The sequence below is a fragment of the Brachybacterium zhongshanense genome (assembly GCF_055385755.1).
Genome location: NZ_AP043790.1, coordinates 735,932 through 847,089 on the forward strand (window position 1 = coordinate 735,932; position 111,158 = coordinate 847,089).

At 71.3% G+C, this 111,158-nt stretch carries 99 protein-coding genes (2 of these 99 running past the window's edge); 53 read left to right on the forward strand and 46 right to left on the reverse strand.

All coding sequences use genetic code 11. The annotated features are described in order from the left end of the window. Positions 1–691, reverse strand: the 5' portion of a protein-coding gene (locus tag ACZ5AJ_RS03320) for an L-idonate 5-dehydrogenase (protein WP_464137052.1). It extends 341 nt beyond the left edge of the window; only the first 691 of its 1,032 coding nucleotides appear in the window; the start codon lies at positions 689–691; its stop codon lies off the left edge, out of view. A gap of 76 nt (positions 692–767) precedes the next feature. On the opposite strand from ACZ5AJ_RS03320, the gene deoC reads away from it, so the two are divergent. Then, positions 768–1,430, forward strand: a complete 663-nt coding sequence (deoC, locus tag ACZ5AJ_RS03325; protein WP_464137054.1) for a deoxyribose-phosphate aldolase — start codon at positions 768–770, stop codon at positions 1,428–1,430. Here deoC and ACZ5AJ_RS03330 read toward each other — a convergent pair. Beyond that, the gene (locus ACZ5AJ_RS03330; protein WP_464137056.1) at positions 1,421–3,157 is read right to left on the reverse strand and encodes a phospho-sugar mutase; all 1,737 of its coding nucleotides are present in this window, start codon (positions 3,155–3,157) and stop codon (positions 1,421–1,423) included. The genes deoC and ACZ5AJ_RS03330 overlap by 10 nt on opposite strands. Further along, positions 3,154–3,999, reverse strand: a complete 846-nt coding sequence (locus ACZ5AJ_RS03335) for a purine-nucleoside phosphorylase (RefSeq protein WP_464137057.1) — start codon at positions 3,997–3,999, stop codon at positions 3,154–3,156. Before ACZ5AJ_RS03335 ends, ACZ5AJ_RS03330 begins: the two co-directional genes overlap by 4 nt. A 162-nt stretch (positions 4,000–4,161) precedes the next feature. On the opposite strand from ACZ5AJ_RS03335, the gene ACZ5AJ_RS03340 reads away from it, so the two are divergent. Further along, complete coding sequence (locus ACZ5AJ_RS03340) at positions 4,162–5,625, forward strand: NAD(P)H-quinone dehydrogenase (RefSeq protein ID WP_464137059.1); 1,464 nt, start codon at positions 4,162–4,164, stop codon at positions 5,623–5,625. A gap of 4 nt (positions 5,626–5,629) precedes the next feature. Here ACZ5AJ_RS03340 and ACZ5AJ_RS03345 read toward each other — a convergent pair whose 3' ends face one another. The 5 genes from ACZ5AJ_RS03345 to ACZ5AJ_RS03365 are packed head-to-tail and all read right to left on the reverse strand — an operon-like array spanning position 5,630 to position 11,798. Further along, positions 5,630–7,408 (reverse strand): acetyl/propionyl/methylcrotonyl-CoA carboxylase subunit alpha, encoded by a 1,779-nt coding sequence (locus ACZ5AJ_RS03345; RefSeq protein ID WP_464137060.1) that lies wholly within the window; start codon positions 7,406–7,408, stop codon positions 5,630–5,632. Positions 7,409–7,464: 56 nt separating this feature from the next. After that, positions 7,465–8,160, reverse strand: coding sequence for a Maf family nucleotide pyrophosphatase (locus ACZ5AJ_RS03350; RefSeq protein ID WP_464137061.1), 696 nt, complete (start codon positions 8,158–8,160; stop codon positions 7,465–7,467). Next, a complete protein-coding gene (locus tag ACZ5AJ_RS03355; RefSeq protein WP_464137063.1) occupies positions 8,160–9,857 on the reverse strand; it encodes a DUF885 domain-containing protein in 1,698 nt (565 codons plus the stop codon). Before ACZ5AJ_RS03355 ends, ACZ5AJ_RS03350 begins: the two co-directional genes overlap by 1 nt. 40 nt (positions 9,858–9,897) lie before the next feature. Continuing rightward, positions 9,898–10,212, reverse strand: a complete 315-nt coding sequence (locus ACZ5AJ_RS03360; RefSeq protein ID WP_464137065.1) for an acyl-CoA carboxylase epsilon subunit — start codon at positions 10,210–10,212, stop codon at positions 9,898–9,900. Further along, a complete protein-coding gene (locus ACZ5AJ_RS03365) occupies positions 10,209–11,798 on the reverse strand; it encodes an acyl-CoA carboxylase subunit beta (protein WP_464137066.1) in 1,590 nt (529 codons plus the stop codon). Before ACZ5AJ_RS03365 ends, ACZ5AJ_RS03360 begins: the two co-directional genes overlap by 4 nt. Before the next feature lie 156 nt (positions 11,799–11,954). On the opposite strand from ACZ5AJ_RS03365, the gene ACZ5AJ_RS03370 reads away from it, so the two are divergent. The 10 genes from ACZ5AJ_RS03370 to ACZ5AJ_RS03415 all read left to right on the forward strand — a co-directional run bounded on the left by ACZ5AJ_RS03370 (position 11,955) and on the right by ACZ5AJ_RS03415 (position 22,240). Continuing rightward, positions 11,955–12,950 carry a biotin--[acetyl-CoA-carboxylase] ligase gene (locus ACZ5AJ_RS03370; RefSeq protein ID WP_464137068.1) on the forward strand — a complete coding sequence of 332 codons (996 nt, stop codon included), beginning with the start codon at positions 11,955–11,957 and terminating at the stop codon, positions 12,948–12,950. Next, complete coding sequence (locus tag ACZ5AJ_RS03375; RefSeq protein WP_464137070.1) at positions 12,947–14,197, forward strand: adenylate/guanylate cyclase domain-containing protein; 1,251 nt, start codon at positions 12,947–12,949, stop codon at positions 14,195–14,197. The genes ACZ5AJ_RS03370 and ACZ5AJ_RS03375 overlap by 4 nt, the downstream gene beginning before the upstream one ends. A 72-nt stretch (positions 14,198–14,269) precedes the next feature. Beyond that, positions 14,270–14,974: a response regulator transcription factor gene (locus tag ACZ5AJ_RS03380; RefSeq protein WP_464137072.1), complete on the forward strand. Its 705-nt coding sequence runs from the start codon at positions 14,270–14,272 to the stop codon at positions 14,972–14,974. Positions 14,975–14,977: 3 nt separating this feature from the next. Continuing rightward, positions 14,978–16,378 carry an ATP-binding protein gene (locus ACZ5AJ_RS03385; RefSeq protein ID WP_464137073.1) on the forward strand — a complete coding sequence of 467 codons (1,401 nt, stop codon included), beginning with the start codon at positions 14,978–14,980 and terminating at the stop codon, positions 16,376–16,378. Between the two features lie 230 nt (positions 16,379–16,608). Beyond that, the gene (locus tag ACZ5AJ_RS03390; protein ID WP_464138683.1) at positions 16,609–17,721 is read left to right on the forward strand and encodes a 5-(carboxyamino)imidazole ribonucleotide synthase; all 1,113 of its coding nucleotides are present in this window, start codon (positions 16,609–16,611) and stop codon (positions 17,719–17,721) included. After that, positions 17,718–18,260: a 5-(carboxyamino)imidazole ribonucleotide mutase gene (gene purE, locus ACZ5AJ_RS03395; protein WP_464137075.1), complete on the forward strand. Its 543-nt coding sequence runs from the start codon at positions 17,718–17,720 to the stop codon at positions 18,258–18,260. Before ACZ5AJ_RS03390 ends, purE begins: the two co-directional genes overlap by 4 nt. After that, the gene (locus ACZ5AJ_RS03400; protein WP_464137076.1) at positions 18,257–19,345 is read left to right on the forward strand and encodes an acyltransferase family protein; all 1,089 of its coding nucleotides are present in this window, start codon (positions 18,257–18,259) and stop codon (positions 19,343–19,345) included. Before purE ends, ACZ5AJ_RS03400 begins: the two co-directional genes overlap by 4 nt. A gap of 74 nt (positions 19,346–19,419) precedes the next feature. Further along, complete coding sequence (locus tag ACZ5AJ_RS03405; protein ID WP_464137078.1) at positions 19,420–20,115, forward strand: acyltransferase; 696 nt, start codon at positions 19,420–19,422, stop codon at positions 20,113–20,115. Beyond that, the gene (locus ACZ5AJ_RS03410; protein ID WP_464137080.1) at positions 20,112–21,233 is read left to right on the forward strand and encodes a DegT/DnrJ/EryC1/StrS family aminotransferase; all 1,122 of its coding nucleotides are present in this window, start codon (positions 20,112–20,114) and stop codon (positions 21,231–21,233) included. Before ACZ5AJ_RS03405 ends, ACZ5AJ_RS03410 begins: the two co-directional genes overlap by 4 nt. Before the next feature lie 2 nt (positions 21,234–21,235). Further along, complete coding sequence (locus ACZ5AJ_RS03415; RefSeq protein ID WP_464138685.1) at positions 21,236–22,240, forward strand: Gfo/Idh/MocA family protein; 1,005 nt, start codon at positions 21,236–21,238, stop codon at positions 22,238–22,240. A 117-nt stretch (positions 22,241–22,357) separates the two neighbouring features. Here the strand turns inward: ACZ5AJ_RS03415 and ACZ5AJ_RS03420 are convergent, their stop codons facing one another. After that, entirely contained in the window at positions 22,358–23,500 is a 1,143-nt protein-coding gene (locus ACZ5AJ_RS03420; RefSeq protein WP_464137081.1) for a glycosyltransferase family 4 protein, read from the reverse strand. Positions 23,501–23,667: 167 nt separating this feature from the next. Beyond that, positions 23,668–25,248, reverse strand: a complete 1,581-nt coding sequence (locus tag ACZ5AJ_RS03425) for an asparagine synthase-related protein (RefSeq protein ID WP_464137082.1) — start codon at positions 25,246–25,248, stop codon at positions 23,668–23,670. A gap of 85 nt (positions 25,249–25,333) precedes the next feature. On the opposite strand from ACZ5AJ_RS03425, the gene ACZ5AJ_RS03430 reads away from it, so the two are divergent. The 3 genes from ACZ5AJ_RS03430 (at position 25,334) to ACZ5AJ_RS03440 (ending at position 31,338) form a co-directional block, all read left to right on the forward strand. Beyond that, the gene (locus ACZ5AJ_RS03430) at positions 25,334–26,671 is read left to right on the forward strand and encodes a lipopolysaccharide biosynthesis protein (protein ID WP_464137084.1); all 1,338 of its coding nucleotides are present in this window, start codon (positions 25,334–25,336) and stop codon (positions 26,669–26,671) included. A 61-nt stretch (positions 26,672–26,732) separates the two neighbouring features. Further along, positions 26,733–28,979, forward strand: coding sequence for a glycosyltransferase (locus ACZ5AJ_RS03435; RefSeq protein ID WP_464137086.1), 2,247 nt, complete (start codon positions 26,733–26,735; stop codon positions 28,977–28,979). A 205-nt stretch (positions 28,980–29,184) separates the two neighbouring features. Continuing rightward, a complete protein-coding gene (locus tag ACZ5AJ_RS03440) occupies positions 29,185–31,338 on the forward strand; it encodes a DUF6541 family protein (RefSeq protein WP_464137088.1) in 2,154 nt (717 codons plus the stop codon). Positions 31,339–31,353: 15 nt separating this feature from the next. Here ACZ5AJ_RS03440 and ACZ5AJ_RS03445 read toward each other — a convergent pair whose 3' ends face one another. Then, on the reverse strand, positions 31,354–32,496 hold the full coding sequence (locus ACZ5AJ_RS03445) for a glycosyltransferase family protein (protein WP_464137090.1): 1,143 nt from the start codon (positions 32,494–32,496) through the stop codon (positions 31,354–31,356). A 120-nt stretch (positions 32,497–32,616) separates the two neighbouring features. Here ACZ5AJ_RS03445 and wecB point away from each other — a divergent pair, with 120 nt between their 5' ends. Both wecB and ACZ5AJ_RS03455 read left to right on the forward strand, forming a co-directional pair. Beyond that, positions 32,617–33,681, forward strand: coding sequence for a non-hydrolyzing UDP-N-acetylglucosamine 2-epimerase (gene wecB, locus ACZ5AJ_RS03450; RefSeq protein ID WP_464137091.1), 1,065 nt, complete (start codon positions 32,617–32,619; stop codon positions 33,679–33,681). Between the two features lie 134 nt (positions 33,682–33,815). Continuing rightward, on the forward strand, positions 33,816–34,949 hold the full coding sequence (locus ACZ5AJ_RS03455) for a glycosyltransferase family 4 protein (RefSeq protein WP_464137093.1): 1,134 nt from the start codon (positions 33,816–33,818) through the stop codon (positions 34,947–34,949). A gap of 37 nt (positions 34,950–34,986) precedes the next feature. On the opposite strand, the gene ACZ5AJ_RS03460 is transcribed toward ACZ5AJ_RS03455, so the two are convergent. The 4 genes from ACZ5AJ_RS03460 to ACZ5AJ_RS03475 all read right to left on the reverse strand — a co-directional run bounded on the left by ACZ5AJ_RS03460 (position 34,987) and on the right by ACZ5AJ_RS03475 (position 39,882). Beyond that, positions 34,987–36,900, reverse strand: a complete 1,914-nt coding sequence (locus tag ACZ5AJ_RS03460) for a DUF6541 family protein (RefSeq protein WP_464137096.1) — start codon at positions 36,898–36,900, stop codon at positions 34,987–34,989. A gap of 153 nt (positions 36,901–37,053) precedes the next feature. Next, the gene (locus ACZ5AJ_RS03465) at positions 37,054–38,127 is read right to left on the reverse strand and encodes an acyltransferase (RefSeq protein ID WP_464137098.1); all 1,074 of its coding nucleotides are present in this window, start codon (positions 38,125–38,127) and stop codon (positions 37,054–37,056) included. Continuing rightward, positions 38,124–38,552 carry a DUF2304 family protein gene (locus tag ACZ5AJ_RS03470; protein WP_464137100.1) on the reverse strand — a complete coding sequence of 143 codons (429 nt, stop codon included), beginning with the start codon at positions 38,550–38,552 and terminating at the stop codon, positions 38,124–38,126. The genes ACZ5AJ_RS03465 and ACZ5AJ_RS03470 overlap by 4 nt, the downstream gene beginning before the upstream one ends. A 4-nt stretch (positions 38,553–38,556) precedes the next feature. Further along, the gene (locus ACZ5AJ_RS03475) at positions 38,557–39,882 is read right to left on the reverse strand and encodes a nucleotide sugar dehydrogenase (protein ID WP_464137103.1); all 1,326 of its coding nucleotides are present in this window, start codon (positions 39,880–39,882) and stop codon (positions 38,557–38,559) included. A gap of 244 nt (positions 39,883–40,126) precedes the next feature. Between ACZ5AJ_RS03475 and ACZ5AJ_RS03480 the strand changes: the two genes are divergently transcribed. Continuing rightward, positions 40,127–40,897 (forward strand): glycosyltransferase family 2 protein, encoded by a 771-nt coding sequence (locus tag ACZ5AJ_RS03480; protein WP_464137105.1) that lies wholly within the window; start codon positions 40,127–40,129, stop codon positions 40,895–40,897. 21 nt (positions 40,898–40,918) lie between these two features. Here the strand turns inward: ACZ5AJ_RS03480 and ACZ5AJ_RS03485 are convergent, their stop codons facing one another. Further along, on the reverse strand, positions 40,919–42,223 hold the full coding sequence (locus tag ACZ5AJ_RS03485; protein WP_464137107.1) for an LCP family protein: 1,305 nt from the start codon (positions 42,221–42,223) through the stop codon (positions 40,919–40,921). A gap of 396 nt (positions 42,224–42,619) precedes the next feature. Between ACZ5AJ_RS03485 and ACZ5AJ_RS03490 the strand changes: the two genes are divergently transcribed. The 6 genes from ACZ5AJ_RS03490 (at position 42,620) to ACZ5AJ_RS03515 (ending at position 49,808) form a co-directional block, all read left to right on the forward strand. Beyond that, positions 42,620–43,711: a glycosyltransferase gene (locus tag ACZ5AJ_RS03490; RefSeq protein ID WP_464137108.1), complete on the forward strand. Its 1,092-nt coding sequence runs from the start codon at positions 42,620–42,622 to the stop codon at positions 43,709–43,711. A 77-nt stretch (positions 43,712–43,788) separates the two neighbouring features. Beyond that, positions 43,789–44,673, forward strand: coding sequence for a glycosyltransferase (locus ACZ5AJ_RS03495; RefSeq protein WP_464137110.1), 885 nt, complete (start codon positions 43,789–43,791; stop codon positions 44,671–44,673). Positions 44,674–44,812: 139 nt separating this feature from the next. Beyond that, entirely contained in the window at positions 44,813–45,973 is a 1,161-nt protein-coding gene (glf, locus tag ACZ5AJ_RS03500; protein WP_464137112.1) for a UDP-galactopyranose mutase, read from the forward strand. 55 nt (positions 45,974–46,028) lie between these two features. Beyond that, complete coding sequence (locus ACZ5AJ_RS03505) at positions 46,029–48,092, forward strand: glycosyltransferase (protein ID WP_464137113.1); 2,064 nt, start codon at positions 46,029–46,031, stop codon at positions 48,090–48,092. Between the two features lie 38 nt (positions 48,093–48,130). Beyond that, positions 48,131–49,024 carry an ABC transporter permease gene (locus tag ACZ5AJ_RS03510; RefSeq protein WP_464138686.1) on the forward strand — a complete coding sequence of 298 codons (894 nt, stop codon included), beginning with the start codon at positions 48,131–48,133 and terminating at the stop codon, positions 49,022–49,024. 13 nt (positions 49,025–49,037) lie between these two features. Then, the gene (locus tag ACZ5AJ_RS03515) at positions 49,038–49,808 is read left to right on the forward strand and encodes an ABC transporter ATP-binding protein (protein WP_464137115.1); all 771 of its coding nucleotides are present in this window, start codon (positions 49,038–49,040) and stop codon (positions 49,806–49,808) included. A gap of 5 nt (positions 49,809–49,813) precedes the next feature. Here ACZ5AJ_RS03515 and ACZ5AJ_RS03520 read toward each other — a convergent pair whose 3' ends face one another. Both ACZ5AJ_RS03520 and ACZ5AJ_RS03525 read right to left on the reverse strand, forming a co-directional pair. Next, positions 49,814–50,503, reverse strand: coding sequence for a TIGR03089 family protein (locus tag ACZ5AJ_RS03520; RefSeq protein WP_464137118.1), 690 nt, complete (start codon positions 50,501–50,503; stop codon positions 49,814–49,816). Next, positions 50,500–51,744: a coenzyme F420-0:L-glutamate ligase gene (locus tag ACZ5AJ_RS03525; RefSeq protein WP_464137120.1), complete on the reverse strand. Its 1,245-nt coding sequence runs from the start codon at positions 51,742–51,744 to the stop codon at positions 50,500–50,502. The genes ACZ5AJ_RS03520 and ACZ5AJ_RS03525 overlap by 4 nt, the downstream gene beginning before the upstream one ends. A gap of 144 nt (positions 51,745–51,888) precedes the next feature. Between ACZ5AJ_RS03525 and ACZ5AJ_RS03530 the strand changes: the two genes are divergently transcribed. From ACZ5AJ_RS03530 to ACZ5AJ_RS03540, 3 genes are read left to right on the forward strand one after another with little or no spacing between them, the layout of a single operon-like run. Continuing rightward, positions 51,889–52,185: a WhiB family transcriptional regulator gene (locus tag ACZ5AJ_RS03530; protein ID WP_464137122.1), complete on the forward strand. Its 297-nt coding sequence runs from the start codon at positions 51,889–51,891 to the stop codon at positions 52,183–52,185. A gap of 9 nt (positions 52,186–52,194) precedes the next feature. Then, the gene (locus ACZ5AJ_RS03535) at positions 52,195–55,560 is read left to right on the forward strand and encodes a glycosyltransferase family 2 protein (protein WP_464137124.1); all 3,366 of its coding nucleotides are present in this window, start codon (positions 52,195–52,197) and stop codon (positions 55,558–55,560) included. Next, positions 55,553–57,229, forward strand: a complete 1,677-nt coding sequence (locus ACZ5AJ_RS03540; RefSeq protein WP_464137125.1) for a DUF5719 family protein — start codon at positions 55,553–55,555, stop codon at positions 57,227–57,229. The genes ACZ5AJ_RS03535 and ACZ5AJ_RS03540 overlap by 8 nt, the downstream gene beginning before the upstream one ends. 12 nt (positions 57,230–57,241) lie before the next feature. On the opposite strand, the gene ACZ5AJ_RS03545 is transcribed toward ACZ5AJ_RS03540, so the two are convergent. Then, entirely contained in the window at positions 57,242–57,697 is a 456-nt protein-coding gene (locus ACZ5AJ_RS03545) for a metallopeptidase family protein (RefSeq protein WP_464137127.1), read from the reverse strand. Positions 57,698–57,808: 111 nt separating this feature from the next. Between ACZ5AJ_RS03545 and ACZ5AJ_RS03550 the strand changes: the two genes are divergently transcribed. Next, on the forward strand, positions 57,809–58,198 hold the full coding sequence (locus tag ACZ5AJ_RS03550) for a DUF3499 domain-containing protein (protein ID WP_464137128.1): 390 nt from the start codon (positions 57,809–57,811) through the stop codon (positions 58,196–58,198). Beyond that, positions 58,191–59,900 carry a phosphomannomutase/phosphoglucomutase gene (locus tag ACZ5AJ_RS03555; protein ID WP_464137130.1) on the forward strand — a complete coding sequence of 570 codons (1,710 nt, stop codon included), beginning with the start codon at positions 58,191–58,193 and terminating at the stop codon, positions 59,898–59,900. The genes ACZ5AJ_RS03550 and ACZ5AJ_RS03555 overlap by 8 nt, the downstream gene beginning before the upstream one ends. A gap of 37 nt (positions 59,901–59,937) precedes the next feature. On the opposite strand, the gene ACZ5AJ_RS03560 is transcribed toward ACZ5AJ_RS03555, so the two are convergent. Further along, positions 59,938–60,834: an RDD family protein gene (locus ACZ5AJ_RS03560; protein WP_464137133.1), complete on the reverse strand. Its 897-nt coding sequence runs from the start codon at positions 60,832–60,834 to the stop codon at positions 59,938–59,940. 118 nt (positions 60,835–60,952) lie between these two features. Between ACZ5AJ_RS03560 and ACZ5AJ_RS03565 the strand changes: the two genes are divergently transcribed. Continuing rightward, positions 60,953–61,948 (forward strand): stage II sporulation protein M, encoded by a 996-nt coding sequence (locus ACZ5AJ_RS03565; RefSeq protein ID WP_464137135.1) that lies wholly within the window; start codon positions 60,953–60,955, stop codon positions 61,946–61,948. A gap of 102 nt (positions 61,949–62,050) precedes the next feature. Further along, positions 62,051–62,926 (forward strand): phosphotransferase, encoded by an 876-nt coding sequence (locus tag ACZ5AJ_RS03570; protein WP_464137136.1) that lies wholly within the window; start codon positions 62,051–62,053, stop codon positions 62,924–62,926. On the opposite strand, the gene ACZ5AJ_RS03575 is transcribed toward ACZ5AJ_RS03570, so the two are convergent. From ACZ5AJ_RS03575 to ACZ5AJ_RS03595, 5 genes are read right to left on the reverse strand one after another with little or no spacing between them, the layout of a single operon-like run. After that, positions 62,904–64,202, reverse strand: coding sequence for a DUF58 domain-containing protein (locus ACZ5AJ_RS03575; protein WP_464137138.1), 1,299 nt, complete (start codon positions 64,200–64,202; stop codon positions 62,904–62,906). The two genes, ACZ5AJ_RS03570 and ACZ5AJ_RS03575, sit on opposite strands and share 23 nt — an antisense overlap. Positions 64,203–64,212: 10 nt before the next feature. Next, entirely contained in the window at positions 64,213–65,190 is a 978-nt protein-coding gene (locus ACZ5AJ_RS03580; RefSeq protein ID WP_464137140.1) for an AAA family ATPase, read from the reverse strand. Then, a complete protein-coding gene (locus ACZ5AJ_RS03585; protein WP_464137142.1) occupies positions 65,187–66,494 on the reverse strand; it encodes a DUF4350 domain-containing protein in 1,308 nt (435 codons plus the stop codon). The genes ACZ5AJ_RS03580 and ACZ5AJ_RS03585 overlap by 4 nt, the downstream gene beginning before the upstream one ends. After that, positions 66,491–67,147 carry a DUF4129 domain-containing protein gene (locus tag ACZ5AJ_RS03590; protein WP_464137144.1) on the reverse strand — a complete coding sequence of 219 codons (657 nt, stop codon included), beginning with the start codon at positions 67,145–67,147 and terminating at the stop codon, positions 66,491–66,493. Before ACZ5AJ_RS03590 ends, ACZ5AJ_RS03585 begins: the two co-directional genes overlap by 4 nt. After that, a complete protein-coding gene (locus ACZ5AJ_RS03595) occupies positions 67,144–68,445 on the reverse strand; it encodes a glycerophosphoryl diester phosphodiesterase membrane domain-containing protein (protein ID WP_464137146.1) in 1,302 nt (433 codons plus the stop codon). The genes ACZ5AJ_RS03590 and ACZ5AJ_RS03595 overlap by 4 nt, the downstream gene beginning before the upstream one ends. Positions 68,446–68,630: 185 nt before the next feature. Between ACZ5AJ_RS03595 and mtrA the strand changes: the two genes are divergently transcribed. From mtrA to secA, 7 genes are all read left to right on the forward strand, one after another. Then, a complete protein-coding gene (gene mtrA, locus ACZ5AJ_RS03600) occupies positions 68,631–69,326 on the forward strand; it encodes an MtrAB system response regulator MtrA (RefSeq protein WP_464137148.1) in 696 nt (231 codons plus the stop codon). A gap of 17 nt (positions 69,327–69,343) precedes the next feature. Beyond that, positions 69,344–71,053 carry an MtrAB system histidine kinase MtrB gene (gene mtrB / locus ACZ5AJ_RS03605; RefSeq protein ID WP_464137149.1) on the forward strand — a complete coding sequence of 570 codons (1,710 nt, stop codon included), beginning with the start codon at positions 69,344–69,346 and terminating at the stop codon, positions 71,051–71,053. Continuing rightward, positions 71,050–72,786, forward strand: coding sequence for an LpqB family beta-propeller domain-containing protein (locus tag ACZ5AJ_RS03610; RefSeq protein WP_464137151.1), 1,737 nt, complete (start codon positions 71,050–71,052; stop codon positions 72,784–72,786). The genes mtrB and ACZ5AJ_RS03610 overlap by 4 nt, the downstream gene beginning before the upstream one ends. A gap of 298 nt (positions 72,787–73,084) precedes the next feature. Then, positions 73,085–73,867: a ComF family protein gene (locus tag ACZ5AJ_RS03615; protein ID WP_464137153.1), complete on the forward strand. Its 783-nt coding sequence runs from the start codon at positions 73,085–73,087 to the stop codon at positions 73,865–73,867. A gap of 172 nt (positions 73,868–74,039) precedes the next feature. Then, positions 74,040–74,693 carry a ribosome hibernation-promoting factor, HPF/YfiA family gene (gene hpf, locus ACZ5AJ_RS03620; RefSeq protein ID WP_464137155.1) on the forward strand — a complete coding sequence of 218 codons (654 nt, stop codon included), beginning with the start codon at positions 74,040–74,042 and terminating at the stop codon, positions 74,691–74,693. A 304-nt stretch (positions 74,694–74,997) separates the two neighbouring features. Continuing rightward, the gene (locus ACZ5AJ_RS03625; protein ID WP_464137157.1) at positions 74,998–76,119 is read left to right on the forward strand and encodes a DNA glycosylase AlkZ-like family protein; all 1,122 of its coding nucleotides are present in this window, start codon (positions 74,998–75,000) and stop codon (positions 76,117–76,119) included. A gap of 169 nt (positions 76,120–76,288) precedes the next feature. Beyond that, positions 76,289–79,219 (forward strand): preprotein translocase subunit SecA, encoded by a 2,931-nt coding sequence (gene secA / locus ACZ5AJ_RS03630; RefSeq protein WP_464137159.1) that lies wholly within the window; start codon positions 76,289–76,291, stop codon positions 79,217–79,219. 130 nt (positions 79,220–79,349) lie between these two features. On the opposite strand, the gene ACZ5AJ_RS03635 is transcribed toward secA, so the two are convergent. Together ACZ5AJ_RS03635 and ACZ5AJ_RS03640 are read right to left on the reverse strand one after the other, a co-directional pair. Beyond that, entirely contained in the window at positions 79,350–79,754 is a 405-nt protein-coding gene (locus tag ACZ5AJ_RS03635; protein WP_464137160.1) for an Rv3235 family protein, read from the reverse strand. Continuing rightward, complete coding sequence (locus tag ACZ5AJ_RS03640) at positions 79,751–80,638, reverse strand: LysM peptidoglycan-binding domain-containing protein (protein ID WP_464137162.1); 888 nt, start codon at positions 80,636–80,638, stop codon at positions 79,751–79,753. Before ACZ5AJ_RS03640 ends, ACZ5AJ_RS03635 begins: the two co-directional genes overlap by 4 nt. Before the next feature lie 501 nt (positions 80,639–81,139). On the opposite strand from ACZ5AJ_RS03640, the gene ACZ5AJ_RS03645 reads away from it, so the two are divergent. Continuing rightward, positions 81,140–81,682, forward strand: coding sequence for a hypothetical protein (locus ACZ5AJ_RS03645; protein WP_464137163.1), 543 nt, complete (start codon positions 81,140–81,142; stop codon positions 81,680–81,682). A gap of 179 nt (positions 81,683–81,861) precedes the next feature. Here ACZ5AJ_RS03645 and ACZ5AJ_RS03650 read toward each other — a convergent pair whose 3' ends face one another. Continuing rightward, positions 81,862–82,086, reverse strand: coding sequence for a helix-turn-helix domain-containing protein (locus tag ACZ5AJ_RS03650; protein ID WP_464137165.1), 225 nt, complete (start codon positions 82,084–82,086; stop codon positions 81,862–81,864). Positions 82,087–82,334: 248 nt separating this feature from the next. Here ACZ5AJ_RS03650 and ACZ5AJ_RS03655 point away from each other — a divergent pair, with 248 nt between their 5' ends. From ACZ5AJ_RS03655 to ACZ5AJ_RS03665, 3 genes are read left to right on the forward strand one after another with little or no spacing between them, the layout of a single operon-like run. After that, on the forward strand, positions 82,335–82,970 hold the full coding sequence (locus ACZ5AJ_RS03655) for an SAF domain-containing protein (protein ID WP_464137166.1): 636 nt from the start codon (positions 82,335–82,337) through the stop codon (positions 82,968–82,970). Continuing rightward, a complete protein-coding gene (locus ACZ5AJ_RS03660; RefSeq protein WP_464137168.1) occupies positions 82,967–84,253 on the forward strand; it encodes an AAA family ATPase in 1,287 nt (428 codons plus the stop codon). The genes ACZ5AJ_RS03655 and ACZ5AJ_RS03660 overlap by 4 nt, the downstream gene beginning before the upstream one ends. 12 nt (positions 84,254–84,265) lie before the next feature. Beyond that, a complete protein-coding gene (locus ACZ5AJ_RS03665; protein WP_464137171.1) occupies positions 84,266–84,712 on the forward strand; it encodes a DUF6912 family protein in 447 nt (148 codons plus the stop codon). 81 nt (positions 84,713–84,793) lie between these two features. Here the strand turns inward: ACZ5AJ_RS03665 and ACZ5AJ_RS03670 are convergent, their stop codons facing one another. Next, positions 84,794–85,300 carry a DUF2505 domain-containing protein gene (locus ACZ5AJ_RS03670; protein ID WP_464137172.1) on the reverse strand — a complete coding sequence of 169 codons (507 nt, stop codon included), beginning with the start codon at positions 85,298–85,300 and terminating at the stop codon, positions 84,794–84,796. A 133-nt stretch (positions 85,301–85,433) separates the two neighbouring features. Between ACZ5AJ_RS03670 and ACZ5AJ_RS03675 the strand changes: the two genes are divergently transcribed. Next, positions 85,434–86,924, forward strand: a complete 1,491-nt coding sequence (locus tag ACZ5AJ_RS03675) for a sensor histidine kinase (protein WP_464137174.1) — start codon at positions 85,434–85,436, stop codon at positions 86,922–86,924. A gap of 90 nt (positions 86,925–87,014) precedes the next feature. On the opposite strand, the gene ACZ5AJ_RS03680 is transcribed toward ACZ5AJ_RS03675, so the two are convergent. After that, positions 87,015–87,263, reverse strand: coding sequence for a WhiB family transcriptional regulator (locus ACZ5AJ_RS03680; protein WP_329745188.1), 249 nt, complete (start codon positions 87,261–87,263; stop codon positions 87,015–87,017). Between the two features lie 437 nt (positions 87,264–87,700). Between ACZ5AJ_RS03680 and ACZ5AJ_RS03685 the strand changes: the two genes are divergently transcribed. Beyond that, the gene (locus ACZ5AJ_RS03685; protein ID WP_464137176.1) at positions 87,701–88,198 is read left to right on the forward strand and encodes a hypothetical protein; all 498 of its coding nucleotides are present in this window, start codon (positions 87,701–87,703) and stop codon (positions 88,196–88,198) included. A 28-nt stretch (positions 88,199–88,226) separates the two neighbouring features. Here the strand turns inward: ACZ5AJ_RS03685 and ACZ5AJ_RS03690 are convergent, their stop codons facing one another. From ACZ5AJ_RS03690 to ACZ5AJ_RS03715, 6 genes are all read right to left on the reverse strand, one after another. Then, positions 88,227–90,764: an ABC transporter permease gene (locus tag ACZ5AJ_RS03690; protein WP_464137178.1), complete on the reverse strand. Its 2,538-nt coding sequence runs from the start codon at positions 90,762–90,764 to the stop codon at positions 88,227–88,229. Further along, a complete protein-coding gene (locus ACZ5AJ_RS03695) occupies positions 90,764–91,582 on the reverse strand; it encodes an ABC transporter ATP-binding protein (protein ID WP_464137179.1) in 819 nt (272 codons plus the stop codon). The genes ACZ5AJ_RS03690 and ACZ5AJ_RS03695 overlap by 1 nt, the downstream gene beginning before the upstream one ends. A 141-nt stretch (positions 91,583–91,723) precedes the next feature. After that, a complete protein-coding gene (locus ACZ5AJ_RS03700; RefSeq protein WP_464137181.1) occupies positions 91,724–92,449 on the reverse strand; it encodes a response regulator in 726 nt (241 codons plus the stop codon). Beyond that, positions 92,449–93,849, reverse strand: coding sequence for a sensor histidine kinase (locus ACZ5AJ_RS03705; RefSeq protein WP_464137182.1), 1,401 nt, complete (start codon positions 93,847–93,849; stop codon positions 92,449–92,451). The genes ACZ5AJ_RS03700 and ACZ5AJ_RS03705 overlap by 1 nt, the downstream gene beginning before the upstream one ends. 133 nt (positions 93,850–93,982) lie before the next feature. Then, entirely contained in the window at positions 93,983–94,726 is a 744-nt protein-coding gene (locus tag ACZ5AJ_RS03710) for an SOS response-associated peptidase (protein ID WP_464137184.1), read from the reverse strand. Position 94,727: 1 nt separating this feature from the next. Further along, the gene (locus tag ACZ5AJ_RS03715) at positions 94,728–96,038 is read right to left on the reverse strand and encodes a YihY/virulence factor BrkB family protein (RefSeq protein ID WP_464137186.1); all 1,311 of its coding nucleotides are present in this window, start codon (positions 96,036–96,038) and stop codon (positions 94,728–94,730) included. Positions 96,039–96,318: 280 nt separating this feature from the next. Between ACZ5AJ_RS03715 and ACZ5AJ_RS03720 the strand changes: the two genes are divergently transcribed. From ACZ5AJ_RS03720 to ACZ5AJ_RS03730, 3 genes are read left to right on the forward strand one after another with little or no spacing between them, the layout of a single operon-like run. After that, positions 96,319–97,545: a CpaF family protein gene (locus ACZ5AJ_RS03720; RefSeq protein WP_464137188.1), complete on the forward strand. Its 1,227-nt coding sequence runs from the start codon at positions 96,319–96,321 to the stop codon at positions 97,543–97,545. After that, positions 97,542–98,414, forward strand: coding sequence for a type II secretion system F family protein (locus ACZ5AJ_RS03725; protein ID WP_464137190.1), 873 nt, complete (start codon positions 97,542–97,544; stop codon positions 98,412–98,414). The genes ACZ5AJ_RS03720 and ACZ5AJ_RS03725 overlap by 4 nt, the downstream gene beginning before the upstream one ends. Continuing rightward, positions 98,411–99,355: a type II secretion system F family protein gene (locus tag ACZ5AJ_RS03730; protein ID WP_464137191.1), complete on the forward strand. Its 945-nt coding sequence runs from the start codon at positions 98,411–98,413 to the stop codon at positions 99,353–99,355. The genes ACZ5AJ_RS03725 and ACZ5AJ_RS03730 overlap by 4 nt, the downstream gene beginning before the upstream one ends. Positions 99,356–99,719: 364 nt before the next feature. Here ACZ5AJ_RS03730 and ACZ5AJ_RS03735 read toward each other — a convergent pair whose 3' ends face one another. Next, positions 99,720–100,103 (reverse strand): hypothetical protein, encoded by a 384-nt coding sequence (locus ACZ5AJ_RS03735; RefSeq protein ID WP_464137194.1) that lies wholly within the window; start codon positions 100,101–100,103, stop codon positions 99,720–99,722. 109 nt (positions 100,104–100,212) lie between these two features. Between ACZ5AJ_RS03735 and ACZ5AJ_RS03740 the strand changes: the two genes are divergently transcribed. From ACZ5AJ_RS03740 to ACZ5AJ_RS03760, 5 genes are all read left to right on the forward strand, one after another. Next, positions 100,213–100,383 (forward strand): hypothetical protein, encoded by a 171-nt coding sequence (locus tag ACZ5AJ_RS03740; RefSeq protein WP_464137196.1) that lies wholly within the window; start codon positions 100,213–100,215, stop codon positions 100,381–100,383. 304 nt (positions 100,384–100,687) lie between these two features. After that, positions 100,688–101,029 carry a hypothetical protein gene (locus ACZ5AJ_RS03745; protein ID WP_464137200.1) on the forward strand — a complete coding sequence of 114 codons (342 nt, stop codon included), beginning with the start codon at positions 100,688–100,690 and terminating at the stop codon, positions 101,027–101,029. Positions 101,030–101,055: 26 nt separating this feature from the next. Further along, positions 101,056–101,415 (forward strand): hypothetical protein, encoded by a 360-nt coding sequence (locus tag ACZ5AJ_RS03750; protein WP_464137202.1) that lies wholly within the window; start codon positions 101,056–101,058, stop codon positions 101,413–101,415. Further along, complete coding sequence (locus tag ACZ5AJ_RS03755) at positions 101,412–102,824, forward strand: type I-E CRISPR-associated protein Cse1/CasA (protein WP_464137204.1); 1,413 nt, start codon at positions 101,412–101,414, stop codon at positions 102,822–102,824. The genes ACZ5AJ_RS03750 and ACZ5AJ_RS03755 overlap by 4 nt, the downstream gene beginning before the upstream one ends. Positions 102,825–103,180: 356 nt before the next feature. Further along, positions 103,181–103,804, forward strand: coding sequence for a PIN domain-containing protein (locus ACZ5AJ_RS03760; protein WP_464137208.1), 624 nt, complete (start codon positions 103,181–103,183; stop codon positions 103,802–103,804). A 63-nt stretch (positions 103,805–103,867) separates the two neighbouring features. On the opposite strand, the gene ACZ5AJ_RS03765 is transcribed toward ACZ5AJ_RS03760, so the two are convergent. The 7 genes from ACZ5AJ_RS03765 to ACZ5AJ_RS03795 all read right to left on the reverse strand — a co-directional run bounded on the left by ACZ5AJ_RS03765 (position 103,868) and on the right by ACZ5AJ_RS03795 (position 107,750). After that, positions 103,868–104,032: a hypothetical protein gene (locus tag ACZ5AJ_RS03765; protein ID WP_464137210.1), complete on the reverse strand. Its 165-nt coding sequence runs from the start codon at positions 104,030–104,032 to the stop codon at positions 103,868–103,870. Next, entirely contained in the window at positions 104,029–105,189 is a 1,161-nt protein-coding gene (locus tag ACZ5AJ_RS03770) for a hypothetical protein (protein WP_464137213.1), read from the reverse strand. The genes ACZ5AJ_RS03765 and ACZ5AJ_RS03770 overlap by 4 nt, the downstream gene beginning before the upstream one ends. Positions 105,190–105,303: 114 nt before the next feature. Next, the gene (locus ACZ5AJ_RS03775; protein ID WP_464137217.1) at positions 105,304–105,636 is read right to left on the reverse strand and encodes a hypothetical protein; all 333 of its coding nucleotides are present in this window, start codon (positions 105,634–105,636) and stop codon (positions 105,304–105,306) included. Then, entirely contained in the window at positions 105,633–106,022 is a 390-nt protein-coding gene (locus ACZ5AJ_RS03780) for a hypothetical protein (protein WP_464137219.1), read from the reverse strand. Before ACZ5AJ_RS03780 ends, ACZ5AJ_RS03775 begins: the two co-directional genes overlap by 4 nt. Further along, entirely contained in the window at positions 106,019–106,456 is a 438-nt protein-coding gene (locus ACZ5AJ_RS03785) for a hypothetical protein (protein ID WP_464137220.1), read from the reverse strand. Before ACZ5AJ_RS03785 ends, ACZ5AJ_RS03780 begins: the two co-directional genes overlap by 4 nt. Continuing rightward, positions 106,456–107,586: a peptidoglycan-binding domain-containing protein gene (locus tag ACZ5AJ_RS03790; protein WP_464137222.1), complete on the reverse strand. Its 1,131-nt coding sequence runs from the start codon at positions 107,584–107,586 to the stop codon at positions 106,456–106,458. Before ACZ5AJ_RS03790 ends, ACZ5AJ_RS03785 begins: the two co-directional genes overlap by 1 nt. Before the next feature lie 2 nt (positions 107,587–107,588). Then, the gene (locus ACZ5AJ_RS03795) at positions 107,589–107,750 is read right to left on the reverse strand and encodes a hypothetical protein (RefSeq protein WP_464137224.1); all 162 of its coding nucleotides are present in this window, start codon (positions 107,748–107,750) and stop codon (positions 107,589–107,591) included. Positions 107,751–107,947: 197 nt separating this feature from the next. On the opposite strand from ACZ5AJ_RS03795, the gene ACZ5AJ_RS03800 reads away from it, so the two are divergent. Next, positions 107,948–108,082, forward strand: a complete 135-nt coding sequence (locus ACZ5AJ_RS03800; RefSeq protein ID WP_464137226.1) for a hypothetical protein — start codon at positions 107,948–107,950, stop codon at positions 108,080–108,082. Here ACZ5AJ_RS03800 and ACZ5AJ_RS03805 read toward each other — a convergent pair. Further along, complete coding sequence (locus ACZ5AJ_RS03805; protein WP_464137230.1) at positions 108,079–109,869, reverse strand: pyocin knob domain-containing protein; 1,791 nt, start codon at positions 109,867–109,869, stop codon at positions 108,079–108,081. The genes ACZ5AJ_RS03800 and ACZ5AJ_RS03805 overlap by 4 nt on opposite strands. 75 nt (positions 109,870–109,944) lie before the next feature. Further along, on the reverse strand, positions 109,945–111,158 hold the 3' portion of the coding sequence (locus ACZ5AJ_RS03810; protein WP_464137232.1) for a GDSL-type esterase/lipase family protein. It continues 325 nt past the right edge of the window; only the last 1,214 of its 1,539 coding nucleotides appear in the window; the start codon falls outside the window, past its right edge — the gene reads right to left on this strand; the stop codon is at positions 109,945–109,947.

Consider the following 111,158-nt stretch of genomic DNA (forward strand, 5'->3'; position numbering starts at 1 on the left):
CGCCCGTGCCAGCACCCGTGTCCGCGTGCTCGCCGAGGGCGGCGTCGGCGCCGACGGCGAGCGCCCGCTCACGTGCCGCCGCAGCAGGGTCGACGGCGGTGATGCGGGAGGCACCGGCCTCCTTCGCCGCGAGGATCACGAGCAGACCGACGGGTCCGCAGCCGCTGACCAGGACGTGCTTGCCGCGGACCTCGCCTGCGCGATGCACGGCGTGCAGCGCGACGCCGAGGGGCTCGGCGAGGACCGCGCGGCGCGTGCCCAGCCCTTCGGGCAGCGGGACGGTCTGCGCGGTGCTGACGACGATCTCCTCGGCGAAGCCGCCGTCGGTGTGAGGGGTGCGGGCGGCGGAGCCGAGGTAGGCGAGGTCGGGGTGGAGGTTGTCGCGTCCGCGGAGACGCTCGGGCAGAGGGCCGCGCGTCGACGCCGGATGGACGGCGACGGCCTGCCCGACCCGCAGGGCGGCTCCTGCGCCCTCGCCGAGTGCGCTGATCGTCCCGGAGACTTCGTGACCGAGCACGAAGGGGTGCGTCATGACGGCGGTCCCGGAGACGCCGCTGCGCCAGTAGGCGAGGTCGGATCCGCAGATCCCTCCGTACTCGACGTGGACGCGCACCTCCCCGGGCCCGGGCTCGCGGGTCTCCCTGGTGATGATGCGGAGGTCGTGGACGGCATGGATCTCGAGGGCGCGCATGCTCCCGAGTATCCCGCTGCCGCCGCTCGCTCCGGGCCGGTGGTCGTCGTCAGCGGGGCGTGGGAGAATCGCGGGCATGACGACCCTCGACAGCGCCCAGCTCGCTCAGCTGATCGACCACACCCTGCTCAAGCCGGAGGCCACCCGTGACGATGTCGACGCCCTGGCCCGCGAGGCGGAGGACCTCGGCGTGTACTCCATCTGCGTCTCGCCCTCGATGCTCCCGGTGGAGACCACGGTGAAGGTCGCGACCGTCTGCGGCTTCCCCTCCGGCCAGCACGCGAGCTCCATCAAGGCCGCCGAGGCCGCGGACTCCGCCGCGAAGGGCGCTGACGAGATCGACATGGTCATCAACGTCGGCCTGGCTCGCGAGGGCCGCTTCGACGCCGTCGAGTCCGACATCCGCGCTGTCCGCGAGGCGGCTCCCGCTCCGGTGCTGCTCAAGGTGATCATCGAGTCCGCCGCGCTGGACGACGAGCAGATCGTCGCCGTCTGCCGGGCGGCGGAGCGCGCCGGTGCCGACTTCGTGAAGACCTCCACCGGTTTCCATCCCGCCGGCGGGGCGAGCGAGCACGCCGTCGCACTCATGCGGGAGACGGTCGGCGATCGGCTCGGGGTGAAGGCCTCCGGCGGCATCCGCACCCGTGAGGCGGCAGAGGCCATGGTCGCCGCCGGTGCGTCCCGTCTGGGGCTGTCGAGCTCCCGCGCTGTGCTCGAGGGCGACGCGGATCAGGCCTGACCGACGGCCGTGAGAAGGTCCTCCTGCAGATCGTCCTTCAGCTGCTGGAGGCGACCGGCGGCGTCGGCGCGCAGGCGCCCGAGCTCTGCATCGTCCGCATCCGGCGCGACCGGGAGGATGACCTCGAGGTAGCACTTGAGCTTCGGCTCCGTCCCCGAGGGGCGCGCGACGACGCGGGTGCCGTCGGCGGCGAGGAGCAGGAGGCCGTCCGTCGGCGGAAGACCGGTGGTCGCGACCGAGCCCTCGGCGAGGTCCTGGACCTCGACGACCGGGGAGCCCGCGAGCGATGCCGGGGGAGCGGCCCGCAGGTGATCCATCATCGCCCCGATCAGCGAGAGGTCCTGGACCCGCAGCGACAGCTGCGAGGCGCAGTGGAGTCCGTGGCGACGGGCGAGGTCGTCCAGACGGCCGACGAGCGTCGTGCCCTCGGACTTCGCGTCGGCGGCCATCTCGGCGACCATCAGCGCTGCGGACAGCCCGTCCTTGTCCCGCACGACGTCGGGGAGGACGCAGTAGCCGATCGCCTCCTCGTAGCCGAAGACGATGCCGGGCGCACGGGTGATCCACTTGAAGCCCGTCAGCGTGGTCGCCGCCTCGCCGCCGCCTGCACGGACGACCTGGTCCAGCCAGCGGCTGGAGACGACCGAGCGGGCGAACACGCCCTCGTAGCCGTGGCGCCTCAGCAGATGCTCGCCCAGCAGGACGCCCAGCTCATCGCCCGTGAGCATGCGCCAGTCTCCGAGATGGGGATCGAGCACGGCGGCGGCGCAGCGATCGGCGTCGGGGTCGTTGGCGATCACGACATCGGCCTCGAGCGTGCGGGCGAGCTCGAGGGCGAGATCGATCGCCCCGGGCTCCTCCGGGTTCGGGAAGGCGACGGTCGGGAAGTCCGGATCGGGATCGGCCTGCTTGGCGACGGGGTGGACATCGGTGAAGCCGGTGCGGTGCAGAGCCGCGATCGCCGTCTCCGTGCCGACGCCGTGCATGCCCGTGTGCACGATCCGCACGTCGCGCGAGGACTCGAGGTCCACCGGCGCGCAGATCGCGTCGAGATAGTGCTCGCGGAGACGATCGCCGAGCATCTCCCAGCCGTCCTCGGCGACCTCGATGGCCCGCACGGGGCCCACGGCGTCGATGCGGGCCGCGATCTGCGCATCCGAGGGCGGCACGATCTGAACACCCTGCCCTTCGGGCTCCGCGGCGCGTCCACCGAGATACACCTTGTATCCGTTGTCCGCCGGCGGATTGTGGGAGGCGGTGACGACGATGCCGGCCTCGGCGCCCAGGTGCCGCACGGCGAAGGCGACCAGCGGGGTCGGCATCGCCCGGTCCAGCAGGGACACCCGGCAGCCGGCCGCGGTCATGATCGCTGCCGAGCGGCGGGCGTACTCGCGGGAGCCGTAGCGCGCGTCATGGCCGATCACGACCAGGGGCTCCTCGAGGCCGAGGTCGTCGAGGAGATGGTCGGCGATGCCGCGGGCGGCGCGGGAGACCACCGAGACGTTCATCCGCTGCGGACCGGGCCCCATGCGGCCGCGGAGGCCGGCGGTGCCGAAGCGCAGGGTGCCGGAGAAGGCGTCTGCGATCTCGTCGACGGCCGCGGCGTCCCCGCCGTCGGCCTGCTCGAGCAGGGACTCGAGGGCGGCACGGGTGCCGACGTCCGGGTCGTCGGCGATCCATTCCTCGACGCGCGCACGCAGCGCCGGATCGAGTGCGGCCGTGGTCATCGCGCTGCCCCGTCGTCGGCCTCGGCGCCGGTGATGCGGCGGACCGTCTCCGCGAGCAGCCGCGAGATCCTCGGCCCTGCGTCCCTGCCCGCCTGGAGGACCTCCTCGTGGCTCAGCGGCTCCGGGCTGATGCCCGCGGCGAGGTTGGTGACCAGCGAGATGCCCAGGACGTCCAGCCCGGCCTCGCGGGCGGCGACCGCCTCGAGAGCGGTGGACATGCCCACGAGCGTCGCACCCACGGCACCGGCCATCCGCACCTCCGCCGGCGTCTCGTAGGACGGCCCCCGGAACTGCATGTACACGCCCTCGTCGAGGCTCGGGTCGACCTCGCGGGCGATGTCCCGCAGCGCCGGGGTGTACACGTCGGTCATGTCCACGAAGGTCGCGCCGCGCAGCGGCGTCTCGCCCGTCCCGTTGATCTGATCGGCGATCAGCACCGGGGTGCCGGGGGCCCAGGAGCGGTCGAGGCCGCCGCAGCCGTTGGTCAGCACGATCGTGCGGCATCCTGCGGCGGCCGCCGTGCGCACGCCGTGGACGACCGGGTCCACGCCCGCGCCCTCGTACAGATGCGTGCGGGCGCCCAGCACCAGGACCCGCGCCCCGGAGCCCTCGACCCGGATCGAGCGCAGGGTGCCGACGTGCCCGGCGACCGCAGGCGCACGGAACCCGGGGATCGTGGTCGCGTCGGCCTGCCAGACGGTCTCCCCGAGCAGGTCGGCGGCGCCGGACCAGCCCGAGCCGAGCACCAGGGCGAGATCATGGGAGGCGACGCCGCTGGCCTCGGCGATCGCGGCGGCGGCATCGCGCGCGAGCAGGTACGGATCGGGAGTCGAATCGCTCATGGACTGAACCTAGCGCAGCGAGCGCCGTCCGTCCTGCCCCCGGAGGTCCCTCCTCGGCGGAACCGGCCCCGGGAGGAGACCGAGACGACACAATGGAGGGACGACGACCGTCCAGGGCCCGGAAGCCCCCATCCGGGAGACACGAAGAGGTGCCGCGCGGCGATGACCGATCCCAGCACCGCCCTGCCCGCGGATCCCGCGCGGCTCCGCCCCGCCGGGGATCGCCCCCGGGTGGTGATCCTCGGCGGAGGGCCGGGAGGGTATGAGGCGGCGCTGACCGCGGCGCGGCTCGGTGCGGAGACCACGCTCGTCGAGGACCGCGGGGTCGGCGGCGCGGCAGTGCTGACGGACGTGGTCCCCTCCAAGACCCTCATCGCGACCGCCGAGGTCCTCGATCAGGTCGAGAGCTCCGGCGGGCTCGGGATCCTCGGGGCCGACGGCGTCTCCGTGGATCTCGCGCGCGTCGACGAGCGCGTGCAGGAGCTCGCCGCCGCCCAGTCGGCCGACATCCGCGCCGCGCTGGTCGACGCCGGAGTCCGGGTGCTGGACGGGCGGGGACGGCTCGCCGGACCGCAGCGGGTCGCCGTCCGGCGGAGCGCCGCCGGTGCGGCCGACGTCGCGGGGCCGGACGAGCAGATCGTGGAGGCCGACGTCGCGCTCCTCTCGGTGGGGGCCCGTCCCAGGGAGCTGGAGGCCGCGCCCTGCGACGGGGAGCGGATCCTGAACTGGACGCAGCTGTATGCCCTCGAGGAGCTGCCCGCGCATCTGATCGTCGTCGGCTCCGGAGTCACCGGGGCGGAGTTCGCGAGCGCGTACCGGGCGCTCGGCAGCAGGGTCACCCTGGTCTCCTCGCGCGACCGCGTCCTGCCGGGCACCGATGCCGATGCCGCCGCGGTGCTCGAGGCGGCATTCGCCCGACGCGGCGTCGACGTGCGCGCCCGGTCCCGCGCCGCAGGGGCGCGCAGGACCGACGACGGGGTCGTGGTGACGCTGGAGAGCGGGGAGGAGATCGTCGGCAGCCACGTGCTCATGGCGCTCGGCGGGATCCCGTCGACCTCCGGTCTCGGACTCGAGGAGGCGGGGGTGCGGCTGCGGCCCACCGGTCACATCGAGACCGATCGGGTGTCGCGGACCAGTGTGCGGGGCATCTACGCGGCGGGGGACTGCACGGGCGTGCACGCGCTCGCCTCGGTCGCCGCGATGCAGGGGCGGATCGCCATGCACCACGCCCTCGGTGAGGCCGTCAGCCCTCTGATCGCCGCCCAGATCTCCTCGGCGATCTTCACCAGCCCCGAGATCGCGACCGTCGGCGCGAGCGAGCAGGAGGTCCGTGACGGGACAGTGCCCGGTGAGATGCTCATGCTGCCCCTCGCGACGAACCCGCGGGCGAAGATGCAGGGCGTCGACGAGGGGTTCGTGAAGCTCATGGTCCGCCCGGGGTCGCACACCGTGATCGGAGCGGTGGTGGTCGCGCCGCGGGCGAGCGAGCTGATCCTCCCGTGCGCGCTCGCGGTCGCCCAGAGGCTCACGGCCGAGCAGCTCGCCGGCACGTTCACCGTCTACCCGTCGCTCACCGGCTCCCTCGCGGAGGTCGCCCGGCAGCTCATCGGCGGCCGCGGCGTCTGAGCGCTCAGTCCTGGATGGTGCAGAGCACGGCGCCGGCGGAGACGGTCGCGCCGATCTCGGCGGACAGGCCGGAGATCACCCCCGAGCGGTGGGCCGTGATGGGCTGCTCCATCTTCATCGCCTCGAGCACGAGGAGCAGATCGCCGTCGGCGACCGTCTGCCCCTCCTCGGCGACGATCTTGACGATGGTGCCCTGCATCGGTGCCGTCACGGCGTTCCCCCCGTCGGCGGCCTGCCCGGCCGCCTTGTGGGAGCGCTTGCGGCGCTGACGGACCGGCGCCTGCGGGGCACGCAGGGAGGCGGGCAGGGAGATCTCGACGCGCCGACCGTCGACCTCGACGACCACCGCCTCGCGGTCCTCCAGCTCCTCGGGCTGAGCGGGAAGCGGGGCCGGAGCGATCTCGCCGGCGAACTCGGTCTCGATCCAGCGGGTGTGGACCTCGAAGGGCTGCTCGGAGTCGGCCGGGGCGAAGGCGGGGTCCTCGACCACGAGACGGTGGAAGGGGAGGACCGTCGGGATGCCTTCGATGCGGAACTCGGCGAGCGCCCGTCGGGACCGCTCGAGGGCCTCCTGGCGCGTCGCTCCGGTGACGATCAGCTTGGCGAGCATCGAGTCGAAGGCTCCGGAGATCTCGTCGCCCGTGCGGACCCCGGACTCCACGCGCACGCCCGGACCGCTCGGGGCGTCGAAGCGCTGCACCCTACCGGGCGCGGGCATGAAGCCGCGGCCCGCATCCTCGCCGTTGATGCGGAACTCGAAGGAATGGCCGCGGGTGACCGGGTCGGTGTCGGGGATGCGCTCGCCGGCGGCGATGCGGAACTGCTCGCGCACCAGGTCCACCCCGGCGACCTCCTCGGTCACCGGATGCTCGACCTGCAGGCGCGTGTTGACCTCGAGGAAGGAGATGGTGCCATCGCGACCCACCAGGAACTCGCAGGTCCCGGCGCCGACATAGCCGGCCTCGCGAAGGATCGCCTTCGAGGAGGAGACCAGCTGGGCGTTCTGCTGAGGGGTGAGGAACGGCGCGGGGGCCTCCTCGACGAGCTTCTGGTGACGTCGCTGGAGGGAGCAGTCCCGGGTGGAGACGACCTGGACGTTGCCGTGCATGTCCGCCAGGCACTGGGTCTCCACATGGCGGGGGGAGTCGAGATACTGCTCGACGAAGCACTCGCCGCGGCCGAAGGAGGCCGTCGCCTCGCGCACCGCGGAATCGAACAGCTCGCGGACCTCGGACTCCTCGCGGGCGACCTTGAGGCCGCGCCCGCCACCGCCGAAGGCCGCCTTGATCGCGATCGGAAGGCCGTGCTTGCGTGCGAACTCCACGACCTCGTCGCTCGACTCGACAGGGTCCTTGGTGCCGGCGACCAGCGGCGCCCCGGCCTTCTGCGCGATGTGGCGGGCGGAGACCTTGTCGCCGAGCTTCTCGATCGCCTCGGGGGGCGGGCCGATCCAGGTCAGTCCTGCGTCGATCACGGCCTGGGCGAAGTCGGCGCGCTCGGAGAGGAAGCCGTAGCCGGGATGGATCGCATCGGCGCCGGAGCGGCGGGCGATGTCGAGGATCTTGTCGACCACCAGGTAGGAGCTCGCGGCGGTGGAGCCGCCGAGCGCGTAGGCCTCGTCCGCGATGGTGGTGTGCAGGGCATCGCGATCGGGGTCCGCATACACCGCGATCGACCGCAGGCCCGCGTCCTTGCAGGCCCGGGCCACCCGCACCGCGATCTCCCCACGGTTGGCGATGAGCACCGTGGACAGGGGGCGGGGCTTGGCGTGGCGAGAGGCCATGGGAGCGGGGTTCCTTCCGAGAGGCAGCAGTGGTCGAGTCTAGTACCGGGCGCGGGTCACCGCGCGGCGGAGTCCGGGACGTCCTCGTCCCACAGGTCGTGGATCGCGATGCCGATCTCCCCGAGCAGCCGGCGCAGCAGCGGCAGCGACAGGCCGACCACGGCGTGCGGGTCCCCGCTGACCGAGGTGATGTACGGTCCGGCCAGGCCGTCGATCGTGAACGCGCCGGCGACCTCGAGCGGCTCACCGGTGGCGACGTACGCCTCGATCTCATCGTCCGAGAGGGCGGCGAAGGTCACCTCGCAGCTGGCCGTCGCACCCAGGGTCGCGCCGGTGCCGCCGTCCTCGGGATCCCGGTCGTCGACGAGCCAGTGGCCGGAGTGCAGCACCGCGGTCCGTCCTCGCATCGCTCGCCAGCGCTCGGCGGCGGCCTCCGCCGTGTGCGGCTTGCCCACGACCTCCCCATCGATCTCGAGCATGGAGTCGCAGCCCAGGACGACATATCCGCCGTCGCTGCGCGCGGTCGCGGCCTCGGCCTTCGCCCGCGCCAGCAGCAGCACCTCCTCGGCCGGAGCGAGCGGCTCGCTCTGCTCGAGAGCGTCCCGGCGGGCGGCGTCGAGGATCGCCGCCTCATCGAGGTCGACGGGCAGGCGCGAATGCGCGATGCGGGCGGACTCGAGGGTCCGACGACGACCCTCGGATGCCGAGGCGAGCAGCAGCAGCGGGTCGAGCTCGGGTTCCGGCTGGGTCATCACAGGGCTCCTTGCAGGACGGAGAGGGGAAGGCTGCCGAGCTCGAGGGCCCGGCGGTGGAAGTCGCGGGTCGCGGCGGGGACGTCGGCGGCGCCCGCGAGGGCCGCATCGCGCAGACGCTCCCATTCGCGCTGTCCGATCTTGTACGACGGGGCCTGGCCCGGCCAGCCCAGGTAGCGATGCAGCTCGAACCGCTGCTCGGCCTCGCTCACGCCCCAGTGCGCGCTCATGAAGTCCCAGGCCTTCTCGTAGGTCCAGTCCCCGCCTGCGGAGCCGGCGAGATCCTCGGGCATGGGCAGCCCGACGTGCAGGCCGATGTCGAGCACCACGCGTCCTGCGCGCAGGCGCTGGGCGTCGAGCATTCCGAGCCGGTCGCCGTCGTCAGAGAGATGGCCGAGGGCGTCCATGAGGCGCTCCGCATACAGAGCCCAGCCCTCGCCGTGCCCGGAGACCCAGCACATCATCGCGCGCCATCTGTTCAGCGCGCCGGCCTGCATGACCTGCGTGCCCACCTGCAGATGGTGGCCGGGGACGCCCTCGTGGTAGACGGTCGTCGTCTCCAGCCAGGTGCGGAACTCCTCGTTCCCCGCGGGGACGTCCCACCACATGCGCCCGGGCCGGGAGAGGTCCTCGCTGGGGCCCGTGTAGTAGATGCCGCCGGAGCCGGTCTGCGCGATCCGGCACTCGAGCCGGTGCAGGGGCTCCGGGATGTCGAAGTGCGTCCCGGCGAGCTCGGAGATCGCCCGGTCGGAGAGCTCTTGCATCCAGTCGCGCAGCGCGTCGGTGCCGTGCAGGACGCGCTCCGGATCCGCGTCCAGGGCCTGCTTGGCGGCTGCGACGGAGCGGCCCCCGCCGGTGCCGTAGCGCTCGTTCAGCCGTGCGGCGACGATCTCCTGCTCGTCGACGATCGATCGCAGCTCCTCGATGCCCCACGCGTAGGTCTCGTCGAGGTCGATCTCGGTGCCGAGATAGGTCCTCGAGGCCAGCTGGTAGGCATCGCGGCCGACGGCGTCGGCCTCCGGTGCGCGCTCGACGAGCGACTCCAGCACATCGGCGATCTCCCGGTAGCCGCGGCGGGCCTCGTCGGCGGCGGCTGCGACGGCCTGCCGCTGCTCGGGTGAGCCGACGGCCTGGCGGGCGAAGGCGGCGAAGAAGCCGTCGTCGGCCGCATAGCCGCGGGCCTGCTCGGCGCCGAGGAGGAGCTGCCGACGGGCCGAGACCGTGCCGGCGCCCGCCGACTCCTCCAGGGACTCGGCCCAGCTGGACAGCGAGCGCGGCAGGGCCGCCATGCGCTCGGCGATCACCTGCCAGTCCTCGGCGGTGTCGGTGGGCATCAGGTCCAGCACGTCGCGCGACTGCAGGACGCTCGCGAGGTTGTTGACCGCAGAGATGTCCAGATGCTGCTCCGCTCGCTCCAGCTGGAGACCCAGACGCTCCTGGAGGGCGGCACGGGTGACGCGGTCGGCCTCGTCGGCGTCGGGGACCTCGCGGATCGCTGCGAGCAGCTCCCGGGCGAGGGCGTCGCGGCCTGCCTCGGCGGCGGGGGAGTAGTCGGTGACCTCGGCATCGTGGCCGGTGATGCCGAGCTGGGTCGCGAGGAAGGGATCGAGGGAGGCGAGGCGGTCGACGTACTCGTCGGCGAGGACGTCCAGAGCGCTCGCGCTGCGCGCGGGGACGGCGGATGCGGGGTGGGTCATGGCGGGGAGTCTAGTGAGCCGGGAGGGGCCGACGGGCGCCTCAGCGATCGCCGAACTGCCAGGCGGTGGAGGAGGCCTGGGCGCGCAGGGCATGGGATCGGGGGTGGGTGCGCAGCGCGTCGGACCAGCCTCCGCCGCCGGTCAGACCCTCCGCGAGGGAGCGCTCCTCGGCCTCGACGCGACTGGTGACGCTCATGGCGGAGACGACCACCGCGATCGCCGCGATCTCGGCGTCCGCCAGATGCCCGCGGACGAGGCGCACGTCCGAGGGGCTGACGGCCGGCCGCTCCGGTGCCGGACCGTCGGCCGGGCCGGCGAGGGGAGCGATCGTCGAGCGGGGACCGGTCGCGCTCACAGCGGGATGTTCCCGTGCTTCTTGGTGGGCAGCGAGTCGCGCTTGGTGCGCAGGGCGCGCAGCGCGCGGGCGATCTCGATGCGAGTGTCCGCGGGCTGGATGACGTTGTCGATCCAGCCCCGCTCGGCCGCCAGGTACGGGGTCGCGAACTTCTCCTCGTACTCCGCCTCCAGGCGCCTGCGCTCGGCACCGACGTCCTCGCCGGCCTCGGAGGCGGCGCGCAGGGTCTGGCGGTGGAGGATGTTCACCGCGCCCTGCGAGCCCATCACCGCGATCTGCGCCGTCGGCCAGGCGAGGTTGATGTCCGCCCCCAGGTCCTTGGAGCCCATGACGATGTACGCACCGCCGTAGGCCTTGCGGGTGATGACCGTGACCAGCGGGACCGTCGCCTCCGCATAGGCGTACAGCAGCTTCGCGCCGCGGCGGATGATGCCGCTGTACTCCTGGTCGGTGCCCGGCAGGAACCCCGGGGTGTCCACGAAGGTCAGCACGGGGATGTTGTAGGCATCGCACATGCGCACGAAGCGCGCTGCCTTCTCGGAGGCCTCGATGTCCAGGGTCCCCGCGAAGTGCGCGGGCTGGTTGGCGATGATGCCGACGCTGTGGCCCTCGACCCGTCCGAAGCCCACCACGACGTTCTGCGCGAACAGCGGCTGGACCTCGAGGAACTCCTCGTCGTCGAGCACGGTGCGCACGACCTGGAGCATGTCGTAGGGCTGGTTGGGGGAGTCCGGGATCAGCGCGTCCAGCGCGGAGTCCGCCGAGGTGCGGGACTCCTCGATGCGCACCGGGAAGGCGGGGGCCGGGGTCAGCGTGTTCGCCGGGAGATAGCTGAGCAGGTCCTTGACGTACTCGATCGCCTCGGACTCGTCCGGTGCCATGTAGTGGGCCACGCCCGAGCGGGTCGAGTGCGTGCGGGCGCCGCCGAGCTCCTCGAAGCCGACGTCCTCGCCGGTGACCGTGCGGATCACGTCCGGGCCGGTGATGAACATGTGGGAGGTCTTCTCGACCATGACGATGACGTCGGTCAGCGCCGGCGAGTACACGGCGCCGCCGGCAGCCGGACCGAGGATCAGGGAGATCTGCGGGACCACGCCGGAGGCCCGAACGTTGCGGCGCATGATCCCGGCGAACATGGCCAGCGACGCGACACCCTCCTGGATGCGGGCGCCGCCGCCGTCGAGGATCCCGATGATCGGCACGCCCGTCGTGAGGGCCATGTCCTGGATCTTCTGGATCTTGCGGCCGTGGGCCTCGCCCAGGGACCCGCCGAACACCGTGAAGTCCTGGGAGTAGACGCAGACCTGACGGCCGTCGATGGTGCCGTACCCGGTGACGATGCCGTCGCCCGCGGGGCGGCGGCGGTCGAGGCCGAAGGCGTGGGACTGGTGCGCGACGAAGCGGTCGGTCTCGACGAACGAGCCCTCGTCGAGGAGATCCGCGATGCGCTCGCGAGCGGTCTTCTTGCCGCGCGCATGCTGCTTCTCGACGGCGACCTCATCGGCGGCTGAGACCGCGGCGGTGTCGCGCTCACGCAGGTCCTCGAGGCGCTGGGCGGTGGTGAGCGGCCGCGGGGCGTCGGTCACGGAGCCTCCAACTGCGGCCCTGGGGGCCGCGACGATCCTGGGGATGAACACGGGGATACTACGCTACTGGTGGCCGCCGAGGGCCGAGCCCCTGGACGCCGCGCGCGGTCGCTCAGCGCCCCGGAGCCATCTCATGACGAGGGACGGAGCAGGGCAGTGGAGCGCGAGGAGAGCACAGGGAGAACTGCGTCACCGCGAGATCCGGCGACCCGGATCGCCCTGCACGAGCGCACCCGCGTCACCTCCACCTTCGATGTCGCCGACGAGCTCCTGCGGCTGGAGGAGCCGACGCCCTTCGCCGTGCTCGCCTCCGAGCAGACGGCGGGGCGCGGGCGGCTCGGGCGCCGCTTCGAGTCCCCCGCGGCCGGCTCCTTCGCCTTCACCCTCGTGCACCGCACGGGGCTGCCGGTGGCCGCGCGCAGCTGGTTCCCGATCGCGGTGGGCGTCGCCGCCCTCCAGACGATCGGGGAGCTCGTGCCGTCGGCGCGGCCCGCACTCGGACTCAAGTGGCCGAACGATCTGCACACCCGGGAAGGGCGCAAGCTCGGCGGGATCCTCGTCGAGGGCCGCGGTCAGGACACGGTCCTGCTCGGCATCGGCATCAACCTCGCGGGACCGGTGCTCGACGGCTCCGGCGCGCCGGTTCCCGGGACGGCCTGGCTGCTGGGCCCCGGCGGTCTGGAGCGCGGGCCGGAGTCGGCGGAGGCCGCGGCGACGAGGCCGACGGCGGACGGGCGCGTGGACGGTCTGAGGATCGCGCTCGCCGAGCGCCTGGGGGACCTCCTGGAGGCTGAGCTCGAGGCGCTCGCGTCCGCGGACGGAGACGGATGCGCCACGGGGCTGCGCGAGCGCTACACTATGATCTGCATCACATTGGGTGCGGTCGTGAGGGTGGATCCTCTCGGCGCCCCTGCAGGCGGGGAGTCGGACGGGCAGGCGGAGGAGAGCGCGATGCTCAGCGGCGTCGCCGAGAGCGTCGATCCCGCAGGGCGGCTCCTGATCCGTCGTGCGAACGGGGAGCTCGTCCCGGTGGATGTCGGCGACGTGCGGCATCTCAGGCCGGGTGGAGGGGGCGGCGGCAGGATGAGCGGCTCCGGAGGGGGAGACGATCAGCAGGACCAGCATGGCGAGCAGGAGGGACGTACGGCGTGACCAGCGGTATCGACGATGTCGAGCGCGAGGCGCTCACGAGGGCTTCCTCGTCCGAGAGGGCGGAGGCGGGTTCCGGCGCGCCGACGGCGTCCGGGTCCGGCCTGTCCGATGGCCTGTCCGATCGCGACCTCCCTGATCCTCCTGATCTTCCTGACCTCGCGGAGGACTCCCCGGACCTCGAGCCGGACTCCCTGGGCGGGGAGGAGGTGCTGGACCTCAACCGGCGCTTCGCCGAGGTGAGGCGGAGCGTGGGCACCCTGGAGCGGGCCCTCCTGCAGGGGCCGCGCAAGTACTCCCGCCGCGACCTCGCCGAGGAGTACGGCATCCCTGAACGTCTGACCAGCGTCTACTGGCGCTCGCTGGGCTTCTCGCCGGTGGATGAGGACACCGTCGTGTTCACCGAGGAGGACGCCTTCGCCATCGGCGACCTCGCCGCGATCGTCGACGAGGGCGTCCTCTCCGAGCGGGCGTTCGCCTCGATCACCCGCGGCCTCGGATTCCATATGGGGCGCCTGGCCATGTGGATCACCGAGGCGCTGGTCGACGAGGCGAAGGTCGCCGACGGCGCGAACGACGCCGAGGCGCGCCAGCAGATGCTCGACGCCGTCCCGGAGCTCCTGGAGACCTTCGAGTCCCAGGTCATGTTCACCTTCCGGCGCCAGCTGGCCGCCTATGCCGCCCGGGCCGGGTCCGAGGTGCTGCATCGCGACACCGATGAGCTCTTCCCCCTGCAGCGGGCGGTCGGGTTCGCGGACCTCGTCCAGTTCACGCGTCTCTCGCAGGATCTCTCGGGTGCCCAGCTGGCCGATGTCGTCGGCCGTTTCGAGGCCATCAGCCGCGACCTGATCTCCGTCGGCGGCGGTCGTGTGGTCAAGACCGTCGGCGACGAGATCATGTTCCTCGCCGACACCCCGGAGGACGGTGCGCAGATCGCGGTCAGCCTCGCCGAGACCATCACCGCAGAGCCCGACCTGCCCGGCGTGCGCGTGGGCCTGTGCTGGGGGTCGATGTTCTCCCGCTACGGCGATGTGTTCGGTCCGACGGTCAACCTCGCCGCCCGTCTGGAGTCCGTCTCCCGGCCGGGATCGGTGGTCGTCGACGAGGCCACCGCCCGGGCCGTGGCCGAGGCGCTGCCCGGGGGCTTCGACGTCGACGGCGGGCACGACGAGGAGCTGCACGGCATCGGCACCGTGCGCGTGCTCGAGCTGCGGCGCGACCGCTCCGCACCGCTCAGCCTGGGTCTGTGAGGTCGGGCGTGGGAGCCGGGGACATGCCGCGCGGGACCAGCGCGCACCGGCTCCGCGGGGGTGCGGCTTAGGATGGCTGACGTGACACGACTGCTTCTCGTCGAGGACGACTCCGCCATCGCTGAACCTCTGTCCCGCGCGCTCGACCGCGAGGGGTACACGGTCATGCGCGCGTCGAGGGGCATGGACGCCCTCGGCATCGCGGCCGGTCCCGAGGGAGTGGACCTGGTCATCCTGGATCTCGGCCTGCCGGACCTGGACGGCCTCGAGGTCGCGCGCCGCCTGCGCAAGGGGGGCCTCGAGTCCCCGATCCTGATCCTCACCGCCCGTGCCGACGAGGTCGACGCCGTGGTGGGCCTGGACGCCGGTGCGGACGACTACGTCACCAAGCCGTTCCGCCTGGGCGAGCTCCAGGCCCGCATCCGTGCGCTCCTGAGGCGCGCCCAGACCGCCGAGGAGTCTGGCGACAGCTTCGACATCAACGGGGTCACTCTGGACGTCGCCGCCCGTCGCGCCTATGCCGACGGGGAGGAGCTGAGCCTCTCGGCCAAGGAGTACGACCTGCTGACCGTGCTGGTCCGGGAGGCCGGCAGCGTGGTCACCCGGGACGATCTCATGCGCGAGGTATGGGGTGCCGAGTGGTGGGGCTCCACCAAGACCCTCGACATGCACATCTCGTGGCTGCGGCGCAAGCTCGGGGACGACGCCACCAATCCGCGTCGGATCACGACGGTGCGCGGGGTGGGATTCCGGTTCGAGACCGGCGACGGGAGCTGACGCGTGCGGCAGCGCGTGCTGCAGGCGACCATGATCACCGTGCTGATGGTCGTCCTGATGCTCGGGATCCCGCTGGTGTACTCGTGGCTGCAGCTGACCCAGGAGTCCCTGCGCTCGCAGGCCAACACGATCCTCGAGGAGGTCCGGACCGACACCGAGCAGCGACGCAGCGACAGCAGGCCCATCGACGAGGCCATGCTCCAGCGTCACGTGGATGCGCAGACCGACCTGAACATCTCGATCTCGGTGACGCTCGACGGTGACACCATCACTGCGGGCGAGGCGCCCGGCGAGAACGCCCTCACGGCCACCGCGCAGGGGACGGACACCTTCATCGTCGTCTCGATCCCGCAGTCCGACGTGCGCGCGCACACGGCCAGCGCGAGCGTCGTGCTGGGCGTCGCGGGCCTGGCCGCCCTGTCCATCGGTGCCTCGATCGCGCTGTGGCAGGCGCAGCGGATCTCCATGCCGCTGGCGCGGCTGAACCGACGGGCCGAGGAGATGGGCAGCGGCCGTGCCCGCGGCCCCTGGATCCCCTCGGGCATCTCCGAGATCGACGACGTCGCCGAGGAGCTGATCCGCTCCGGCGCCATGCTCACCGAACGGCTGGAGGCGGAGAGCCGACTCGCCTCCGACGCCTCCCATCAGCTGCGCACGCCGCTGACGGCGCTGTCGATGCGCCTGGACGAGATCCTCGCGACGAGCTCCGAGGAATGGGTGCGGGAGGAGGCTCGCATCTCCCTCGAGCAGATCGACCGCCTCACCGAGGTCGTCCATGACCTCATCAATGCTCCCCGATCCTCCCAGCGCCGCAGCCCCGGGGTGGTGGACCTGCGCGCGATGCTCACCCAGCAGAGCGAGGAGTGGTCCCCCGCGTATCGCCGTGCCGGGCGCGAACTGCACATCCAGGTGCCGCGCAGCGCCGCGGTCTGGGGCTCCACGGGCCCGCTCACGCAGGTCGTCGCCACTCTCATCGAGAACGCCCTGGTCCATGGTGGGGGACGCACCACGGTGAAGGTGCGTCGCAACGACCACTCGACGGTGATCGAGGTCAGCGACGAGGGAGAGGGCATCGACGCGGAGCTCGGGAAGATGGTGTTCGAGCGCTCCGTCTCCGGCGCCTCGTCGCAGGGCACGGGCGTCGGGCTGGCGCTCGCGCGCACGTTCGTCGAGGACGACGGCGGTCGTCTCGAGCTGCTGACCGAGCGTCCCGCGACCTTCGGGGTCTTCCTCATCTCGGCGCCAGGGGAGGAGCTGCCGGAGTCGGACCCGGAGGCCGACGGCGGGCACCGCGGTCCGGCCGCCCGGGCGTCCGCCGCGCGGGCCGCGATCTCCCGGCGCGCCGACGGGGAGCTCGCGCAGGGATCCGTCGTCCGTCGTCGCCACCGCCACCCCCGGGGCTGAGGCTGCGCCCGCGAGCTGAGACGGCCCCCGCATCCGGACTCGGGAGCGGAGGGCCCGGGGTGCCGCCTAGACTGTCGGCCGTGCCTGACAGCTCCGACACTCCTCGACTCCCCGTCCCGACGAGCTCCGTCCCGACGCGCCCCACCCCGACACGCTCCGGGCCGGAGCCGTCGGGAGCCGCGGCCGCAGCACGCAGGATCGGGGTCGTCGGCGGCGGTCAGCTCGCCCGCATGATGCTCGGCCCGGCGATCGAGCTGGGCATCCCGCTCACCGTGCTGGCGACCGCGTCCGACGAGAGCGCCGCCCAGGTCGCCGGCTCGGTCGTCCTCGGGCGCCATGACGACGAGCAGGCCGTGCGATCGCTCGCCGAGGCGGTCGACGTCCTCACCTTCGACCATGAGCACGTGCCGACGGCGATCCTCGAGGAGCTCGAGGCCGACGGCCTCGCCGCTGTCCGCCCGGGCCCGTCGGCGCTCGTGCACGCGCAGGACAAGCTGACCATGCGCGAGCGCCTCAGCGAGCTGGGTCATCCGTGCCCGCGCTGGTGGCGGGTCCGGGATGCCGGGGAGCTTGACGCCGCGATCGCCGAGGCGGGGGGACGCCTCGTCGTGAAGACCCCTCGCGGTGGCTACGACGGTCACGGCGTGCGGATCATCACCGGGGCGGCCGAGGTCGCCGACTGGTTCGAGGCCCACGAGGAGCTCCTGGCCGAGGAGCTCGTCCCCTTCGTGCGCGAGCTGTCTGCGCAGGTCGCCCGTCGGCCCGGAGGCCAGGCGATCGCCTATCCCGTCGTGCAGTCCACGCAGCGCGACGGAGTCTGCTACGAGGTCGTCGCACCCGCTCCCGGTCTCGATGACGAGGCGCAGCAGCGGATCCAGTCCCTGGCCCTCGCGATCGCCCGGGACCTCGACGTCGTGGGCATGCTCGCCGTCGAGCTCTTCGAGACCGCGGACGGGACCATCAGCGTGAACGAGCTGGCGATGCGTCCGCACAACACCGGGCACTGGTCCATGGACGGGGCGGTCACCGGCCAGTTCGAGCAGCATCTGCGGGCCGTCGCCGATCTGCCCCTGGGATCCGCCGAGCCGCGCGCCGAGGCCGCTGTCATGGTGAACCTGCTCGGCGGCGAGGCCGAGGACCTCCTGCCCGGCGCCGAGGCCGCTCTCGCCGCCGATCCGGAGCTGAAGATCCACCTGTACGGCAAGTCCGTGCGCCCCGGCCGGAAGATCGGCCACGTCACCCTGCTGGGCGACGACCCCCACGACCTCCTCGAGCGAGCACACCGCGCCGAGCAGCTGATCGTCGACGGCCCTGCGGCCGCGACGGGGACGGAGACCCGATGACCGAGCAGACCGCAGGCCAGGCTGCAGAGCAGACCGCCCGCCCCCTCGTGGGAATCGTCATGGGCTCCGACTCCGACTATCCGGTGATGAGGGCGGCCGAGGAGGCGCTCGCCGAGTTCGGCATCGACGTCGAGGTCGATGTCGTCTCCGCGCACCGCATGCCCGAGGACATGGTGGCCTGGGGCCGCAGCGCCGCCCAGCGCGGCCTCCGGGTCGTCATCGCCGGGGCAGGGGGCGCGGCGCATCTGCCGGGCATGCTCGCCTCCCTCACGCCGCTTCCCGTGATCGGCGTGCCCGTGCCGCTGAAGCATCTCGACGGCATGGACTCCCTGCTCTCCATCGTGCAGATGCCCGCCGGGGTGCCCGTCGCGACCGTCTCCATCGGCGGTGCCCGCAACGCGGGCCTCCTGGCCGCGCGAATCCTCGCCGCAGGCGGCGACGAGCGCGCCGCAGAGCTGCGCGAGCGCATGGTCGCCTTCCAGGCGGAGCTGCGCGAGATCGCCGTCCGCAAGGGGGAGGCGCTGCGGGCCTCCCGATGACGCCCGCCCCGACCGCCGGGCGCATCGCCTGGCTCGACCTCGCCCGGGCGATCTCCATCGTGCTCGTGGTGCTCTACCACGTGGCGGTCTCCTCGGGCGCCGTGCTGCTCGGAGAGGGAGCCGCCGCCAGCGCCTGGAGCTGGGCGAACCTCGCTCTGATCCCGCTGCGGATGCCGCTGTTCTTCGTCATCGCCGGCGTGCTGGCGGCCTCGGCGTCCCGCCGTCCTCTCCGGCGGACGGTGCGCCCGCGGATCCTGGATCCGCTGTGGCCGTACCTGCTGTGGAGCCTGCTGTTCGCCGTCCTCGGCTGGCCCCGCTACGCGCCCGGCGACCCAGGGGGCTTCATCGCCGGGGAGATCACCGGGATGCTGGTGCTGGCCTCGCCCTACTGGTTCATCGCCGTGCTCCCGATCTTCTTCCTGCTGGGGCGGTGCGGCTCGGGACATCCGCGCGCCATGCTCCTGATCGCGCTCATCGCCTATCTCGCGGCGCCCTGGGCGCGCGACGGACTGCTGTCCGTCGGTGCATCCGGGGACCTCGCCTACGGGGCGTTCCAGCTGGCCGACAACGCCCTGTGGTACCTGCTCGGCCTGGTGCTCTCCGCGCGGATCCGACAGTGGGGCACGGAGCGGACACCGGAGAGGACCGCGCCGCGCCTCGCCGTCGGTGCCGCCCTGCTCGGGCTGCTCGCCGTGCTCGCGATCCTGGTGATGGAGGCGCCGCTGCCGCATCCGGTGATCCGCGCGGGAGAGCTGGGCGCATCGATCAGCGGCATCGCCGCCTGCGTGCTGCTCCTGCCGGTCCTCGCCCGGATCCCGTCCGTGGCCCGGGCGGGGGAGTACGTCGGCTCGCGCACCCTGGTGATCTATCTGGTCCATCCGATCGTCCTGATCGGTGCGGTGGTGGCGTTCCGCTGGACGGTCCCCGGGGGGATCGGGGGGCCGACGGCGGCGCTGCTGCTGATCCCTGCCGTCGTCGTGATCGCGCTCGCGCTCTCCCTCGCCGTCGATGCCGTGATCGACCGCTGGGGCCCCGACTGGCTGCTCGCCGCCCCGCGCCGACCCCGAGTCCGAGCGGCCCTCTGAAGGACGCGCTGAGGGGATCTCCGAGGGGAGCCTCGTCCCAGGAGGGCCCGAGAGGGCGGGGTATCGTCGTGCGCATGAATGAAACCCCTGCCTACCGGGTGGCCCCCGGGGCCGACATCTCGGCAGAGGCGACCATCGGCGAGGGCAGCTCGGTCTGGCACCTCGCGCAGATCCGGGAGGGCGCGGAGCTGGGACGCGACTGCGTCGTCGGCCGTGGTGCCTACATCGGGTCCGGAGTGCGGATGGGCCGCGGCTGCAAGATCCAGAACTATGCCCTCGTGTACGAGCCGGCGCAGCTCGCCGACGGGGTCTTCGTCGGCCCTGCGGCCGTCTTCACGAACGACCACTTCCCGCGGGCGGTCAACCCCGATCTGACCCCGAAGAGCGCCTCCGACTGGGAGCCCGTGGGCGTGACCTGCGACGAAGGCGCCTCCATCGGGGCGCGCGCGGTCTGCGTGGCACCGGTGAGGATCGGCGCCTGGGCGATGGTCGCCGCCGGCGCGACCGTCGTGAAGGACGTCCCTCCGCACGCGCTCGTGGCGGGCGTGCCCGCCCGGCGCATCGCCTGGGTGGGCCGGTCCGGCGAGAAGCTGCTGGAGGCCTCCGACGGCACGGACGCCTGGGTCTGCCCCACCACCGGTGAGTGGTACATACCCGACGAGACCAGCGGCGGGCTGCAGCTCGCCACCCGCCCCGTGGTGGACGCCCCGCGCCCCGCGGAGCTCCCCGACCTCGACGACCTCGACGAACAGGACGTGACGACTCGATGAACACTTCGAGCAGTGCGCAGCGCGCCTTCATCCCGCCGGCGAAACCGATCATCGGCCAGGAGGAGAGGGACGCGGTCGACCGTGTCCTGGCCTCCGGGATGGTCGCCCAGGGGCCCGAGGTGAAGGCCTTCGAGGAGGAGTTCTCGGCGGCCCTCGTCGCCGGTCGCGAATGCGTGGCCGTGAACTCCGGGACCTCCGGCCAGCACCTCGGCATGCTGGCGCTCGGTCTGAAGGCCGGGGACGAGGTCATCGTCCCGTCGTTCACCTTCGCGGCGACGGCGAACTCGGTGGCGGCGGCGGGAGGCACCCCGGTGTTCGTCGACGTGGACCCCGAGACGTTCTGCGTGGACCCCGAAGCGGTGCGTTCGGCGATCACGGATCGCACCGTGGGCATCCAGCCGGTGCACCTGTACGGGCACCCGGCGCCCATGGACGAGCTGCTGGCGATCGCCGCCGAGCACGGCCTGTGGATCTTCGAGGACGCCGCCCAGGCGCACGGCGCGACCTGGAAGGGCCGCCCGGTGGGCTCCTTCGGCCAGGGCGCCATGTTCTCGCTCTACCCGACGAAGAACATGACCTCCGGCGAGGGCGGCATGGTCGCCTGCGAGGCGCCCGAGCTCGCCCGTCAGGTGCGCCTGCTGCGCAACCAGGGCATGGAGAAGCAGTACGCGAACGAGGTCGTCGGCTTCAACAACCGCATGACCGACATCCACGCGGCCATCGGCCGCGTGCAGCTGACCAAGCTGCCCGGATGGACCGCGACCCGGCAGGCGAACGCCGCCCACCTCGACGCGCACCTCGAGGGCGTCGCGACGCCGGTGGTCCGCGAGGGCGCCGAGCACGTCTACCACCAGTACACGATCCGCGTCGTCGGCGCCTCGGCCGACGAGCGCGACGCCTTCGCGACGGCGCTGCGCGAGGAGCACCAGGTCGGCTGCGGCGTCTACTATCCGACGCCGGTGCACCGCCTGGAGACCTTCCGCGCGGACATCGAGCTGCCGGTCACGGAGGTCCTCGCCCGCGAGGTCCTCTCGCTGCCGGTGCACCCGAGCCTCGTGCAGGAGGACCTCGAGCGCATCGTCGAGGCCGTGAACATCGTGGCGAAGGCGGGGGCGTGAGCATGGGCAGCAGGAGCGCACTGCGAGCGGGCCTGATCGGCCTGGGCATGATGGGACGTCACCACGCGCGCAACCTCATGGGCCTGGACGGCGTGGAGCTGGTCGCGGTCGCCGACGCGTACGGCGACCCCCATGGCGCGGCACCCGGATACGACATCCTCCCGGACGTCGACGCCCTGATCGCCGCGGGCATCGACTACGCGGTCGTCGCGGTGCCCACCCAGTTCCACCGCGACGTGGCGCTCAGCCTCGCCGAGGCCGGCGTGCACACCCTCGTCGAGAAGCCCCTGGCCTTCGACATCGCCGAGGCGGAGGAGATCACCGCGGCGTTCGAGCAGGCGGGGCTGGTCGGCGCCGTCGGATACATCGAGCGATACAACCCCGCCCTGCAGGAGATGCGCCGTCGGATCGCCGACGGACAGCTGGGGGAGATCTACCAGATCGCCACCCGCCGTCAGGGCGGGTTCCCCGCCCGCATCGCCGACGTCGGCGTCGTCAAGGACCTCGCCACCCATGATCTCGATCTGACCGCCTGGGTCGCCCAGTCGCCCTATGCGAGCGTCGGCGCGACCAGCGCCCGCCGCTCGGGCCGCGAGGACGAGGACATGGTCTCGATCGCCGGGCGCCTGGCCGACGGCACGATCACCAACCACATCGTCAACTGGCTCTCCCCGTTCAAGGAGCGGGTCACCGTCGTCACGGGCGAGAAGGGCGCGCTCGTGGGCGACACGATCAACGCCGACCTCACCTTCCACGCCAACGGCGAGAACGCCACCAACCTGTGGGAGTCCATGGCATCGTTCCGCGGCGTCAGCGAAGGCGACTCGATCCGGTACGCCATCCAGCGCAAGGAGCCCCTGCGCACCGAGCACGAGGCCTTCCGCGATGCGGTGCGAGGGGACGGCTCGAACATCGTCACCATGCGCGAGGGACTGCACACCGTGCGCGCCGTCGAGGCGGTCCTCGCTTCCGCGCGGGATGGACGCGTGGTGACCCTCGAGGTCTGACGCGTCTGACGCATCCGATGCGAGGGGCAGGACGCTCTCCGCAGAAGGGGCCTCCGCTCGCCGATGGCGAGCGGAGGCCCCTTCTCCATCTCCGACGATCCTCGTTCTCCGGGGCGCTCAGCGCAGGAGCTGCTCGTAGAACGCCGCGAGGCGATCCGCTCCCGCCTCCACGCTCCGCTCCTCGACGACGAAGGCCCGGGCCGCAGCGCCGATCTGCGAGCGCATCGCGGTGGAGTCCGGCAGCCAGTCGCGGAGCGCCCGTGCCACCTCCGCGGGCTCGGGATCGGCGGGCAGGACCGCGCCGGAGACGCCGTCCTGCACCATCTCGGCCTTGCCATCGCCGCCGGTCACGATCGCGGCGAGACCGCAGGCCTGCGCCTCCAGGAGCACGAGCCCGGCGCCTTCGGCAGAGGAGAGGAGCAGGAGGACGTCGGCCTCCCGCAGGTGGGCGCGCACCCCGTCCCGGTCGGTGGGCCCGGCGAAGCGGATATGCGCATCCTCGGCGGACTGCGCGCGGAGCTCCTGCTCGAGGGGCCCGCTGCCGACGATCACCAGCTCATGCGGCACCTCCCGGGCCAGCTCCTGGGAAGCGCGGATGACGAGGTCGACCCGCTTGCGGGGGATGAGCGCGCCGACGTAGAGGAGGCGGAGGGGGCGTGCGCCCGCGTTCTCGGACCCTGCGGCGGCAGTCGTGTCCGGGGTGAAGAAATCCGTGTCGACGCCCTGGTAGTGCACGTGGAGCCGGTCCGCGGGGGCTCCCGCGGCGAGAGCACGACGCCGTTGATGCTCGCTCACCGCGAGCAGCAGCTGTGAGCTCTCGAAGGCTCCTCGCACCTGCCGCGCGTGCACACGCTGGAGGCCTCGCGGCGCCTCGCGCCCGGCGTGCACCACGTCCGTGCCATGGAGGGTCGTCACGAGCGGCACTCCCAGGTCCGCAGCGGCGCGGACGGCGCCTCCGCTCCAGGTGCCGTGGTGCTGATGGATCAGATCCGGCCGCATCCGCTTCATGAGCGAGATCTGGATCGGCATGGCGAGCTTCGCGAGCGGCTTCTGCACGGAGTAGGGGAGCGGCCCCCTCAGCGCGGGCGTCACGGCGACGTCCGTCGCCCCCGGGGCGACCGACGCGGCCAGCGGCACCGCGTGGAACGCGAATCGGTCGCCCCGCCGCAGGAGCGACTCGGCGTGCGCGGTCACGAAGTATGTGGGCGGAATCGCCAGCAGCGCCGTGGTGAGCGCCACGCGCGAGCTCTCGTTCGTCATATCAGCGCGGTACTCCGTCTCCGAAAGATCACTGGTGCCTCCTGCCGGAGGAGGCCGACCCGAGCCTACCGGGAGGGCCCCTCGGAGAAGCGCCCTCCCGGGTGGCGCTCGTCCACGTCACGCCACGCCATGCCCGGGTCGATGCCGATCCCGCTGCGATGGCGGGTTCATCCGTCGTGCGATGCGAAGAGGTCGCTGCCGGGAACCCACCGGTCGTCGAGGAACAGCTCCGCGTACTCGCCGAGCGGCGTCATCCCCTGCATCGTCCGGCGTGCGATGCGGGAGCGGTCGGCTCCGGTGATCAGCACGTCGAAGCCGAGCGGATGGTCGAGCACGGCGTGGACCCGGCGCGCGCGCGAGCGCAGCTCCGGGATCCCCGTGCGACGAGCGAGGGAGGTCGCCGCCCGACGCGCCCAGGTGCGATCCGCGGATCGGCGGGCCGAGGACGGTGCGGGCACTCCGCTGACCTGCGTGTACAGGGTCTCGGTCAGGTCGCGGTACCAGTCCCGCGAGGCGATCGCCTCGTCGGGCGCGCTCTCGTACGCCTCCCAGACCGGCAGCTCGTGCATGGGCAGCGCCCATTCGAGTCCGACGTGCTCGTAGCCTCGCATCGAGTTCAGGATGTACTTCGCCTGCCGCTCGCGCTGCCAGAACCAGCGCACCGCGTCCATCGTCGACCGCCGGTCTCCCGCGAGGTCGACCTCGCTGAAGAAGGCTCGCAGCTCGCTCACCGCCGAGGGGAGGCGCACGGCCAGACGGGAGCTCGAGCGCAGCGCGAAGTGCCAGGGCTCGAGGCACTCGACCACGGAGGCCGGGGTGACGGGGCGCCCGTACCGCAACGGCTCGTCCTTGGCCGAGCTGACGACGGTGTGCCCCGGGATCACGATGCTCCCCGGAGCGAGCGCGCCCGTGCGGGTGAGCTCGCGCATGGCGAACCAGTCCTGGACATGGGGCAGCGAGGCGCCGCCGGATCCCGTCCGCAGGAAGCCCGCGGTCTCGGCGGAGGCCCAGGCGCTCCGGAGCTGCTCCGCGGTGAACTCCACCTTGGTCCAGGGCAGGCCGAGGCTCTCCGCGATGCGGGAGGAGGCTTCGGCCTCCGGGATCCCGTGCAGTCCGTAGGTGAAGGCGAGGACGTTCGGATAGGCGTCCCGCGCGAGCAGGGAGGCCAGCAGGCGGGAGTCGAGGCCCGCCGACAGCGGGAGCGCGATGGTGCGCCCGTCCGCCCGTGCGTAGAGCTTCTGCATCTCGGCGTCGAGCACCTCGGCGAAGTCCGCGGAGAACTGCGACAGGGACGAGGCGCGCGGCGCGGAGAGCTCGAGCCGTCGCTCGAGGCGGGACGCGACCTCGCCGGTGCGGCGATCGATCGTGACGGTCGTCCCGGAGGGGACCTGGGCGACGCCGTCGAACAGGGTGCGGGCGCCGAGCACGTAGCCGGTATGGAGGAACTCGGCCGCGGCCTCCCGGTCGAGCACCCTTCCGCCGAGGGCGTCGGCGACCGCGAAGGCGTCCTCGCCGATGTGGACCGTCCCGTCCCGGACTCCGTAGAAGAGGGGCCAGGACCGGAGATGGTCCGTCATCAGCAGGATCTCGTCGGGGGTCTCGAGGACCGCGGAGAAGAGCTCGCCGCGGCGGCGGAGGGCGAGCGGATCGATCGACGGTGGCGGTGCGGCGCCCGGGACCAGACGGAGGAAGCCGGACTCAGAGTCTCCCGACCACGGTGCACTAAGATGCGGGACGGCGGTCAGCATGGGCTCCTCGGGGGTCGGCACGCCGGGACGCGGGCCCTGCGGCCTGCTGGCACATCGTACTCACACCCCGCGAGGAGGTCGCTCGTTGGCCTCGCCCTCCAGGTTCCGCGCCGCCATCGACGCGCTGATCACCAAGTACCCGACGCTGCGCCATGTGATGGTTCTGCTCACCGGCACCGCCGTCGCCCAGGTCGTCGTGATGGCCGTCTCGATCGTCACGGCGAGGCTCTTCACGCCGGAGGCCTTCGGCCAGTTCGCGGTGTTCGGCTCGCTCACGGCGATCGCCACCACGATCGCGTCCCTGCGGCTGGACATGACGATCATGCTGCCGGAGAGCGATGACGAGGCCCGGAGGATCGCGCGCGTCGCGACCTGGAGCAATCTGTTCGTCGCCGGGCTGTTCACCGTCGCCGCGCTCGCCCTGCGCCCGCTGATCATCGCCTACTACGACGATCCCGAGCTCGCGAGCTGGCTGGTGCTGGGCGGCCTCACCGTCTTCTTCGTCGCGCAGGCCACGATGATGCAGCTCTGGTTCAACCGGAGGACCGACTACCGGACGATCTCCCTCAACCGCGTGCAGCAGGCGATCGGCGCCGCGGGCGGGCAGCTCGGGTTCGGCCTCGTCGGCCTGCGCACCCTGCCGGGCCTGATCTTCGGGACGCTCATCGGCCAGGCCTACGCCTACGTCAATCTCCGCCGCCGCTCCAAGGATCTCCGGGAGCCGGTGGAAGAGGGGACCGCGAGCGGCCTCGATCTCGTGAAGCGGTACAAGAAGATGCCGCTGCTCAACATGCCCAACGCGCTCATCGACTCGTTGCGGATCAACGGCATCACCCTGCTCATCGGCACCGTCGCGCTCGGCGCCGTGGGCCAGTTCAACCTGGCCTGGAGGATCCTCCAGGTGCCGATCGGACTCATCAACAGCGCGATCTCCCAGGTCTTCTTCCAGAAGCTCGCCCGGGTCCGGCCGGGGGAGATGTACCCGCTGGTGCGCTTCACGATCATCCGGTCGCTCCTCATCTCCGTCGTGCCCTTCGGACTGATCTACCTCGTGGCGCCCTGGCTGTTCACCTTCGTCTTCGGCGAGCAGTGGGACATGGCGGGGGACTTCGCCCGCGCGCTCACCCCGTGGCTCGCGATGCAGCTCGTCACCTCGCCCATCTCCACGGTCTTCGTCGTGACCGACAACCAGCAGTGGATGCTGGCCTTCTCGGTCGTCTTCTGCGCCGCGCCGCTCTCGCTGCTCTACTTCTCGCCTCTCCCGCTCCTCGAGACGGTCGTGTGGCTCGGCCTGCTGATGGGAGCGATGCTGGCGATAATGTTGGTGATGGCGCTGCTCGCTGCTCGCGGCTACGACCGCCGGCGACCGAAGAGCGATGCCGAGGGCGAGTCCGGCCCGGAGGCCGCGGCGCCCGGCACCTGAGCGGAGCACCACCGCTCGATCAGCCCGCGATCACCCGCCCGACCCTCTCCTGGAGCCCTGCATGCGAGTCCTCGTGATCCCGTCCTGGTACCCGACCTCGCAGGAGCCGCTGAACGGCTCCTTCTTCCGCGAGCAGGCGCTGATGGTCGCCGAGGCCGGTCATGACGTGGCCGTCCTCGCGCCCCGCGTCGTCCCCGCGGCCCGGTGGCGCGGATCCTCCGTCGAGAGGGTCGTCGACGGGCCGCTCACCGTCATCCGCTTCGACGTGCCGGCGCTGCCGCGCCCCGTCCAACGGTTCGAGCAGGCGCTGATGGGCTCCCTGGCGGCGGCGGCCTACCGGACGGCGTTCTCCGAGGCGCCCGACGTGCTGCACGCCCACTCGGCCGTTCCCGGACTGCTCATCGCCCAGGACCTCGCCGTGCGGTGGGGTCGCGGGGTGGTGTTCACGGAGCACCGGCCGTCCAGCCTCACGAGCCCCCGGTCCGCGACCCGCTCCGCGCATCTCCTCCATGCGCTGGCCGACGCGTCGGTGCGGGCGACGGTCAGCCGGCCGTTCGCCGAGGCGATCGCCGAGCACTACGGCATCGTCGAGCCCGAGGTGATCCCGCTGCCGGTGCCCGACGAGTTCTTCGCCGCGACGCCCGAGACCGAGTCCTTCGAGGCGGCCTACACCTTCCTGCACGTGTCCAACCTCGTGCGGAACAAGCGGGCGGAGGAGACGATCGATGCCTTCGCGCGGACGCGGGCCGACGTCGCATGCCGTCTCGTGATCGCCGGGGGCGGACCGCAGCGGGTCGAGGAGCTCCGCGCGCACGCCGCGGCGCGCGGGGTGGCGGAGGACGTCGAGGTGCTCGGTCGCGTCGATCGCGCGGAGCTGCCCGCGCTCATGGCGCGCTGCCACTGCCTCGTCCTCGCGAGCGCGATCGAGGCCGGCGGCACCGTCATCGGCGAGGCCCGGGCCGCGGGCCTCACGGTGATCGCGACGGAGACCTGGGCCGGGCGCGCGTGGGTCGACCCCGCGCGCGGAGCGGTGGTCCCCGTCGACGACGTCGCGGCGCTCGGCGAGGCGATGGCCTCGGCCGCGCGGAAGGCCGAGAGCCGCTCCGGCGCGTTCCGCCGGGACGTGCGTCGAGAGGCCCGGGAGATCTTCTCCACCCGGGCGTTCGCCGAGCGGCAGGTGGCGATGTACGAGCGCGCGGCGGAGCGCGAGTCCCGGCCCCGCATGCTCTTCCACGCCCCGTTCCCCATCGATCCCCACCCGAAGGGCGCGAGCCGGCTCCGTCCGCTGCGCATGCTCGAGGCGTTCGACCGGATCGGATACCGGGTCCATCCGCTCGTCGGCTCGCCGCGCCAGCGGGCGGTCGCGTTCCGCGCCGCCCGGCGCCGCCGTCGGGCCGGGCAGACGCTCGACATGCTCTACTCGGAGAACTCGACCCAGCCGAACCTCCTCGCGACCAGCGTGAAGGAGGGTCTCGCTCCCTTCCTGGACGCCCGGATCCTGCTGTGGGCCCGGCGCGCGGGGATCCCGGCCGGCGAGTTCTACCGCGATGTCTACTGGCGATACTCGACCTCCCTGCGCTCCCTGCGCACACCGCGCGCCGCGATGATGAACGTCCTGTACAGGATGGACCTGGCGGCGCTGAAGCTCGCTCGAGCGCATGTCTTCCTGCCCTCCGAGCTGATGGCGCCGATCGTCCCCGTCTCCCCGGCGTCGAGCAGCGCGCTGCCGCCGGGATCCGATGTCGTGGATTCGACGACTCCCGACGGCCTGCACCTGCTGTACGTCGGAGGGATCGGCTCCGAGTACGGGCTGGACGCCTGCCTCGAGGCGGTCGAGAAGACCGAGGACGTCACCCTCACCCTCTGCGTCCGTCCGGCGGACTGGGAGAGGAGCCGGGAACGCTACGAACACTTCCTGAACGAGCGAATCCGTGTGGTCCACGCATCGGGTCCGGAGCTCGAGCCGCTCTATGACGCGGCCTCCGCCTGCGTGCTCTTCGTCGAGCCGGGGGAGTACCGCACGTTCGCAGCCCCCGTGAAGTTCTTCGAGTACATCGGGCATGGCAAGCCCGTCCTGCTCAGCAGCGGGACCCATGCGGCGACGCTCGGGAAGCAGCTCGGGATCGGCCCGGTCATCGACTACTCGGCGGATGCGCTCGCCGCCGAGCTCGAGAGGCTCCTGGAGGATCCCCGTCGGCTCGAGGAGCACGCCGCCAACGCGCGCCGCGCTCGTCCCGACCAGACGTGGACCGCTCGTGCCCGACAGGTCGCGGATCGGCTGCGCAGCGGCGCCCGCCGGGAGCGCTGAGGCCCGATCGCCGCCGACCGGTCCGGCGCCCCCGCGGAGCACCCGCGGAGATCACCCGCCGACGACGCCACGACATCGCCCACAGTCCGGGGCGTGAGCAGGGGAGGCGCGCGCCCCTCCGCTTACGCTGTCCTGGCGGACGGCGGTCCCCGATCGACGCCGCCCGAGGCATGACCGCGCCGCGACAGCGAAGAGAGGGCAAGGGATGGAACATTTCCACGCATGGGCGACGACGGCTCCGATCCTCGTGGCGCTGCTCGTCCTGGTCTATGCGCCCGGTCTCCTCCTGCTGCGCCTCGCCGATGTGAGGTGGGGGCTGTCGATCGGCTTCGCCCCGGCGATCACCTGCGGCCTGGTGGGGGTCGGAGGCATCGGGCTGTCCCTGATCGGCGTGCGCTGGGGCCTGCTCAGCTTCTGCGCCCTCGTGGCCTGCGGCGCCCTGCTCGTCCTCGGATACCGATGGGTGCTCCGTCGCGCCGGCCAGCAGGGGCGTCCTCTGGGCGGCGAGATCGACGGGCCTCCGAGGACCGGGCGCCAGCTCCTGATGGTCGTCGGAGCCGCGGGGATCGCGGTGCTGGTCCACTGGGTGCCGGTGCTCGTCGCCGTGGATCCGTACTTCCCCAGCTCCCTGACCGACCCGATGTTCCACTACAACGGGATCAACGCGGTCCTCACCACCGGCGACGCCTCCATGTTCGGCGCCATGGACTGGAACCACGGGCTGCGGGTCCTCGACGTGACCTACCCGGCGGTCTGGCATGCGCTCGCCGCGCTGGTCGCCGCGCCGACGGCCGTGATCGAGGTCGCCCACGTCCTGAGCTATCTGGTCACCCCGGTCATCTTCCTGGTGGGGATGACGTGCCTGGGAGCCGAGGTCTTCCCCCGTCGCCGACGGATGGTGATCCTGACCCCGCTGGTCGCCGCCGGCTTCGTGGCCTTCCCGGACTACATGGCGGTCGGGAAGAGCTTCTGGCCGAACGCGCTCGCCCTCGCCCTGTTCCCGGGAGTGCTGGCCCTGGGCTACGCCGCCGTGCTGGACATGTCCCGCGGAGGGCTGGCCCGCAACGGGGTGCGATACATCGGGCTGATCCTCCTCCTGCTGGCGGGCACGGCGGGGATGGTCCTCTCCCATCCCACCTTCATCTTCACGCCGCTGTGGGTGCTCGCTCCCGCCTTCGCGGTGATGACGCTGCAGCTCCTGCGGAGGCTGTGGGGCGTCTGGCCCCGCCCGCGATTCGTGGTGGCCTGCGCGGCATCGGTGCTCGCGGCGACCGCGGTCCTGATGGGAGTCCTCAGCCACCCCCAGGTCCAGGCCGCGATGTCGCGCCCGTCCATCGGGGAGTGGGACTCCTTCCTCTCGCGCCTCACGAGCACTCTGATGCTCTGGCCGAGCACGCCCGACCCCGTGATCCTCAGCGCCCTCGCGCTCTTCTACGGACTTCCGACGCTGCTCGGCGTGGTCGCCGCCGCCTGGTCGCGCAGATCACGATGGGTGCTCGCGGCGTGGACGATGCAGACGCTGCTGATCCTCGGGGTGTACTTCCCGCTCCCGATCCTGTCGAGCATCGCGGGCATCTGGTACTCGGACGCCTACCGGCTCTTCGCGATCCAGGTCGTCTTCCTCGCCCTGCTCCTCCCCATGGGCCTGTCGACGCTGTGGGAGACCGTCGGCGACGCCGCCGATCCCGCGGCCCGGTCGCGCTGGTCGACGATGCTGCGGGCCGCCGCAGGACGACCCGCGACGCGAGCGGTGATCGTCGGGTTCCTCATCGCTCATCTGGGCCTGGGGGGATTCCTGTCCTGGAAGGCGGCCTACGCTCCCGCGGCGCCGTCGATCGGGGAACGGGCGATCATCGGCTCGCCCGCGGAGTTCGAGATGCTCGAGGACCTCGACGAGATCCTCCCGGAGAGCGCGGTGATCCTCGGGGATCCGCTGAGCGGCGTGGGCTACGCACCGGTGCTCGCGGACGTCGAGTCCGTGTTCACGCAGGTGTCCGTGCGGTCGCTCGATGAGGACGGCGTGTATCTCGCTCAGCACTTCGCGGACATCCGCTCCGATCCGACCGTCTGCGACATCGTGCGGCACTACGGGATCACCTACTACTACGAGGACGATCCGGTGCTGTATGAGGGCGAGCCGCGGAGCGAGTCGCTGCCCGGGCTCTACGACGTCGACACGTCCGAGGGGTTCACGGAGGTGGCGGCCGCAGGGACCGCGACGCTCTGGAGGATCGACGCCTGCGGCGAGATCGACAGCCGCGAGAACTGGTGGGACCCGAACTGGAGGGGGTACACCGTCGTCGGCGACGGGGTCGACCGCGAGGGGGACGCCCCGGAGGAGGCCGGCGGCGCGGGCTGACCCGGGGGCCGGGGGTCAGCGGGCGACGAGCTCCGCGAGGATCTCCCGTGCGACGTCCGCATCGGTCTCGAACGCGAGCGTGCGCGCCGCCCGATCGGAGGCCTGCTTCCAGCCTCGGATCTCCTCGGCGTCGACGTCCTGCAGGGACTCCACAATCGACTCCAGGCGGAAGTCGGCGGAGACGACGCCCAGGGAATGCTCCTCGACGAGCGCCTCCATCTCCGGCGAGGGGCCCACGGCGATCCCCAGGCGAGCCTGGACGTAGTCGAAGAACTTGTTGGGGAGCGTGAGACGCCCGTTGGTGTGCACGGGCGGGAGCCAGAAGACGCCGACGTCGTAGGCGTTGAGAGTGCTGGGCAGCGCCATCGGAGGGACCGGATCGAGGAATCGGACCCGACCGTCCTCCGGGGCCCGCTCCTCGAGGCTGCGCAGATATCGGCCCCCGTCGTTCGCCGGCACGAGGTACAGATCCAGGGTGAAGCGCTCCGGGAGGGCGCTGACCGCGTCGATGGTGAGCTCGAGGTTCCTCCCCTGCACGGCGGCGCCGGAGTGCACGAGGCGCACGCGGTCGTCGGGGACCTCGGTGACGGCGAGATCCCGGAACGGGGAGGAGTTCCGCATCGTGCGGGCCTCGACGCCGTAGCGGTCGCGGTACAGATCGCCGATGCGATCGCCCACCGTGGTCACCGCCGCGCATCCGGGGAGGTACGTGCGGCAGAGATGGTCCATCAGCGGCGCCACGAGGAGTCGCCAGGAGAGGATGTGGGTGCGTTCTTCGGGTGCCCACTCGTGCATGTCCGCCCAGATCGGGGCGCCGTGCGCGACGGCATCAGCGAGACCCAGGATCCGTGCCTCGTTGGCGACCACGACATCGAACCGGCGTCCCTCGAGGGCGGAGAGCACCCAGCGGAACGCGGGGGCCTCGAGCTCCGCCGAGCGCAGGCGGCGCAGCCCCAGCTTCGCCACGCCGATCGGGGTCTGAGGAAGGGTGCTCAGCCCGTCGGGGACCTGGATGTGCTCGTCCGCATCTTCCGGCGCGGGGCCGAAGCCGACCGTGGTGACATGTCCGAACTCGGCGACGACGGAGAGCTGTCGGAGAACGCGAGCATCGCGATGGATGGGGGACAGGCTGATCACGAGGAGCTGCGGTCTGGGCACGTCGGCCAGTATAGGAGGAGGCGGCGGCCGGTCGGCGCGCGTTGGGCGTCATGTCCTGCGGGCACCGGCAGGGTCCGTACACTGCGGGGGTCGCCTCGATCCGTCCCAGAGGGAGCCCTCATGAAGATCCTGTCCGTCGTGGGCGCGCGCCCGCAGTTCGTCAAGCTCGCGGCCATCGCCGATGCCGCCGCGCAGCGGGACGACGTGGAGCACGTCATCGTCCATACCGGCCAGCACTACGACGCCGCGATGAGCGATGTGTTCTTCGCCGATCTGAGGATCCCCGCGCCGGATGTCAACCTCGCCGTCGGCTCCGGCTCCCACGGGCGTCAGACCGGGGCGATGCTCGCCGGGATGGACGAGGTGCTCGAGGAGCACAGGCCGGATTGGACACTCGTCTACGGCGACACCAACTCCACGCTCGCCGGCACCCTCTCCGCGGTGAAGATGCACCTCAAGGTCGCGCATCTCGAGGCCGGGCTGCGCTCCTTCAACCGGCGCATGCCGGAGGAGCACAACCGCGTGCTCACCGACCACGCCGCGGATCTCCTCCTGGCTCCGACCGAGGTGGCCCGCGGGCATCTCGCGGACGAGGGGCTGGCCGGGCGCACGCTCGTGACCGGAGACGTGATGACCGACGTGTGCCTGCGGGTTGCCGAGTCCGTGAAGGACGTCCCCGTCGCGCTCCCCGGGGGGATCGATCCGGGCGGCGACTACGCGGTGGCGACTATCCACCGCGCCGACAACACCGACGATCCCGAGCGGCTCGCCTCGATCATCTCGTCCCTGCAGGCGCTGGACATGCCGCTCGCGCTGTTCGCGCACCCTCGACTCGTCGCCAAGGCGAAGGAGGCGGGCATCGAGCTGGCGGGAGGCGCGGTGCACGTGGGCGAGCCCGTCGCGTACCCCGACCTGATCAACGCCGTCCAGCACGCGGCCGCGGTCGTCACCGACTCCGGCGGCCTGCAGAAGGAGGCCTATCTCCTCGGCACTCCCACCTCGACGGTGCGCACCGAGACCGAGTGGGTCGAGACCCTCGACAACGACTGGAACCGTCTCGTCGTCGATCCGGCCGAGCTGACCGCCGCGGTGACGCGTCCCCGTCCCACCGCCGACCGTCCCGCCCACTACGGCGACGGACGGGCGTCGCTGCGCAGCGTGGACGCGCTGCGGGAACGGGCCTGAGGGGGCCGGCCGCTCCGCGCGGTCCGGTGTGGAGACCCGGTGCTACTGTGAGGCGCTGGCGAGAAGAACCCCAGGAGAAGTCGGAGGGCCACTGCGTGGCGTCGAAGCAATCCCGTCGGACGCGCGGAACGTATGTGGTCGCGACCCGGCTCTTCGCTCCCGAGCCCACACCGGCCGCCTCGCGCAACGAGGCGCTCGCCCGGGCGATGGAGCGAGCGGGCCATCGGGTCACCGTCATGACGACCAGATCGGTCGATGCTGAGGGGCATGCCGATGAGCTGCGGGACGTGTCCCGCTGGCCCGTGAAGCGGGACCGGCAGGGGCACGTCAAGGGCTATGTCTCCTACCTGAGCTTCGACATCCCGCTCTTCTTCCGGCTCCTCGCCCAGCGCGATCTCGCGGGCGTCATCTCGGAGCCCCCGCCCACCACCGGGCTGGCCGTCATGGCCGCGAGCGCGCTCCGTCGGGTGCCCTACGCCTACTACGCGGCCGACGTCTGGTCCGACGCGACCGAGACCGTCGCAGGAGTGCCGTGGATCGTGCGCACCGTGCTCCGCTGCGCGGAGAAGCTCGTCTGGCGGCGCGCCGAGGTGATCCTCGCGACCTCCCAGGGCGTGCACGACCGGATCGTCGAGCTGATCGGCACGAGACGATCGCTCGCGGTGGTCGGCAACGGCATCAACATCCGGGACTTCACCCTCGAGGGGCCTGTCGCGGAGGAGCCCGGGCCGTACTTCGTGTACACCGGCACCGTCTCCGAATGGCACGGGGCCGGAGTGTTCCTCGAGGCCTTCGAGCGCGTCGTCGCGTCGCATCCGGGGGCACGGCTCCTGTTCTTCTCCGAGGGGGCGCACCGCGACGAGCTCGAACAGCGTGCGAAGGAGCGCGGCCTCGACGGCATCGAGTTCCGCCGACGCCTCCCCGCGCGCGAGGTCGCGACCTACATCCGTGGCGCGGCGGCCGCGCTGAGCTCCGTCACCCCGGGCCAGGGCTACGACTTCGCCGTCGCGACCAAGATGTTCGCGGCCACGGCCTGCGGAACTCCCGTGATCCAGTCCGGGGACGGCTACGGAAACCGGCTCGTGGAGGACAACGGCCTCGGCTGGTCCGTCGCCTACGATCCCGACGAGGTGGCGGAGGCGATGCGCTCGGCCCTCGACGGCGTCGACGTGCCCGACCGGGCGCATCTGCGCGCGTGGACGGAGCGGGACGCCAGCCTGGACGCGAGCGGCGACCGAGGCGTGGAGGCGCTGGCTCCGCTGTTCTGAGCGGTCCCGCGTCGAGCCGGTCGTCGGCCGCGCCGACCTAGCAGTCGATCTCGTAGAGCGCCGAGTGGTCGGTCGCGACGATCGGCACGAGACCCTCGATGCGCGCCTTCTGGAGCGGCGCATAGGCGGCGACCGTGTTGTACGCGTACGCATCGACGTACACGTACTTCACTCCGGCTCGCGCCAGGACGTCGCACGTGCTCGCGTCGGGCGACGCCGCCGCCGCGATGACATCGGGGTCCGGATCGCGCTGCGCATGGCCGTCGGTGAGGAAGCGGACCGACTGCCCGGAGATCGCATAGAGATGGGCCGCCCCGGAGAACGGGCTCGCGATGAGCACCCCGGAGCTGTCGAGGGTCGGGGCGACCTCCTTCAGGAGCTCCCATTCCTCGGTGTCGAAGTACCGGTTCCGGTTCTGCATGTCCAGGTCGAAGTTCAGCGCCGCCTGGTCGGCGCGCGTGGGGATGTTCCAGGCGACGACCAGCGCCGCGAGGACGGCCAGCGCGACGGCGGGCACTGCGGCGCTCCGTCGTCCCCGTCCCCGACGCAGCGTCTGGCGCCGCCACCAGGTCCGCATCGCGGCGAGGCCCGCCACCGCGAGCGGAACGGCGACCAGGGTCAGGAGCATGGACAGGCGATCCTGCCCGCGGTACCAGAGCACCGAGAGCCCCAGCGAGGAGTCCACGGCCGCATCCAGGTACAGCACGGCGACGACCGCGGCGCAGAGGATCGCGCCCCATGCGCGTCGTCGGGCGAGGGCGATGACTCCGACCCAGGCGACCAGCCAGAGCAGCACGCCCTGGGCCATGGGCCAGACCGTCAGGAGCCCGAGCCCCACCTCGCCGATCGCCTGCCACCACGGCACCGCGAGGCCGCCGTTGAAGCCCTGCGCGACGCCGCTGCCGGGCATCGCGATGATCAGCAGGGTCGGGGAGAGGGCGATCAGCGGCAGCACGAGCAGCCTTTGGCGCGCGCGTCCCGCTCGCACCCGGCCCGCGGCGTCGTAGCCCGTCGCGATCGCGGTGAGCAGCGAGAGCGCGATGAGGACGTTCGGATGGAGCAGCGCGATGCCCGCGACGCCTCCGAGGACCAGGACGACCAGCAGCGACCGGCGGCCGAGGCCGGGAAGCCTTGCCGAGGTCAGCGCGTGCCAGGAGGCGACGACGAGCGCCGCGAGACCCGGCAGGACCGCGAATCCGACCAGATTCGACGTGGGGGAGAGATGCACCCATTCGTTCAGCGGTGCGGCCGGCGCTAGCGCGCCGAGGATCGCTGCGGCGGCGGGTCCCCAGGACAGCCGCGGCCACAGCGCCTTCGTGAGCACGGCCAGACCCGTGCACCATGGCAGCGTCGCCAGGGCGATGGCGGCGGCGTTCACGGTGATCGTCGTCGATGCGAAGGGGATCAGCGCGGCGATGTCGTGGAACGCCGCGGGATAGAAGGCCGCGCGCTGGTCCGAGTAGGCGATGCCTCCGAGGGTGAGCGTGGAACCGTCGCCGGTCTGCCGCACGTGCTCGACGGCGCTGAGGTGGAAGAGCGCGTCCCATCGCTGCAGGACCGCGTCCGGCCCCGGCATGGCGTGCAGGACGGGGCCGACGGCGACGGCGACGGCGATCAGCACGAGCACGATCGGCACGATGCGAGCGGCCGGGCTCCTGGGGCGGGGGGCGGCCGGTGCGGGCAGGAGCGGCCCGGCGATCCGGCGGCCCAGGAGCGCGCAGACGGCGGCGGCCGCGAGGACCAGGGCGAGGGCGCTCACGAGCGTCCAGCGGACGCCTGCGGCGGAGAAGAGGACGGCGGCGATGCCGAATCCGCCGGCGGTCAGGGCCGGCGCCGTGCCGACGGCGTAGAGGGCCGGGACCCGGCACAGACGAGCCCACAGATAGCCGGGGCCGAAGATCAGCAGCGCGGCGAAGGCCGCCGCGGCGAGGAAGAGGAGCCATCCGGTCATGCGTGCCGCCCCTCCGCGCGCGGACGAGGCGCGGCGGCTCGCCCCCCGGGGCGGCCGATCCGGCAGGATCGTTCGAGGGCGGCGGTCCGGTCGGTGGCCGGACGTCCGTCGAGACGGCTCACGAAGCTCACAGTGCTGGTCCTCCGGGCAGGTTCAGAAGATGGTTCGCAGTAGGGGGACACGTCGCCCGAGGAGGGCGATGCAGGTCGAGACGGCCACGGTGACCGCCCAGGTGATGGCCATCGGCACCGCATCGTAATCCTGCAGGGCGGGGATCAGCTCCCGGAGGGCGACGAGGATGGCGAAATGCACCAGGAAGATCCCGAAGGTCGCCGCTCCCAGGGTGCGCAGCAGCCTCTCGGTGCGCGCCGAGACCCGCCATCGGCCGCACAGGCTGGACACCGAGGCCATCAGGACCACGGAGTGCACGACGACGGGCAGCGAGCCGTACAGCGGGGCGAGGACGGCGGCCCACGGCTCGACCGGAGCGGTCCCGTCGATCCCACCCGCGCTCCGGAGGTAGATCGCGGTGATCGCGATGATGAGCACCGGGCTGAGGACGAGGCCCGCCATCGCCGCCGGTCGGGGGATCGGTGCGACGAGCACGGCGCGGCCCAGGACGTAGTAGCAGGTGTAGAGCAGGACATAGGTCAGGCTGCTCGCCGTCACGGGGACGACGGAGATGAGCCCGCTGCCGCCGGCCTGGGACAGGGAGACCGCGAGGACCGTCCATGCGGCCGTCGCCAGGCCGAGGATCCAGGTCCGTCGCCCTTCGTCCTGCGCGAGGAAGGGCGTCAGCACGGGCGTGATCAGGTACAGGCCCGCGATCGCGAAGAGGAAGTACAGGTGCGTGTAGGTCTCCCCGGTGCTGATCAGGTCGATCAGCTCGCCGAAGGATGCTACCGGCGCTCCGGAGATGGCGCCGCGGATCACGATGAGGTAGAACGCGGACCAGACGACCAGCGCGGGAAGGATCCTCGTCGCTCGCCGGGCCAGGAACGCCGAGGGTCCGTCGCGCTGCGCGAGCGGATCCAGGTTGAGCGCACCCGACATCATGAAGAAGACGGGGACGGCGGCCTTGAGCGACATCAGGAGGACGACGGTCACGATCCCGACCTCGTGGGCGGCGACGCCCCCGCCCACGACGTGCACCCCGACGACGCCGAGCACGGCGATGATCCGGGTGACGTCGAGGTACGGGAGGTACCGGGGGACGGGGGAGCTCACCCGTTCTCGGACGGGCGCTCCACCTGCCCCCGGTAGGTCGCCGGCTGCACCGCTTCGTCCAGCGCGAGGCGCCGGGCGAGATAGGTGGTGCGCTTCTCGGCGGCCTTCGTCCGCGCCTCCTGGAGCGCCAGGAAGCCGAGCAGGACGAGCACCGTCGCATAGAGCAGCAGGTCGGCGCCGCGACCCACGCCGATCATGTTCGCGACCTTGGTGAGCATGCTCGGGAGGAGCACCGTCAGCACGGCGAAGAGCGCGAAGGCGATGATCAGCAGTCGGCGCACGGCCAGCTGCTTGGCGCCGCGCGTCATGAACAGCCATCCGACGATGAGCACGATCCCGAGCACCAGGACGAGCTGGACGATGAACGTGCGGCCGCCCACCCCGAGCCCGGGGCCGAGGGCGATCAGCTGGTCGAGTCCGGTCATCGGCTCAGGCCTCCTGGGCCTGCTGGTGGGTGGAGGCGGAGCCGTCGCCGAGGACCAGGCGGGGGGTGCCGGTCCAGTTCTCGGCGGTCGTCACGTTGCGGCCGTCCACGAGGAGCTTCACGCCGGGCACGTCGGCCGCGGTGATGTCCTTGTACTCGGGGTGGTCGGTCTGGACGATCACAAGGTCGGCGGCCTCGCCCAGGTGGTACGGGGCCCAGCCGAAGCCTGCGAGCTCCTCGTCGTCGTAGAAGGTGTCATGCACCGCGACCTCCGCGCCGTGCTCGCGCAGCGCCTCGACGACCGGGAAGACGCCCGAGAAGGCCGTCTCCTTCACCCCGGAGCGGTAGGAGGCGCCCAGCACGGCCGCCTTGAGCCCGGTGAGGTCGCCGAGCAGCGACGCGGCGCGCTCCACGAGGCGCGCAGGGACCGAGGCGTTGAGCGTGCGGGCCGTGCGCACGGTCTCCGCATGGGGATCGGTGGAGAGGTACAGCCGCGGGTAGACGGGGATGCAGTGCCCGCCGACGGCGATGCCGGGGCGGTGGATGTGCGAGTACGGCTGCGAGTTGCTGGCTTCGATGACCTTGTAGACGTCGATGCCGTTGTCCTGAGCGAACAGGGCGAACTCGTTGGCCAGGCCGATGTTCACATCGCGGTAGGTGGTCTCGGCGAGCTTGGCGAGCTCGGAGGCCTCCGGGGAGCCGAGGTCCCACACGCCGTTGGGGCGGGCGAGATCGGGGCGCTCGTCGAAGGTCAGGGCGGACTCGTAGAACGCTCGGGCGCGCTCGGCGCCGTCCTCGCTGATCGCGCCGATGAGCTTGGGGTACTTGCGCAGGTCAGCGAAGACGCGGCCGGTCAGGACGCGCTCCGGGGAGAAGACGGCGAAGAAGTCCTGGGACTCCTTCAGCCCGGAGATCTCCTCGATCATCGGCACGAAGCGTCCGCGCAGGGTGCCCACCGGGAGAGTGGTCTCGTAGGACACGAGGGTCCCGGGCGTCAGGTGCTCCGCTAGGGAGCGCGTCGCCTGGTCCATCCAGCCGAAGTCCGGCTGCCAGGTCGCGTCGTCGACGAACAGCGGGACGACGATCACGACGGCGTCGGCCCCCGGGATCGCCTCGGCGTAGTCGGTGGTCGCCCGGAGCCGGCCTGCGGGGACGAGCTCGGAGAGCTTCTCCTGCAGATGCGCCTCGCCGGGGAAGGGCTCGACGGCCTGGTTGATCAGCTCCACCTGGCGGGGGTTCACGTCGACCCCGATCACCTCGTGACCGGCATCGGCGAACTGCACCGCGAGCGGCAGTCCGATCTTCCCCAGGGCGACGACAGCGGTCTTCACGACGAAATCCTCCTCGTCCGGCGACCCCCTCGGGCGCCGGGTGCGCGATGACGACCACCGGCGGCGGTCACCCGGACAGGGTATCGTCCACGGCGTCCGGGATGCTGCTCCCGCGCCCGTCCGCACAGGGACCCCACAGGGCACGGGAACAGCCTGTGAACAGCCCATGAACCCTCCGTGCAGCTCGCATGCACGGCAGGGGACCACGCCTGCGACATGTCGCCCCGCCCCTTCGAGGAGACCCATGAGCACTGCCGACCCCGCGGCCGGTCGCGCATCCGACGAGCACCTGCCCGAGAGCCAGCCCCCGCCCGGTCGGGAGGCTCCCGACGAGCAGGACTCCCCGGCGTCGGACCGCACCTGGTTCGTCGTCCCGCTGTTCAACGAGGGGGAGGTCGTCGGTGACGTGATCCGCGCCCTGCGAACGCGCTATCCGCTGGTGGTGTGCGTGGATGACGGGAGCCGGGACGACTCCGCGCGCGTCGCCGAGGAGGCCGGCGCCGTCGTCGTGCGCCACCCCTACAACATGGGGCAGGGGGCGGCGCTGAAGACCGGCATCGACTACGCGCTGCGGGATCCGGCGATGGCGCAGATCGTGACCTTCGACTCCGACGGCCAGCATCAGGTCGACGACGCCGCATCGATGATCGCTCTGCGCGAGCGGGAGGGCGTGGACGTCGTGCTCGGCTCTCGATTCCTCGACGGTCGCACGAAGCCGGGCCTGCTCAAGCGCGTCGTGCTGCGGGGAGCGGTCTGGTACTCGAACCTCACCAGCGGCGTGAAGCTCACCGACGCCCACAACGGCCTGCGGGTCCTCGGCCGCGAGGCCTGCGAGAAGATCACCATCGAGCAGAACCGGATGGCGCACGCGTCCGAGATCGTCGAGGAGATCGGGCGGCACAGGCTGACCGTGCGCGAGCATCCGGTCCACATCCTGTACACCGACTACTCGCGCTCCAAGGGCCAGTCCGTCCTGAACTCGGTGAACATCGTCATCGACATGCTGTTCCGCTGAGCCCGGCGTCGGCCACCGGCCTCAGGAGCCCTCGGGGACCTCGGCGCTCCCGTCCTCGATGGAGGAGAAGAAGTCGGCGATCTCCTCGTCGTCGACGAGGATCGCGACCCCCGAATGCGTGGTCTGGTAGTTGGGGTCGACGTACGGCATCTGGAGGGTGCCCGAGCCCATGGCGCTGCGCGCCGTCAGGCCCATCCGCGCCAGGGACAGCATGCCGGTCCCCTCGGAGGTGATCAGCGCATCCGACCCGGCGCCGGCGAGTCGAGCCTGCGCCACAGGGTTCAGCAGGACCGACGGGGAGGCGACGCGGTCCATGAGCGCCGAGACGAACTGCTGCTGACGGCCCTGACGCCCGATGTCCGCGGTGGGGTCGAAGTAGCGTGCGCGGACGAAGGCCAGCGCCTGCTCCCCTCCGACGTCGTGGCAGCCCTCGGACATCACCAGGCCGGACTTCTCATCGTCGACGTCCTGGTCGATGCACAGGTTGACGGTCCCCACGGCGTCGACGATCCCCGCGACCCCGTCGAAGCCGACCTCCACGTAATGGTCGATCGTCAGGCCCGTGAACTGCTCGACGGTCTCCACCAGAAGCGATGGTCCGCCGAAGGAGAAGGCGGCGTTGAGCTTGTACTTCCCGTATCCGGGGATGTCGACGAGGGTGTCGCGGGGGAGCGAGACCAGGTAGCTGTTCCCGTTGCGCGCCCTGTGCAGGAGCATGATGGTGTCGGAGCGCGCGCCCTCGGTGCCGTCCGAGGTGACCGCCTCCCCGCCGCGCCGGTCCGATCCGGCGATCAGATAGGTGGTGCCCGGGGTGTCCGCGGCACCGGAGAGCGCGTCGACGTGCTCGATGCGCGAGTTGGCCCACAGCGTCAGACCCGCTCCCCAGCCCACCACGATCACCAGGACCAGCACGAGCAGGGTCGTCGCCAGGCGCAGCGGACGCGGAACGCGGGAGCGGCGTCGCCTGCTCCGTCGGCCGGGGCGGTCGGGGCCCCCGGATGAGGCGGCCGCACCGGGGGAGCCGATCCCTGCGCCGCGGTCCTCGCCGTACAGATGGGCGTCGCCGCCGTGCTCGCCGTAGGCGCGGGCGTCGAAGCCGCGTGCCGGGCGGGCTGAGCGTCCCGAGGGCGGCGGGGCCGAGGCGGGCAGCGCCCGGGTCGGGGTGGGCTCCCGAGCGGGCCGCGCGCTCCCCTCACGGGACGGCGTCGCGCGGGACGGGGAGGCCGGTGGCACGGGACGGGCGCTGCCGCCGGCGCGCGCTCTGCTCCCCGATGGTCGGCGCGGTCCTCCTGCACGCGGGGAGCGCGGAGGCTGTTCGTCGCTCACGGCCGTCTCCTCTCCCTCGTCTCCTGGATGCTGCTCCGGCATGCCGTCGCCGCATGCTCTCCGGCGCGGGGCCGGGACCTGCGCCCGACAGAGTAGCCGCATGAGCGCGCTCCGCCATCGTGCGGAGGCTCGCCCCGGCGGGTCGGAGGACGGCGTCCGACGTCGTGATCCCGAGGCATCTCCGGCGTTCCGGGCTATTCGCAGGCGGCGGCTGTGCGGTGGGGGCCCGCACGCATCCGGCACGCACCCAGGACGTCGACATGACCTCCTCGGGACCTTCACGGAAGGTCCTGGGCGGTGATGGGCGATCCCCCGGCAGCATCCGTACACTGGGGGCTCGCCGCCGACGCGGCCGGAATCCGTGCAGCGAGCGGTCAGCATCATCCAGGAGGCCCAGTGACCCAGACCTCAGCGACCAGCGAGTCCGCACCCCAGTCCGGGCGCTCCGGTCTGGCCGCCGATCAGGCCGCTCGGGCCGATCGCAGCGCGGGCGTCCCCGCGGCCCTCCGCTCCCGCGAGGGCTCCGCGCATGAGGGCGCGGCGACCGAGGCCGTCGTCGTGGCCGTCGTGGTCACCTACAACCGCGAGCAGCTGCTCGCGGACTGCCTGGACGCCCTGGCCGCACAGGACCACCGCCCCGATGCGGTCATCGTGATCGACAACGCCTCGACTGATGCCTCGGGGCGGGTCGCCGACGAGCACCCGATCGGGGCGGACGTCGTCCACCTGCGCCGCAACGTCGGCGGCGCCGGAGGCTTCGCGGCCGGCATCGCCCGCGCCCTCCAGCGCCACGGCGCGGACTGGGTGTGGGTCATGGACGACGACACGATCCCCACGCCCACGGCGCTGTCCGAGCTGCTGCGCACCCTTGAGTCCTCCCCGGTGCGCCTGAGCGTGCTCAGCTCGCGCGCCGTGTGGACCGACGGGCGCCCGCATCCGATGAACAGCCAGCGGGTGCGCCTGGGCGCCTCCGCGCGGGAGAAGCGCGATGCCCAGCGTGCCGGAGGACGGCCGATCCGCACCGCCAGCTACGTCTCCGCCCTGCTGAACGGTCAGGACGTGCGCCGTCTCGGCCTGCCGTACGCCGACTACTTCATCTGGTCCGACGACTTCGAGCACACGGGGCGCCTGCTGCGCCACGGGCGCGGCGTCCACGTGCCCGCCTCCGTGGTCGAGCATCGCACCGCCCGCTTCGGCGACGCCCAGGCGAATCCCGGCTCCCGCTTCTACTACGACGTGCGCAACCGCCTGTGGGCGCTGCTGCGCACCTCGTCGTTCAGCCCGATCGAGAAGGTCCTGTACGGCGGGCGCACGGCCCTGGGCTGGGCGCGGCTGGTGCTGCACCATCCCGCGGATCTGCTGGGCACCGGACTGCGGGGAGTCCTCGCCGCCATCGCGCACGGACCGCGCCCCTCCGACGTCGTGCTCCAGCTCGACGGCGAGGCCGCGGCAGACGTGCGTGCCGTGGAGCGGGCGGCCGGGCGGTGAGGGACGTGCGGACCGAGGGGGCGCCGAGGAGCGGCGGGGCCGAGACGACCGCCCGGGACATTCGGGATGCGCAGGACATGCCGGACGAGCCCGCGACATTCTGCGTCCTGATGCCGCTGTGGGGACGGGACGTCCCGGAGCGGGTCGAGCTCGCGCTCCGCTCCGCCACGATCGACCAGCGTCTGCGTCCGGACCTCCTGATCCTCACGGTCGACGGCCCGCTGCCTCCAGCTCTGGAGACCGTCGTCGACGCGGTCGAGGCGGGGGAGTACGGACCGGCGGAGGTGCTGCGCCATGACGATCACCGCGGCGTGGCCGCATGCCTGCAGGACGGTCTGGAGGCCTCGCCCCACGAGATCGTCGCGCGCGCCGATGCCGACGACATCTGCCGACCCGAGCGGTTCGCGCTCCAGATCCCTCGGATGGCCGGCAATGACGGTCGTGCCCCGCTGGATCTCATGGGCGGCTTCATGCGGGAGTTCTCGGATCGCGTCCCGCCCGGACGGGGCCCTCTGCGCCGACGCCCCCTCGACCACGACGAGATCCGCGACTACCTCCCGTACCACAGCCCGTTCCATCACCCCACCGTGGTGCTGCGGCGATCGGTCGCGCTCGCCGTCGGCGGCTATCGGGACCTGCAGCTGCTGGAGGACTACTGGCTGTGGGAGCGGATGATGCTGGGAGGCGCCCGGATGGGGAACATCCCCGAGGTCGTCGTCGACTACAGGGTCGACGACGAGCTGTTCGCCCGCCGCGGCGGATATCGGCTGTTCGCCTCCGACGTGCGCCTGCAGTGGATCATGCTGCGCGACCATGTGACGAGCCCCCCGGTCTTCGCGCGGAACCTGCTCATGCGCGGCGCCTATCGCTTCGCGCCGGGATGGGCGCGGCGCCTGGGGTACCGCAGCTTCGTCGAGCGCCCCGACGATCAGGCCGCCGACCTGACCGCGAACAGCGCGTGAACTCTTCCCGAACTCCCCGCCGGAGTCCCGTGCACGGGGGCGTCGCCGGGGGCTCGGTCGCGCTTCCCGCGACTCCCGCTCGGCTACTGTGAACGGGTTCCACCGCGAAGACCATCCGCCCGCTGCGAAAGGACCATCTGTGGCGACTCCTGATCTGCTCATCGTCGGCTCCGGCCTGTTCGGCCTGACCGTCGCGGAGAGGGCTGCGACCGAGCACGGCGTCAAGGTCACGATCATCGACCGGCGTCCGCACATCGGCGGCAACGCGTACTCGGAGGTCGACGAGCGCACCGGGATCGAGGTCCATCGGTACGGGGCCCATCTGTTCCACACCTCCAACGAGCGGGTGTGGGAGTACGTGAACCGGTTCACCGACTTCACCGGGTACGTGCACAAGGTGTACACGACCCATCGGGGCGAGGTCTTCCCGATGCCGATCAACCTCGGCACCATCAACCAGTTCTTCCGCTCCGCGCTGAGCCCCGACGAAGCGCGGGCGCTGGTCCAGGAGCAGGCCGGGGAGCTGGCCGGCACCGATCCGGAGAACCTCGACGAGAAGGGCATCTCCCTCATCGGGCGCCCGCTGTACGAGGCGTTCATCAAGAACTACACCGGCAAGCAGTGGCAGACCGACCCCAAGGACCTGCCTGCCGGGATCATCTCCCGCCTGCCCGTGCGCTACGGCTATGACAACCGGTACTTCAACGACACCCATGAGGGCCTCCCGGCCCAGGGGTACACCGCCTGGCTCGAGCGGATGGCCGACCATCCCAACATCGAGGTCCGCCTCGGCGTCGACTACTTCGATGCCGACCAGCCGCTGAACCGGGACGCCGTGCGCGGCAGCCTGCCCGTGGTCTACACCGGGCCCGTCGACCGCTACTTCGACTACGAGCTGGGTGACCTCAGGTGGCGCACGATCGACCTGGAGACCGAGCATCTGGACACCACGGGTGACTTCCAGGGCACCTCGGTGATGAACTACGCCGATGCGGACATCCCGTTCACCCGCATCATCGAGCCCCGCCACTTCCACCCTGAGCGCGACTACCCCAAGGACCGCACGCTCATCCAGCGCGAGTACTCGCGCTTCGCCGAGCGCGGCGACGAGCCGTACTACCCGGTCAACTCGACCACCGACCGCGACACTCTGCTGAAGTACCGCGAGATGGCCGACGCTGAGCCGCGCACCCTGTTCGGCGGCCGACTGGGGACGTATCAGTACCTCGACATGCACATGGCCATCGGCTCGGCCCTGTCGCTGGCCGACAACAAGCTGTCCGACCTGCTGCGGGCCTGACCCGCCCGTCCCCGCACCGCTGGCGGGGCGACCAGAACCGCCGACGAGGAGCATCATGAACGCCACCGCCCCCTCCGCCACCGCCGCCCCCGCGGAGCAGGAGGCCTCCCGGGCGAGCGCGCAGCGTGTGCTGCAGCGCCTGATCCTGCCGCTCGAGGCCTCGCCCGATGTCGTCCCGCTGTACATCGAGGCGGCCGACGCCCGCTCCGGCGTCACCGAGGCCGCCTTCGGCCTGGGCGGCTCCGCGTCCACGGGGCACGGGGAGAACGATCCCCGTCGCTCCCAGCAGGTCGGTGCCCAGGTCGACCTCAGCGAGCTCGATCAGCGCCATGCGGTGCGCATCCCCGCCCACGGCATGCGCTCCTTCGGCACCTACTTCAACGCCTTCCCCGCCGGCTACTGGCGGCGATGGACCCCGGTGCGAGCGATCCGCCTGCGCATCCGCACGGTCGGCACCGGTCATCTGGTCGTCATGCGCTCGACCGCGCGGGGGACGCTCCAGCGCCAGGCGTCGCGCACCGTCGTCGGCTCGGGCGAGCAGGTCTTCGAGCTGCCGCTCACGGCCTTCGGCGACGGAGGATGGTACTGGTTCGACGCCTACGCGGGAGAGGGCGATCTCGCGATCGAGAGCGCCGAGTGGACGGCCGACGCGTCCCTCGCCCGCACCGAGGGCACCTTCTCCATCGCCATGACCACGCTGAACAAGGTCGACTACTGCCTGGACAACATCGCCACCATCGCCGCCGAGCCCGCCCTGCGCGAGCTGCTGGACACGATGTACGTCGTGGACCAGGGCAGCGACCGTCTGCGGGACCATGACGAGCGCCTCGGCCCGCTGGCCGAGACGATGGGCGACCAGCTGCGGATCATCGAGCAGGGGAACATCGGCGGCTCGGGCGGGTTCTCCCGCGGGATGCACGAGGCCGCCACCGCGGGGACCTCCACCTACGTCATCAACTGCGACGACGACATCGTGATGGAGCCGGAGTCGCTGATCCGCCTGGTGACCTTCGCCGACTTCGCGACCCGGCCGACGCTCGTCGGCGCGCACATGTTCGACCTGAACAACCGCTCGGTGCTCCACACCTTCGGCGAGATCGTCGACCCGTGGCGGACCCAGCCGGCCCTGCCGGGCGAGGGCGCCGAGCTCGGGCATGACTTCGCGAGCGGTCCGCTGCGCTCCACGCCGTGGCTGCATCGCCGCGCTGACGTGGACTACAACGGGTGGTGGACCTGTCTGATCCCCACCGAGACCGTGCGCGCCATCGGTCTGAGCCTGCCGGTGTTCATCAAGTGGGACGACGCCGAGTACGGGCTGCGCGCCAAGAAGGCCGGATATCCGACGGTCTCGCTGCCCGGCGCCGGGGTGTGGCACATGAGCTGGGTCGACAAGGACGACCTGGTCGGCTGGCAGGCGTACTTCCATGAGCGCAACCGGATCATCACGGCGCTGCTGCACTCCCCGTACGAGCGCGGGGGCCGCGTGGTCAAGGAGTCGCAGTTCATGGACATCAAGCACCTGATCTCGATGCAGTACTACACGGAGGCCGGGCGCCTGCTCGCCCAGCGCGACGTGCTCGACGGCCCTGACGCCCTGCACCCGGTGATCGGCACCAAGCTTCCGCAGATCCGGCAGATGGCCGCCGAGTTCGACGACGCCGTCGCCGCGAAGGATGCGGATCTCTACCCGCCGGTGCACGTGGACAAGCCCCCGCGCAAGGGACGCGGCTTCTCCCAGCCCAACCCCCTGATGCTCCCCGCCTGGACGGCGAAGACGCTGGCCAAGCAGCTGCTGAAGCCCACCGCCGAGCGCGCCTCGAGGAACCCGCAGGCCGCGATCGCCCACCTCGACGCGAAATGGTGGCGCCTGTCCGCCTACGACAGCGCGCTGGTCTCCAACGCCGAGGGCACCCAGGTCTCGTGGTACAAGCGCGATCCCCGGAAGGTGCGCGAGATGCTCGCCTCCGCCGTCGGCGCCCATGTCGAGCTGCACCGCCGCTGGCCGGAGCTGCAGCGCCGGTACCGCTCGGCGCTCGAGCGCATCACCTCGTTCGAGGAGTGGGAGCGGACCTTCGCGGCGAACCCGGCGCCGGTGCGAGAGCAGGACCGCGCCGAGTGAGCGGGACGGACAGGGCCGTCGGCGGGCCGGCGGCGCGCATGCCGTCGGCCGCCGAGCAGGCCGAGGGGTGGAGGGCGCCCGGGCAGGATGCCGGCTGGCTGAACCCGCTGCGGGAGCGGTTCCTGCTGCGCCTGCTGGTGAAGAAGGAGCTGCGGGTCCGCTACCGGGGCAGTGCGCTCGGCATGCTCTGGAGCTACGTCAAGCCCGCGGTGCAGTTCATCGTCTTCTACATCGCCCTCGGCGTCTTCCTGCAGCTGTCCAAGGGGACACCCGCCTATGCGGTGTACCTGTTCAGCGGCATCATCGTGATCAACCTCTTCGGCGAGGTGTTCGGCAATGCGACCCGCTCGATCACCGGGAACGCGGCCCTGGTCTCGAAGATCTACCTGCCCGGTGAGCTGTTCCCCTGGTCCAGCATGATCGTCGCGGTCGTGCACTTCGTCCCGCAGCTGCTGGTGCTCGTCGTCGGCGCGCTGCTGTTCGGCTGGGTCCCGTCCGCGACATCGGTCGTCGCCTTCGTGCTGGGCATGGCGATCCTGCTGGTGTTCACCATCGGCCTGGGACTGCTCACGGCGGCGCTCAACGCCGCCTTCCGCGACGTCGAGAACTTCGTGGACCTCATCGTTATGGTCGCCACCTGGCTCTCCCCGGTGCTGTACCGGATCTCGATGGTCGAGGAGGCGATCGGAGGGACCTGGATGTGGGTGCTCTATCAGCTGAACCCGCTGACGATCGTCGTGGAGCTCTTCCATGTGGCCTTCTGGAGGTACGCCCCCGATGTCGTCGAGGCGGTCCCAGCGGATCCGACGCTCACGCAGCCCGGAGAACCCTTCGGACTCTGGTGGGCAGGGCTCCTGATCGCCGTGGCCACCTACATCGTCGGGACGCTCGTGTTCGAGCGCGCGAAGCGCCGCTTCGCGCAGGAGCTGTGAGAGGAGAGCGCCGATGACCCCGTCGATCGAGGACGTCCCCGAATCCGCAGCCCTGCCCACCGAGCGGGAGATGGTGCGCGTCGAGCATGTCTCCAAGCGCTTCTCGCTCCGCCACGACCGCTCCCTGAAGGAGCTGGCGTTCTCCGCGCTCCAGCGCAAGAAGCTCGCCGACACCTTCATGGCGCTCGACGGCGTGGACCTCACGGTGCACGCGGGGGAGACCGTCGGACTGATCGGCTTCAACGGATCGGGCAAGTCCACGCTGCTGAAGACGATCTCCGGAGTGCTGTTCCCCGACAGCGGTCGCGTCATGCTGCGCGGGCGCGTCGCCGGCCTGATCGAGGTCGGCGCGGGCTTCCATCCCGATCTCTCCGGTCGCGAGAACGTGTACCTGAACGGCGCCATCCTCGGTATGACCCGCGAGCAGATCGACGAGCGCTTCGACGAGATCGTCGCCTTCTCCGAGATCGAGGAGTTCATCGACACCGAGGTCAAGTACTACTCCTCGGGCATGTTCCTGCGTCTCGCGTTCTCCGTCGCCGTGCACACCGAGCCCGACATCTTCCTCGTCGACGAGATCCTCTCCGTCGGCGACGAGCCGTTCCAGCGCAAGTGCCTCGAGCGGATCAGGCAGCTGCAGGAGGCGGGGCGCACGATGATCATCGTCTCCCACGAGCTGGACATGCTCGAGAAGCTCTGCACCCGCATCGTCGTGCTCCGCAGAGGCGTCATCGTCCACGACGGCGATCCCGTCGAGGCCGTCCGCACCCTCCGCGACAGCTGAGCGGATCAGCCCCTCGAGGTCACTCCCTCGTCCCGGGCCGTCCGCTCGTCGACCGCAGCGGCAGGTCCGACGAACCCTCCGCCGGCCAGCAGCGCCGCGAGCACCTGCGGCGCGTCGGGAAGCCCGTCGTCGGCGACGAGCAGGCGAGGGGAGTCGGGGCCATCGGGCTCGGCATCGGCGGGGGCAGGTCCCGACCAGGCCGGAAGGGGGACGGTCAGCGCGTCGGGATGGGCGCGCACCTCGCTCGCCCAGTCGTGGACGAGCGGCGGCAGCGGACCGGAGAACCGCGGCGCGAGCGAGACCGCATCCAGGGCGAGGACCTCATCGGACTCCTCGGAGAGCGCGGAGTCTGGTCTGTCCGTCGCGAGCACGCGGATCTCCTCCCCGGAGAGCGCGTCGGCGTCGTCGGACTCCTCCGCCGGGGTGACATGGACCCGTGCGCCGAGTGACCAGGCGGCGAGGGCCAGCACGAGCCGCTTCCAGTGCGGCGGCAGGTCGAGGACCACCAGCTCGCCGGGCTCGAGGGCGATCTCGGCGTCGAGATGACCGATCGACTTGGTCACCCAGTTGGCGAGCACGTGTCCGGACAGTTCGATCCGCGCGGCCTCGCCGTGCCAGGCGAGGGCCGGTCGGGGGCCGATCCGCTCGAGGGCCTCCAGCAGGATGGATGCTCGGGGCAGGACGGGAGCGGTCATCGGCGGTCCTCCGGGGCGGTCGGGGCGGACGGTGAGGGGGAGCCGACGACGACCCCCATCTCGGGCAGGCGGCGGGCGATGGACTCCGCTTCGAGGGCGGTGCGCACCCGCTCGGCGAGCTCGCCCGCGGCGATCCAGTCCTCCGGGGCCGTGCCGGCGGGGATGACGACGAGCCGGTCCGGGGAGGACCGCTCGAGGCGCGGGGACCGCGGGGAGGCCGCCCCCGGGGCGCGGGTCGTGCTGTCGGCGCGGCTCGTGCCGTCGGATCCCCGACGGCGGGGGAGCACGGCCACGGCGAGGGCCCGCGCGATGCGCTCCTCCTCGGGCTCGGGGGACATGCGGGCCACGGGCTCGTCCTCGGGAGCGAGCCCGAGAGCCTGCCAGACCGATTCGAGGCTGGGTCGGCGGAACCAGTCGTCCTCACCGGTGCGGGAGAGCGCGCGTGCGGGGACCGCGTCGGCGGCGGTCGGCGCGACGGCCTCCCCGACGCCGCGGATGATCGCCACCGGCACCCGGGTGGCCTTGCCCTTGACGAGGTCGGAGGCGGCGGCGAGCTCGTCCGCGAGGTCGCGCACGGTCACGCCGAGGGGGCGTCCGTCGCCGTCGACGCCCCCGCGCAGGTCCTGGAGCGAGGCGACGCCGGCCGCACCCAGCGCGATGTCGCCGACGCCCACCCGCCAGATCCGCGAGGAGGTGTCCGTCAGAACCACCCCGAGGCCCGGGCCGAAGGCCTCCTCGAGGACACCGTGCAGGACCTCGGCGCAGGCGTCGGGGTCGTCGGGCAGCAGCAGCGGTCCGCCGGGAGCATTGGAGGAGTCGACACCGGCGGCCGCCATCACCGGCCCGGAGGCGATCTCGACGATGGAGGTCACCACACGGGTGTGCCGACGGCGGGCGACGGTGCGCACGGCCGCCGCGGCCACGGCCGCATCCCGCTCGGCGGGGTCGACGACGAGCCCCAGAGCCTTCGAGACGATCTTGGTGGAGATGCATACGACGTCCCCGGGGCGCGCGCCGGCGGCGCGCAGCGGCGGGAGGAGCGCGGCGCCGAGGCGCCGCAGGGCCGCGCGACCGGACTCCGCGTGCTGATCCGCGGGCCCGTCGGCCCGGATCTCGCCGATGCCGCTGACGGGCAGGATCTCGACCGGTGCGACGGAGCGGGGCCCGGACGGCGCCGACGGCGTCGCCGAGGGGACCGGCCGGGGAAGGTCGGCGGAGCCGACGTCGGATGGAGCGGGCATGGGACCTCCGGACCGGGTGCGAGCACCGGGGCGGGAGGCGCCCGGGCGCTCCCGTCCGCTTGACGCCGCGGACTTACACGGGTGTAGTTTAGGTGCGCAACAGACTACAAGGAGTCTTCAGGACGTGAGGGAGGAGCGGTGGAGATGAGCGAGGAGCACGTCGAGGACGACGCGCGCGCGGAGCTGTCCCTGCTGGACTTCGCCGGGAGCGACTCCGAGGAAGAGCTGTCGTGGCAGGAGCGCGCCCTGTGCGCGCAGACGGATCCGGAGGCCTTCTTCCCGGAGAAGGGCGGGTCCACGCGCGAGGCGAAGAAGGTGTGCGTGTCCTGCGAGGTCCGTGCGGAGTGCCTCGAGTACGCGCTGCAGAACGATGAGCGCTTCGGCATCTGGGGCGGGCTCTCCGAGCGCGAGCGCCGCAAGCTCAAGCGCCGGGCGATCTGACCCGACCTCTTGAGCGAACGCCATGTCACCGCTGTCGTCCTGCTGAACGGGACGACGTCCCGCTCCACCCAGGAGGCGACGCTCGCCGCTGTCTCCGCGCAGACCCGTCCGGCCGATCGCGTGCTGGTGGTCGCCCCCTCGTCCCTGGACGAGGAGCTCGAGCGGAGCCTGCGGGCCGCCGCGATCGACGGCGAGGTGGACGACGTCATCACGACCTCCGTCACCGTCGGCCGGTCCGGCGCGGTGCGCGAGGTGATCGATCTGCTCGAGGAGGAGAGCCGAACCCGCGAGGAGCGTGGGGCGCCCGAGGCGGACGTCGAGAGGAGGGCGGAGGCGACCGCCTCCTCGCGCGCCACCGGTCGGCGTGCTGCCCAGATCGATCGTGAGGCCGCCGAGCGGCTGGCCACGCTGGAGGCCGAGTACCTCGCCCGTGTCCCGGAGCGCCTGCGGCGCAGGGAGCGGCGGGCAGGGCGCCGTGTGGCCACATCGAGGGACGAGCAGTGGCTCTGGTTCGTGGTAGACAGCGCTATGCCCGCCGCGGACGCTCTCGAGCGCGAGCTCGAGGTCATCTCGCGCTCCCCGAACACCGCCGTCGTGGGCGCGAAGCGCGTCCGGCACAGCGAGCGCCGACTCGAGCGGGCCTGCGAGCAGGGCGAGGAGACACCTCCTGCGCCGGAGGACGCCGACATCCTCGTCGACGTCGGCCTGACCCTCACCCATTCGGGCGCGATCATCACCGGGGTCGATGCGGGGGAGATCGACCAGGGGCAGTCGGACTGGCGCCACGATGTGCTCGCCGTCGCTCTGCCCGGCATGCTCATCCGCGCGAGCACCCTGATCGACAGCCAGGGCCTGGACCCCGCCCTGCCCGAGCCCTGGGCCGAGATCGACCTGTGCCGCCGGATCTGGCGCTCGGGGGAGCGCGTGGCCGTGCAGTCCTCGGCGAGGGTGGTGTTCCCTCCGCCGGTGCGCCCGCTGCTGGAGCGGCTCCAGGACCAGCGCACGGGACAGATCCTCGTCCTGCTCAAACAGCGCGGGATCGTCGCCTCGCTGCTCCTGCTGCTGGTGCTCCCGCTGCTGACGGTGCTGAGGATGGCGGCCGCCGTGGCCTCCGTCATGCCGCGACGGGCGGGGATGGAGCTGAGGGCCTGGGCGGCCGCCATGCGGCGCGCTCCCGGGGCGATGCGCCGCGGCCTGCGCCCTCGGCCGAAGCCCCGAGTCCCCCGCGGGCGCCTCGCACCGCTGTACCTGCCGCGAGGGGAGAGCATCCGGCGCTCGCTCGAGGATGCGTGGACGCGCCTGGTCGCCGACGACGAGCGCACCCGTCGGATCCGCCGCACCACCTGGGGCGTCGCCGGTACCCGTCACGGTCTCGACGACGCCGACTATGGCCGGCACATCGTGTGGACGATCGTCGTGCTGCTGTCCGCCACGGCGCTGGGTCTCCTGTCGCTGCGCAGCCTCCTGGGCCAGGGGACGCTGGTCGGCCCCGCCCTGCTGCCGCTGCCGGAGGCATGGAGGGACACGGCAGAGGCCGCATGGTCCACATGGATCGCGGGCGGGCTGGGATCCCGGGGTCCCGCCGATCCGCTGGTGCGTCTGCTGGGTCATCTGTCGGTCGACGGGTCGATGCTGATCGAGGCGGTGGTCATGGCCGCGATACCGGCCTCGGCCCTGACGGCATGGTGGGCGGCCGGCGCGATCACCCGAGCTGTCGGCTCACGTCTCGTGCTGACGGTCACCTGGGCGCTGGCACCCGTGGTCATCACCGCGCTGGCCGCGGGGGAGTGGCCGCTGCTCCTCGTGCATGTGCTGCTGCCGGTCCTCGCCCTCGCCGTGGGGCGCGCCGTCGGCCTTCCGCACAAGGTCTCCCAGGCGTCCGTCCCGGCGGCTGCCGCGGGCGGCCTCGTGCTGCTGGTGATCGGGGCGGTGCAGCCGGTGCTGGTGCTGATCGTCGCCCTCGCGCTCCTGCTGCTCGCCCCCGCCGTCCCGGGCCGACGGGTGCGCCTGCTGTGGGTGCTGGTGCCGTCCGTGGCCATGCACATCCCCTACCTCCCCGTCTATCTCGGGCATCCGGAGACCCTGCTGGCCGTGGGCGGGATCCGCTCCCTGCCGTCCTCGGCGAGCGCAGCGGACCTGCTCATGCTGTGGCCCAGCGCTCCCGGCCTCGTCGACGTGCTCTCTGCGCATGTCGGGGCCGACGCCGCCGCGATCCTCCCGGTGCTTCCGCTGCTCCCGGTGATCCTGGGGGCCCTGTGCGCTCCCTTCCTCAGGGGCACCGCAGGTCTCGCAGGGCGGTTCGCCCTGCTGGCCGCGGCCGTGGCGATGGTCGGGGTGCTGCTGTGCTCCCGCACCGTGGTGGCGGTCTCCGGCGGCGAGGTCGTCACCGCGGACGTGCACGGTCCTCTGGACCTGGTGCTGCTGGCGCTTGGTGTCGGCGCCGCCGCGTCCTTCGACGCCCTCGCGCGCCGCGAGACCGGTATGGGGCGCCTCCGTCGAGCGACCACGTCCTTCGTCGCGCTGCTGGCGGCGGCGGTGTGCGCCCTCACCGTGGCGGGCTGGACCCTCCTGCTGCCCGGGACGCTCGAGGTCTCTCGCACCACCAGCGGTGACATCCCTGCGGCCGCCGCCGATCAGAGCCGGTCCGATGCGAGGTCCCGCGTGCTCGTGCTGGAGGAGGCCGAGGACGGCTCCGTCGGCGCGCGGCTGGTGGTGGGCGGCGAGGAGACCGCCCTGCAGCGCTCTGCCATCACCGACGCGCGCGAGGCATCCCTGGTGGCCGCCCAGCTGCCGGTGGATGCCGATGCGGGCTCCGACGCCCTGCGCGAGGCCGTCTCGAGGATGCTCTCCTCCTCGGGCGCCGAGGAGGAGGACGCGACGCTCGCGATCTCCTACGTGCTGGTCGACGGCGATCTGTCGGCCCAGACCGACCTGGTCGCCGCACTGGACGCCTCCACCGGCCTCGAGAAGGTCACGGTGAACGCCTCCGGCGGCATGTGGCGTGTGATCGACGCGCGGGCGCGGGCCGTCGTCCGCGCCGAGGACGGCACGAGCACGGCCCTGGACAGCACGCTCATCGGTGCGACCGGAGAGCTCAGCACCTCGAGCTCCGAGCGCACCATCGTGCTCTCCGAGCGGTTCGACACCGGCTGGCGGGCTGAAGCGGGCGGGCACCGGCTCGAGCCTGTGCTGGTGGACGGCTGGGCACAGGGCTTCGTCGTCCCCGCAGGGGTGTCCGGCGACGTCGACGTGCACCGCGATCAGCCGCTGACCCCGCTGTGGCGCGGCCTGCTGTACGCCGCGACCGCGATGACCGCCCTGATCGCGATCCCCTGGCGGCCCCGCAGCCGCACCTCGGAGGACCTGTATGGCTGACGACGAGCAGACGGACGAGCAGCGGATCGAGAAGGCGGGCGGGTCGACGACCGCGCCTCCGGAGGGCTCCGAGGTGCGGAGCGCGCGGAGGTCCCGCGTCCTGCGTCCGCTGATCGCCGCGCTCTCGCTGCTTCCGCTCGCTGCCGTCGCGGGTGTGATGGTCACCGGTCCGCAGGCTCCGTCGGCGGCTGTGCAGAGGGAGAGCATCGTCTCGGAGGCGGGTGCGAGCTCGGCGGTGTGCGCCGGGCCCGTGCAGGTGCCCGATGCCGTCGTCGAGGCCTCCGAGGCCGCCGACGACGCGCTCGCTGTCCAGATGCCGCTGGACAGGGTCGGGATCAGCGCGGTCGCTCTCGAGACGGACTCCTCTCTGCTGTTCGGCACGGTCAGCGCCTCGCAGACCCGCACCGCGGAGGACGGCTCCGCGCGCGTCCCCGGCATCGTCGCGCTCGACGCGGCAGGGGAGGACATGGGCGGGACCGAGGGAGCCGGCGAGGTCGGTCAGCAGCTGCTCACCCTGCGCAACCGCACCGAAGGGCCCCTGCTGGAGGCGACGGCGACCGACGGCGGTCGCCCCGTCTCCGACGCCGTCCAGTCCACCGTCACCCGGAGCGGCGACTACCGCTCGCTGATCGTCACCCGCTGCGACCAGCCCGCCACGGAGGCCTCGTTCCTGGGCGTGTCCACCTCCACGGGATCGAGCGCGCAGCTCGTGCTGCGCAACGTCTCCAGCCGCCCCGCGACCGCGTCGATCCAGGTCACGACCGCTGACGGTCCCGCATCCATGGAGGGACGCAGCCAGGTGATCGTCCCCGCAGGCGAGGAGCAGACCGTCCTGCTGGAGTCGATCGTCCCGGGCGAGGAGGCGATCGGCGTGGATGTGTCCGTGCTGGGCGCTCCGCTCTCGATGCACCTGCAGACGACCGAGCGCGATGGACTCACCCCCGGTGGTGCCGAGATCCTCAGCCCCCTCGGCGAAGCCTCCGACGAGATCGTCCTGCCGGGTGTCGAGAACTCCGGGGGCCCTGCCGTCGTGGTCCTGAAGAACCCCGGCCGCACGGATGCTACGGCGTCGGTCCGCGTCGTCGGATCAGACGGCGAGATCGCCGATGCGGCTGTCGAGGGCGTGTCCGTCCCGGCCGAGTCGGTCGTGCAGGTGCCGCTCGAGGGCCTCGAGGACGGCGTCCGCACCGTCCTCGTCGATGCCGACGAGGACCTGCAGGCCGTCGCCCGGAGCGTCCAGACGGGCGCCGACCTCGAGGGGGCGACCATCGGCGCGCCGGTCGACTTCACGATCGTCGGCCCGACGGAGCCCATTGCCACGAGCGCGCTGACCGCGCTGCCCGCCGGCGGCGCCTACGGGTACCTCAGCCTCTTCTCGTCCGTCGGCACTGCGGTCACGATCATCCCGCTGGCCGCGGACGGCACCGTCGGCGACCCGATCTCCGTCGACCTCTCCGCCGACGCGCAGCTGCGCATGACGGACGGGTCGCTGAAGGTCGGGGACGCTCCGGCCTCGGCGATGGTGATCGTGCCCGATGAGGCCGGGGCCGTCTCCGCGACCTGGACCCAGCGGGTCAGCGACGGCGCCGGGGGCGTGCTGCTCTCCTCCGTGCCCGTGCGATCCGCATCGGGAGGCGACGACGGGACCGAGGTGTCCCTGGCACCCTGATCCTTCGCGCCGTCAGGCCGGCCAGGCCTCCGGATCGACGTCCTCCGGCGGAAGGTTCAGCAGCGACCCGATCTGCTCGGCCAGCACCTGGCGGACGAGGGCCTCGAGCTCCTCGTCGTCGGCGCATCGGGTCTGCATGGGGCGCCGGTAGACGACCACCTTCGCAGGATGCTCACGCGTGGCCGGATGCGCGCGTCCCAGTACGACGGAGGCGTCCTCCCACGGGGCGGGATCCGTCGACGGGACCTCCTCGACCATCACCTGCAGGTGGGCGAGCCGACGCGGGAAGCGCTCCGCGATGTCCGCGGCGAGATCGGCGACGGTGTCGTCGAAGCGCTCGCGCCGGGTGCGGTGGCCGGGGAGGTGCGGGGGGATCAGATCGAAGCGCCTGCCGCGCCCGTGCCGATCCCTCCGCCGGGGTCCCCGGCGCGGCCCGGGGAGGTCACGAGGTCGGGGCTCGAGGTCCATGATGCGCACTCTAGTCCCCGCGCCGGCATGCGACCCCGACGTGGGGTTCGCCGCTCCCGATCAGGGCGCGCCGCCCCCGCACCATCCGACAACCTGCGTACACTCCATCCTGTGCCTGCTCGTGAATGCTCTCGGACCGCCTGCTCGCACCCTGCGGTCAGCACCCTCACCTTCGTCTACGAGGACTCCACCGCGGTGGTGGGGCCCCTCGCCCGGACCAGCGAGCCCAACACCTACGACCTCTGCCGGATGCATGCGTCGAGGATGACGGCGCCGGTGGGCTGGGAGCTGCTGCGCATCGCCGGCGACTCCTCCGCGAGCGACGACCTGGTCGCCCTCGCCGATGCCGTCCGCGGTGCCCCCGCGGGGCCGACGGCGGGCGCCGACGTTCCCGCGGGGGCACCGCGGGACCGTCGCGGCGCCTCGTCACCCGCCCGCGGCGCCGGATCCGAGCGCGCCGCCGAGCGCCATCTGCATGTGGTCAGGAGTCCCCATGAGTGAGTCGCCCATCGAACCGTCGGACCGCCCGGCGGTCGACCTGAGCGGGATCGTCAGCCGCATCGACGTGCGCGGCGTCGCCGACGAGGACCTCACCGAGGACGTCGCGCGCGCCTTCGGCGCCGCCTTCGCCGATCACCTCGAGGGGGACGCGATGGTCATCGCGCACGACATGCGCGTGTCCTCGCCGCAGCTGGCCGCCGCCTTCGCCGAGGGCGCGGTGCGCCGCGGTGCGACCGTCGCCGAGGCCGGCCTGTCCTCGACGGATCAGCTGTACTGCGCCTCCGGCCTGCATCGGGCCGCCGGCGCCATGATCACCGCGAGCCACAACCCGCCCCAGGACAACGGCTTCAAGCTGTGCCTGCCGGGCGCACGCCCGATCAGTCGGGACGACGGCCTCGACGACATCCGGCGCGGCGCGGAGCGGTATCTCACCGGGGGGATCCCCGAGGTGCCCGGGGGCCGGGCCACGCCTCTCGACACCCTCGTCGACTATGCCGACACCGTGCTGCGCCTGGTCCCGCTGACGGGCAGGCGCCCGCTGCGGGTGGTCGTGGATGCGGCGAACGCCATGGCCGGTCTGACGGTGCCCGAGGTGCTCGGGCGCATCGATGCGATCACCGTGGTGCCGCTGCACTTCGAGCTCGACGGCACGTTCCCGAACCATCCGGCGAACCCGCTGGTCCCCGAGAACCTCGAGGATCTGCGCGCCGCGGTGATCGCCGAGGGCGCCGACCTGGGTCTCGCCTTCGACGGGGACGCCGACCGCTGCGTGGTCCTCGACGAGCAGGGACGGGCCGTGCCGCCGTCGGCGATCACCGCCCTGATCGCGACGCGGGAGATCGCCCGCGCTCGAGCCGCGGGGGAGGAGCGGCCGGTCGTGGTCGCCAACGTCGTCTCCTCCCGGCACGTCGCCGAGGCGGTCGAGGCCGCCGGCGGAGAAGCGCTGCGCTCCCCGGTCGGCCATTCGCTGATCAAGGCGCTGATGGCCGAGCGGGACGCTGTCTTCGGCGGGGAGCATTCCGCTCACTACTACTTCCGCGACTTCTTCCGCGCCGACTCCGGCATGCTCGCCGCGATGCATGTGCTGGCAGCTCTGGAGGAGACGGACGCTCCGCTGTCCGCACTGGTCGCCGAGCATGACCCGTACCCGGCGAGCGGCGAGATCAACACTCGGCCCGACTCCTCCGACGCCGCCCGTGCGGCGATCGACAGGGTCCGCGACCACGTGGCGGCGCTGGGGGCCGAGGTCGATGATCTCGACGGGCTGACGGCCGTGCACTGGACGTCCTCGGCATCGGCCGCCCAGGACAGCGAGGACGGGGACGACTGGTGGCTGTCGCTGCGCTCGTCCAACAGCGAGCCGCTGCTGCGGCTGAACGTCGAGGCTGCGGATGCCGGGACGATGGAGAGGGTCCGCGATCAGGTGCTCGCGCTGATCCGCGCGGACGAGAGCTCCTCCGCGTGGACCGAGCCGGGGCCGGCCGAGCCCGGGCCGACTCCATCAGGCCCGTCCGAGGACGGTCTCCTTCCCGCCGGGGCCAGCGGCGCCGATGTGCCCAGCTGGGTGAGGGCGCGCCTGCGCTGCCCGGACTGCGGCGGGGAGCTGCGCGATGTCGACGGGGCCCTGCAGTGCACCGCCTGCCGACGGGTCCACGCCGTCGAGGGCGGGATCCCGGTGCTGATCGCCGGGCGCGCGTCCTGAGACGTCCTGGCCCCTCCCGCGACCGATGACGGGGGGACTAGCCGCCGAACGGCATCGTGCGGACCTCCGCAGCCAGCTCACGGCGGCGGTCGCGGGCGCGCAGCAGCCGCTCCTCGTCACGGTGCGAGCGCTCGGCGATCACGGCGGCGAGGAACTCCTCGAGGTCGGTGCCGGGCGGGGGTCCGGGGTTCACGTGCGGGAGGACGCGCTGCACGAGGTCCCGGGTCATCGTGCGGCGGGAGACCGGGTTGATGGTCGCCGCGCGCGGCAGGTACGAGCGGACATCCTGCATGAGCTCCGAGGGCAGGCGGCCGACGTCGGCGTCCCGGGCCCACTCCCGCAGCGACGGCGGCACCTCCGCGCGGTCCGGGACGACATCCCGCATGCGCTCCTGGATCACCATCGTCCCGGCCAGCAGGTCTCCCAGCCGACGTGACCGCGCGTCGATCACCGAGCAGGTCAGGGCCAGCGCGCCGGCCGTCGACCAGATCTCGAGCATCGCCATGACAGCCCTCAGCAGGCTCTGGCGGGCGTGCACCGGGCCGCCGTCGCCCCGGACCACGCGGGTCCCCATCACCAGGCGCCCCACGGAGCGCCCACGGCCGAGCACCTCGCACAGCAGCGGGTATCCGACGAAGGAGGCGACCGACACCAGCACCGCGGCCGCTGATGCCATCCCGTCGTCGAGTCCGCGTGCGGACAGCCATGTGGTCAGGACGAGTCCTCCTGTGAGGATCCCCAGCTGGATGACAGCATCGATCGCCGCGGACACCATCCGCACTGCGAACGACGCCGTGCGCAGGTCCAGCAGCACAGCCTCGCCGGTGATCAGGGCGTCGCGCGAGGCCGACGGCGCAGCCGGTGCGGCCGACGGCGCCGTGGGCGCGGGAGCGGAGGAGGTGGCGGACATCGCGGGGGCGGACATCGCAGGCATGCGCCCATCCTCCCAGCCGTGCACCGTCCGCGTGAGGGTCGAGCGTCTGCTTCCGACGGGGAGCGGACCCGACGGAAGTCGGGGGCGGGGGACGAGGAAGCCCGCCTACCCTGGAGCAGTGGACATCGACGCCTTCATCGCCGTGCACCGTGAGGAGTGGGAGCGCCTGCGGGAGCTGACCCGTCGGCGCCGCCTCGACGCGCCGGAGATCGACGAGCTCATCGCGCTCTACCAGGAGACCGCGACCCATCTGTCGACCGTCCGCTCCACCGTCGCGGACCCGGCGCTGACGGCGCGCCTGTCGCTGCTGGTGCATCGTGCTCGCCTGCGGATCACGGGGACCAGGGTCCCGCTGTGGAGCCACCTGCGCCGGTTCTTCTGGGGCGATCTGCCGGCCGCGCTGTACCGGGCGCGCTGGTCGGTGGCCCTGTCCGCGGCACTGCTGCTGGCTTCCGCCGTCGTCTCGGCGCTGTACTTCGGCCTCGACCAGACCGCCCGGGATCTCGCGGTGGATCCCGAGGCGCAGGAGGCCCTGGTCGAGCAGGACTTCGTCGCCTACTACTTCCAGGGTGAGGCGTCGGGCTTCGCCGCCCAGGTGTGGTCCAACAACGCGTGGATCACCGTGCAGGCCGTCGTCCTCGGCGTGACAGGGATCTGGCCCGTGGTGATGCTCCTGCAGAACGGCATGAACATCGGGCTCAGCGCAGGGGTGATGGGAGCCTACGGCGGGCTGGGCACCTTCTTCGAGTTCATCCTCCCGCACGGGCTGCTGGAGCTGACGGCTGTGGTCGTCGGGGCCGGCGCCGGTCTGCAGGTGTTCTGGGCGTGGGTGCGGCCGGGGCCCCTGCCGCGCCTGGAGTCGCTCGCGCGGTCCGCGCGCGCCCTGGTAACCGTCGGGATCGGACTCGTGCCCGTGCTCCTGGTCTCAGGGATCATCGAGGGCTTCGTGACCCCCAGCTCGCTGCCCGCAGGCGTCAGGATCGCCATCGGCGCCCTCGTCTGGATCGCGTTCCTGGTGTACATGCTGGGCCGGGGGCGGCAGGCGCATCGTGAGGGCATCACCGGCGATCTCTCGGAGGAGATGGCCGGCGACTCCGTCGCCGTGGCGGGCTGACCGGGCTGACCGGGCTGACCGGGCCGGTCCGGTCAGGGCTGAAGCCTGGGCCGCGGTCCCGTCGTCGACCGTCGACCCTGCGCCGCCTCCTAGACTCGGCAGATGGTCAGCACTCTGCGGGAGCCGCCGGCGGGGGCGGAGCAGACGCTGCGCCGCGCCTGGCCTGAGCTCCCCTGGGAGCGGATGCGACCCGCCCACGGAGCCTTCCACTGGGTGCTCGTGATCCCGGGCGCCGCCGTCGTCCGGCTGCGCAGCGGGGCCGGCCACCGGGAGACGATCGATCGGGAGATGCTCACGTCCGCCCTGCTCGCCGATGCCGGCCTGGGGGTTCCGGCTCCGCTGGGGGCAGCGGTCAGCGCCGAGGGCTGGTCCGCAGCGATCTGGTCCCACGTCCCGGGGCAGGGGATGGTGGCGCGCAGCTGGGCGGAGGATCGGAGGCTGATCCTCGGGATCCTCGATCGCTGGCGCGACGCCGCGCTCGCGCATCCTCAGCTCGAGCGGGAGCTGCCCCCGGTGCGGACCTGGTGCGGAGGCGAGGAGTGGCCGCGCATCGTCGACGAGATCACGGCCCGCGCACCCGCTCTCCAGCGGCGGGCCCGCGCCGCCGCCGAGGACGTGGCAGCCGATGCCGCGGGCCCGGGGGCCGACGCGGCGACCCTCGTCCACGGTGACTTCGGGCCGCACAACATCCTGCTGCACGGTCGGACGGAGACCGACGACGGCGAGCCGCGCGTGATCGACACCGACCATGCGGCCTGGGCGGATCCGGCGGTGGACCTGTCCACCCTGCTCGCCTTCTACCCGCGATCCGACCTCGCGCGGGATGTGGAGGACGCGGTGCTGGACCGCGCGGTCCGACTGCGCCGCTCGCTGCCTCTGCAGATCGCCGCCGCCGCGCATCTGCGCGGGGACGTCGCGCTGCGCGAGCATGCGCTCGGGCGGGCCGGGCGACGGCTCACAGACGTCCCGCGGCCTTGAGCGCCAGATAGGCGTCGGCGAGGGCCTGCGGGGCACGGCTCGGCGGTGCGTCGACGACATGCGCCCCGGCGCGCTCGAGCGCCAGGCCGATCCCGACGCGCTCGGTGCGGGACTGCTCGGCGGACGCGGCGCGATAGACGCTCTCGACGTCGCCCCGCTCGTCCGCCAGGGAGTCCAGCGCGGGGTCGCTCACCGAGGCGACCACGAGCGGGTGGTCGGCGGCGATCCTCGCGGCGACCGGGAGCAGGCCGGTGTGCAGGACGGACGCCTCGATGGGGGTCAGCAGCACCACCAGGGAGCCGCGGCGGGCGCGGCCCGCGATCGTGGAGGCGGCCAGCTCCCAGTCGGTCTCCACGAGCGCCGGATGCACCGGTGATGTCGCCGCGACCATGTCGTGCAGGACCGTGGTGCGGCTCGTGCCGGATACGGAGACGTGCGGGATGCGGTCGATGCACAGCAGGTCCACGCGGTCCCCGGCCTGCCCGGCGAGCGCCGTCAGCAGCAGCGCGGCGTCGAAGGCGGAGTCCAGGCGGGTGCCCTGGTCGATGCGTGCGGCGGAGGTGCGGGAGGTGTCCACGACGATCAGGATGTGCCGGTCGCGCTCGGGACGCCAGGTGCGCACGACGACGCTGCGACGGCGGGCGGTGGCGCGCCAGTCGATGGAGCGCACGTCGTCGCCGTCGACGAAGTCGCGCAGGGAGTCGAACTCGGTGCCCTGTCCGCGCTGATGGAGGGCGGAGAGCCCTTCGATCTCGCGCAGGCGCCGGACGCGGGAGGGGAGATGGCGACGGGAGCCGAAGGGATGCAGAGCCAGAATGCGTCCGGGGACGCCGACGTCGGCGCTGCGGCGACCCAGTCCGAGGGGCCCGCGGGAGCCGATCACGAGGGCGCGGGAGGAATGCTCGCCGCGCCGCGTCGGCGTGAAGCTCTGGGCGATCGCACGGCGCTCATGCGCGGGGAGGCGCAGACGATGGTACTGATCGTCGAGGCCTGCAGTGGGGTTCCAGGCGTCGCGGATCTCGAGGTCGGCGGTGCGTGCGGCGGGGTTGGTCAGCAGGAGGCGGCCGGAGGCGACGGTGCCGAGGCGGACCTGTCCGGGGGCCTGACGCCGCACGACGAGCGCGCGCGGCGAGGGGGCCAGCAGCGCGTCGGCGACGACGAGGGCGCCCCACGCCGCGATGAGCGCGAGGAGCGTCCACCAGTGCGGCCAGAGCACGACGACGGGCAGGCCGACGAGGGCCGCGAGCGCGGCCCTCGGGGTCGGGCTGATCCTCATGGGCGGTCTCTCAGCGGGGGACGGCCACGGAGGCGAGGGTCGCGGCGAGGACCGCCTCGACCTGGGTCCCCTCGAGCTCGGCCTCGGTGGTCAGGCGGACGCGGTGGGAGAGCGTCGCCGGAGCCATGGTCTTGACGTCGTCGGGCGTGATGAAGTCCCGGCCGGAGAGGTAGGCCCATGCACGGGAGGTGCGCAGCAGCGCGATCGCGCCGCGGGGGGAGACGCCGAGGGAGAGGCTGGGGGATCGCCGCGTCGCGCGGCAGACGTCGACGATGTACTGGACGACGGGGTCCTCGGCGGCGACGCGGGAGACGTCCTGCTGGGCGCTGTGCAGCGACGCGGCGTCGACCACGGCGCGCAGCCCCATGGCGGGGAGGTCGGTGGTGTCGAAGCCGTCGGCGTGGCGGCGCAGCACATCGATCTCGGTCTCGCGCTCGGGCAGCGGCAAGACGGCCTTGAGCAGGAAGCGGTCCAGCTGCGCCTCGGGGAGGGTGTAGGTGCCGTCGAATTCGATGGGGTTCTGCGTGGCGACGACGAGGAAGGGATCGGGGAGCGGCCGGCCGACGCCGTCGACGGTCACCTGCCGCTCCTCCATCGCCTCGAGCAGCGCGGACTGGGTCTTGGGGGGAGTCCGGTTGATCTCGTCGGCCAGGAGGAGGTTGGTGAACACGGGGCCTTCGCGGAAGACGAGGTCGGAGGTCGTGCTGTCGTAGACGAGGGACCCGGTGATGTCTCCCGGCATCATGTCGGGAGTGAACTGGACACGACGCATGCGGACGTCCAGGGCTGCGGCGAGGGAGCGGACGAGGAGGGTCTTGGCGACTCCCGGCACGCCTTCGAGCAGCACATGGCCGCGGCACAGCAGGGCGACGACGAGGCTGGTCACCGCGGCGTCCTGGCCGACGACCCCCTTGTGCACCTCGGCGGCGAGGCTCTGGAGGCGGGTGCGGGCGTCGCCGTCGGCGGGCGCGTCGGTGCTCTGGGTCATCGGTCGATCTCCTTCTCGAGTCTGTCGAGCTGCTCGGCCAGGGCCACGAGGTCCTGGTCGGTGGTGACGGGGGAGGGCCCCAGCAGGTCGCGGAGCTCCTGCGGGGTGCGCGGAGGCGTGCGGTCCGGGGTGCTTCCCGGGGTGCTCTCCGGGGCGGACTGCTCGACGAGGGCCGCGATCAGCGCGTCCAGGGAGGACTCGCGGTGCAGGCCGAGGTGTGCGGCGAGCCGGGAGCAGGCGGCGGCGCGCAGCGCAGCGGCGGCGGCATCGCGCGCGTCGGCCCTGTGCAGGAGTCGGGAGCGTCCGAGCACGAGCTCCTGCGGACGCACGGACACAGGGAGCGGTTCGACCACGACCGGGCCGGTGCGTCGGCCGACGGCGACCAGGGCGATCAGAGCGACCACCAGGAGCCACAGTGCGACCGGCGCCGCCCACCGAGGCAGGTGGGTGAGCAGCGTGGCGGAGCTCGCGGCCAAGGGGTCGGCCGCCGAGGGCAGGTACCAGGTCGCCGCTCCGTCGTCGCCGAGGAGGTTGAGCGCGAGAGCGGAGTTGTCGGACTCTCCGATGCCCTCGTTGGTCAGCAGATCCGCGGAGCCCAGCACGACGACGTCGCCGTCGCGCACGACGAGGGCGCCCGCCTGCCCGGAGCCGGAGGGGTCGTCGTCGGCGAAGCAGCCGGTGGCCTCGCCGCCGGCGCGGTAGAGGCGGGAGGCGCCTGCCGCGCCGTCCTCCCCGAGCACGCGCACGGCGCGGGCGCCGAAGGAGAGGTCTCCGCAGTCCTCGGCGGGGAGGACGGCGGACTCCTCGAGGGCGCCGGCGGGGGAGACGTCGGGTGCGAGGACCGACAGCGCGACGGCGTCGGGACGGACGAGCACGAGCCGGCCCTCGCCCTCGCTCTCGGCGAGCGCCTGGGAGAGCAGATCGAGCTGCTCGGCGCCGAGGCCGGAGGTGGACGTGACCAGGACGGTGCGTCCTGAGCGCAGAGCGTCCGCGGCGTCGGAGGTCCTGCGCGCGACGTCGACGTCGACGTCGAGGTCGCCGAGCACGGTCACGACGGCGCGGGACCCCTGGGGTGTGGGCGCATCATGCTCGAGGAGGCCGTCCCGGTAGTAGCCTCGGGCGACTCCTGCGAGGACGGCGGCGAGCACGGCCAGCACGACGATCACGACGAGGCCGGGGCGGCGGTCGCCGCGACGGGTGTCCCTCTCGCCGCCGGTGGGGGAGCGGTCCGGGATGTCGCCGGCGGAGCCGCTCGGGGCGCCGGCCCCGGTCCTGCCAGCCGTCTGCAGGGGAGGGGCGCTCATGCCGTCCTCCCTGCGGGCTCCTCGAGCGTCCCGGAGAGGTCCGGTGCGGACTCGGCCATGTACTCGGCCAGGCGCAGCAGGTCCTCGGCCTGCTTGCGGCGGACAGTGCGGTGGGAGTAGGCGGCAGTGTCGAAGGCGTCGGCGGCGAGCAGGAGGCGACCGCGCAGGTCGGGGAATGCGGAGGCGGCGTCCCGTGCCGCCTCGTGCGCGGTCATGCCGGTGGTGCCGTCCAGCAGCGTGCGCTCCTCGAGGTCCCGCACGAGTGCGCGCAGCGCCAGGACGGTGCCGTCGTCCAGGAGCCCGCTGTCGATCGCCTCGCGCGAGCGCTCGCGCAGCTCGCTCCCGCTCTGACGGAGCTCCCCGCCGAGCTGGGAGCTCACCCCGAGGGCGGCGCCGCGGCGGATCAGCCCGGTGCGCCGACCCACCCCGACGAGGACCGCGAGCAGGCCGATCACGGCGGCGACGGCGAGTCCGGTGCCGAGCGCGGAGGACCCGTCGACACCGTCGACCAGGCCGACGATCCATTCGTCGATCACTCCGAGCAGCCAGGAGACGAAGCCGTCGGAGCGTCCGTACTCGCCCTTGGACAGCTCGTCGAGGACCCGCGATCGGGCCTCATCGGGGTCGGTGACCACGGGCCCGGCGAGGATCATCGCTGGCTCCGCGCCGCTGTGCGGCCGGTGGAGGGCCCCGCGGCCATCACCCCTGCGGCGGGACCTGCGGGGTCGATGGGCCGGGCGCCGACGGGGAATCCGTCGGCAGGACCTGTGCCGGCAGGATCTGTGCCGACAGGACCGTCGGCTGCGTGATCGCGCAGCGGCGAGCGATGGCGCTGCTCGCGGACGGTGCGGACGAGCTCGATGTCCCATGCCTCATGGCGCATGCGGACGTCGGCGTAGAGGGCGGCGATCGCCGCGGCGTAGAACGGGGTCAGCAGGAAGGTAGCGACGTACGCGCCGATCATGGAGATCACCGTCAGGACCATCACGCCCAGGGTCACGGACTCGAACGAGCTCGCCAGCAGGATCGCGAGATAGAGGACGGTGCCGACGGTGCCGAAGACGCCCGCCACGACCTGGCTGGCGAGGTAGTACAGCACGTAGACGAGGACGCCGATGCCCAGCACCCTCCACACGCGACGGCCCGAGGTGAGCGCGAAGGAGCGGCGCAGAGCTCCCAGCACTCCCGGCCCCTCCACGGCGAGGGCGGGGATCGCCATCAGCAGTCGGCTCCACACCCACACCGCTGCGAGGACGCCGACGACGAGACCCGTGACCAAGGGCACGACGGTCAGGGGCGAGGGCTCGAGCATCAGGACCATCGGGAGGGCGCCGAGCACGACGGGCAGCGCGAAGACCGCCAGGACGAGCAGCGAGGCGATCAGCGAGACGGCGACAGCGGAGATTCCGAAGCGCCGCGTCGTCGCCCAGACCCTCTGATCCTCCTCGCGCCCGCCGGTCGCCGCATCGATCGCGATGCGGGTGAGGGGGACCGTCACGACGGCCGCGGCGACCAGCGTGATCAGCGAGGTGATCAGGGTCGAACCGACGACGGAGGCGAGGTCCCCGACGGAGGTGAAGGACGAGGACTCCGCGGTCGGATCCTCCATCGCAGTCTGGATCTGTCCGATCAGCGGGAGCATGCCGACGCCGGTGGAGACAGTGATCAGGACGAAGGCGACGCCGAAGACGGAGGCGGACAGCGCCAGCGTCGGGCGGGCCCGCAGCCGGTAGATCCGGACCGCAGCACCGAGGATCTCCCCCAGCGAGAGGGGACGCAGCGGGAAGAGCGGCAGCGTCGCGTCGAGCTCCCGCGCGGGACCGCTGCTCGGAGGGGTTCCGGGGGCGCCGCGTCCGGGCGCCCCCGGGACCTGGGCGGCTCCGGGCTCGTGCTCGGCGCCGCTCCGCGGCTCGGGTGACGTGGCCCCCGGGGCTGTCCATCCGGTGCTCATGTCGTGCGCACTCCTCCTCGTCGTCGGCCGACGGCCGCCGCGGCGACCGCAGGGTCCAACCTACGGATCCGCGGGCCGCGGACCGATCCGACGAACGTCGATGCTGCGGGTCCGGTGGTCCACCGTCCAGGGGCGACGCGGCGCGGACGGGCGCACGTGCCGCCGGGCGAGCAGGAAATGGCACAATGAGCCCCATGACGTCGCCTTCACGGATCCTCGTTGTCGATGACGACCAGGCGATAGCCGAGATGGTCGGCATCGTGCTGCGGGGCAAGGGCTTCGAGGTCGCCACCTCGCCCGACGGGGCCTCGGCCCTGGAGACCTTCCCCCGGCTGCGGCCCGACCTGGTCCTGCTGGACCTCATGCTGCCCGGCATGGACGGCATCGAGGTGTGCCGTCGCCTGCGGCGCGACTCCGGGGTCCCCATCATCATGCTCACCGCGCGCTCCGACACCGCGGACGTGGTCGAGGGCCTCGAGGCAGGGGCGGACGACTACCTCACCAAGCCCTTCGAGCCCGATGAGCTGGTCGCCCGCATCAAGGCGCGGGTGCGCCGCGTCGAGGCGCCCACCACCGAGCAGCTCGCCATCGGGGACCTGATGATCGACGTCGACGGCCATGAGGTGCGCCGCGGCGACGAGGTGATCCCGCTGACGCCCCTCGAGTTCGACCTGCTCGCGCAGCTGGCGCGCAAGCCCTGGCAGGTGTTCACGCGCGATGTGCTGCTGCGCGACGTGTGGGGCTACCGGCACAGCGCCGACACGCGTCTGGTCAACGTGCACGTGCAGCGGCTGCGCTCCAAGATCGAGCACGACCCCGAGAACCCGACCATCGTGGTCACCGTGCGCGGCGTCGGATATCGCGCCGGCGGCGGGGCCTGAGGGGAGCGGGACCGGCGGTGGCGGACGGCGAGGGCGCCTCGCGGCTCCGCGAGCACGGGCGCCGCGCACGGGAGGCCATCGATCCGCGACGGTGGTCGCTCGCGCTGCGCGTCGTCGTGGTCACGACGCTGCTGGCGACCTTCGCGATCCTCTCCGTGGGCACCTACCTGTCCTCCGTCATCGCCGACGGGCTCTACGAGCAGCGGCGCGAGCGGGTCCTCGACGAGACGGTCGAGGTGCGCAGCGACCTCATCGACGACCTCTCCTCCCTCTCCGGCGCGACCAGCACCCAGCAGCAGGACGCCGCCTACGCCTTCATCACCTCGGTGGGCGGGCAGAGCGGTGCCGATGCCCGTGAGGTCGCGCTCTTCCCGGCGGATGCCTCCTCGACGGTCCTGCAGGTCGCGTCCGACCAGACCCTCTTCGACACCATCGACGAGGAGTTCGAGGGGTCGGTGGCGGCTTCCCCGGACTCCCTCGTCTGGCGCTCGATCGGGCGCGAGGGGTCCAGCGGCGGCGTCGAGCCCGCACTGCTGGTGGGCACCCGCGTCATCGTCCCCGGCACAGGGTCGTACGACCTGTACCTCGTGTACTCCCTGCAGGAGGAGCAGCAGACGCTGTCCTTCGTCCAGCGGGTGATCCTCGGAGGCGGCGCCGTGCTGCTGGCCCTCGTGGTGGGCATCGCCGTGGTGGTCGCGCGTCTGGTCACCACCCCGCTGAGGAGGGCCGCGCTCGCCGCGGAGAAGATGGCTGCAGGCGACCTCAGCAGCCGCGTCGAGGTCTCCGGCAGCGACGAGCTGGCGAGGGTGGGGGAGTCCTTCAACGACATGGCCACGAGCCTCGCCCAGAAGGTCGACGACCTCACCGAGCTCTCGCGCGTCCAGCAGCGCTTCGTCGCCGACGTCTCCCACGAGCTGCGCACGCCCCTGACGACCATCCGCATGGCGGCCTCCGTGCTCGACGAACGGCGCGACCGCCTGCCCGGTGACCTCGCCCGCACGGCCGAGCTGCTGTCCACGCAGGTCGAGCGGTTCGATGCGCTGCTCGCCGATCTGCTGGAGATCTCCCGGTTCGATGCCGGTGCCGCACGGCTCGAGACCCGGCGCGAGGACATCGACGACCTCGTCGCCATCGCGGTCGAGGACGTGCGCCCGCTCGCGGCCGCCCGCGGCTGCACGCTGGACCTGCGGCTCGCAGGGGAGGACATGGAGGCCATGGTCGACGCTCGCAGAGTCGACCGGATCCTGCGCAACCTGCTCACCAACGCGATCGAGCACGGTGCAGGCAGACCGGTCGTCGTGCAGACCGCGGGCGATGACGCCGGCGTGGCCGTGATCGTCCAGGACTTCGGCCCGGGGATCAGCCCGGAGGATGCCCGGCGCGTGTTCGACCGCTTCTGGCGGGCGGACCCGTCGCGCGCCCGCACCCTCGGCGGCACGGGGCTGGGCCTGTCGATCTCGGTCGAGGATGCGCACCTGCACTCCGGCTGGCTGCAGGCGTGGGGGCAGGTCGGCGAGGGCGCCGTGTTCCGTCTCACGCTGCCGCGCCGTCCGGGCGGTGCGCTCGTGCGCTCCCCGCTGCGTCTGGAGCGCTCCTTCGACCGGAGCTCGCCGGACGTCGAGCCGAGCCCGGAGACAGGCGAGCTCGAGATCTCGCCCGATCTGCTGCCGGACATGCTGACCGATCCTGCCCAGGACCCGTCGGAGCCCGGGAGGGAGCACCCATGAGCCGATCTGATGCGTTCCGTCCGGACTCCGCCGTCGGCCGACGGACGCTGCTGCGCGCCGCCGGCGCCGCCGGGATCCTCGGACTGGCCGGCGCCTGTGCACGGATCCCCACCGACTCGGACATCTCGGTCCGGGAGCTCGGCGAGGAGGCGCAGGCCGGCGCCCCGTACGTGCGAGCGCTCCCGCCGTCCGAGGATGCGACGCCCGCCGAGGTCGTCCTGGGCTTCGTGCAGGCCGGCGTCGGCCCGGAGGACGACTTCGCGGTGGCTCGCGAGTACCTCACCGGAGCACTCGTCTCCTCCTGGGATCCCGCTGCCCAGGTGACGATCTTCTCCGGCAGCCAGGAGCTGCAGGTCGAGGCCGTCGACGAGACCAGTGCGACGCTCGTCGTGCAGGTGGTCGCCTCGGTGAGCGCCGACGGCGTGCGGAGCCTGCTCGCCGGGGTGACACCTCGCGACGTCTCCATCGGGCTCACCCAGGTCGACGGCCAATGGAGGATCTCCGACGCACCCGACGGAATCTTCCTCTCCGAGGCGGCCTTCGACACCCTCTACGCTCCGGCGCGGCTCTACTTCGCCGATCCGCGACGCCTCCACCTGGTCCCCGACCAGCGCTGGTTCTCCCTGCACCGAGGAGCCTCCGCGGTGCTGGCCGCGCTCGCGACCGGGCCCGCGCCCTTCCTCGCTGACGCGGTCGTCTCCGAGGTCCCCGGCAGCTCGGGCGTCGCGGATGCGACCATCACGACGGGGGCCGACGGCGTGGTCCAGGTGACCGTCCCGGCGGCGGTCGGTCGGCTGGACCTGGCCCGACGGAAGGTCGCGATCGCGCAGATCGAGGCATCGCTGCGATCCATGAGCACGCTCAGCGGAGTGCGACTGATCTGGGACGGCGATGACCTGACCCCGACAGGGGACGACACGCTCGAGCGGGCCCTGCCCGGACATCGCCCCATCGCCGCCGCCGCGGAGGGGATCATCTCGCTCGCCGACACCGACATGCAGGGGCTGCCGGTGCAGCTGGTCCCCTCCCTCGCCGGGACGACCGTGAGCTCCCCGGCGATCGCGCAGGACGGCATCATGGCGGCCGCGCTCGCCGAGGACTCGTCGATGGTGCTGGTGACGTCCACGGACGGATCGCTTCCTCTGCGGGAGGCGGCCAGCGGCGGTGTGTTCGTCGGCCCGCGCATCGACGACGCGGGCTATGTGTGGACCAGCGCGCGAACCAGCGCGGGCGCGCTGCTGGCGCTGTCGGGTGCAGGCTCCGACGCCGATGTGAAGGTGGACGCCCCGTTCCTGGGGGACCGTGAGGTGCTCGCCCTCGACATCGCGAACGACGCGACGCGCCTGCTCGTGCTCTCGGCCGACAGCGCAGGATCCCGCCTGGACCTGTGCGCGGTGCGACGCGACGAGGACGGGGCACCGATCTCCCTCACCGAGCCGGTCGTCATCCGGGCCCCCCAGATGAGCGACCTGACCCGTGCCTGCTGGTACGACGAGGTCGCAGTGCTCGTGCTGGGTGAGGACACCAGCGCCCAGGAGCAGCGCGCGCAGGTCCTCGATCTCGCGAACGGGCGCGACCCGCTGCCGGACTTCGGGATAGAGGTCGTCTCCATAGCGGGCACCTCGGTCGCCGAGACGGTGTGGGCGGGGACCGCCGAGGGCACGCTCCTGCGCAGCGACGGCGAGGGCTGGGCGAGCGTCGAGACCACCGCCACCGATCCGAGCTTCTACTGAGCGCTCTCGCCGTCGAGCGCTCCCGTGCTCCTGCTGGGAGTGATCCCGAGCGCGGTGCGCCTTGGGGCGGCGCCTCCCCGATGCGATCCTCCCCAGCGCCCCGCCGTCCACATCCCGAGTGCGGTGGGATGCGCGCGGCGGGGCTCCCTGGTGCGATGGCACCATGGACACGACGGACTCCACGGCCCCGGTTGACGGACGTGACAGACCTGCCGGACGTGACAGACCTGCCGACCCCGACAGACCTGAGAGAGTCGACGGAGCCGACCGCAGGGGAGCGGCAGGCCGGTGCGGGCCGATGCCGACCAGAGCCGCGGCCCGGCTCGCAGCCGTCCTGGTCGAGGTGATCGCGCAGACCTGCTCGCTGATCGCCCCCCGTGAATGCCCCTGCGGAGCGGAGGGAGCGTGGCTCTGCGGACGCTGCGCTCGCCTCCTGCTCTCCGAGCCGATGAGGGTCGATGCGGCCTGCGACTTGCTTCAGGACCTGTCCGCCGCGCGAGTGCGCGAGGAAGGGCCGACGCGTCCGGTGGGGGTGGACCACAGGCCCCTGCTGCCGGTGCTCGCGCTCGGCGAGTACTCGGGGCCGCTCCAGAGCCTCGTGCTGGCGTGGAAGAACGGCGGGATGCTGCACCTGGGGCCCAGGCTCGCCTCGGGACTCGCTCCGGCGGTCGAAGCTCTGACCGCCGGCCTGCCGAGCACGTCGTCGGCCGGACCGGTCCTCCTCGTTCCTGTGCCCTCGCGACGCGGTGCGCGGCTGCGCAGGGGAGAGGACCATGTGGGCGAGCTGGTGCGGGAGCTGGAGCATCACGGCGTCGGCCGGGCGCTGTCCCTCAGCGCTTCCCCGACCACAGGGCAGGAGGGGCGGGGATCCCGTCAGAGGCGTCTGCGCAGGATCCGCCTGGGACCCGGGGCGCTGCGGTCCGTGGAGCCCGGGAGCTGCGCCGTGATCGTCGATGACGTCGTCACCACGGGGGCGACCCTGCGCGGCATGCATGAGGCCCTGACCTCGGAGGGGATCCGGGTGCTCGGGGCGGCGGTGATCGCCTCCGCGCGCATACCGTCCTCGGTGCGCGTGCCTTGAGCCGAGAGCGGATGGGCGGGACCAGCGGTGCGGAAAGCGGATGAGATCCATGGCACACTGTTCTCACTCGCATCGATCGCGAGTCCTCTCCCGTCAGGAGGTGCCCACCCAGCCGAAGAGCCATCGCGGCCGGGCTCAGAGCGGCCGCATCCCGACCTGAGGAGTACCACTCATGGAGATCAATGTCGTCGGACGCCACATGGACGTCCCGGATCGCTTCCGCCGCCACCTCACCGACAAGCTCGACAAGGTCACCCAGCTCGCCCCCGCGGCGATGAGGGTGGACGTGGAGATCTCACAGGAGAAGAACCCCCGCCAGAGCGAGCTCAGCGATCGCGTGGAGCTGACGGTCTACGACAGCGGAGCCGTCATCCGTTCCGAGGCGAGGGCGGATGACCTGTACGGTGCGCTGGACATCGCCTACGGGAAGCTCCTCGAACGTCTGCGGCGCTCGCGCGACCGTCGGAAGGATCGCCGCCGCGGACGCGAGCGCTCCCACCAGGGGGCACCGGCGAGCCTGCGGACGATGGCTGCGGACGGCGAGCTTCCCGCACCGCTCCAGGACCAGGGCGACGAGAACGCGGAATCGCCCGACGAGGGAGGCGAGACGGCGGCGACCGAAGAGTTCAGCCCTGTGGTGATCAGGGAGAAGAAGCATCCTGCCGAACCCATGAGCATCGACGACGCCCTCTATCGGATGGAGCTCGTCGGCCACGACTTCTTCCTCTTCATCGACGAGGGGACGGGCAACCCCAAGGTGGTCTACCGCCGCAAGGGGTGGAGCTACGGAGTGATCGAGCTGGAGGGTGAGCTGCAGCCGTCCTGATCGAGGCATGACCGTCGCGGCGGGCGGTGCGCACGATCTGCGCCCCGCCCGCCGCGTCATGCCCGCGGTGCTCAGCGGCGGCATCGCGGGAAGGGGTTGGGGGGGAGGGAGATCCCAGGATGACGACCGGAACGACGACCGCTGCAGGTCCGACCGATGTGCTCAGCGGGGCGCAGGCCCGCGCGATCGCCCTGCGCTCCCAGGGGATCGGGGGAGCCGACGCACGGCGGTCCCCTCCATCCGTGCCAGCAGGGAGGCGCTGCGGAGCACCGTCGAGCGGATCCATCTGCTCCAGATCGACTCCGTGAGCGTCTTCGCACGCGCCCACCACATGCCCGTGTTCACCCGGTGCGGCAGCTGGGACCTTCGGGTCCTCGACGCCGCCGCACAGCCCGGACAGGAGCGCCTCGTCCGCGAGGCGCTCGCCCACGAGGCGGCGTTCGCGACCGAGGAGGTGCATCGCCACCTCGCCTTCCGACGTCGGCGGGCGCGCCGCGAAGGCTGGCGAGCAGTGCAGGACGCCGCTCGGAGCATGCCCGACGCGCTCGACCGCATCCGGGGCCTGCTGGAGGAGAGGGGTCCCCTGAGCGCTGCAGAGATCTCCCGTGCGCTCGGCGATCACGACCGCGCCGACGGCTGGGGATGGCGACGGACCACCGTCCAATGGGCCGTCGAGCATCATTTCCGCACAGGCGACCTCGAGTGCGTAGGTCGCAGCGCCCAGTTCGAGAGGCTCTATCTGCCGGGAACCAGGCCGTCCCTCGAGGCGAGCGAAGAGGAGGACGTCGCCCGTCTGGTCTCCCTAGCAGCCCGCGCGCTCGGCATCGCCGATGCCGCGTCGATCGCCGACTACTTCCGGCTCAAGGGCGCACTCGCACGACCGGCGATCGAGGCGATGGTGGCCGCCGGAGAGCTCCGGAACGTCGACGTGGACCTGCCGGGCGGTCGCCGCCGCATGCTGCTGCACCGTGAGGCCCCGGAGCCGACCCCCGTCCGGACGAGGGCTCTGGTCAGCCCCTTCGACCCCGTCGTCTTCCACCGCCCGCGCCTGAGAGCGCTGTTCGACGTGGACTACCGGATCGGGATCTACACGCCGGCCGAACGCCGGACGAGCGGCTACTACTCCCTGCTCTTCCTCATGGGCGGGATCTTCCCCGCCCGGGTCGACCTGCGTGCTGACCGTCCCCGCGGCATCCTCGAGGTCCGTGGGGTGTATCGCGAGGCCCTGCCCAACCTGGGCGGTCGGGTGCGTCGGAGCGATGCTGCCGTCGCACGCGCCCTCGCCGGCGAGCTGCGCCGCGCGGCCCGCTGGCAGCATCTCGAGGATGTGCTCATGGCAGATGCTGCCCTCGCCCCGGGCGCGGATGCCCCGCTCACCGCAGCGCTCACGGACGCGCTCGCGGAGGAGCTGATCGCGTCCGCATGAACGGCCGAGGCGGGAGCGACCGCCGGGTCGGCTGGTGCGCTCATGCGCCGGGCTGATCTGCTCCGTCCAGAGGATCGGTGCAGCGATCAGCGCGAGTGGACCCGCGCCGTCTACGATGGGGCAGGCATCGGACGCCCTGGGGGCGCATGAGACAACTTCGGGAGCATGTGTGGTCAACCTCTTCGACAAGATCCTGCGAGCCGGCGAGGGGCGTGAGCTCCGTCGGCTCGAGAGCATCGCCACGCAGGTCGACGACGCGGGCGACGTCTTCGCGGAGCTGAGCGACGACGAGCTCCGGGGGGAGACCGCGCGCTTCCGGGAGAGACTCGAGGACGGCGAGACGCTCGACGACATCATGGTCGAGGCCTTCGCCGCCGTGCGCGAGGCCGCTACCCGCACCCTCGGTCAGCGGCCGTACGCCGTGCAGATCATGGGTGGTGCCGCCCTGCACCGCGGTCGCATCGCCGAGATGAAGACCGGTGAGGGCAAGACGCTGGTCGCGACGCTGCCGGCATACCTCAACGCGCTGGCCGGCAAGGGCGTGCACGTGGTGACCGTCAACGACTACCTGGCGAGCTACCAGAGCGACCTGATGGGGCGAGTCTTCCGCGCCCTGGGGCTGACCACCGGTGTCATCAAGTCCGGTCTGACCCCGGCTGAGCGTCGCGAGGAGTACGCGGCAGACATCACCTACGGCACGAACAACGAGTTCGGCTTCGACTATCTGCGCGACAACATGGCTCTCAAGCCCGAGGACAGGGTCCAGCGGGGCCACTTCTTCGCAGTCGTCGACGAGGTCGACTCGATCCTCATCGACGAGGCGCGGACCCCGCTGATCATCTCCGGTCCGGCCTCGGGCGATGCCAACAAGTGGTACTCGGAGTTCGCGAAGGTCGTGAAGCTGCTGCGCCGCGATCGCGACTACGAGGTCGACGAGAAGAAGCGCACGGTCGGAGTGCTCGAGTCCGGCATCGACAAGGTCGAGGACCATCTGGGCATCGAGAACCTCTATGAGTCGCTGAACACTCCGCTGATCGGCTTCCTGAACAATGCGATCAAGGCCAAGGAGCTGTTCAAGCGCGACAAGGACTATGTCGTGCTCAACGGCGAGGTCCTCATCGTCGACGAGCACACCGGTCGCATCCTCGCCGGGCGCCGCTACAACGAGGGCATGCACCAGGCCATCGAGGCCAAGGAGGGCGTGAAGATCAAGGCGGAGAACCAGACGCTCGCCACGATCACCCTCCAGAACTACTTCAAGCTGTACGACAAGCTCTCGGGGATGACGGGAACGGCTGAGACCGAGGCCGCGGAGTTCATGAACACCTACAAGCTGGGTGTCGTGCCGATCCCGACGCACCGTCCCATGCGGCGTGCTGATCAGGCGGACAGGATCTACCGCACCGAGAAGGCGAAGTTCGATGCGGTCGTGGAGGACATCGTCCGTCGCCACGACAGAGGGCAGCCGGTGCTGGTCGGCACCACCAGCGTCGAGAAGTCCGAGTACCTCTCCAAGATGCTGACTGCCCAGGGTGTCGCGCACGAGGTCCTCAACGCCAAGAACCATGCCAGGGAGGCCAGCATCATCGCGATGGCGGGCGCCAAGGGCGCGGTCACGGTGGCCACCAACATGGCCGGCCGAGGCACGGACATCATGCTCGGCGGCAACGTCGAGTTCATGGCCCATGCGGCCGTGGAGAAGCTCGGGATCGACCCTGAGGAGGACCCTGAGGGCTACGAGGCCGCCTGGGACGAGGAGATGGAGAAGGCGAAGGCCGCCGTCGCCGAGCAGCACGACGAGGTCACCGAGCTCGGCGGGCTGTACGTCCTGGGCACGGAGCGGCACGAGTCCCGTCGCATCGACAACCAGCTGCGTGGCCGCTCGGGTCGCCAGGGCGATCCGGGGGAGTCCCGCTTCTACCTCTCGCTGCAGGACGATCTGATGCGCCTGTTCAACGCGGGGGCCGCGGAGTCCCTGCTGGCTCGCGGCGGTGTCGACGAGTCGGTTCCGCTGACGGGCCGCATGGTGTCCGGTGCCATCCAGCGCGCGCAGAACTCCATCGAGTCGCGGAACGCCGAGATCCGCAAGAACGTCCTGAAGTACGACGACGTCCTGACCAAGCAGCGCAAGAAGCTGTATGAGGAGCGCGCCCGCATCCTCGAGGGCGAGGATCTCGACGAGCACATCGAGCGATTCATCGACGAGGTCATCGGTGGCACCATCGATGCCCATGCCAAGGGCGTCAACGGGGAGGACATCGATCTCGACGAGCTGTGGGGCGCGCTGCGCACCGCCTTCCCGATCTCCATCACGGCCGAGGAGCTCGTCGAGGAGGTCGGCGGCAAGGAGGAGCTGAACGCCGACGTGCTGAAGGAGGAGATCCTCTCCGATGCACGCCTGGCCTACGAGAAGCGTCGTGAGGAGCTCGGTGACGACGGCCTCCATCAGCTGCAGAGGCGCGTCCTGCTCTCGGTGATGGACCGTCGCTGGCGCGAGCACCTCTACGAGATGGACTATCTCAAGGAGGGCATCGGACTGCGGGCGATGGCCCAGCGCGATCCGCTCGTGGAGTACGAGCGCGAGGGTCATCTGATGTTCAACGACATGATCGCAGGCATCAAGGAGGACGCGGTCGGATACGTCTACAACCTCGAGGTCCAGGTCGCCAAGGCGGAGCCCGTGGTGCCGAAGGCCGTCGCCGACCTCCTGTCCTCGACCTCCGGTTCTCTCGGGAAGGCGGCCGCGTCGGCCGTGGCGAGCACGTCGGCCGCACCGAGCGCTCCCGATGGCGCGGCGGATGACTCCGCAGACTCGGCAGCGGGGAGGTCCGACGGTGATCGGGCGCAGGCGACGGAGAGCGACGCCCCCACCACGGACTCCGGTGAGCAGACAGTGGTGCTGAGCGGACGCGGCCTCGAGGAGGGCGTCTCCGCCGCGCAGCTGCGCTACAGCTCAGCCGAGGGCTCGGGAGTCCAGGATCCGGCGAACCTGTCGCGTGCGCAGCGTCGCCGGCTGGAGCGTCAGGGCCGACGGAGCGCCGGTTCGAACCGGCAGGATCCGGACAAGCCCCGCCCGGAGGACCGTTCGCGTCGCGCCTGAGGAGCGTTCTTGAACAGGGCAGCGGACAGCTGAGCGGGATCACGCACGAGGGAGGGGACGGACCCGTGGTCCGTCCCCTCCCTCGTGACGTGTCGGAGATCCTCGACGTTCCCCGGCGCGGTGCGGCGGATCAGCCGATCTCCAGTACCGTCACCTTCCATCCGGTGTGCCGCAGCTCCCAGCGCATGGCGAGGAAGCGCGCTCGATCAGGCTCCCGCAGAACGCAGCTCGCCTCGACTGCCCGCTCGTTGACGATGCATGTCCGCACTCCCGATATCTGCAGCTGCTTCGGCGGCGCATAACCGGTGGCGGCCCGCAGACGTCGAGTGAGGGCGGCGCGCCGGGAGAGCATGAGAGCGACCTCGGGGGTGACGATCCGCGTCAGGGCGTTGTCGGGGCGCATGTCACGGACGATCTCCACTGCGCGTCGGGCGACAGGCTCGATCATCCTCTCGATGGTGCGCGGATCGTTGGGCTGAAGACCTTCCCGACCGTTCGGCATCGGGGCGACGGGCTGCTGGTCAGTGGTGCTCATGACTGCTCCTGTGAGGTCAGATGGCCGGGCACGGTGAGTACCTGGCCGGGGATGAGATGGGAAGGGTCATCGCCGATGACATCGATATTGGCCTCGTGGAGGAGGGGCCAGGAGGTCGCGATGTCGGCGTCGGGGTCGGCCTCAGGGCCGAGGAGGTCGTCGGTGATCGACCAGAGGGTGTCTCCCTGTTCGACGATCACGGTGCTGGCGGGGGCGGACTGGTTCGGGGCGCTGCTCTCGGAGCCGCCCGCCCCGCCGGGCGGAGGCGGAGTGCTCCCGTCGGTCGAACCGGAGGCAGGAGAAGAAGGGTCAGCCTCAGCGGTCTCTGAGTCGGACTCTCCACCCGATCCTGATGCTGAATCCCCCTCGGTCCCGATCGCCGTGTACCGATCGGGTTCCTGCTCAGGGTCGGTATCGGGGACCGGCGTGCCCTCCCAGCCCAGGTCGGGCAGCTCCTGCGAGGGGACGGCTCCCGAGGACGGATCCGGATCGGCGAGTGCTGGCTCCGGCTCGGTCGTGACCGTCGAACCGTCGCCGTCCGTCGGACTGATGCTCTGGGCGATGGCTGTCCCGCCCGCAGAGGGATGGTCCTCGATGGAGCTCTCGACGGATGCCGACGCCGGAAGCAGCATAAGCGATCCGGCGATCGTGGCCGTCGAGGCGCCGACGGCGATGCGACGGGCGAGACGGGGCGCGAGCACCCTCAGCGCGATGAGGAGCGCTCTGCCCATCCCGCTCGCGGGACCGGAGAGCGTGATCAGCGCTGCCAGGAACCACACCACTGCCAGGTAGCCGCACAGCAGGATGCCGAGAGCGGCTGTCAGCACCAGGACCCAGGCGATCAGGGCATCTTCGCCGAGCCCCTGCCGTGCCTGGGGGAGCATCGCTCCGAGCGTCCGCACCATGGCGAGAGCGCCCGCGAGGGCGAGGACCGTGCTGGCGAGATGACGTGCCGGGCCCGGAAGGTGCCCGCGGGGTGGAGGTGGAGCAGCTGCCGCCGAAGCGTGCCCCCGAGCACGCGCAGACGAGGACGACGATGCTCTCTGCGCTCTCTGCGCTCTCTGCGCTCTCTGCGCTCTCGGCGCTCTCGGCGCCGGGCGCGCGGCCGTGCGACGCCGCTGTGATGCGGTCATGTGGTCCACCCCTGTCGTCCTGGCGGCATCTGCACGGTCCCCTGTGTTTGATGCAGTTTGGTGCCGCTTGGTTCCTGTCAGAGAAACTAGTGGGCCGCGACTCGTGGCGCAATTGGCCAAAAGTACCGTGTGGACGGATGCCGTTGGGGAGGAGTGGTACTGAAGTACCGGACGAGTCCCGTGCGGTGGTACGGAGGTACCGGTCCGGTGGAGCACGCGACTCGGCGTCGAACGCCCTCCTAGAGTGACCTCATGCGTTTCGACCGAGTCTTCGAGGATCTCGAGGGGCAGATGGCCCATCTCGAGCAGGAGGAGATCCGTGCGGTCTCCGAGGACCTGACGAGGGCGGAGAGGGCTCAGCTCGCCCTCGCGGACAGGATCCGCGGGGCACTCGGATCGCAGATCGTCGTGCTCCTCGGGGAGTCGGCGCGGGTGCATGGAACAGTCGCGGACAGCGGCTCGGACTGGGTGCTTCTGGAAGGCGCTGGTCAGCGGCGTGCGCTGGTTCCGCTTCATGCGATCTGCGCTCTGCAAGGGCTTCCGCCTCGTGCTCGACCGCCTGCGCCGAGCATTCCCCCGCCCGCGTCGCTGACGGGACGGCTGCGTGCCCTGGCTCGAGACCGTCGTGCGGTCCTCGCCGAGACAGCCGCTGGACGGATGACGGGAAGGATCTCGGCGGTCGGAGCGGACTGGGTGGAGATGCGGATCCTGCCGACGGGAGAGGCCGCGGCCGGGGCCGCCGGATCCGTCGTCACGATTCCTGTGCGTTCGCTGCTGCAGATCGTCGATGGGTGATGTGCAGTCCGAGCGCTCGGACGCGTCGCGGGCAGAACTCCCTGCCGGTGCCCGGACGACCTCGACTAACCGGCGGTGCAGGTCTCGCTCAGCGGTGAGAGAGGCCCTGCGTCGTCTCAGATCCGATGGTTGAGATCGCGCGCAGGAGTCTCATGGTCCGGCCTGTGTGAGGCTGTCATTCACCTCTGGTGCGCGCGCAGGCGCTCCTCGTGCAGCGCCTGCTCCGTCGCTGCGTAGCTGCGTTCTATGTAGGTCTCGAGCTCGGAGGACTCGACCCGCCATTGTCCGCGCCCGCCCACCTTGATCGCCCGGAGCTCACCCGAGCGGACCAGCGCGTATGCCTGGGATGCGGAGATCGCCAGCACCTCGGCGACATCGGTCAGCGGCATGAAGCGGGGTGGCATCGCCCATCCTCCTCGGGTGGTGTCGGCGGACATGTACGGAGACAGTCTTGCAGAGTGCGCCGTGCACCGACGACTGATGTGGACGACGGCAGCCAGCTCTCCGCGCGGCCCGGGGCTGTTCCTGCAGCCCGGTTATCCACAATTCTCCGGCAGGGGAGGAGAGGCCGACGCCGAGCGCATAGCCTCCCGGCGAAGGATCCCCTGTCCGAGGAGGGATCCGCGACCGGGTCTGAGACCAGGAGGCCGATATGACCGCTGATGCTCCCGTGATGAGGCTGCGTCGACCGCGATGGAAGGACCCGAGGCTGATCGTGGGCGTGATCCTCGTGATCGCGAGCGTGCTCATGGGGGCCCTGCTGGTATCGCGCCTGTCGCAGACGGTCCCGGTGCTCGTCGCGCGCACCGACATCGTCCCGGGGAGGACGCTGGACGACTCGGTGCTGACGACCGTCGAGCTCCGTCTCGGGGACCAGCGCGATCTGTACGTGGGCCAGCTCGCAGCGATCCCCGATGGAGCCGTCGCCTCGCAGTCCATCCGGGCAGGGGAGCTGCTCCCCGCCTCGGCCATAGGGCAGCCGGTCGATGTCCCGCTGCGGCCTGTCGTGATCCCGGTGGGCTCTGCCGTCGCGGAGTCGGTGAGCGTGGGAGCCTCCGTCGAGCTGTGGCGAACGCCCGATCCCGACGAGACCGACAGCGGAGCGAGCCTGCTGGTCGAGGACGCTGTCGTACGGCGCATCGACGAGGGCAGCGCACTGGGTATGCAGTCCCGTTCTGTCGAGGTGCTCGTGCCCAGGGACCGTCTGGCTTCCGTCCTCGAGGTCCTCGCGCGTGACGAGAGGCTGGATGTCATCGGCGTCCCCGGGGCCTTCGGAGCTGTCGGATGATCGACGTCGTCCTGTGCGCCTCGGGCGGAGATGAGGTCCGGATCGTCCATGACATCTCGCAGGACCATGCCGGGGACCTGCGTGTCGTTCGCCGTTGCGCCGACCTCGCCGAGACCCTCGCCGTCGTCGCCGCAGGCATCGGTGACGTGGTCCTGATCGATCTCGGCGTGCGCGGACTCGGCCGGGACCCGTTGACCGCTCTGCTGAGCGATGCCGCCGTCGTCGGCCTGCGAGGGGCCTCTGACGCATCACGCACCACCCTCGGGCTCCGTCACGTGATCGATGCGTCCGCGCCCACCGGGGAAGTGGTGGCAGTGATCCGCGATGCTCACGAGGGCGGGGAGGAGCAGGACGCCTGGGTGCAGGAGCCCGAGGTCGAGGACGAGGAGGCCGCGGGACGGCTTCTGGTCGTGTGGGGGCCCGTCGGATCCCCCGGACGCAGCACGGTCGCCGCGAACATCGCGTTCGAGGCCGCACTCGCGGGGCGATCCGCAGTGCTGGTCGATGCCGACACGATCGGTCCCTCGCTGAGCCAGCTGCTCGGGATCCTCGATGAGTCGCCAGGTCTGGTCGCGGCCTGCAGAGCCGACGACCGCGACACGCTGGACGAGGAGATCATGCAGTCCCTGCTCCCTGAGCTGCGACCGGGACTGCGCGTGCTCAGCGGGATCGGGGTGGCGGCCCGATGGCCGGAGCTCCGGCGAACTGCGCTGGACGGAGTATGGCGGGCGCTCCGCAGGCTCGGTGTCCTGGTGGTGGTCGACGTCGCCGCTCTTCTGGAGGAGGACGAGGATCTCAGCTACGACACCGGCGCGCCGCAGCGGAACGCAGCAGCGATCAGTGCGCTGATGCAGGCCGATGCTGTCCTCGCCGTCGCAAGTGCTGACCCGGTCAGCATCACGCGCCTGCTGCGGGAGACCGCACGGCTGAAGGAGCTCGGCGTCGAGCGCCCGCACGTCGCCATCAATCGGATCGGACCCCCCGTCCCCGCGGCCCGCATCCGTGAGCTGGTCGAGAACCGCATGGCGACGGCGAGCGTGACCTCGCTTCCAGACGATCCTGCGGTCTGCCGCAGTGCGCTCTGGGACGGGGCCCTTCTGGCGGAGTCCGCACCCCGTTCCGGGCTGCGCCGTGCCGTCCGCGATCTCGCCGCCGCGATGACCGCACTGTGGTGGGAGCCCGAGGACACCTCCAGGAGACGCACCCGGGCCAGGCCCGCAGCGCCGAAGCGCGCCGGAGAGCAGCAGGAGGACGATAGCCAGCTCGATCCGATCCCCGGGTGAGAGGATGACGGCATGAGGATCTTCCTGCCCCTGATCGCCGAGGATCGTCCCTCGCTGACCGACGATGAGCCGGAGCTGCTGCTCGGGGTCGGTCGAGCGGCATGGGCCGTCACGCCCTCAGCCCGAGCCGACCGCCCGGACGAGGACCCCGAGGACCTCGAGTACGACGCCCTGCAGGACGCTGTGCACGTCGGCCTCGTGACAGGTGCGCGGACCTCCCGCGCCCTCGTCATCGCCGCCGACGTCCCGGACTCCGCACTCGGCGGCGCCGAGGACACGGGCGGCGCCTACGGAGTCGTGACGCTGCGCGAGACCACAGCCCGCGTAGCGGCCCTCCATGTCACCGAGCAGGATGCAGAAGCAGCCGACGCCGACGACACAGACCCCGCGCTGCTGTGGTTCGACGCCTCCGAGGCAGACGAAGCCATCGCCTATCTGGACGCCCGAGCCGGCGGCTGACCCGCGCAGCTCTCAGCCGCACCCCGAGGCTCCTGGCCGAGGCGGGCACGGCCCGCCCTGCGAGGGGCGGGGGCGCGAGGGTCAGGCGCTCTGAGAGTCCCGATACTTCGCCGCAGCCTTCTCCTCCGTGCGGAGCACCTTGGAGACGTAGGGGACCGCCGCCTTCTCCAGGCGCGACCCGATCAGCGGGACCTTCGCCGTGAGGTCGCCGTCGATCAGGACGGTGCAGGAGCCCTCGCCCTTCGGCGTCAGCGTCGTCGACGCGCTCACCCCCGCCGGGGTGCCGGCGACGTCGAGCTTCATCGTGCCCGTCCGGGACCCGTCCGAAGCAGGTGCCGACCAGCTCTGCTCCTCGCGAACCGTCACCGACGATCCGACGAACGGGCGGACGATGTCCGGGACGCGGTCGGTGGGCATCGCCAGCTCAGTGCGCACGACGAACGCTCCCGATGGATCGCCCTGCACGGTGGCAGATGCGCTGGAGGCGCCGAGCGAGGCCCGCCGCACCTCGGCGTACGACTCATCGGCGTACATGGCGGAGGCGGCGCTCGCCGACACAGGCAGGTCGAGGGTCTCTCGCAGCTTCATTCCGTTCCTTCCACGAAGTTCGATCGGCCACAGCCTAAGCCAGTGCGCGGACAGCCCCGGACAGCAGCCGAGCCGTGGGCGGGCGGCGGAGCTCGATGGGGAGGCATCCTGCCTCTCCCACTAGCATGAGCTCATGCCGAGCCTGTCGAAGTTCCTCGCCGACAACCGCCGTTTCACCGAGAAGGGGGCGGACTGGCTGCAGCACCTCGCCGGGGACTGGAGTCTCGTGTCGGATCTGCTGCGCGCCGATCTCGTGCTCTGGGTGAGGAGCGACGAGGGCGCAACAGCCGTCGCCCATTGCCGGCCCGCCACGGGCGCGACCGTCTACTACGAGGACCCGGTGGGCGATGTCGTCGCTGCGGACGAGCACCCGGCACTGATCGCCCTGCTCGACGGCGGTGCCGTGGACCACGAGCCTGTGGAGATCGAGCGAGAGGGCCGAGAGGCCGTCGGCCTGCTGATCCCGGTGCGCAGGAACGGCGAGACCTATGGTGTGCTCGCCGCCGAGAGCCCCAAGCCCACCGGGCAGCCGTCCACCGCCGAGCAGCGGCAGGAGCAGCTGGGGCGGCGTCTGCTGCGCATGGTCGAGGCCGGCGCCTACCCGATCGAAGGCGCTCCCATCCCGCCCCGCCGCGGCGCCCCGCGCGTGGGCGACGGCGTGGTCGAGCTCGATGCGGGGGGAGTCGTGCTGTGGACCTCGCCCAATGCGCTGTCGGCGTTCCATCGCTTCGGGGTCGAGGGCGATATGGAGGGGACGACCCTGGCAGAGCTGTCCACCGGGGTGCTGCAGTCACGAGTGCCGGTCGATGAGTCGCTCCCGCTGGTGCTGATGGGCAGGGCGGCATGGAGATCCGATATGCAGGCACGAGGGGGGACGCTCTCGCTGCGTGCCGTGCCGCTGACCGAACGGGGAACCCGCACCGGTGCGATCGTCCTGGTGCGCGACGTGACCGAGCTGCGCCGACGCGAGCGTGAGCTGATCACGAAGGATGCCACCATCCGGGAGGTCCACCACCGGGTGAAGAACAATCTGCAGACGGTGGCCGCACTTCTGCGCATGCAGTCCCGGCGGATGAAGTCCGAGGAGGCGCTAGACGCGCTCACCGAGGCGATGCGCCGCGTATCGACGATCGCGCTCGTCCACGAGTCGCTCCTGCAGGGTTCGCAGGAGGCGGTCCACTTCGATGACGTGATCGACCGCTGCCTGCGCCTGGCGGTGGACGCCGCCAGTGCGACCGTGCACCGCGAGGGGACCCCGCAGCTGACGGAAGCGCAGGTGGAGGTGCGCACCCAGAAGATCGGACGGGTCGGCTCCATCAACGCGGAGGACGCCACGCCGCTCGCACTGGTGGTGACTGAGCTGGCTACCAACGCGGTAGAGCACGGGCTCTCCGAGACAGGGGGGACGCTCACCGTGCGCAGCGAGCGGACCGGGTCGCACCTGGTCATCGCCATCGAGGACGACGGTGCGGGGATGAAGGGGACCAAGCCGACCGGTCTCGGCACGAACATCGCCCAGACGCTCGTCCAGGGGCAGCTGGGCGGAACACTCACCTGGCAGAACGGACCGGACGGGGGGACGCAGGCGACGATCGACGTCTACCTGGATCCGGTCACCGTGTGACGTCGGGCCCCCGATGGGCGGAGCGGGGGCAGGACGCCCGTGAGGACGGCAGATCGGGGCGATCCGCCGTCCTCACGGATGTCGAAGGCGTCAGCTGGCGCGGCGGGCGCGCGCGTTGCGGCGCTTGAGGGAGCGGCGCTCATCCTCGCTCAGGCCGCCCCAGACGCCCGAGTCCTGACCGGTCTCGAGGGCGAACTTCAGGCAGGCCGTCATGACGTCGCACTTCTGGCACACCGCCTTCGCCTCCTGGATCTGGGTGATCGCCGGTCCGGTGTTCCCGATCGGGAAGAACAGCTCGGGATCATGCTTGAGGCACTCGGCACGGTGGCGCCAGTCCATCGTCACTCTCACTTTCCAGATCGCCACTCATCGCCCGTGGACGATGCGCGGCGAGGGTTGCCCCGGCAAGGGACGTTCTCGGTTCGAAGGCCCCGCACCGAAGCCCCGGAGCATGCTGTCGCCGAGTTCTTCAATGGGGTTTGAGGGCCGTGTTCCATTGTCTGGGCCGGTCGGGGCGTCGACAAGAGTGCTGGGCCACCGGGGTGGGTGGCACTTCCCACATGGCGGACGCTTGCACGCGGGCCAGCTCGATGCGGTCGGACGATCCCGGCAGGGACATCCTCAGGGTGCGCCGGCCATCTGTGCGAAGTGCGGGACCGGCCTGTCAGGGAGCTGTGACTGCAGACGGGCTGCAGACGGGCTGCGGTCGCCGTGCGGGTGGTCGCCTCGCACCGCCCCCACGGCAGCCGCTGACCGGGGACGGCTACAGTTCCCCCATGTCCTCGAACGCCTCCCCCGATCGACGCCGCACCTCCTCGAGCACCCGGAGGAGCGCCGACGGCCGCGACGCAGCCGGCCGGCCCGCGGACGCGCCCGCGGGCCGGCCGGAGACCCTCTCGGACCCCGATCCTCGGATCCGTCCGGCGGCCGCCGCACTGCTCGGCATCGAGGCGATCGCGCTGCTGGCCATCGCCACCTACAGCTTCGTCCTCGTCGCGGGAGGCAGCATCTTCCCGCGGCTCGGGATCGGCCTGGGACTGTTCCTGCTGCTGTTCGCCGTCGGCATCGTCCTCGCCGCCCGGAGCGTCTTCGTGCGAGGACGCTTCGGTCTGGGGTTCGGCATCACCTGGCAGCTGTTCCAGGCGCTCGTCGGCGCCAGCCTCCTGCGGGGCGCGCTCTACTGGCAGGGGGCGCTCGCGCTCGTGCTCGCCATCTCGGTGTTCGTCCTGCTGACGGCGCTGGTGCGCTCGACTCCGCTGCCTGAGCGGGACTGACCTCTCCCCGGTTGGGGGGCGCCGACGATCAGGCGGCCTCTGCCAGCGCCTCCGCCGGTGCGGTGCGAGCGGCGGATCGGCCAGGCAGGATCGAGGCGACCGCGCCCGCGACGACCGCGAGCACGAGCACCACGAGCAGCTCGGTCCAGGGGATCGAGATCGTCACCGGGAACGATGATCCCAGGAGGGAGGCGATCCCGAGAATCCCGTAGACGCTTCCCAGCAGGATGCCGAGCACGGCGCCGACGACGGCCAGCAGCACGCCCTCCCACCCGAGCATCGCGCGCATCTGGCGGCGCGTGGTCCCCAGGGCCCGCAGCAGCGCATTCTCACCGGTGCGCTCGACCACGCCCAGGCTGAGCGTGTTGGCGACGCCCACGAGCGCCACCAGCACGGCCACCGCCAGCAGGCCCACGGTCACCCCGAGCAGGATGTCCAGCACCTGCGCGTAGGACTCGCGCTCGGCACCGCCCATGTCGTAGCCGGCCCCGCTGAACCCGTCTCCTGCCAGCACCTGATCGATCGCGGAGGACACATCGAACACGTCCGTGTCCCCGCGCTCCGCCGTTCCCGGGTCTGCGAAGTCGGCGAGCACCACCGGGGTCGAGGCATCTCCGACGAGCTCCTCCAAGGTGGCAGCGGTGACCAGCGACATCTGCAGGTTCGCATCGACCTGGACGCGCAGATCGTGCTGCTGTCCGTCGGCACCCTCGACGGAGAGAACCTGCCCGTCGACCACGCCGAAGCGCTCAGCCCGTTCCTGGCCGAGCAGCACCACTCCGTCGACGAGGTCGTCGGCGATGCCGGGGCGATGCGAGACCTCGCGGACAGCCTCGGGCGTCGTCCCGTAGAGGGTCATGGGCTCGGAGACGCCCACCTCGACATCGCCCCGCGCGGCGGACTCCACGGCGTCCACGCCGTCGACCGCTGCGATCCGGGCGGCGGCGTCGTCGGGCATCGCATCGGCGGTGATCACCATGTCGATCGGTCGACGGGAGTCGAGCTCCGAGGTCAGCGTGGTCTCCGCCGAGCTCGCGCCGACGGCCATCATCGTCATCAGCGTCGTCCCGATGAGCAGCGCCGCGATGGTGGCGGCGCTGCGGCGCGGATTGCGGGCGACGTTCGCGCTGGCGATCCGGGCAGGGAGTCCGCCGATCGCGCCGAGCGCCCTCCCGACCAGGGACGACAGGGGACGGGTCGCGATCACCAGGGACAGCAGGATTCCGCTGAAGCTGAGGACACCGCCTGCCAGGGCGGGCAGCAGACCGAGGGTGCTGCCGCCGACGGTGCTGAGCACGGCGCCGCCCACCATGGCGGCCGCGCCCAGGACCACCATGGTCAGACCGAGGAGACCGCGCGCTCCGGGACCACGACGGCTGACGGGAACGGCCGGGCGCAGCGCCTGCAGGGGCGCGACGCGGGTGGCCGCGCGCATCGGTGCGAGGCTGGCCAGCAGCGTGATGGCGAGGCCCGCCACCAGCGGCAGCAGCACGGACAGAGCACTCACCCGGACCGGCATCAGATCGTCGACCCAGCCGAAGCCCGCGGCGCATGCCAGCGCGGCCTGCACGAGCAGATGACCGCCGAGGGCGCCCGAGGCCGCACCGATCAGCCCGACGGCGAGGGACTCCCGCAGCACCACGCCGCGGACCTGGTGCCGAGTCGCGCCCAGGGTGCGCAGCAGTGCGAGGCTGCGAGTGCGCTGGGCGAGGGTGACGGCGAAGGTGTTGGCGATGACCACGGCACTGGTGAACAGGGCGATGACGACGAACACGGCGAGGATGGCGCCGAGGGCGCCGAAGCCCTGGAGGTACTCGGCGGTGGCCTGGTCGGCGGCCTCGTCCGCGGTCATCGCGTCGAGACCATCTGCCTGGGCCGAGGCGACGACGTCCGTGGGATCGGTGCCGTCGGGCACGGTGACGAACCAGGTGGACGTATCGGTGCCCTCCATCGGACCGAGGATCGCGGCCGCCTGCCCCTGGCCGATCATGAGCCGCGGAGAGGCACCGAACAGGGACCTCTGACCGGCGGAGATGCCGGAGACGGTGACGTCGGTCGTGGCCTCCTGCGCCGTGCCCTCCCCATCATCGCCGTCGCCGACGAACGGGGACTCGAGGGCGAGGGAGTCGCCGACGCCGACGCCGAGAGCATCCGCGGCCGTCTCGTCCAGGACCACCTGGTCCTCGGCACCCGGCAGGGAGCCGTCGACGAGATCGGGGCCGGGCTCGCCGTCGGGGATCAGCGACGCGCTGAGGTAGGTCGAGCCCTCGTCGGAGGTGGCCTCGAGGTAGGTCTGCACGCTCGGCCAGATGCTGCGGGCGCCGTCGACATGCGGAGCAGGCAGCGGTGCGGTCGCGCTCCAGTCCTCGTCGCTCAGCTCGGTGGTGACGACCGCGTCGACACCGTCGTACGCCGAGGCGGCCTCGGAGCGGATCGAGGACTGCACGAGGTTGCCGGCGAGCACCATGACGGCGACGAAGGCGCAGGACAGCGCGATGGTGATGACGGCCGCGAGATGACGGCGCAGGGGAGTCAGGCGGACTGCGGTGCTGGTGCGGCGGGCCATCACTTGCTCCCTCGCAGGTCCTCGTCGGCGGAGATGCGTCCGTCGGCGAGCGTGATGATGCGATCGGCGCGCTCGGCGGCATCGCGCTCGTGGGTGACCATGACGACGGTCTGGCCGAACTGGTCGACGGACAGTCGGAGGAAGTCCAGGACCTCCTCGGTGGTGCGGGAGTCGAGGTTGCCGGTCGGTTCGTCGGCGAAGACGACGGCGGGCGAGGTGACCAGGGCGCGTGAGATCGCCACGCGCTGGATCTGCCCGCCCGAGAGCTGAGAGGGAAGATGATCCAGACGATCTGTCAGGCCGAACGCCCCGGTGACGGTGTCGAACCAGGAGCGGTCCACGCGCCTGCCCGCGAGCTCGAGCGGCAGCAGCACGTTCTGCTCGGCGTTCAGCATGGGCAGCAGGTTGAACGACTGGAAGACGAAGCCGATGCGATCCCGGCGCAGACGGGTGAGATCGTCGTCGGACAGGCCCGTGATCTCCGTGCCATCGATCTGCACGGAGCCGGAGTCGAGCTCGTCGAGGCCGGCAAGCACGTGCAGCAGCGTGGACTTGCCCGAGCCAGACGGCCCCATGATCGCCGTGAACTCGCCCTTTCGGACGTCCAGATCCACACCGTCCAGCGCTGTCACGGCGCCGGCCCCGGTCCCGAAGACGCGCCGGAGTTCTCGGGCGCGGATGGCGGGGACGGCGTCCTGCGCAGCGGTCCGAGGATCGGTGCGGTGCCCTTCGGCGGCATCGATGGGGATACCAGTGCTGAGGCTGGCGCTGGCGTCGGTGACGCCGGGGCCGGCGGGGGAGGGAGCCGGGGTGCTCATGGGTCTCCTTCAGGTCGGGGCTGAGATGGCAGGAGCCATCCTGCGCGGTCCGCACCCCTCTCCGCGTCCCCCCGCGGTCCGATTCCTCTGCAGGTCAGGAGGCCCCGTGGGCTCCGTGGGACCCCGGATTCCGGGTCCGTGTCATACCGAGGGATGATCTCTGCTGTCGCCCGGTGCGACCAGGCCCGTCTCGAAGGCGATGATCACCGCCTGCACACGATCGCGGGCATGGAGCTTCGCGAGCACCCGGCCCACATGCGTCTTGACCGTCGCCTCGGCGACGAAGAGCTCGGCCCCGATCTCCTGGTTCGACAGGCCCCGACCGATGAGGACGAGCACCTCCCGCTCGCGATCGGTGAGGGCATCGAGCACCGAGGAGTCCGGCTCGGTCGTCTCCGGGACGGCGACGACGCGCTCCAGCAGACGCCGGGTGGCCGACGGCGCGATCACCGCATCGCCCCGGTAGACGGTGCGGATCGCCGCCAGCAGCTCTTCGGGCTGGGCGTCCTTGAGCAGGAACCCGCTGGCCCCAGCACGGATCGCGGAGACCACGTACTCGTCGAGGTCGAAGGTGGTGAGCACGATGACCTTCGGTGCTCGATCGGCAGGAGCCTGCTCGAGGATGCGGGCCGTCGCCTCGATGCCATCCAGGCGCGGCATCCGCACGTCCATCAGCACGACGTCCACGGTCCGCGAGCGCAGGCTGTCCACGGCCTCGATCCCGTCAGAGGCCTGCAGGACGACCTCGAGGTCAGGCTGGGAGTCGATCACCATGGCGAAACCGGCGCGGACCAGCGGCTGGTCGTCGACGAGGGCGATGCGCAGAGGGCGTGCGTCGGTGCCGGGCAGCTCGGAGGCGGCGGTCATCAGGGTGTCCCTTCGGGTCGGGGGATGGAACGGTCGGCAGAGGGCGATCGGGGGGCACCACGGGGCGGCGGAGGAGCATTCGGGATCGGGGTCGGGGTCGGGGTCGGAGCTGGAGTCTGAGCCTGCGCATGAGCCGGGGCTTGCGCATGAGCCGGGGCCTGCTCTTGAGCCAGGGGGAAGACCGCCCGCACTCGGAAACCGCGACCGGGAAGCGGACCTGCCTCCAGGATGCCTCCGAACAGGGCGACGCGCTCGCGCATCCCGGTGATCCCATGGCCCTGGCCGTCCGACGCAGGGTCGATGCCCTGACCGTCGTCGACCACCTCGACCTCGAGCTCGCGGGCATCGCGCCTGATCCGCACCGCGGCACTGGCACCCTCCCCGCCGTGCTTGAGCACATTGGTCAGGGACTCCTGCACCATGCGGAACAGGGACATCCCCAGGGACTGCGGGAGATCGTCGAGCCGGCCGCTGCTCTCGAGCGAGACCTCGAGGCCTGCCGCACGCACCTGCCCGACGAGATCGGCGAGGCGCTCCGGTCCAGGCTGCGGGCCGTACACCGTGTTCTCCTCCTGCCTCAGGACGCCGAGCAGCGATCGCATGTCCGCGAGCGCGGTGCGCCCCGTCTGCGAGATCGTCGTGAGGACGTCGACCGCCTTCTCCGGCTGCTGGGAGGCGATGAAGCGCCCGCCGTCGGCCTGCGCGATGATCACCGACAGCGAGTGCGCGACCACGTCGTGCATCTCGCGGGCGATGCGGGCGCGCTCATCGGCGACGGCGAGAGCCGTGCGCTGCTCGCGCTCGCGCACCGCCTGATCCGCCTTCTCCCTGGCCAGGCGCAGCTGGTCCACACGCACCCGCTGATAGCGGGCGAGGGCCCAGACGCCCAGCACGACGGCGCTCCCCAGTCCGGTGAACACGAGGAAGGAGAGGACCTGCAGGTACCACGGCTGGACGTAGCCGTAGCCGTCCTGGGAGGTCGAGATCGTGAGCAGGCCCGCCTGCATCGCGCAGCCGACGAAGGCCGCCGCGAGAGCGAGGCGCGAGGTCCGGCGCGATCCGTGCACGGTGGCCATGTACAGCGCGTAGAAGATCATCAGATCGCCGAGCACCACGGGCATGGCCAGCGCCCAGTGGGCGACGGCGAGGACGCCGATCGCGAGGGTCGCCCAGCCGGTGTGCGAGCGCAGGAACATGCCCGCGGCGACCATCGGGACCGTGAACAGCAGCCAGCCGCCGCTGCCCGCGATGATCGAGGGGATGATCCCCAGGGCGAGGATCGCCGTCAGCGAGCCGAAGACGATCCTGTCCACCGCAGTGGGGTTCTCGGCGATCCAGCGCAGCGGGCGGTCCAGCCCTCGGGGGAGGGAGGTGCGGTCCGGACGGTCGACGGAGGACATGGCCGAAGCGTATCCAGGTCTGCGGTGTGCGGGCGTCAGACCCGGGGTGGAATCCGGCGTCGGATCCGACATGAGGCGACCCGGGCAGCGGATCCGCACAGGGGAGAGCGTGCAGGGGAGAGCGCGCAGGAGGTCAGAGCAGTGTCGGGCGGGGCTCGATCAGCTCGGGCCCGTCGTTCCCGACCCGTCCGACGGCAGTGGACACCTCGCGCAGCTCCAGCAGGGAGTCATCGAGCAGGTGCTCGTCCTCGAGGATCCACTGCTGCGCCGCATGGCGATCATCCATGCCTGTGTCCAGCCACGCGTCGACGCTGTCGCGCCGCAGCATCACCGGAGTGCGGTCATGGATCTCGGCGAGCTCGCCGGTCGCCTCGCGCGTGATGATCGTGACCGATAGCAGGAACCGTCCGTCGTCGGACGCCGCGGGACCCTCATGGCCTCCGGGTCCCTTCCACCAGGAGACCAGGGCCGCCATGTACAGGGGCGTGCCGTCGGCGGGCGCGATGTAGTACGGCTGCTTGCGGGAGCGTCCCTCGCGGACCCATTCGTAGTAGCCGTCCATGGGGACGATCGCGCGGTATCGGCCGAGGCTGCCGCGGAAGCTGGGCTTCTCGGCGAGGGTCTCCCGGCGGGCGTTGAAGGTCCGGGAGGAGAAGGACTCGTCCTTCGCGAACAGGGGCAGCAGCCCCCAGCGGGCGACGCGCAGCGCTCGCAGCGTCTCACCGGTCTCCGTGTCGACGGACTCGGTGACCACATAGATCGGGACCGTCGGCGGGATGTTCCATCGGGACCGCAGGTGCGGATCGGCCAGGTCGACCGCATCGAGATCGTCGATCAGCGGTTCGATCTCCTGGAAGAAGGCGAAGCGGCCGCACATCTCAGCGATCCTCGTCTGCGGTGGAGTCGGCTCCGTCCGTCCCGCGGGTCCCCTCGGGCTGCCGGGTCGCGTCGGCCTGCCGGGCTCCGTCGGCCGGTCGTCCGTCGTCGGCCGAACCGTCGCCGACGACGGGGATGCCTCCGGTCGGCGTCAGACGATGCTGCGCGTCGAGATAGGCCTCGGCGTCGCGGTGCAGGTTGCGCAGGCGGATGTCGCGCCCCGCATCGACGAGCGCCTCATGCTTGGCCTCGGCCTTCTTCGCGCCCTTGTCCTCCCGCAGCGGCAGCGCGAGACCGCGCTCCGCGGGACGGCCGGACTGCAGCTCCTTGGCGCGCTCGAACTCGGCATCGACCTCCGCGCCCAGCAGGATCACGATGTTGATGACCCACAGGGCGAACAGCACGGCCATGATGCCGCCGATCGCGCCGTAGCTCGAATACCCGGCCACCGTGGCCATGTAGATCGACAGCGCCACGGCGGCGACGGCGATCCCGACGATCGCGAACACACCGCCGGGCGAGACCAGCCGGAAGGGCTTGGCGATGTTCGGCGCCCCCCAGTAGAGCAGCGAGATCAGCACGAAGGCGATCACGAGGATCACCGGCCAGCGCACCCACGCCCAGATCGGAAGGAAGGAGTCCGTGAGGAAGTCCAGCGCCTGCGTCGAGCCCGTGCGCTCGGCGATCGGACCGAACAGCCCCTCGACGATCGTGCGGTTCAGCAGGATCGAGACCAGCACCACCAGGATCCCCACGACGAGGACGACCGTCAGGCCCAGCATGGTCGCGTTCAGGCGGATCGGTCCGCGCCCCTCGGGCACGTCGTAGATGCGGTTCGCGACACGGCCGAACGCCTTGATGAACGCCGAGGCCGACCACAGGGCCGTGGCGATGCCGATGATCAGGGCGACCGTGCCGCCGGTCGCGGAGCCCATGAGGGAGTCGAGCGTGGAGTCGACGGCGGAGTCGACGTCCATGCCGCTGCCGCCCGCGGCATCGGCGATGGCGTCCTTGATGAGGTCGGCGATCTGATCCTTGATCCCCGCGAGCAGCAGGGTCGCGAGCGAGAACAGCGCCAGCAGCGTCGGTGCGATCGACAGCACCATGAAGTAGGTGAGCTTGGCGGCCTGGTCCGTCCCGCCGTCGCGCGAGAACTCCGCGAGAACGCGCTTGGCCATGTAGCGGATGGTGGGACCGCTCAGCCGCGGAGGACGCTCCCCGCGCGCGTCCTTCCCCGCGTCGCTCCTCGAGCCCGGCCGGGGGGAGCCGACCGGGGTTCCCGAGGGCCGCTGGATGTCGGCGGTGTCCTCCATGAGCGCCTCCTGACAGGTCGCCGAGGGTCGTGACGTGGCAGACATCCTGCCACGAACCCGGAGGAGAGGCGGGGCTTCGGCGGCCAGCGGGGCGGGGGAACGGGACCCATGGACGGCGCAGCGCAGCGCGGCATACCGGAGTTATCCACAATCGAGGGTCCTCCCGAGCGGGAGACGATGCTGCCTCCCTACAGTGACCGACGACATCCGCCGAGACCTCGTCCGGGCATGAGGCGCGGCGGCGGATCCGACAGCCGGCAGGAGCAGCGAGGGGGAGCGGATGGACGCGGTCACGACCATCGAGGCGGAGACGAGGGAGCTCATCCGACGGCGCGGGCTGGACGCTCGAGCCGATCAGCTCGAGCCGCTGATCCGCGAGGTCCTCGCGGACTACGACCGCCGCGCCGCGTCCGGTGCCGTGCCCGTCATCCGCGTCCCCGACACCCTCGTCGCCGAGGTCGCCGCCCGCATCGGAGGGTTCGGCGCGCTCCAGGAGCTGCTCGACGATCCCACGATCGAGGAGATCTGGCTGAACTCGCCATCACAGGTGTTCATCGCGAGGGATGGTCGGAGCGAGCTGACGACGATCGTCCTGACGGACGACGAGATCCGGGGGATCGTCGAGCGCATGCTGGTCAGCTCCGGACGACGTCTGGACATGAGCACACCGTTCGTCGACGCGCTGCTGCCCGACGGCTCGCGCCTCCACGTCGTCATCCCCAGCGTCACCCGCCGGCACTGGGCGGTGAACATCCGCAAGTTCGTCGCGCAGGCCTTCGACCTCGACGGCCTCGTCACCCTCGGCTCGCTGACCCCCCAGGCCGCGACCTTCCTCGACGCCGCCGTCGGGGCCGGGCTCAACGTCGTCGCCTCGGGGGCCACGGGTGCAGGGAAGACCACCTTCCTGCGATGCCTCGCTCAGTCGATCGGAGCGAGGGAGCGCGTGGTCACCATCGAGGAGGTCTTCGAGCTCGATCTCGCCCTGCGCGATGTGGTCGCGATGCAGACCCGTCAGGCCAACCTCGAAGGGACCGGTGAGATCCCGTTGAGGAGACTGGTCAAGGAGGCTCTGAGGATGAGACCCAGCCGCATCGTCGTCGGCGAGGTCCGCGAGGCCGAGGCCCTGGACATGCTCATCGCCCTCAACAGCGGCCTGCCCGGCCTGGCGACCATTCACGCCAACTCCGCTCGGGACGCTGTCGTCAAGCTGTGCACCCTGCCGCTGCTGGCCGGGGAGAACGTCTCCAGCCGCTTCGTGGTGCCGACCGTCGCGAGCGCCATCGACCTCGTCGTCCACCTCGACATGCTCGCCGACGGACGCCGACGGGTCCGCGAGATCGTCGGCCTGACGGGTCGTGTCGAGGACGAGACCATCGAGGTGTCCGACCTGTTCGTCCTCGACGGCGAGCGGCTGGTGCGGGGAGACGGCCACCCGCCGCATCCGGATCGTTTCGCTCTCGCCGGGCACGATCTGCGCGGCATGCTCGCACCGCTGGGCGCGGCATGATCGACGGGGCATTCATCGGGCTGGTGCTGGGTCTCGGTCTGCTGGCTGTGTGGTGGTCCCTGTGGGACCAGCAGGGACAGCAGACGCGTCGAGGTCGCCTGGCCGCCGCGATGGACGATCTGCGCGACGACCTGATCACCGTCGGGCTCGGTGCTGTTCCGCCAGCGGCGGTGCCGCTGCTCAGCGCTGGCCTCGGACTCGTCATCGCTGCTGTGCTCTGGGCGATGGCCGGCGGCACGGTGCCGGCGCTCGCCCTGGGCTTCATCAGCGCACTCCTGCCGACGGCGGTGCTGAGGTCAGCCGCGCGGCGCCGCGCGACGGCCCTCAGAGAGGTCTGGCCAGAAGCTGTCGACCACGTCGGCTCCGCGATCCGCGCCGGCCTCTCCCTGCCTGAGGCGCTCGTCCAGCTGGGGCGCAAGGGACCCGACGAGCTGCGCCCCGCTTTCGTCGAGTTCTCCCGGGACTACCAGGCGAGCGGAGATTTCGCCGTCAGCCTGGATCGGCTGAAGCTGCGTCTCGCGGACCCCGTCGGCGACCGCATCGTCGAGGCGCTGCGTATCACCAGAGACGTCGGGGGCACCGATCTCGGTGCACTACTGCGCACCCTGTCCTCCTTCCTCCGGGAGGACGCGCGAACACGCGCCGAGCTCGAGACCCGCCAGTCCTGGACCGTCAATGCAGCGCGCATGGCCCTCGCCGCTCCCTGGGCGGTCCTCGCTCTGATGGCGACCAGGCCGCAGGCCGCCCAGGCCTATGACAGCCCGGCCGGCATGGTCATGATCCTCGCTGGCGGCGTCATCTCCGTGATCGCATATCGCATCATGATCCTGATCGCTCGGCTCCCGCAGGACGAGCGGGTGCTGCGATGAGCGTCACCAGCGCGATCACGACCGGCGCCCTCATCGGCCTCGTCCTCGGCATAGGCCTCGCGCTGCTCTCCGATGCGCTGCCCTGGCTCTGCCACCGGGACCTCTCGGCGCGCGTGGACCCGTACCTGCGACGCTCCCGATCGAACTCCCTGCTGGCGGCGCCGCGCGGCGCCGGGCGGATGAGGACCGTCATCGAGAACCTCTTCGGACCCGTCGCCCAGCGAGCCATCGGCCTGCTCGAGCGCCTCACCGGCGGGTCCGAGCAGCTGGAGCGTCGCCTGCGCCTGGCGGGACGCACCTCGAGCGCCGACTCGTTCCGCATCGAACAGGTCGTCTTCGGAGCCGTCGGAGCGGTGATGGGCATAGGCGCCGCTGTCGCCGCCATCTCCCTGCGCGGAGCGAACCCACTGCTCGGGCTGATGATCGTCCTGCTAGGAGCGCTGCTCGGAGTCCTGCTGAGGGACTATCTGCTCAGCCGCGAGATGGACAGGCGCGCATCCCGCATGGCGCGCGAGTTCCCCACGGTCGCCGACCTGCTCGCCCTCGCCGTCGCAGCCGGAGAGAGCCCGATCGCCGCGATGGAACGGGTGGCGCGATCCTCCACAGGAGCCCTTCCGGACGAGTTCGCCGCCACGGTCTCGGACATACGCGCGGGCACCAGCATCTCGCAGGCTCTGATGTCCCTCGGGGCGCGGACCCCGCTGCAGGCGCTCTCGCGGTTCGGAGAGGGCATCGCCATCGCCATCGAGCGAGGCACCCCGCTCGCCGAGGTCCTGCGCGCTCAGGCCCAGGACGCACGAGAAGCATCCAAGCGCGACCTCATGGAGACAGCCGGACGCCGCGAGGCGATCATGCTCGTCCCCGTGGTGTTCCTGGTGCTGCCGCTCGTGGTCGTCTTCGCCATCTTCCCCGGGATCTCCGTCCTGGAGATCTCGCTGTGATCGGGCATGGCGTCACCCGTCGCCCGCAGATCCACACGATCCGTCCCGTCGAACAGCATCCGAGCCCGTCCCGCAGCACGTGGGGCATCACCAGAGGAGAGAGCATGACCATCCACCGCACGACCATGCACCGCGCATCACTGCACCGCACGACACGACGCGCTGCTGTCGCCGATGGGCGGCGTCACCCCGGGGATGCAGGTCATGACATCCGCAGGGCTGTCCGATCCACGGTCGGAGAGCGGATCCTGCACCGCCTCGCGACCGAACAGGGCGACGTACCGGGGTGGGTGCTGATCACGCTCGTGAATACGCTCCAAAGGAACATTTCATTGTTGCAGGTCAGAGCCTCCCTTGGGGTAGCTCAGTCCTCCGGTGCGGTATCGGGCTCGCCCCACTGACGCGACCACAGCGCAACGGTCGACTCTGCGTTCACGAAGTCGAGGAACTTCTGGGACGCTCGGAAGGTGATCTCGCTGGACGCGATGCCGTCGTGTCCGAAGTGAAGCGTGAGGAGCTCTGGCGATCCGACGTTCGAATCGAAACTGCAGCCGATGAACTCCGGAGGTGCCGATCGGCCCAAGCGGATTGAACCGCTCGAGCGATCGACCTCATACGCCTCACCGGCAGAGAGCGCAGCCAGATGGAACTGGCAGACGCCCGCGCTCATGAACGGACCCTCGGGGTTCAGGTTGAACACGGCCTCGCGCTGCTGGTCGCAGCCATCAACAACACACAGTGCGCTCACGGGCACCCCTCTCATTGGTTGAGGTCAGTATCTTGGGCGGTCGCCTGGCCCACAAGAGGTAAGAGGCGCAGGCGTTACGTCTGTCTGATGCAGACGCAATCATCCGCGCATGGACATGCGGGAAGAGCACGCGATCTGGGTCCGAATAGTGCGGGAGCGGATCGACACGAGACAGCAGACCCTCGACCTCGGCACCCGTCGCGTGCCCCTCGCCGACGACGGCCGGCAGGCTGCCGCGGGGGAGGAGGACCAGGATCCCGGCGGCTGGGAGATCGCATGAGCGACCTGATCCGCACCACTGATGGCTGGACCTATGCGGCGCCGGGGCCGTGCCCGTGCGGCGAGTCGGCGGCGTGGCACGGCTGGGCGTTCTGTCGGTGCGCTGGCGCCGAGGGCGGCGGTCATCCCTCGTGGCGATGCAAGGGATGCGACCGGGTGCGGACGCTGGGCTGTCTTGGGGCGGTGGAGGTCGACATGACCTACCGGGTGTGACCGTGCACACGCGTTTCTGTATAGGGGTAGACAGCGCTACTCCTCAGCTGTATTGTTTTATACAACAGCAGCGGAGAGAAGGAGCAGCAGCCATGGCCACCTACGTCAGGATCCAGGACCGCAAGTACGGCACCGACGAGCTCTTCACCGAGGGCCGCCTCTCCAACGACATGATGGTCCGCGACCACAACGCCCGCCTCGGCGTGTCCGTCTGCTCCGACCTCGAGTCCCTCATGGACTACTACGTGCAGTTCCCCGTCGAGATCGGCGACGACCCCGTCATCATCACCCTCGAGGGCGAGCCCTCCGGCGACACCCCCCTCGACGGCGAGTTCGGCGAGTACCTCATCATCCCCACCCGCGTCGTGAGCATCGAGTCCGCCGAGGATGCCGGCTTCTTCGACGGCATCAACGAGCGCCTCGGCGACATCTGACCCGCCACCCCTTCAAGGAGCACATCATGCATGACGACTACACGGACTGGCTCGGCCCCGCCGCCGACGACCTCACCCCTGACCAGCGCGAGGCCTTCACCACCGCTGCCGACGCCTACTACACCCAGCCCCACATCACGGACCGCGACCCCGACGACTACCTCGCCCACGTGGCCGAGGACGATGCCGCGCTCACCGCGATCCTCCAGAGCATCCTCCACGAGGGCAGCCTCGAGCAGGCGGCCCGTGAGGTCCGGCAGGCTCAGGCCACGCTCACCGGCTGGATCCGTGGGGAAGCCGCCCGCGGCACCTCTGAGGCGGAGATCGCGCGCCGCACCGGGGTTGCCCGTGACACCGTCCGCCGCCACATCGGGAAGCGGAAGTGACCACGCGGTTCAGCCTCGTCACCGACCCGTGGATCCCCGTCGCCACCCTCGACGGGGACACCATCCAGGTCAGCCTCACCGCCTGCTTCGAGCGGGCAGGTGGCCTGGCCGGGGTCCGTGCCGACAGTCTTCTCGAGCAGCGTGCCCTCGAGCGGCTCCTGATCGCCATCACCTACCGGGTCCAAGGCGACCGGTGGGACGTGCTCGACGTCCCTGCGATCCTCGACTATCTCGCCGCCCACGAGGAGCGGTTCATCCTCGGCCGGTTCCTCGCCTACAGCGGGGTCCCGGTCGCGGCGACCCCGGCGGCGGGCCTGGACCGGATCCTGTTCGACACCAGCAGCCGGTCGAGGGTCCCTGATCGGCTCCCGCCCGATCAGGCCGCCCGCGCGCTCCTCACCCGCATTCTCTTCGACCCCTCCGGGCTCCGCACCGGGATGACCGGCGACCCTGCCGGCGACCATCCCCGGTCCGCACCGATCGGCGCCGCATGGCTGTCCCGGATCCCCACCAGCCTCGTCCACCCCGGCACCCTCGCCGACACCATCCGCTGGAACCTCCCGGACGGCGAGTGGGGGGACGATACGCCGGCCTGGGAGGACGACCCTGACCGGCCCCGCACCCTCGACCCCCAGACGGTCAGTCGTGGTCGTCTGCTCATGTGGCCCTCCCGTCGCATCGCCCTCACCCTCGACGATGACGCCTGGGCGACCGGTGCGATCCTCGCGGGCGGCGACCGGCTCGACCCCTACAGCGTGGTCGGGCTCGAGCAGCACGGACTCTGGCGGCCCGTCACCACCCACGGCGGCGCGATCGGCCCCCGCCACGACGCTTACTGTCACGACCCCTGGACGCCGCTGGCCGACGGTCCCCTCCCGATCGGGATCCAGCGGCTCGCCGCACACGGTGACGGGCCCGCGACCATCTCCACCATCATCGTCTCCCTCAACGAGCCCCGGACCACGATCGTCGACGCGTGGGAGCAGCGCCTGTCCGTCGACGGTCGACTCCTGGCGCAGAAGATCCCCCTGGTCCCCGCGTGGATCACCATCATCACCGCCTTCGACTATGCCTGCCAGGCGCTCACGCGTGCCCGCGGCCACGGCCGGATCAGCGACAGGCAGAAGACCCAGATCCGGCGCGAGCTCTCCCAGCGGATCGACCTGCCCTTCCGGAACTGGCTGGCCGGTGGGCGCTGGGTCGAGCAGGTCGACGAGATCCACGCCGACATCCGGGACAGCCTCGACCTCGCGAGTGCCCGCATCGCCTTCCCCGACTATCTCGACGCCCGCACCCTCCTCAATCAGACCTACGGTCGCGGCCGCGACGAGCTGCTCCACCCCATCGGAGACGCCCCCGACCCCGAGGCCGACGACCACCCCTGGCCCCACCCTCGAAGGAGACCCTGATGGCCGACCCGCTACACATGTACGACGACCTGCCTGCCCTCGACGCGATCATCAACGCGTGGACCCGTCCTGGTGTCCGCCCGGACGTGCACCGGGCCTCGCAGCACGAGATCCGTCAGAGGATGCCGCTCCTTGCTCGGGCACTCGACCGGGCCGCCGGCGAGCGGGGGGAGGACGGTCACGTCGAGGTGTCGAACTTGTACGGGGGACGGGCGGGAGAGGCGCGGGGGGAGCCAGGCATCTAGTGAGGTGATCGACCCCGCGTTGGACAGGTGCAGGATCTCGGCTATGCTCTCTGCCATAGCTCCCCACCGTTCCCCGGAACTGGTGGGGCTTTTCTTACCCGAGGAGTGGCGATGACGCTGAGGGCCTTGGTGGTCATGGACTACCAGAATGTTCACCTGACCGGGCACGATCTGTTCGCGCCGAGGGGTTGCGCCAAGCATGAGTCGCTCATCCATCCACTCCACTACGCGAATCAGGTCGTCGGCGTCAGGAACCACCGACTGCTAGGTCCGGGAGGGCCGTCGACGGCCGCCGAGTTCGCAGAGCTCGCCGCAGTCGAGGTGTACCAGGGTCAGCCGAGCAACAAGCATGATCCCAAGCCCTACGCCCGGTCTCTGGCGCACAAGTCCGAGTGGACCCGGGATCGTCGGGTTCGGGTCAACTACCGCCCGCTCCGCTACTACTGGGATTACCAGCTCAACGACCACAGGAAGCAGGAGAAGGGTGTCGACGTGCTCGTCGCGCTGCGCGTCGTGAAGGCCGCCGAGGTTGGTGACTTCGACCTAGTGATCCTCGCTTCGCACGACACGGACCTTGAGCCGGCACTTGAGGATGCGCATGAGCGAGGCTCCATCGCTGTCGAGACTGCTGCGTGGAAGGGTGGCAAGCGGCTCGCACCGAAGCTGGGTATCGGAAGGAACATCCTCGACGGAGGCGCATTTGTCCGGAGCCGCGACCGCAAGGACTACACCTAGTCCCCAGACGCACGAGAGCGCCCCCACCGCAGACCCGGAGGTCCACGATGGGGGCGCTGTGTGTCACTGTAGGTCTGCGGGGTCTCCTCCACCGGCGAGGTATCGCTCTCTCAGGGTGGCGATCTCGTCGGGGATGCGGGCGATGGTCTCGCGGCGGGCTTGCTCGTCGGAGATCGCGCGCCGCCATTCGGTGAGGGCCTCGTCGGTCCATTCGGTCAGGTCTGTCATGCTTCGCTCCCAGGGAGGATGGTCGGCCAGGGGTCATTGGTGTACCAGCGGACGTGTCCCCAGTAGGCGGCACCCGTCGCCGGTCGGACGACCGCGATGCCGCCGCCCGGGCTGCTGGTGACGCGACGCGGCACAGGGGTATCGGCGAGGGAGTGGATGGGTCCCTGGTCGCCGCCCGGTGAAGGCGCGAATCCGGGGAGCACCGCGTACACCACGGACGACGCCGAGTAGGTGACCGCCTCGAAGAAGAGGTCCACGAGGTCCCCGTCCCTACGGATGAGCACCCGACCGCCACTGATCACGGACCAGAGAGAGGTCGCGTCTCGCCAGCCGGTCGTGGGCAGTACTGCGGTGCCAGGATCGCCCTGCTCGCCACGGGGCAGGACGAGGGAGAGGACCTGTGCGGGTGCGGTGCCGGTGATGGTCGCGGACGCGGTCTCACCGGAGACAACAGTGCCGATGGACAGCTGATTGGCGGGGCCGGGGTCCCCCTGGTCGCCGGGAGCACCCTTCAGGTCTGGGCCGGGGACACCGTCAGCGACGATGGTCGTGCCGTCCCACGTGATCACGGGAGAGTGCCCGTCATCGCCAGGAGCGCCCTGCACGGCCTGCACCGTCGTCTCAGTCCCGTCCGTGAACGTGATGGTGACGAGTGAGCCCTCGTCGGGGTCCGAGACGGAGGCAATGCCACGGCCCGCAGGACCGGCCGGGATCGCTACCGGGTCCGTCTCCGTGCCATCCGACAGGAGGAATGTGACGGTCTGGTCGCCATTGTCGCGGGCACCCACCACGGATGCGCCAGCAGGGCCAGCGGGGCCAGGGTCGCCCTTGGCCCACTTCTCCCCATCGACCTCGATCACCGGCGCGAGGCTGGCAAGATCGACAGGCTCAGGCAGGTCCTCCGTGACCTCGATCAGCCACGACGACCACGCCGGACCATGATCCGGACGCACCCGCACCCGCCATACAGCAGGCACCAGCTCCACCGGCTCCATGACCCCGTCGACGATGCGGGCAGTGACAGGGTCGCGGCCACGGAGCGCACCGTCATGCACACCGTGCGTCTCCGGGACCAGCTCCACCACACCGCTCTCAGGCAGGGGCATCTCGTCGGTACCATGCGAGCGGACCGCACGGCCCACCATAGTGATCAGCATTCCCGCTCCCTCCTCCGTCGGCGGGCCTCACGGTCCGCCTCATCATCCGACCAGGCACACCGGGCCGCGGCGTCCTGCGAGGACCAGACGGCACCGCAGGCGTCGCAGATGTGGTCATTCATCGGTGTCGTCCTCGCGGCCGTCGGGGATGACCCGACCGAGCAGGGAGTAGGCGGCGCGGGAGCAGGACGCGACCGCGGCGATGATGATCACCGCCGTGGACACGAACTCGACCAGACTGGCGGGCATCACACCGGTGACGCCGGAGACGATCACCGCCGCCGCACCGAGCACCACGGACACGAGCAGCGCGACAGCCTGCGCGGTCCGGGCGTCCATCGTCTTCTGCTTCAGCAGCTGGGTGAGGATCGTCGCGGCGATGCCAGCGATGATCACGATCGCGCCCAGCGGGGTCAGGTCACCGAGAGTCTCGATGGCTTCGGTCATGGTCCAGTCCTTTCGTCAGGGATGAGTGCCTCGATCTCGGCGAGCATCTCCTCGTCGGTGTGAGGCGGGGGAGGAGCACCACCCGCGGCCCGCCATCGGATGCGGGCACGGAGCTTGTCAGCGATCCGGGAGAGCATCCCGCCCAGCGCCTCGAGCCTCGGCTCGTTCCGGGCCCGCCACGCCTTGAGGTCTTCGACCTCGTCACGGAGATCGAGCATCATCCGCAGCGCCCGCAGATCCGGGGCCTCGGCGTCGTGGACCTGCCGGTCCGTGACCGGCGGCGGGGACTCGCCCCCCTTGCTGCTGCGCACCTGCACGGTGATCGCGGTGCCGAGGAAGACGAACAGGGCGGTGGCGAGAGCGACGAGAGCATCGGTGAGGGTCACGAGGGGCCGTCCTCCCTGTGCACGCGCAGCGCGTTCTCGATCTCCTGCGCGTCAAGGACCTTCCGCCAGATCGCGAAGAACCTCGCGATCAGTAGGAACACGATCGCGGTGATGTCGCCGGCGCGACCCATGTGGGACGGGGCCTCGGTCAGGAACGACGTCCAGGAGATGACCGCGTACAGGGCGACACCGACGGCGAGGAACACCAGTGCCCGCCACTCCCAGATCGGTTTGCGGGCGAGCACGCCGACGAGGGCGACGACCGCGGCGAGCTGGAAGACGCCCCAGCCGGTCAGGAGCACCGACGACAGCTGCGAGTACGAGCGCAGCGGGAAGACGAGGCTGCCGATGCCGGAGAGCAGGATGTAGAGGTAGGCGAGGGCTCGGGCGGCGTCCTCCGCGCGGGCCAGCCACCTATGGCGGCGCGTCGGCATCACTCCACCGGCTCTTCCCACGCGGCCTTCCACGTCTTCGGGCCGATCTTCCCGTCGACCGTCAGGCCCTTGGACTTCTGGAACTGCTTGGCGACCTTCGCGGTCTTGGCGCCGTAGAGGCCGTCGGCGGTGCCGATGCCCTTCCAGCCACGCTCGAGCATCTCCAGCTGCCACTGGCGCAGCCCCTTCGAGTGGTAGGCACCCTTGTAGAGGACGACGTCCGTGGTCGCCGTGTTCTTCACGTGCCCGGACACGGACTGCTTCGGGCCGCTGCGTGGACCGTAGTAGTAGCCCTTCGGGAGCGGGAAGGTCGGCGCGGACTCGCGCACGGTGCTCGTGCTGCTGGACGGCTTCGCGGCGGCCGTGAGAGCCGCCTGGGTCTTCGTGCCCGCGACACCGTCCACCGTCAGCCCCTGCGCCTTCTGGAACGCCTTGACGGCGGTGTAGGTGGCCTTGCCGTAGGAGCCGTCGACACCGTAGGAGCCGAGGTCGTAGCTGAGGGTCTTCAGCTGCGCCTGGATGGTCTTCACTGCGGCCGTGGACAGGCCCTGGATCGTCGCCGACGCCTCCCACGGATCCACCGTCACCGTCGAGGACGAGGTGCTTCCGGCCTTCGACCAGTCCGGGCGGAGGACGTAGCGGACCTGGTCCCAGCGCCGTGTGCGACGGTAGACGCCGCCACCGTTGCCCTGCGACCCCGACGTGCCCGGGCTCGTGTTGAACTCGATCGTCTGCGGGGCGCCGGACTTCGTGCGCTTCTCGAGCAGCCCGACGTGGTTGGTCGACGGGGTCGACCAGTTCCAGTCGAACACCAGAATGTCACCCGGCTCGGCCTTCGACTTCGAGATCCGGCTGCCCTTGCTGGCGCGGTAGTCGGTGTTGTAGGAGGCACCGCCGGGCAGCCCGTCCAGCACGAAGCTCTTCCCGAGTGCCTTCCAGAACGTCCAGGTGATGCCGATGTCGCAGAAGCTGATGCCGTTGGCGAGGAGCCACAGGTCCTTCGGCCAGAACATCGGCTGGGTCTCGCGGGCGTACTTCGTGCCCTGCTTCGGGTCCGTCCAGCGGGAGTAGCCGATCTGAGAGGCGGCGACCGCGAGGACCTTCCGCTGAGGAGTGAGAACGTTCGCCATGGTCAGGCCTCCTCTCCCAGATCGATGCCGGAGAGGTCGACGTCCGTATAGTCGGCCTCCTCCGGAGTCTCGACGTCGTCGGTCATAGAGCCGGACGAGTCGGGGATCTCGACGCCCGTCGGGATCTCCTCCACGTCCTCATGGGTCTGGATGCCGGTCGTCATAGGGGTGCCGCCTTTCTGGGCATGCGAAAGGCCCCCGACCTGGACGGTGCGGGGGCCAGCTCTACGGGGGGTGGGTTCAGGTGGCGCCGTACATAGGGCACCTGGTCAGGTCACGATTCGGTCGCCTTCCGGTCTCGGTACAAGCACGAGAGGTCAACCGGGGTCGGAATGTCGGGAATGGTCGGTATATATGTGGCATGACCAGCGACTTCGAGGCGATGACTGACGACGAGCTCTACGACATCGGCATGTACCGGTGTGCGTGCGGGACACCCGTCTACCCGGCCGGCGACGGGGAGCCGCACTGCGACCTCGACGACGATCGCAGCTAGGCGTACTGCCCGGGATTCGTGGCCTGCCCGTACCGCCACTGCGCACCGACGCGCCATACCGTCCCAGCGGGCACCACAGATCCGATGACGCGAGCCTGCGGGTACAGCTTCACCAGGCCGTTCGAGCGCAACTCGAGACGGAGCGCCGTCTCTGTCGTGTCCTCCTGGGCGTCTCCCCGTGCAAGCGTCGCATCAGGGTCCAGGAGCGCCATGGCCACGAAGGCAGTCGGTGTGCTGGTCGAGGTGAAGAGCGCTGACACTCCTGCATGCCGCTCGGTGATCGGGACGTACTGCGTCGTCGCGGGCGGCGTGGTCGCAACCGTGTAGGTGGAGCCGTCGAGGATGTGCAGCTGATCGAAGGTGCCCGCGGCGACCGGCGTCATCGTGCCGTAGTTGCTGCCGATGGTCGTGTCATCGAGGAAGGTGATGACCGCTTCGGACTGGATCATCCCGTCCGGGGCGACGGTCCGTACCTCATCCACTGCCGCCCAGCGTGTCTCACCCGAGTCAGGGTGGGTGAGGTAGAGCCGCTGGCGGACCTTGAAACCCTGCACGCCGGTCAGGACGTCATCGACGGTCATGCTGTCGATGTCCAGCGGGTTGCCGAGGGCGTCGGTGAAGACCGGCGCCTCGTACTGGGTCGCGCGGGCCGACGTGGACCCATGGTACGGAGCGAACTGCCGGTTCCCGCCCACGTCGATCTGGAAGGCCCATTCGATGTTGGAGCGGGGCAGGATCAGCAGGTCCTTCGAGACGGTCGTGCCTGTATAGGCACCGACCCACGCTTCCTCGAAGCGGCGCTGGTCATCCGTGCTGGACGTTGGCCCCTGCACCCGGTGGGTGACGTGTCGCCCCGTGGCGGTGTTGAGGCACGACACCTCCACCTCGCCCGACGACTCGACCTTCTTCACCTGCATGGTCGAGTAGCCCGCTGCCGTGCCGATCCGACCGACGTAGCCCTCGCCCTTGTAGGTCCACGGGATCCGCTCCACACCATCGGGCCCGGACCACCAGGAGACCGTCCCCTCCGCCGCAGCGAACGCGTCGGGCCGGTAGTCAGACGTCACGCGCTGAGTGCGGACCGCCTGCACAGACCCATCCGACACGGGCGAGGGGGATGGTGTGGAGCTGCCGAGGCGCACCCACTCCGACCACTCGCCGCCGTAGAAGCGGCGCATCGCCTTCCAGTCCCCGTACACCTCGGTCCAGATCTGTGACGTGTACGAGGTCGCCATCCGCACCACGTCCAGGAAGCCATGCTGGGCACCGGTCGGGTAGTGCAGATCGGGGTTCCCGGTGACAGACGATGAGCTTGCCTTCTTGCGTCCCGGCTCCGTGACCGTGTCCAGGTCCTCTGAAGAGCCGAGGGACGGGGGCTCAAGGAACCCGGTGAGTGTGTCGACGCGCGGATCGGCGGACGAGCCGCCGCTGTCGTCACGCGACCACTCGCTCCAAGCGCCGTTGTATAGGCGGCGGCGAGCGATCCACATGTTCCATGTGTCCAGCCAGGTCTGCACCAGATACGGCGGGTCGCTCGTCGTGATCCGCTCCACCGTGAGGATGCCGTGCACCGCCCCCTCGGGGTAGCCCAGCGCCGTGTTCCCCGCGACCGTGGAGGAGATGGTCCGGTACTTCCCTGGTGTGGTGAGGGTGTCGAGGTGCTGGGAGGACCCGATAGCTGCGGGCCACAGCAGCGTCCCGTACTTCGAGTCGGTGATCTCGAGGGCGTGCGTAGCGGCCACGGTCGGAAGCCGTCCCTCGAGTGTGAGCGCGTGAATCTGCGCCATGAGAGCCCCTTTCTGGGCATGACAAAGCCCCCCGACCGGAAAGGGTCTGGGGGGCTCTAGGAGACGGAGAGGGGGTTAGGCGACCTCGTACAGGCCATCACCGAGATAGGTGACGGTCGTAGAGCCACCAGAACCCACAGGAGACGGATCGATCGCGGACGCGAGCGCCGCGTATCCCGCGGTGTTCAGATGGATGCCGTCGGCATCGAACTCGGAGCGGATGGTCTCGTCGTCGTCGGAGATCGCCGCCGCGAACGGGTACACCTCACGGAAGGCGCCCGACCGTTCGAGCCATGTGTTGACCTGGCGGCGCACGGTCTCGAACGTCGATCCCACTGGCTGGTTCGTTCGCGGGAGCAGCGTGCCTGCGAAGACGTTGGGTGTCAGAAAGGACCTGATCAGCGAGGCGTTGTCGGCGATCCGGGCCTGCATCTCGGTCAGCGTGATCGTCGACTCCGACAGATCGTTCGACCCCATCAGGTAGATCACCGCGTCCGGTGCCGCGATGTCCCAGCCGTACAAGCCCCACTTGCTGACGGTCGCGCTGCTCCACCCGCTGGCCTTGTCTCCGGAGTGGGACCAGTGCGCCGGGATGGCGTCGTGCGCTCGTGCCCACTGGTCGATCCAGGAGTCCACGACCGGCCTGGACGAGGACACGCCGGAGGACAGGGAGTCACCGAATGCTGCGACGACAGGAGTTGAGGCCGGGACCTCAACCTCGAGCCACGCGAACAAGACAGGGGTGTCGTTGCGGGTGCCGTTCTCCCAGCCGGTGCCGATGTTCCGCTGGATCGTGCCGGCCGAGGACCAGCTGTACTGCGCGACGATCTCCGCGCCCTTCTGCGCCTCCGGCACGTCGAACCATCCGGACTGATACTCCATGCCCCACGGGTACTCCGTGCCTGTGGAGCCGTTCGGCAGGGTGATCGAGTTGTTGCCTTCGCCGCCGCCCGTGTGGACGCGCAGTCGCACGTTCGTGATCGTCACAGCTGGGCTGTCCGCCATCGCATAGCGGGGATTCCGGTTCCGAAGATGCAGCCGCGCACGCACGGCCTGCTGCGGCATGTACTGAATCACGGACGTCGTCCCGGACCCGGTCGTCTGCGCGCCGCCATAGCCGAGCGTGAGCGCGATGGGCGCAGTCTTGAACCCGACATTCGGGGCGGTACGGAGCATAGGGGCATTATCCCCCGAACCGGACCCGATCTGGGACCACTGTGACCAACCCTGCGAGAGCTCGCTCCGCACCCACACCTGGCTCCCCGACAGCAGGCGCGGGATCCACATCT

What these genes read in the sequence shown, in the direction of transcription:
- ACZ5AJ_RS03790 (WP_464137222.1), bottom strand. Translation starts at nt 107,586, where the DNA reads ATGGCGAACGTTCTCACTCCTCAGCGGAAGGTCCTCGCGGTCGCCGCC.
- ACZ5AJ_RS03555 (WP_464137130.1), top strand. Translation starts at nt 58,191, where the DNA reads ATGAGTGAGTCGCCCATCGAACCGTCGGACCGCCCGGCGGTCGACCTG.
- ACZ5AJ_RS03585 (WP_464137142.1), bottom strand. Translation starts at nt 66,494, where the DNA reads ATGAGCGCCCCTCCCCTGCAGACGGCTGGCAGGACCGGGGCCGGCGCC.
- ACZ5AJ_RS03460 (WP_464137096.1), bottom strand. Translation starts at nt 36,900, where the DNA reads ATGACCGGATGGCTCCTCTTCCTCGCCGCGGCGGCCTTCGCCGCGCTG.
- ACZ5AJ_RS03480 (WP_464137105.1), top strand. Translation starts at nt 40,127, where the DNA reads ATGAGCACTGCCGACCCCGCGGCCGGTCGCGCATCCGACGAGCACCTG.
- ACZ5AJ_RS03685 (WP_464137176.1), top strand. Translation starts at nt 87,701, where the DNA reads ATGTCCTCGAACGCCTCCCCCGATCGACGCCGCACCTCCTCGAGCACC.
- ACZ5AJ_RS03700 (WP_464137181.1), bottom strand. Translation starts at nt 92,449, where the DNA reads ATGACCGCCGCCTCCGAGCTGCCCGGCACCGACGCACGCCCTCTGCGC.
- ACZ5AJ_RS03355 (WP_464137063.1), bottom strand. Translation starts at nt 9,857, where the DNA reads ATGACCCACCCCGCATCCGCCGTCCCCGCGCGCAGCGCGAGCGCTCTG.
- mtrA (WP_464137148.1), top strand. Translation starts at nt 68,631, where the DNA reads ATGAGCCCCATGACGTCGCCTTCACGGATCCTCGTTGTCGATGACGAC.
- ACZ5AJ_RS03805 (WP_464137230.1), bottom strand. Translation starts at nt 109,869, where the DNA reads ATGGCGCAGATTCACGCGCTCACACTCGAGGGACGGCTTCCGACCGTG.
- ACZ5AJ_RS03670 (WP_464137172.1), bottom strand. Translation starts at nt 85,300, where the DNA reads ATGAAGCTGCGAGAGACCCTCGACCTGCCTGTGTCGGCGAGCGCCGCC.
- ACZ5AJ_RS03520 (WP_464137118.1), bottom strand. Translation starts at nt 50,503, where the DNA reads ATGACCGCTCCCGTCCTGCCCCGAGCATCCATCCTGCTGGAGGCCCTC.
- ACZ5AJ_RS03530 (WP_464137122.1), top strand. Translation starts at nt 51,889, where the DNA reads ATGAGCGAGGAGCACGTCGAGGACGACGCGCGCGCGGAGCTGTCCCTG.
- ACZ5AJ_RS03440 (WP_464137088.1), top strand. Translation starts at nt 29,185, where the DNA reads ATGGAACATTTCCACGCATGGGCGACGACGGCTCCGATCCTCGTGGCG.
- ACZ5AJ_RS03645 (WP_464137163.1), top strand. Translation starts at nt 81,140, where the DNA reads ATGCGTTTCGACCGAGTCTTCGAGGATCTCGAGGGGCAGATGGCCCAT.
- ACZ5AJ_RS03750 (WP_464137202.1), top strand. Translation starts at nt 101,056, where the DNA reads ATGCATGACGACTACACGGACTGGCTCGGCCCCGCCGCCGACGACCTC.
- ACZ5AJ_RS03340 (WP_464137059.1), top strand. Translation starts at nt 4,162, where the DNA reads ATGACCGATCCCAGCACCGCCCTGCCCGCGGATCCCGCGCGGCTCCGC.
- ACZ5AJ_RS03390 (WP_464138683.1), top strand. Translation starts at nt 16,609, where the DNA reads ATGATGCTCGGCCCGGCGATCGAGCTGGGCATCCCGCTCACCGTGCTG.
- ACZ5AJ_RS03575 (WP_464137138.1), bottom strand. Translation starts at nt 64,202, where the DNA reads ATGAGGATCAGCCCGACCCCGAGGGCCGCGCTCGCGGCCCTCGTCGGC.
- ACZ5AJ_RS03665 (WP_464137171.1), top strand. Translation starts at nt 84,266, where the DNA reads ATGAGGATCTTCCTGCCCCTGATCGCCGAGGATCGTCCCTCGCTGACC.
- ACZ5AJ_RS03725 (WP_464137190.1), top strand. Translation starts at nt 97,542, where the DNA reads ATGATCGACGGGGCATTCATCGGGCTGGTGCTGGGTCTCGGTCTGCTG.
- ACZ5AJ_RS03525 (WP_464137120.1), bottom strand. Translation starts at nt 51,744, where the DNA reads ATGCCCGCTCCATCCGACGTCGGCTCCGCCGACCTTCCCCGGCCGGTC.
- ACZ5AJ_RS03770 (WP_464137213.1), bottom strand. Translation starts at nt 105,189, where the DNA reads ATGCTGATCACTATGGTGGGCCGTGCGGTCCGCTCGCATGGTACCGAC.
- ACZ5AJ_RS03800 (WP_464137226.1), top strand. Translation starts at nt 107,948, where the DNA reads ATGACCAGCGACTTCGAGGCGATGACTGACGACGAGCTCTACGACATC.
- purE (WP_464137075.1), top strand. Translation starts at nt 17,718, where the DNA reads ATGACCGAGCAGACCGCAGGCCAGGCTGCAGAGCAGACCGCCCGCCCC.
- ACZ5AJ_RS03610 (WP_464137151.1), top strand. Translation starts at nt 71,050, where the DNA reads ATGAGCCGATCTGATGCGTTCCGTCCGGACTCCGCCGTCGGCCGACGG.
- ACZ5AJ_RS03785 (WP_464137220.1), bottom strand. Translation starts at nt 106,456, where the DNA reads ATGCCGACGCGCCGCCATAGGTGGCTGGCCCGCGCGGAGGACGCCGCC.
- ACZ5AJ_RS03335 (WP_464137057.1), bottom strand. Translation starts at nt 3,999, where the DNA reads ATGAGCGATTCGACTCCCGATCCGTACCTGCTCGCGCGCGATGCCGCC.
- ACZ5AJ_RS03650 (WP_464137165.1), bottom strand. Translation starts at nt 82,086, where the DNA reads ATGCCACCCCGCTTCATGCCGCTGACCGATGTCGCCGAGGTGCTGGCG.
- ACZ5AJ_RS03710 (WP_464137184.1), bottom strand. Translation starts at nt 94,726, where the DNA reads ATGTGCGGCCGCTTCGCCTTCTTCCAGGAGATCGAACCGCTGATCGAC.
- ACZ5AJ_RS03590 (WP_464137144.1), bottom strand. Translation starts at nt 67,147, where the DNA reads ATGATCCTCGCCGGGCCCGTGGTCACCGACCCCGATGAGGCCCGATCG.
- ACZ5AJ_RS03640 (WP_464137162.1), bottom strand. Translation starts at nt 80,638, where the DNA reads ATGCTCCCCCAGGCACGGCAGGGGCTCGGCGAAGATGCCCTGATCGCC.
- ACZ5AJ_RS03545 (WP_464137127.1), bottom strand. Translation starts at nt 57,697, where the DNA reads ATGGACCTCGAGCCCCGACCTCGTGACCTCCCCGGGCCGCGCCGGGGA.
- ACZ5AJ_RS03570 (WP_464137136.1), top strand. Translation starts at nt 62,051, where the DNA reads ATGGTCAGCACTCTGCGGGAGCCGCCGGCGGGGGCGGAGCAGACGCTG.
- ACZ5AJ_RS03540 (WP_464137125.1), top strand. Translation starts at nt 55,553, where the DNA reads ATGGCTGACGACGAGCAGACGGACGAGCAGCGGATCGAGAAGGCGGGC.
- ACZ5AJ_RS03560 (WP_464137133.1), bottom strand. Translation starts at nt 60,834, where the DNA reads ATGCCTGCGATGTCCGCCCCCGCGATGTCCGCCACCTCCTCCGCTCCC.
- ACZ5AJ_RS03740 (WP_464137196.1), top strand. Translation starts at nt 100,213, where the DNA reads ATGGACATGCGGGAAGAGCACGCGATCTGGGTCCGAATAGTGCGGGAG.
- ACZ5AJ_RS03350 (WP_464137061.1), bottom strand. Translation starts at nt 8,160, where the DNA reads ATGACCCAGCCGGAACCCGAGCTCGACCCGCTGCTGCTGCTCGCCTCG.
- ACZ5AJ_RS03345 (WP_464137060.1), bottom strand. Translation starts at nt 7,408, where the DNA reads ATGGCCTCTCGCCACGCCAAGCCCCGCCCCCTGTCCACGGTGCTCATC.
- ACZ5AJ_RS03775 (WP_464137217.1), bottom strand. Translation starts at nt 105,636, where the DNA reads ATGACCGAAGCCATCGAGACTCTCGGTGACCTGACCCCGCTGGGCGCG.
- ACZ5AJ_RS03380 (WP_464137072.1), top strand. Translation starts at nt 14,270, where the DNA reads ATGGCTGACGTGACACGACTGCTTCTCGTCGAGGACGACTCCGCCATC.
- ACZ5AJ_RS03720 (WP_464137188.1), top strand. Translation starts at nt 96,319, where the DNA reads ATGGACGCGGTCACGACCATCGAGGCGGAGACGAGGGAGCTCATCCGA.
- ACZ5AJ_RS03580 (WP_464137140.1), bottom strand. Translation starts at nt 65,190, where the DNA reads ATGACCCAGAGCACCGACGCGCCCGCCGACGGCGACGCCCGCACCCGC.
- ACZ5AJ_RS03425 (WP_464137082.1), bottom strand. Translation starts at nt 25,248, where the DNA reads ATGCTGACCGCCGTCCCGCATCTTAGTGCACCGTGGTCGGGAGACTCT.
- ACZ5AJ_RS03655 (WP_464137166.1), top strand. Translation starts at nt 82,335, where the DNA reads ATGACCGCTGATGCTCCCGTGATGAGGCTGCGTCGACCGCGATGGAAG.
- ACZ5AJ_RS03415 (WP_464138685.1), top strand. Translation starts at nt 21,236, where the DNA reads ATGGGCAGCAGGAGCGCACTGCGAGCGGGCCTGATCGGCCTGGGCATG.
- ACZ5AJ_RS03690 (WP_464137178.1), bottom strand. Translation starts at nt 90,764, where the DNA reads ATGGCCCGCCGCACCAGCACCGCAGTCCGCCTGACTCCCCTGCGCCGT.
- ACZ5AJ_RS03505 (WP_464137113.1), top strand. Translation starts at nt 46,029, where the DNA reads ATGAACGCCACCGCCCCCTCCGCCACCGCCGCCCCCGCGGAGCAGGAG.
- ACZ5AJ_RS03760 (WP_464137208.1), top strand. Translation starts at nt 103,181, where the DNA reads ATGACGCTGAGGGCCTTGGTGGTCATGGACTACCAGAATGTTCACCTG.
- ACZ5AJ_RS03420 (WP_464137081.1), bottom strand. Translation starts at nt 23,500, where the DNA reads ATGACGAACGAGAGCTCGCGCGTGGCGCTCACCACGGCGCTGCTGGCG.
- ACZ5AJ_RS03765 (WP_464137210.1), bottom strand. Translation starts at nt 104,032, where the DNA reads ATGACAGACCTGACCGAATGGACCGACGAGGCCCTCACCGAATGGCGG.
- hpf (WP_464137155.1), top strand. Translation starts at nt 74,040, where the DNA reads ATGGAGATCAATGTCGTCGGACGCCACATGGACGTCCCGGATCGCTTC.
- ACZ5AJ_RS03675 (WP_464137174.1), top strand. Translation starts at nt 85,434, where the DNA reads ATGCCGAGCCTGTCGAAGTTCCTCGCCGACAACCGCCGTTTCACCGAG.
- ACZ5AJ_RS03705 (WP_464137182.1), bottom strand. Translation starts at nt 93,849, where the DNA reads ATGTCCTCCGTCGACCGTCCGGACCGCACCTCCCTCCCCCGAGGGCTG.
- ACZ5AJ_RS03680 (WP_329745188.1), bottom strand. Translation starts at nt 87,263, where the DNA reads ATGGACTGGCGCCACCGTGCCGAGTGCCTCAAGCATGATCCCGAGCTG.
- ACZ5AJ_RS03635 (WP_464137160.1), bottom strand. Translation starts at nt 79,754, where the DNA reads ATGAGCACCACTGACCAGCAGCCCGTCGCCCCGATGCCGAACGGTCGG.
- ACZ5AJ_RS03715 (WP_464137186.1), bottom strand. Translation starts at nt 96,038, where the DNA reads ATGGAGGACACCGCCGACATCCAGCGGCCCTCGGGAACCCCGGTCGGC.
- ACZ5AJ_RS03795 (WP_464137224.1), bottom strand. Translation starts at nt 107,750, where the DNA reads ATGACGACCGGCATCCAGACCCATGAGGACGTGGAGGAGATCCCGACG.
- ACZ5AJ_RS03400 (WP_464137076.1), top strand. Translation starts at nt 18,257, where the DNA reads ATGACGCCCGCCCCGACCGCCGGGCGCATCGCCTGGCTCGACCTCGCC.
- ACZ5AJ_RS03510 (WP_464138686.1), top strand. Translation starts at nt 48,131, where the DNA reads ATGCCGTCGGCCGCCGAGCAGGCCGAGGGGTGGAGGGCGCCCGGGCAG.
- ACZ5AJ_RS03405 (WP_464137078.1), top strand. Translation starts at nt 19,420, where the DNA reads ATGAATGAAACCCCTGCCTACCGGGTGGCCCCCGGGGCCGACATCTCG.
- ACZ5AJ_RS03410 (WP_464137080.1), top strand. Translation starts at nt 20,112, where the DNA reads ATGAACACTTCGAGCAGTGCGCAGCGCGCCTTCATCCCGCCGGCGAAA.
- ACZ5AJ_RS03730 (WP_464137191.1), top strand. Translation starts at nt 98,411, where the DNA reads ATGAGCGTCACCAGCGCGATCACGACCGGCGCCCTCATCGGCCTCGTC.
- ACZ5AJ_RS03745 (WP_464137200.1), top strand. Translation starts at nt 100,688, where the DNA reads ATGGCCACCTACGTCAGGATCCAGGACCGCAAGTACGGCACCGACGAG.
- ACZ5AJ_RS03515 (WP_464137115.1), top strand. Translation starts at nt 49,038, where the DNA reads ATGACCCCGTCGATCGAGGACGTCCCCGAATCCGCAGCCCTGCCCACC.
- ACZ5AJ_RS03495 (WP_464137110.1), top strand. Translation starts at nt 43,789, where the DNA reads ATGCCGGACGAGCCCGCGACATTCTGCGTCCTGATGCCGCTGTGGGGA.
- ACZ5AJ_RS03660 (WP_464137168.1), top strand. Translation starts at nt 82,967, where the DNA reads ATGATCGACGTCGTCCTGTGCGCCTCGGGCGGAGATGAGGTCCGGATC.
- ACZ5AJ_RS03435 (WP_464137086.1), top strand. Translation starts at nt 26,733, where the DNA reads ATGCGAGTCCTCGTGATCCCGTCCTGGTACCCGACCTCGCAGGAGCCG.
- wecB (WP_464137091.1), top strand. Translation starts at nt 32,617, where the DNA reads ATGAAGATCCTGTCCGTCGTGGGCGCGCGCCCGCAGTTCGTCAAGCTC.
- deoC (WP_464137054.1), top strand. Translation starts at nt 768, where the DNA reads ATGACGACCCTCGACAGCGCCCAGCTCGCTCAGCTGATCGACCACACC.
- ACZ5AJ_RS03615 (WP_464137153.1), top strand. Translation starts at nt 73,085, where the DNA reads ATGCCGACCAGAGCCGCGGCCCGGCTCGCAGCCGTCCTGGTCGAGGTG.
- ACZ5AJ_RS03695 (WP_464137179.1), bottom strand. Translation starts at nt 91,582, where the DNA reads ATGAGCACCCCGGCTCCCTCCCCCGCCGGCCCCGGCGTCACCGACGCC.
- ACZ5AJ_RS03470 (WP_464137100.1), bottom strand. Translation starts at nt 38,552, where the DNA reads ATGACCGGACTCGACCAGCTGATCGCCCTCGGCCCCGGGCTCGGGGTG.
- ACZ5AJ_RS03330 (WP_464137056.1), bottom strand. Translation starts at nt 3,157, where the DNA reads ATGACCACGGCCGCACTCGATCCGGCGCTGCGTGCGCGCGTCGAGGAA.
- ACZ5AJ_RS03595 (WP_464137146.1), bottom strand. Translation starts at nt 68,445, where the DNA reads ATGAGCACCGGATGGACAGCCCCGGGGGCCACGTCACCCGAGCCGCGG.